Below are 115,343 nucleotides of genomic sequence, written 5' to 3' on the forward strand. Positions count from 1 at the left end.
TGCTGTAATATTAGGTAAATAACCACTCTTAGCCAATTTTACATCTTGTTGAACTAACTCTATACTTTTTTTAGCTGAAGACAAACCTAAATTTCTATCAACAACACTATTCATTATATCTAAAAGAGATAAAGCACCTTTCTTATTAGATTCTTCATTGCCTGCAATAAAATCTGCAGAACCTAACATCGCATACCGTAATGGAAAATCTATTTGTTTAGCTGTATTAAAATTTATAGTTAACTTGTTTTTATATTCTAATAGTATTGGTAATTCAGATGCATTTGTTCCATTTGTTATGGCTTCAACGTTTAAAGCAATACGTCTAAAAAATTGATCTAAATTTGTTTGTGGTTGATTGGTTGCCAAAATACCACGTTCAACATCTGCAATTCTATTAGCAGAGAATGAGGGTAATTTCTTAACATTTACAGTATTTATTAAACTTTTGAATTCAATATTATTTAATTGAAAACCTCCTGCTAGATAAACAGCGTCTAAACCATCTAGTGACTCAGATATTAAACCTTTTTCAGAAATTTTAATAATTTTATATTGCTTTCTTTCTTTTCTAAAATAAGGGTCAAGTACAGACTTAAGTGGTAATATATCAGCCACATAATCATCAACTATAATTCCAATGCTTTTATAATCGAATAATGTTTTAAAAGCCTCTAGATCTTTTTTATAAGATAAAGGCGTAATGATATATGTGATGTTATTAATTTGACTTGTTTTCTGCTCTGGTGAAAGGTTTATAAAATCAGAATTTATAGAACCAAAAACAATTGTTGGCTTTGCATAAGTTTTATACTGGTAAATAGCAATATTATCTAACACACCTAAAGATAAAATAATATCTACACCATTATTATCAACTAACGAACTATAGTTTGTTTTTGCTTTTTCTAAACTATAATTATTTTCCAATGGTTTATTGAAACTAATTGTTTGGTCTTGCCCAAGAACAGCGCTAATCTCTGTTTTTAATTGCGCTAATAAAGGTTGAATTTCTGAAGTATTTTTATCTGTAAGAAGCCCTATAGTAATAGTTTGTGCATAGCTTAGTTTAAAAATTAATACAAAAAATAAAAATGGTAGTGTTTTTTTCATTTGTGACATAATAATACGTAAAATAAACATTTTAAATATATAACAATTAATTTACTTTTATCTTTTAAAGTTATATTCTCTTACGAAAAAACACTTTTTGTTAAGGTCTGATAAAGATAATTACTTAGGTTTCCGTATTCCTCTTTTTATTAAAAAGTAACCGACAGAAAGTGCTATAATCAAAGAACTAATTGCCATAATAACAAAAGGTTTCATATGAGCTATATCCAAATCAATAACATGCCTTGATATTCCTATTAAAGCTACAAGCAATACAATTTCTACATGTATTAAACCTTCTTTTAAATACATTTTTATAGTGTGCAATAATTCAACACCTATTAAGACAGATAAAAAACCGCCAAATATCTTATGTAAATGTATTAGTATATCATTTTCTATAGAAAATGAATCTTGTACCCCTAAAATTACTTCACTAAAAAGCAGTCCTATAAACATTATTACTGAGTAAATAACAACTGATAAAAGTGCTAGTAATAAAATTACTAGAATCCCCTTTTCTATTATTTCTATACTTTTTATAACTTTTGTTTCAATTTTTTTCATTTGTTATAAATAATTTAGTTAGTTTTTTTTTACGAAATATGATAATCTAATCAATTAATAATTTCACTATTTCTTTTGAAAAATCTTTAGAGATAGTTCTTAAATTCTTAGGGTTATCTATCTCTGAAATAATTACAGAAATTAACTGTTTGTCTTCCTTTTCTGTCAAATCAAAAACAACTGTTTCTAAAATGTATTTTTTTACTTCAAAATTTTCAATACGTGCTGGTTTAGTTTGATAATAGTTATTTACATAGTCTATATAAAAATTACCACTATACCTATTATAAAAATAAACAGGATAACTTCTTACTGAATATTCAGCACTAGATTCTACTGATTTCGTATATTCTTGTACCTCTTTCAACATTGTTAAAACTACAATGTCTACCCCCTTGCTTTTAATCTTTTTTGCTAATTTGTTTTCTTCAATTACTGAAAGTTTTTTATTTTCATCAATTACAGGAAAACTCTTATAACTTTCTATAGAATGTACTCCATTATCATTTAAACGATTTACGAGACTTTCTTCAAATTGCCTTCTAACTAAATTATCTTCTGTTTTACTAAAAACAATAATATTTTTGTTCTTTAAATCTAAAGACTTGTCCTTTTTCCATGAACTAAGTGTTTCAACTGATGAACAACTAAATTGTAATACAATTAATGCTAATATTCCGAATGTTTTAAAAAATATTTTCACGATTCCTATGTTTTAGAGTGTTTAAAAATTGGTTTAATGCCTCAATGCATATCCTGCTCCGCTACCTAACTCTTTTAAAGTTTTACTTATTTTTTTTAAAACCTCCATTCTCTTTATATTTAATATTTCAACTGTTTTATTAATTATATTAATCTTAATTGTTAAATTTTGAGCTGTCATAATTATTTATTTTTAAATTCTATACAAATATATCCTGAACCTCAAGGGCATACTATGAAGATCTAAGTGAGACGACAAAAATGAAAGGTGAAATGTATTTTTTAGCAAATGAATATAAATGAGCTACCTCAGAATTGAATGAGATAATAAAAGAGCAATGAATTTAATACCTACTAATAATCTTTTATTAACTACACAACAGATAAACTAAAAATTCATACTTTAGTCTCAAAAAACTGATAATTGGTATCTTTTTTAATAACTAAATATTAGTTGTTGCTATAACACAATAAACAAATGAAAAAAAGATTGGTAATATTAACAGGTGCTGGTATTAGTGCTGAAAGTGGAATTGAAACTTTTAGAGGTACTGATGGTTTATGGGAAGGTCATGATATTTACGAAGTTGCTTCACCGGAAGGGTTTCGTGCAAATCCTAAATTAGTTCTCAATTTTTACAATCAGCGCAGAAAACAACTACTTACTGTTTCACCCAATAAAGCACATGAAAACTTAGTTAAGCTAGAAAACGATTACCATGTTACTATTGTTACCCAAAACGTAGATGATTTACACGAACGTGCTGGTAGTACTAACGTTTTACATTTACATGGTGAATTATTAAAATCGAGAAGTACTTTTGACAAAAATTTAGTTTATAACTGTACAAAAGACATTAACCTTGGCAATCGTTGTGAAAAAGATTCTCAATTACGACCACATATTGTATGGTTTGGTGAAGATGTACCAATGTTAGATAAAGCTATTGAAATCACCTCAAAAGCTGATATTTTAATAATAATTGGTACTTCAATGCAAGTATACCCTGCGGCGAGTTTAATTGATTATATACCTGCAAACACCCCTATTTATTTTATTGATCCAAAACCTGCTGTAAATAAAAACGCCTTTGATAATTTAACAATTATTAAAGACGTTGCTAGTTTAGGAACCGAACAATTACTTAAGATGTTAATCGATTAAAATATTCATATATTTCTCCTTTAGAAATTGAGCTTCCTTTTTCTATTAAGTCAAAAACTTCAACATTTCGTTCTTTATCATATTTTTTAGTTCCTGTAAAAAACTCAATTTTTTCATCATTAGGATTTTTCATTAACCACTCAAAACCTTCTTGTTCTAACAAGTTTATATCTTCATCTACAGTAACAACAATACGATGAATCTCATTTTCATCACATTTAAATAAATTAACCATTTTTGGTGAAAAATGTTCTAAATATGCTGTTTTAGTAAGTACATCATCCCAAACAACGTCACTAAAAACATTCATTTCGTCTTCAGCCACTTGTGGTTTTTCTTCTTTTAATTCTTTCCATTCTTTTGCATCTATACTCTGAGATGCTAAAAAACGGGCAAATTCTTCATGCAATCCTTCAAATTGTTCTTTGGTAAGTTGTCTGTACTTCATTCGGCAATTTTAATAATAAATTAGGGTTTTGGCAATTTTCTTTGTAAAAATTAATATTAAATAAAAAAAGAGTTTTATATGATTTATGCTAATTCAAAAACCTCCTAACTAAACTATTAATTGTTATTCAAAAATAACAATCCTTATATTTATATTAAATTATCAGAAAGCATCTTTTTTCATAAAAAAATCGCCTACAAGAGGCGATTTTTAATATATAAACAAATTGTAAAATTTATATTTATCTAGTTACAGTACCTGATATTACTTTACCTGAATATTTATTATCTACTGAAAAAGACGTTGCTAATGTTTGACTACTTAAAGCCTGTACAAAAGGTTTTAATCCGAAAGGAGTTTCTGCATCATTTGTTGTTGGTTCAATAGAAATTACTACTGTAGCACTTGTTAAATCAATTGGAAAAGTTACATTAGGGTATCTATTATTAGGATCAATGATAAAATCTTCTCCTGGAAATGGAGGAACTCCATTTGGCCCTTTAAATTCGTTGTTATTAGCAGCTCCGAAAAGACTTACATCCGCAGCATCAGAATCTGAAAATCTACCAGTTGAAATTGGTGTTGGGTTTCCTGAATTATCATTTACAACAACCCATCCTTCATAAATCCAACCATCTGCAAGTGTTGGTAAATTAGTAAAGCCTCCTCCTGTTGGTGGTAATGCATTGATAAACCAAATACCGTTAGCATCTGTTCCTACAGTTCCAACTGAAGGTGCTTTTAAAAACCCTTGACCTGTTGCTGTTTCTAAATTACTTGAACCACTATACAATGTATTATCTGTTGATGGAGATGCAGTACTGTTTATAAAAGTTCCTTTTGAAAAGATCCATCCACTTGGACTTGATAAATCTGTGCCTGTTTCTGTTGCTGATTCAATTGTTAACACATAATCTGTTGCTGCATTCACTTTAATTATATCTAGAGACGTACTTGTATTACTAGCTCCCTCAATATGAGAAAATCTTCCTGTCGATACTTTTTCTGTTCCAACAATAAGCCAACCTTCATACACATAGTTATCACCTAAATCTGGTAAATTTTGAAATGATTGTGTTACTGTTTTTGTCGTTGCAATATCATCATTATCATCACTACAAGAAGTGAAAGAAATTGCTGTAATAGCCAATAGACTTAAAAATGCTTTCTTCATAATTGTTTAAGTTTTTATTATACAACTGTTAAGTCGAGTATAAAATTGAAACTTACACATAGCTTAAAAAATTATATCATATATATAAATTTACAACCTATTTAATGAAGAATATAATTATTAAAACCATCTACTATTATTACATATAACAATAACTATACTATTTCTTATTAATACTGTATAATTAAAAAGCCCGAGTTATACACTCGAGCTTTTTAATTATATAAAACAGCATAATAACTACACCACTAATTTCTTTGTAGATGGCTTAAATTTAGTTAAAACAATACCTTCAACAGCTTTCTCATATTCTTCCATCGTTGGAGTTCTTCCTAAGATAGTTGATAATACTACTACTGGCGTAGAAGAAAGTAAAGATTCTCCTTTTTTACCATCAGTATCTCTTACAACTCTTCCTTGGAATAAACGAGTAGAAGTAGCCATTACAGTATCTCCTGGCTCAGCTTTTTCTTGATTACCCATACACAAACTACAACCTGGACGTTCTAAATATAATTTATTTTCATACTTAGTTCTTGCTTCCGCTTTTGGAGCATTGTCATCAAATACGAAACCTGCATATTTTTCTAAAACTTCCCAGTCGCCTTCAGCTTTTAGTTCATCTACAATATTGTATGTAGGTGGAGCAACAACTAAAGGTGCTTTAAATTCTACTTTCCCTTTTTGTGCTTCTACATTTTTAAGCATTTGTGCCAAAATTTGCATATCACCTTTATGCACCATACATGAACCGATAAAACCTAAATCAACTTTTTTAGTTCCTCCATAAAAAGATAATGGTTGAATATTATCGTGTGTATAACGCTTAGATACGTCTTCATTATTTACATCCGGATCAGCAATCATTGGTTCAACAATCTTATCTAAATCAATAACAACTTCTGCATAGTATTTAGCGTCTGCATCTGGTTTTAATGCTGATTTAGTTCCTGACTTAATCTCCTCGATACGGTTGTTTGCTTTATCAACTAATCCTTTAAAATCTTGTTTCTTGTTATCCATACCCTTATCAATCATGATTTGAATACGGTCTCTTGATATTTCTAAAGATTCAATTAATGTTTCATTTTCTGAAATACAGATAGAAGCTTTCGCTTTCATCTCAGCTGTCCAATCTGTAAATGTAAATGCTTGATCAGATGTTAATGTTCCAATATGAACTTCAATGATTCTTCCTTGAAATACATTATCACCTCCAAACTGATTTAACATTTGTTCTTGTGTTGCGTGTACCACATCACGGAAATCCATAAAAGATTTCATTTCTCCTTTAAAAGTAACTTTTACTGATTCTGGAATTGGCATTGTAGCTTCTCCAGTTGCCAAAGCTAAAGCAACGGTACCTGAATCTGCTCCAAAAGCAACACCTTTTGCCATACGTGTATGCGAATCTCCTCCTATAATTACATCCCAATCATCAACAGCAATATCATTTAATACTTTATGAATAACATCAGTCATTGCATGGTATTTCCCTTCAGGGTGACGTGCAGTTACTAATCCGAAGTCATTCATAAACTTCATTAATCTTGGAATATTAGCTTTTGACTTATCATCCCAAACAGAAGCCGTATGACATCCTGATTGATAACCTGCATCAACAATTGGAGAAATTACAGTAGCTGCCATCATCTCTAACTCTTGAGAGGTCATTAACCCTGTAGTATCTTGAGATCCAACAATATTTACTTCAACTCTAACGTTAGAACCTGCATGTAATGTTTTACCAGGAGTAGTTCCAACTGCATTTTTGTTGAATATTTTTTCAACAGCAGTTAAACCTTGTCCTTCAACTGAAACTTCTTTTGAAGTAGCATATACCTGAGGAACATCTATACCTAATACTTTACAAGCAAAGGTTTGTAATTTTTTACCGAAAACAACAGCATAAGAACCTCCAGCTTTTATAAACTCCATTTTTGGTGGTGTTAAAGCTGTAGAAATATCTTTTAACTCTTTATCTCCGTTATATAACTTCTTAGTTTTTGTGTTTATAGTTAAAACTGTACCTGTAGCTACAGAATACTCTTCTTTTAAGATAGCTTCTCCTTCTTCATCTACAATCGTATTTCCATCAGCATCTTTTTGCTTTACCCAATTTTTTAAATCGATACCAATACCTCCAGTTACCCCTACAGTTGTTAAGAAAATCGGAGCAATACCATTAGTACCAGCAATTACTGGAGCAATATTAATAAACGGTACATATGGACTAGACGATATACCTGTCCATAATGCTACGTTATTTACACCTGACATTCTTGATGAACCAACTCCCATTGTTCCTTTATCAGCAAGTAACATAACACGCTTATTAGGGTGTTGTTTTTTTAAAGCTAACAATTCATTTTGCATATCTTTATTATGCTCAAACATACATTGTCCGTGCAACTCTCTATCTGACCTAGAGTGTGCATCTGCTCCTGGTGATAGTAAATCTGTAGAAATGTCACCAATTCCTGCAACAAATGTTACAATTTCAATTTCTTCATCTACCTCTGGTAATTTGGTAAAAAACTCTGCTTTAGAATAACTTTCTATAATTTCTTTTGCAATATCATTATCCTCTTTTAAAGCATTCTCTAAACGCTCTGTATCTGCTTCGTAAAGAAAAACCTGCGTTTTTAAAACATCCGCTGCTTCTCTTGCTAAAGAAGCATCAGAACCTAAGGCTAAATCTAATAATACATCAACTGAAGGTCCACCTTTCATGTGAGATAATTGCTCAAAAGCAAAAGAAGGAGTAATTTCTTTTAATACAGATTCTCCTAAGATAATTTCTTTTAAAAATTTTGCTTTTACAGTTGCAGCACTTGTAGTTCCTGGTAAAACATTATAAATAAAGAAGTTAAGAGAATCTTCTCTATACTCATTAGATGAGTCTTTAATTTGTTCTATAATTTTACTTAATAATTCAGCACCATCAACTGGTTTTGGGTGAAGCCCCTGAGCTTTACGCTCTTCGATCTCCTTGATGTAATCTTGATAAATATTCATAAAAGGTTTCTTTTAATGTTGATGGCTTATTTGCAAATTCTATCGCTTATATTAAACGCACTTTAAATTTACATTTAATATTTTTAATCATATTAATATGAAAAGCCAAACAATGTAATTTTTATTAGTTTTTGTATTGCAAAAGTACTACTTATAAATAAAATTTAAAAAATAAACACTTAACTAGCTTAATTAGTAAACAAACTTTGATTTAACACGCTAAAAAAAACACAGTTCGCAAAAAAACACCTTTTAATTGTTAATTTTTAATCAAATTCACAATTCATAAACTAGTAATTTAAGGTTTAAATTAATGATTCTTAATAAAAAACAGAAATCTGTAGGTAAAATCTTATATAAAATTTTAATCCTTTACCACCATTGAACCTTTTTACGATAAATAGCGCTTAATACCGCCCAAACGAACAAGTAATAATACATTTCTATTAAATAGAGGTCATTATAAGTTTTAAGTAATTACTTATTTCTCATATATGTAAAAATAAAAAAGTAGACCAGTAAGCTGGATTCTGTTTCTTATAAATAAGACTCTTATCATTTATCTAGTTTTACAATTACTTGTAAAATCAATCTGCCTACCCCTTAGAATCGCGCGAGTAGCGCTCGAGCTCTAATGTACATGACATTGCACCGTATAGAGTTTACCTGGTTTCACTACAGCATTACCTGTACATACTTTCTGCTGCACTTGTCCTCGGTTTGCACCGGACGGTTGTTATCCGCTATACTACTCTTTGGTGTCCAGACTTTCCTACTTATACTAAATATAAGTCGATAAGATAGGTCTACTTATTTATTTTTAAATGAGTTCATAATTTTTCAAAAAAAACCCACTCAATAAATTGAGTGGGAAAATTGCTATGAAAAAGAAAAAGTGTCTATAACGTCTTATAGACACTGCAAATATAGAAATGTTTTTTACATTACACAATATTTTTGCAAAAAAAGTAAAATTAATTTTACTCTTTTTTACAAAAAGTAAAACCCGCTCAGTATTTGAGCGGGTTTTAGATAAAAAATATTTAAAATGATTCCTTTTAAGAAAACATATCTTTTACTTTCTCAAAAAATGATTTATCAGACCTTTGAGGGTTTGGACTAAAATTTTCATCCCCTTGCATAGATTCAAAAAACTTGCGCTGATCTTTTGTTAACTCTTGCGGTGTCCAAACATTAATATGAATTAAAAAGTCTCCATTACCATAACGTTCTATACTAGGTAATCCTTTTCCTTTTAATCTTAAAATTTTACCAGATTGAGTTCCTGCTTCAATTTTTATTTTTACATTTCCTGTTACTGTTTCTATTTCTTTAGAAACTCCTAAAACTGCCTCAGAAAAATTAATATATAAATCGTAGTGAATATTACTCCCTTCTCTTTTTAGTGTTTCATGCTGAACTTCTTCTATTAACACTAATAAATCTCCTGGTATAGAGTTTTTACCTGGAGCTTCATTTCCTTTCCCTCCTACTTTTAATTGTACTCCTTCAGTAACTCCTTCAGGAATATTAATTGAAACGGTTTCTTCTTTTATAATTAACCCTTGCGCATCTGACCCGTTAGGTTTATTACTAATTATTTCTCCAGCTCCCTGACAAGTACCACAAGTAGTTGCCGTTTGCATTCTACCTAAAATTGTATTGGTAACTCGCATTTGTTGTCCACTACCATTACACGTTGTACATGTTTTATAAGTAACTCCATCTGCCTGAACTTTTCTACGAACTTTAACCTTCTTTTCTACACCATTCGCTATTTCTTCTAAGGTTAGCTTTACACGAATACGCATATTAGATCCTTTAACTCTAGCTTGTCGTTGACCTCCGCCACCGCCGAAACCACCAAAACCACCGCCGCCGAAAATATCTCCAAACTGACTAAATATATCATCCATATTCATTCCGCCGCCGCCAAAACCGCCGCCGCCACCTTGTGGTCCATCAAAAGCTGCATGACCATACTGATCGTAGCGAGCTTTTTTGTTATCATCACTAAGCACCTCATATGCTTCAGCACATAATTTGAATTTCTCTTCAGCGCTTTTATCATCTGGGTTTTTATCTGGATGAAATTTAATCGCCATTTTACGATATCCTTTCTTAATTTCAGCTTGTGATGCCGATTTTGATATACCTAATACTTCGTAATAATCTTGTTTTGCCATTTTTATTCTATTCTGTCAGTAGCCAATTAAAGTGATATTATATAACTTTGTAAAAGGTTTTTTAAAATGAAAACCTTTTTAATGACCTATTATTTATGCTTGTCCTACCACCACTTTTGGATGACGAATAATTTTATCTCCTAACTTATATCCTTTTTCTACACAATCAACAACCTTTCCTTTTAAATCATCAGAAGGTGCAGGTATTTGTGTAATTGCTTGGTGTACTTCTGCATCAAAAACATCACCTGACTTTACCTCTATAGCTGTTAATCCCTTTTGCTCTAAAGTAGATACCATTTTTTGATAAATTAATAATACTCCTTTACGTAACTCTTCAGCCTCCTTATCATCTTCAATATGTGATAAAGCTCTTTCGAAATCATCTAAAACTGGCAGTAAAACTGTCATTACTTCCTGTCCTGCTGTTTTAAAAAGCTCCATACGCTCTTTAGACGTACGTTTTTTATAGTTTTCAAACTCAGCAAATAAACGTAAATACTTATCTTTTTCTGCTTGAAGTAACTCTTCAGTTGTAGGTACTACTTTCTCTTCAACCCCCTCAACCTCTTGTGCTTTCTCTGCTTCTTGAGTTTCTTCTACTTGCGCATTATCAATTGCGTCTTTTAACTCGTCTTCTTTTGTATATTGATCTTTACTCATTGTAAATAGTCTCTTTAAATTCTTCAGCATACTTTTATCAATAATATTGCCAATAAAAAAATTGTGTCAACTTGACATTAATTAATTCATCTCTTTTTTTAATCGTGTATAATTCCTATATTTATAGGAAATAAATTTAATTAACATTTAAGTCCCTCATTAATTATGAAAAATAACTTATTAAGTATTACTGGCGCAACAATTTTAACTAGACAAGAACAAAAAAATCTAACTGGAGGTATCTCTTTAGTAGAAGATGCTAGCAAATGTGGTTGTGATTGCGCAGGACGTGTTACAGGTCCTTTCTATTGTCATAAGATTATTGCTTGTCCACAAGTATATACTTGTGACCAAGAAATGTAATACTATATCTTAAAAGAAAAACCAGTAACTTATAAAAGTTGCTGGTTTTTTTATTTAAATTAACTTCTTAAATTAATCTTCTATTCTTTCGATCTTTGCTCCAATAGATTTTAATCTAGCTTCAATATCTTCGTAACCTCTATCTATTTGCTCAATATTATTAATAATACTAGTACCTTTTGCCGATAGGGCTGCTATTAATAATGAAATTCCAGCACGAATATCTGGCGAAGTCATTTTTGTAGCTTTTAACATCGATTGAAAATCATGCCCTATTACAGTTGCTCTATGCGGATCACATAAAATTACTTTAGCACCCATATCTATTAATTTATCAACAAAAAACAAACGGCTTTCAAACATTTTTTGATGAATTAAGACTGTTCCTTTTGCTTGTGTTGCTATTACCAATACAATACTTAATAAATCGGGAGTAAAACCAGGCCAAGGCGCATCGGCTACTGTTAAAATAGATCCATCGATGTAGTTTTGAATTTCATAACTATCTTGTTCAGGAATAAAAATATCATCACCTATTTTTTCTAATTGGATTCCTAGTTTACGAAATACATTTGGTATTTGTCCTAAATTTTTCCAACTAACATCTTTAATTGTTAATTCAGATCGTGTCATTGCTGCCATACCAATCCAACTACCAATTTCTATCATATCAGGTAATACTCTGTGTTCACATCCACCTAAAGAAGTTACTCCTTCAATAGTTAGTAGATTTGAACCTACTCCTGATATTTTTGCCCCCATAGAATTCAACATTTTTGATAATTGTTGAATGTAAGGCTCACAAGCTGCATTATATATAGTTGTTGTTCCTTTTGCTAAAACTGCTGCCATTAAAATGTTAGCCGTACCTGTTACTGAAGCTTCGTCTAGTAACATATCTGTACCAACTAAACCTGTTTCAGTTTCAACTCCGTAAAAATACTCTTCTTTATTGTAGCGAAATTTTGCACCTAAATTAATAAATCCTTCAAAATGGGTATCTAAGCGACGACGTCCTATTTTATCACCTCCTGGTCTTGGAATATATCCTTTACCAAAACGTGCTAATAAAGGACCAACTATCATTATTGAACCTCTTAATGAACTTCCATCTCTTTTAAAATCTGCCGATTCTAAATATTTTAAGTTAATAGCATCTGCTTGAAAACTATAAGAGTTTTTTCCTAATTTTTCAATTTTAACACCTAGTTCTCCTAAAATAAAAATAAGCTTATTTACGTCAATAATATCAGGAATATTATTTATCGTTACTTTTTCTGCTGTTAACAATACAGCACATATAATTTGTAACGCTTCATTTTTTGCTCCTTGAGGTGTAATTACTCCGTTAAGCTTGTGACCTCCTTCAATTTTAAATGATGCCATTTATTTTTTTCTGTATTTATTATTACTACTATAATTAGATTTTCCTTTCTGATTATTTTTATGATTTCCTTGTCCTTGGTTACTACGTTTTCTTAGTAAATTCTTACTTTCTGACAACTTTTCTTTAGATTCTCTTAAATCTATCTCTTTACCTGACAAATCGTATAAATGCTTAAAAATAACAGCATCATCAACAGTATCTTTATTCCAATTCAAATAGCATTTCTTCATGTGATTTGCTATCGTAAAGACCAATGCTTCTCTTTTTTCTCCTTCCTCCCATGTTAACGCTATATTTATCATTGTTTGGATATTGTTTCCATAATAACGATATCTTGAAGCTGATTTTGGATAATCCATTTTTTCTGGCTTCTCTTTCAGTTCTTCTTTTGAAGGTATTTCATATGGAGACTCGGCATCTAACTGAAAATCGGCTATAATGTGCAACTGATCCCAAAGTTTATGTTTAAAATCTGGCACATCTCGTAAGTGAGGTTGTAAATTCCCCATTACATCGACAATTGCTTTTGCCATTATATTTCTTTCTTCTTTAGTTTCTAAAGCAATACAATGGTTTACTAATTTTTGTATATGTCTTCCGTATTCCGGAATTATTAAGTGATCTCTCTCTGAATTGTACTCTAAATCAAACGTCATTTCTCTGTATTTATAGCTGCAAAATAGGTAATTATTACGGATTTATTATCTATCCGATTACCTTTAATTTTGCGAATTGTAATAATAATTTCTTTTTTCCTACGGTACCAAACTTAATTTCGGCTTTTTTATTGGGTCCTTTACCTTCTAAAGCAATTACCTCTCCTGTTCCAAAACGATTATGTTCAACAAAATTACCAACAACAATTTCTCCTTCAAATAAATTCATTTTCGGGTTTACGTCTGATACCTTTTTCATTTTACTTTTAGGAGACACCATACTTGGTTTTTCTTTTTTTGCTAAAAACTCTTTTCTTTTCTTTTGAATAGGTTTTTGAAAACGAATATTTTTGGGTGAATCATCATCAAATACACTTGCATCAATAAATCTGTTCGCCAAACCTTGAGGAACTTTAGGTGCTAAATGCTCTACAAACTTATCTTCTATTTCTTCTAAAAATCGACTAGGTTCACCATCTGTTAATTTACCCCAGCGGTAACGCGTTTGTGCATAGGTTAAATAGGCTACTTTTTCAGCTCTTGTTAAGGCTACATAAAATAAACGTCTTTCTTCTTCTAATTCACTACGTGTATTCATACTCATAGCTGAAGGGAATAAACTTTCTTCTAATCCTACAATATATACGTATGGATACTCTAATCCTTTTGATAAGTGAATTGTCATTAACGAAACCATTGGTGTATCATCACTCTCGCTATCAAAATCAGTAGCTAAAGCTACATCTTCTAAGAAAATAGGCAATGATGCATCGTCTCCTGCTTCTATTTTATCAGTAATAAAATCTTTTATTCCATTTAATAATTCTTGAATATTTTCAACTTTATTTACGCCCTCTGGTGTACCATCTTTTTGTAAATCTTTAACTAATTGTGTTTGTTTTACAACTAAATCAGCAATTTCAAAGGCATTCATTTTTTGTGCGTCTATTTGTAAACGCTGAATCATTCTCGTAAAATTAGCTAGCTTATTTTTTGTTCCTGTATTTATTTTTAAATCAACTTTATCTAAATTTAATAAGATATCAAAAATTGATTTTTTATAATGATTTGCAGCGATTGCTAATTTATCAATAGTCGTTGCACCTATACCTCGTGCAGGATAATTAATAATTCGTTTTAAAGCTTCTTCGTCATTTGGGTTTATTAGTATACGTAAATACGATAATAAATCTTTTATTTCTTTACGTTGATAAAAAGACATACCCCCGTAAATTTTATATTTAATATCTTTTTTACGTAAAGCGTCTTCCATTGCTCTAGATTGCGCATTGGTACGGTATAAAATAGCAAAAGAATCATTTGTTAATTGATTATTCATTTTGTTATCCCAAATAGATTGTGCTACAAAACGTCCTTCTTCTCCATCAGAAATTGTTCGCATTATTTTAATGCTTTCTCCTGGATCATTCGCTGTCCAAACTTCTTTATCTAGTTTTGTTTTATTTTTGTCTATTACGCTATTTGCTGCTTCTACAATATTACTTGTTGATCGATAGTTTTGCTCTAATTTAAATGTTTTAACATCAGGGTAATCTTTTTGAAAATTTAAGATGTTATTAATATTTGCTCCACGAAAACTATAAATACTTTGCGAATCATCTCCTACTACACAAATGTTTTGAAAACGATCTGCTAAAGCTCTTACTATTAAATATTGTGAGTGGTTTGTATCTTGATACTCATCAACCATTATATATTTAAAACGACTTTGGTATTTTGCTAGTACTTCAGGAAAACGGGTTAATAACTCGTTGGTTCTTAATAATAAATCATCAAAATCCATAGCTCCTGCCTTAAAACACCTTTCTACATAAGCTTTGTAAATATCTCCTACTCTAGGTCTACTTGCTTCTAAATCGGCTTCTTGTAAATCAGAATTTTTAAAATAGGCTCTAACAGTTATTAAACTGTTTTTAAAAGATGAGATTCTACTTAAAATTTGCTTTGGTTTGTAACGATCTTTATCTAGCTTCATTTCTCTAATGATCGTAGATATTAATCGCACAGAATCTTGCGAATCATAGATTGTAAAATTAGATGGATATCCTAAACGGTCTGACTCTGATCGTAAAATTCTAGAAAAAACCGAGTGAAAGGTTCCCATCCATAAATTTTTAGCTTCGCTAAAACCTACAACTCCGCCAATACGTTCTTTCATTTCACGTGCTGCCTTGTTAGTAAAGGTTAGCGATAAAATGTTAAAGGAATCGACTCCTTGCTTCATTAAATGAGCTATACGATACGTTAAAACTCTCGTTTTACCCGATCCGGCTCCTGCTATAATAATCATTGGGCCATCTTTTTGTAAAACGGCTGCTCTTTGTGGTTCGTTAAGTTGCTCTAAATAAGTGCTCAATAGAAAAAGATTGAAAGAATTTTTAAAACGGAAATTTAACCATTCTTTTAAGTATTATAAAGAATGTGCGATGTTTTTTATTCACATTTTTTACAGACTTAAAAACAGCTAAAATTACATCACCTTTTATTACATCAAATAATTTTATTTATTTAAGCACTAGCAATAAAAAAACATGCTCTTTTTAAAATATTTTTAATTTTATAATTCCAATTTCAAGCAACTATGTTCTCCTTTTTTTTTAAAAATCACCTCTCTAGTATTAAATTTATAAATTAACTAAATATATTTTTTTTAAATTTTTTTAAATTTTCAGATTGGCAATTTTAATAGGACTTGTATATTCGCATTATGGAAAGTAAAATTATTGAAAGTTTAGCATATATATTACCTGCTTTAGTTACAGGTGGTGTTGCATATTTTATATTAGGTGCTTTTATTAAGCAAGATAATAACGAAAAAAAGTTTGAAGCTTTAGTTAATAAAAAACGTGAGAGTTTACCAGTAAAATTGCAAGCTTACGAACGTTTACTTTTATTTTGCGAACGTATTAATCCCACAAAATTATTACTTAGAGTAAATCCTATTGGTGATGATACTAGCAATTATTTACAACTATTAATTGCCAATATCGAGCAAGAATATGAGCATAACATGGTACAGCAATTATATGTATCTGAAGATAGTTGGAAAGCAATTATAGCTGCTAAATTAACAATTATTTCTAAACTTAGAAAAACAGCTGAAACTGCTGAAACTGCAAAAGATTTACGCGAAATGGTGTTAATTGATTATTCTCAAAGCGAAAACCCAACACAAACATCTATTGCTTATTTAAAACAAGCCGTTAAAAAATTAATATAATAATGTAGATTTTAATAAAAAACAACATTCTAAATAACCTTCTTCTTTTGCAAAGAAGAAGGTTATTTTTTATTTACCAATCTAAACTCATTATTTTTCAATTGGTAATTCTAAATTACTAGCCCACTCGGTCCAAGAACCATCAAACACTGTATAATTTTCATTTCCTGCAACTTCATTACCTAAAGCTAAAATACAAGCTGTAATGCCTGACCCGCAAGAAAAAACAACTTTTTCTCCTTTAGGGTTTAATGATAAAAAAATAGCCGTAAGCTCTTTAACAACTTTCATTTCTCCATTTACTTGCAACTCTGTGTATGGCAAACTTTTTGAATTCGGAATATGCCCACCTCTTAAATCTTTTCTTGGCTCTGCTACTGTTGCATTAAATCGTGCTTTCGAACGTGCATCTAAAATACATTTCTTATCATTTGAAGCTTTCAACACTTCTCTAACATCACTTACTTTTCCTAAATCTAAATTCGCATTAAAGTCACCTTTCTTTATTTTTATTTTTTTGATTTCTTCTGTTAAAAAACCTAACTCTTGCCATTTAGGCAACCCTCCATTTAAAACCGCGACATTTTTAAAACCAAAAACTTTAAATAACCACCAAGCTCTTGCTGATGAATACACACCTATATCGTCATAAACAACAATACAGCTATCATTATTTATTCCTAAATCTCTTACTTTTTCTTCAAAATGACTTTCATTCGGAATTGTATTTGGAAACACTCCTTTTGAATCTAAAAAAACATTTTTTAAATCAAAGAATACTGCATTTAGTATCTGTCTCTTTTCTTTTTTATCATTTTCAGAACTTCCTACTTTAGCAATAGTTGCGTCTAAAACGATTAAATTTTCGGCACTAAAATTTTCATACACCCAATTAACAGTAACTAATGGACCTGGAACTTTAAGTTTCATTTACTTTCTTTTAATAATTCATTTTTATCTAAAAAAAGCATCAATGATTATTTATACATTGATGCTTTTTAATTTTATATATTAAGATGTTTTTTATTTTACTTCATCGTAATTATCATCCCAATTTTTAGGTTTAGGATCATGTAATTTACCTACTGATTTTGCAACAATCATAGATACTGTTGCATCTCCTGTTACATTAATTGTTGTACGTAACATATCTAAAGGCCTATCTACTGCAAAAATTAACGCCAATGCTACCGGATATAAATCTTTTGGAAAACCTATAGATTCTAATACGATTACCAACATAACCATACCTGCTCCAGGAACAGCTGCACTACCAATAGAAGCCAACAAAGCTGTTAAAACAATTGATAATTGATTTGCAAATCCTAACCCTTCCGGCCATAAAACTTGCATTACAAATACTGCCGCTACTGCTTGGTACAAACTTGTTCCATCCATATTTATAGTTGCACCTACTGGTAATACGAAACTCGACACTTCTTTATCTACACCAATATGTTCCTCTACTCTCTCCATAGTAACAGGTAATGTTGCCGCACTCGAACTTGTAGAAAAAGCTAATAACTGTGCAGGACTTAATTGTTTTAAAACCCATAATGGATTTTTCTTCGTATAAACACTTATTAAAATTGAATAAAAAACAATCATAACTAGCAAACCTAAAACAACTACTCCTGCGTATTTTAATAAAGCTAATAAAATATCAGGGTCTCCTGATGTTACGACAACATTTGCTAACAAAGCAAATACTGCATACGGAGAGATTAACATTATAAGGTCTACCATTTTTAAAATAGCCTCATTTAATGAATCAAAAAATTTCTTTAGTGGTTTCGCTTTTTTCTCTCCAATTAGCAACATTGAAATTCCTAAAAAAATAGTAAAGAAAATCACCTGTAACATTGCTTTATTATTACTCATCGCACTTACAGCGTTATCTGGCACCATATCTACCACAAATTGTAAAGGCCCGACACTTTGTTGCCTTGTTGCTTCAGTAATTTTAGCTGTTATGCTAGAACTTTTAGCATAGGTATTTGTTAATTTCTCAACTGTTTCTTGCGAAATTCCGTCTCCTGGTTGAATTACATTTACCAACACTAAACCAATCGTAATAGCAATTACTGTTGTTCCTATATAGATTAACATGGTTCTTACACCTATATTTTTAAATTTAGAAATATCTTTTAAATCAGAAATCCCTTTAATTAAAGAAGCTACAATTAATGGTACTGCTATTAATTTTAATAATTTCACAAAAATAGTTCCTAATGGCTTTATCCAATCTTCAATAAAATTATCCCAGCCAAATTGCAATGCTAAAAATCCAAATAAGATTCCTAAAACCATTCCAATTAAAATACGCCAGTGCAATGCTAATTTCTTCATGTAATCTATATTATTTTTTAAAAGGTGTAAGATAAAATAAATATTTAAAATGTGACCATTAATACGTAACTTGTGTCATAATTACTATAGAACTAATTACTAATCTTATTAAAACGAAAAAATGGCAGGAATTTTAGACTTATTAAACAGCGACTTAGGTAAATCGATCATATCTGGAGTAGCAGGATCAACAGGACAAGATAGCAACAAAACAAGTAGTGTTTTAACAATGGCTTTACCTGTTTTAATGAAAGCGATGCAACGTAACTCAGCAACACCTGAAGGTGCTGAAGGTTTAATGGGTGCTTTAAACAAACATGATGGTGGAATTTTAGATAATTTAGGAGACTTGTTTAAAGGAGGTGTAAATGATAACGTTTTACAAGACGGTGGTAATATTTTAAAGCATGTTTTAGGAAACAAACAACAAGGTGTTGAGCAAGTAATTGGTCAAAAATCTGGTATGGATTCTGGTGCTGTAGCTAGTATTTTAAAAACTGCTGCTCCTATTTTAATGGGAGTTTTAGGAAAACAATCTCGTCAAAACAATGTAGGTAATTCTAGTGATTTAGGTGGTTTATTAGGCGGTTTATTAGGCGGGAATTCTGCACAAAAAGAACAAAGCTTTTTAGAACAAATTTTAGATGCTGATGGTGACGGAAGTATTGTTGATGATGTTGCTGGTATGGTTTTAGGAGGTAGTGGTCAACAGAAATCTGGTGGCGGACTATTAGGCGGATTATTAGGTGGTATTTTCGGAAAAAAATAAATTTCACATTTTATTATATCAAAAAGGGTAAACATTTGTTTGCCCTTTTTCTTTTGACTATTTTTGCCGCCATGGAAAAATTAAAACAACGTTGGGGTTTAAATACTACTTGGGATGTAATTGCGGTATTAATCGTATTTTCTATTAACGGTTCATTTGCTTCTTGGGTTGCAAAACCTATTACTGCTTTTGTTGGACTTTCTCCAGAAACCACTTCTCCTTGGATATACTGGCCTTTGCGTATTTTACTTATTTTTCCTATTTACCAAACTACACTACCTTTAGTTGGTTGGTTATTTGGCCAATTTAAATTCTTTTGGGCTTTTGAAAAGAAATTTTTAGGTCGTATGGGATTAGGGTTTCTTTTTAAAGGTAAATAAATACCATTTTTTCTAAAGTGAAATAATTTTTATTTATTCTCTCTCTCATTACTTTCTTTATAAAGAATAGTTTTTTTGGCGAAAAACCACATTTTAAATTGTGGACATTCCATACATAACCTCCTATCTTATTTTTAAATTTACTCCCCCATAAACAACAGCAATACTTCTTTTTTATCTCTTTTATTTTAATTAACAAAAGAAATAAAGTAATTTACACAACAAAAAGAGCTTGTGAAAATTAGAATGAATCTACCTACCTCATTAATTTTATTTCGATTATTATTAGCACCAATAATTTTAATGCTAGCATATTTTATCGGAGAAAATGCCAAAATAATTATTGTAATCCTAATGTATTTAGGGTTGATTTCGGACATCTTAGATGGAGTAATTGCTAGAAAACAGAATATTTCCTCTCCTAAACTAAGACGAATGGACAGTCAAACAGATATGGTATTTTGGCTATCTATTGGGCTTGCTACCTGGATATTATACCCTAAATTGATCGCTGATAATTCAATTGTTATTTGGACAATTCTCGGAATGGAATTAGCTTGCTACGTAATAAGCTTTATAAAATTTAAAAAAGAAACTTGCACTCATGCTTTTCTTTCCAAACTCTGGGGAATTACGCTACTAATCTCTTTCACCTCTTTAATTGGATTCAACCATGCTGGAATACCATTTTATAGCGCAGTAATAACGGGCTTAATTTCGCATATCGATGTAATTCTAATAATACTAATTTTACCTAAGTGGACTCATGATATACCAAGTGCCTATCACGCATATTTAATAAGAAAAAATATTAATTTTAGAAAGAATAAATATTTAAACGGATAAATTAAGCTATTCAAAAACAAAAGAATGAGTCGCTCAAGAAAGAAGAATAAAATACACGGAAATACAACTGCAAAATCAGAAAAAGAAAACAAGCAAGGTGCAAACCGAAAATTACGTAGAACCACTAAACAAAAAGTAAATTCTGTTAAAACTATTTTACCTAAACTCCGAGAGATTTCAAATATTTGGAGTTTTAACAAAGACGGAAAAACATACAATTCAAAAATGTCTGAAAAAGAGCTACGAAAATAAAAAAAAATCTTTTTTTCTTGTACTAACCTATTAACATAATAACAACGTGAACGAAATTGAAAAACCAATTAAAAGAGGAACCTTAAGGCTTTTTTTAGGAAAAGAATATTTTGTATTAAGACGAAAACTGAATTGGTTTTTCTCATCTAAGAAATACTCAAAACATATTAATAATAGCAATCTTAAACACACAGTATTTAAACATAAATCACTTATTTTAAGACCTCTTAAAGATGTAGATATGTATCTTCAAGAAAACAAAAGAACAAATCTTGAAATTGCAATAAAACATTTAAATGGGATTGAAATTAAACCAAATGAGTATTTTTCACTCTGGAAATTAGTCGGGCGTCCTACTAAAAGAAAAGGTTACCTAGAGGGATTAATTTTAAAAAGCGGGAAAATTGACAAAGATATTGGTGGTGGACTTTGCCAACTGGGTAATTTACTTTTTTGGATTTTTGCACACAGCCCTTTAACCATTAAAGAAAGATACAGACATGGATTTGATGTTTTTCCTGACGTAAACAGAAAAGTCCCATTTGGTGCTGGAGCAACTTTATCATATAACTACATTGATCTTCAAATAAAAAATGAAACAAAGAATCATTTTGTTATTAATTTATGGATGGATAAAACACATTTGTATGGAGAACTATTATCAAAAGAAAAGTTAAATGAATCTTATAAAATTGAGGAAAGAAACCATCAAATAAAGCAGCAATCTTGGGGTGGATACTCAAGACACAATCAAATTATTAAAGTAATTTCAACAGAAAATTCTGAAACAGAAAAAATTATTGTCGAAAACCACGCTATTATGATGTATAATCCATTTCTTAAAAATAAATAAAGTAATCATTACGTAAACCTATAACTAAAAAAGACTATCTAGAAACTAAAAAATGACAAATTTTTCCAAACTCTCTAATTTTTTTAAAACTGAATATTCATTAAATCAAGATGGAATAGAAGAACTATTTTCACTAATTAAGGTTATAAAACACAAAAAAGGAAGTTTATTAATTCAAGCTCAAAGCAAAGAAAAGCAACTTCGATTTCTAAATAAAGGAATAGTAAGAGAATACTACTCTAATCAAGAAAAAGAAGTAAATATTAATTTTTACATAAAACCACAATTTATTTCCGACTTGCTAACGTTTAGCCAGAATTCTAACACTAACAAAAATCAGGAATGTCTTTCTTCTGTTGAAGTTTTATGCATTGATAGAAATCCTTTTTTTGATTTATTAGAAAAATACCAATGCGGTAAATCTTTTATTGATGCATCATTTCAAAAACTACTAAAACAAAAAGAAATGCTAGAGTTTAATCGGGTTACTAAAACACCAGAAGAGTTATACAACGAGTTATTCATCTATAAACCAGAATGGCTTCAATCAATTCCACAATACCACATCGCCTCATACTTAAACATAACCCCTGAAACATTAAGCCGTATTAGAAAACGTACTTCTTGATTTGAATCAATGGAAATAACCATGCTATACTAGACTTTTGTATAAATTTAAAACACATACAAAATGTTAAAAATTCATCACATTAGAAATGCAACTATGATTCTTGAAACAGAAAAAGATGTAATTTTAATCGATCCAATGCTAGGAGACATAGGTATAATGCCTTCTTTTACATTATTTAGACATAAAGCAAGAAAAAACCCGATTGTTTCTTTACCTAAAAACATAACCCCTATATTAAATAGAGTTACACACTGCATAATTACACACCAACACCCAGATCATATTGATAAAGCAGGGGTTAAATTTTTAATAAAAAATAACATTCCTATTACTTGCAGTATTAAAGATGAAAAGGCTTTTATAAAAAGAGGCTTACACGTTACTCAGTCTCTAAAGTACTGGGAAAAACAAAAATTCCTAGGAGGAACCATTGAAGGTATTCCAGCAAAACATGGTTATGGCTTTGTTGCCAAAACAATGGGAAATGTAATTGGCTTCTACATAAAACTACCCAATCAAAAATCTATTTACCTTAGTTCTGATACGATTTACACAGAATCAGTTGACAAAGTTCTAAAAAAATATAAACCCGACATTAATGTCTTAGCTTGCGGAACTGCACAATTCGATTTATTTAAACAACTTATTATGAATATTGATGATATCCTAAAGTTTACAAAAAACACACAAGGAAAAGTTATAGCTAATCATATGGAATCTATAAACCATTGTCCATTAACTCGAAAAGAGTTAAAAAAAATACTAACACAACATCAACTAATAAATAAAGTTTCAATTCCTGAAGATGGTGAGATACTCGAAATAAGCTAAAAAATACAGTTAAAATAAAAACTACTTAATTTCGCAAAATAACACACTATAGGCTCAAAATAATACATTACAGTATTTTGAGCTTATTCTTTTAAACAACCATTTTTCTACAAAGTAACTCTAACCAATACTTTTAGTATTAATTTTACCTCTCCTCTAAAGTTATTTTAAAAAAAATATAGCAATCAATACTCAAGGGCACATTTACTTCGCTTTTATTCTTTCAATTTTACTTCGTAAAAACATAAAACATAAAACATAAAACAATACTTATTTACACTTAACTAAAAGGTCTACGTATATTTGTACTATTGCTAAGGGCAAGAGTTAATCGCTATGAAAGAAAAAAGAAGTACACTTAAAAAATTAATAAACCAAAACACCTATTTATTTCTCCATACTCTTTTCACTAATCATTACTCGAAAGAAAGTAAAAAGTTAAGAATATTATTGTTTTTTATTATTAGCATTACAACCATTAATACATTTAGTCAAACCAATTTTATAATAAGTAGTTTTTCTGACAAGTATAAGGGAATGATAACGCTTGAAAAAAGCCTTAAAGATGAAATTATAAAAAAGGGGAAAACTACAATTATTGATCTAAAAACCAACAAGAAGGTTATAGAAATTAAATCAAACGCTCTGCATGTTAACATAGATAAACGTAATGCTATAACAACAAATGCTTTAAAGCTGCCTTATCCTGATCAAAATATTATAATATACCAAGATTTTAATTTTGATGGAATAAATGATTTAGCCATACTCGATGGAACATATAGTTGTTACGGTAGCCCAACATATCAAATTTACTTAGAAACAAAACAAGGCTTAAAACATAGTCCTGAATTTACTCGATTAGCACAAGAATATTGTGGAATGTTTAAACCTAATTACAAAAATAAAACTATTCACACTATGATGAAAAGTGGATGTTGTAGATTCACAGACACTTATTTTAAAATAATTAATAACAGCCCTAAGCCCTTTTTAATAGTTAAAGAAGACCCCATTTTCAACAATATAGAAGAAGGTTCAATTTCTATATCTCCTTTTAGAAAAAGAACCAAAACAACATGGGATGGGAATAAAAAAAGTGTAGAAATTACAAAATACATTAATCTAGAAGAAGAAGAAATTACTAAAATAACATCATTTAAACTTATAAAGAATCAAAAACAAGTTCTATTGTTTAGTGTAAATAATCGAATGCTATATTACGCATTAATTAAACCTAATAAAACAATTGAATTTTCATACCCGATAGAATTGAGTTTAAAAAAATCAGATTTTAAAATTAATAAAACTGAAGATAAGCTAACCTTCAATAACAATGGAGCTACTTATAAAATATACAACACTCTCCTTCAAAACAAAATAATTAAGGTAGGAATAATCGTAGAAATAAACGGAAGAACCTATGACTTAAAAGGTGATACAAACTCTTTAACAGGTAACTTAAAAAATGTAAAGAAAATAAAGCTCTATAATGTAGTAAATGAATAAACTTCATAAGAGTAAAAAAATATAGACTTAAGATAAACTTATTCGATTAACAGTTACGCTAATCATCAATATTCTTCACTCCGAAGAAGCATTTATTTTCAACAAATTTCTCCCCTTTTCACCAAAACAACCTATTTAGTTAAAGTGATACTGTTTCGACCCACAAACTAAAACTACCATTACTTATAATTACACGAATTCTTATCTAACTAAAAAACAAAACCATACAAGCAAGTTTCAAGTAATTTTCTCTCTCAACACACATCAATAAACAACTCACTTTAATACTACACAAAAGAACATAGAAAATATTTTTCATTACCTATCTACCTCAACAACAAAAAAACCAAAACAAATTTTACCATATAATCACATTTTATCATAATTTTTTAAAATAAAATTAAAAAATAAACAGATACATATACAATATTACCAACAACAACACCAAAACAATCAAAATAAAACAATTAAAGGTATGTTTACGGGAAATTAACACAGTTTTAACGGGGAATTGTCTATTAATTAATTTAAAAAACACTTTAATGAGAAATAATTTTACTATTGTTCTACTTGTTTTGGTTTCTGTTTTACAGTCCAAAACCTACTCACAATCAAAACACGCTTGTAAAGCTAGTATTCAGAATGAAATTTATTTTAAAAATCATCCTGAAGCGAGAAAAGAATATGTTGAGTTCAACAACTATTCAAGAAAAATATCTAAAAAACAAAAAAGTAAACTAGCTAGTACTTACACCATACCTGTCGTTTTTCATGTATACGGTGAAACACACAACGGCTATAGTATTACCACAGATAAAATTAAGGTAGCTTTACAAAAATTAAATGAAGATTTTCAAGGTTTAAATGCTGATTTTGCAGATGTCGACCCTTTATTTAATCCTATAAAAAGTACTTTAAATATCGAATTTAAATTAGCACAACTAGACCCAAACGGAAACTGTACTAGTGGTGTTATTTATTATGATGAGAAATCTGGTTATGGTGGTACTGGGTCTAATAGTGCTGTTGCAGCTGATGCATGGAACAACTATAAATACATGAATGTATATATTCAAAATGACCTATATGCAGATGGAAGCACCACTAACTCGGGAGTTGCATGGTATCCAAATACTTCTATGTCTGACAATGGCATTGCTAGAGTTGTATACAATGGTGCTTACTTACATGGAAATACTGGTAATGAATTTGCTTCTGTATTAACACATGAATTTGGTCACTTTTTAAACCTAATCCATACTTTTGATGGCGGATGTACATATCCTAACGACGAAGTTGACGATACTCCAGCAGAAGATCAAAGCGTTGTTGGTAGCGTATGCGAACCTATTCAGAACTGTGAAGGAAATTTCATTAACTACGAAAATTACATGGGGTACAATGGCGCTGCAAATGGTTGTTATAGAATGTTTACAAAAGGACAAACAGACCGTATGTTAGCAGCTTTACAACACGATGCTCGTAAAACATTATGGACACCTCAAAATTTAATAGATACTGGGGTTAACAATACAGGAGGTTCTTTAGCTGTTAACAACAATACTATTAAAGAATTAATTAATAATAATGGTAGTTTTAATCAAGCAATAGCTATTACTCTTGATAATGTTAATTTTTCAGCGGATTCAGGTTCACTTACTGAAAACACAGATTATACTTTAACTTTACCTCAAGGGTTAACTTCAACACTGCAAATAAACTCTTTAACTACCGCTACATTAACTATAACAGGTACAGCAACTAGTCATTTAAGTGCTAATAACGAAACCAAAAACATAATTTTTAACGCAACTGCTTTTGCTGGAGGAGCTAACTTGGCTTGTTCATCAATAGGTTTAGACTTTAAGTTTTATGATCCTTTTGAAATTATTTATGAAAACATTACCGATATTTCAGCTACAACAGGAGCTGCATGGGATAACCTCAACTTAACTCTTATTAATGGAGATAATACTTATGGTACTTGGGTATATGTAACCAAACATTTAAAAATTGAAACTTATGGTAAAAAATTAGTTACAAATACTGGCACAAGAGATATTACCCTTTTAGAACAAGGAGATCTTATATCTACAGCTAGTAACTTTACCGCCCCAGAAGACTATCCTGGCCAATTAGATATTAGACATGACGGGTATACCGTCTGGGAAGGAAAAACTGGTTACATCGGTTTTACTACAAATCACAATGGTGAAATTATTAACGGATGGATGAAAGCTAGTGTTTCTGCTGACGGAGAAACTATAACTGTTTATGAATATGCTTTTTCTACGAAGCCAAACGGTGACATTACAGCTGGTCAAACATTAATTGACCCTAATGCAGCTCAACTACTTTTAACATCTAATACCGCCTCTGAAAGTGCAAGTAATAATGGTAACATTAACTTTACTACAGAAATTAATATTTCTGGTTCAGCTCAATTCAACAATAAAACATTTATTAATGGTGTAGATTTTACCACTACAACACCTAATAATTACAGTATTAAAGTTACTTATGTAAACAGTACACAAGTTAAATTAGTAATTGTTGGTACAGCTACAAATCATACTGAAGCAAACAACACTTCTTATAACGTAACTTTTAATACACCTGCTTTTAACAATGGTTTTGCTAATATTATTAACCATACTAATAGCGTTGACATTAATTTTATTGATCCTTACACCATAATTACAGGAACACTTAATGAATCTGTAGATAGTGCTTCTACATGGGACTGGTTTAGTATCCCCGAGCTAGATGGCGCATATTATGACTATGGTGCATGGTATTTTGGTGCTAATCATTTAAAAGTAGAAACATACGGTAAAAAATTAGTTACAAATGCCACTACTAGAAACATTACACTATTAGAAAATGGAGAATTAATTTCATCAGCTAGTAACTTTACTGCCCCTGAAGCATACCCTGATCAATTAGATTTATACACTTCAACTCATACTGACTGGAGCAATAGAACTGGCTATATAGGTTTTGAATCTCAATACAAAGGTAAAACTGTATATGGATGGTTAAAAGTTACTGTAGCCGCTAACGGAACAGGATATACAGTGAATGAATATGCTTTCTACAACAAACCTGAAAGCCCTATTGTTGCAGGTAGCACAACACTACCTAACGCTATCACATGGACAGGGGCTAATGATACTAGTTGGAATAACCCTGCTAACTGGAGTACAAATACCGTACCTACAAGTACTAGTGAAGTTATAATACCAGCAAATGCTAGCATGTTTCCAACAATCAATTCACCAACTACAGTTAGTACTGTTATTATTGAATCTGGAGCTTCATTAATTACAAATAGCGAATTAACCGCTACTGTTACTTACAATAGAAATTTAGCTACTAATAATTGGTACCTGGTAAGTTCACCCTTAAAAAATGAGACTATAACCAACTTATTAGATAACAACGTTTTTGCTTTAGGAACGGGTAATAATATTGGCTTAGCTCCTTACAAAAATGATGGAACAGCTTGGAACTACCAAAACGCAAACACTTTGGGAACCATTACTTCAGGGAAAGGGTATTCTGTTAAACTTAATTTAGCAGCTGACCTAAAATTTACAGGAACTACTAATTCAACTACTGTAACCTATCCTGTTACAATAAATACAAACAACTACAACCTTGTAGGAAACCCTTATACTTCTTACATTAACTTAGGTGATTTTTTTAACGCTAACCCTTTAAACACGGTTGTATCTGAAGCTACAGCTTGGATATGGAATCAAGCTACTAATAGTTATGATTTAAAATTAGCTGGTATTGATGATGCCTTCCAAATAGCCCCAGGACAAGGCTTCTTTATTAGTGCAAGTGCAAACTCTAATGTGACTTTTGATAAAGCTAATCAATCTCATGTTTCAGGTAACTTTCAAAGACAAGCCAATTCTAAAACTCAAATTAACATAATAGCTACATCTAGTGACGGTGCAACCAAAACAACTAAACTATACTATATAGAAGGAGCTACCACTGGCTTTGATAATGGTTATGATGGTAGTGCCTTTAAAGGAATTAAAAGCAACTTTAATTTTTATTCTCAATTAGTTAACAAAGAGAACAATAAAGAATATGCTATTCAATCTTTACCTAAAGAAAACCTAGAAACAACTGTTGTTCCTGTTGGTTTAGAAGTAAACACAAATCAAACAATTGTCTTTTCTGCTGAATCGTTTAATTTACCTAGTGATACGCAAGTTTATATAGAAGATAAATTAAATAACAAATTCATTAACTTATCTAAAGAAAAATATAGTGTATCCCTAAAGAAAAAAACGAATACCCCTGGTCAATTCTTTATACACACAACTTCTAATAAAGTTAACAATAACACACATATATTAAGTAACGTATCTGTGTACCAGTCTGCAAAAAACCAATTAACTATTAAAGGGTTACAAGCTAAAAATAACTTAATTAAAATCTACTCTGCAATTGGTAAAACGGTTATGGTTAAAGCCTTTAAATCTAACGGAGTTACAACAATAAACTTACCTGAAATTTCTTCTGGAATTTATATTGTAAATGTAACAAGTGAAGGAAAAAAGATTAACAAAAAAGTTATTTTAAGTAATTAAGAAAAGAATTTTAAGATGAAAAAACAAAATATATCTAAAGACACAAATATAACTCGTGGTGAAGCTTTAAAAAAAATGAGTAAATATGGAAAATACGCTGCTTTAACAGCTATTGGTACTTACCTTGTGTTAAACCCACAAAAAGCACAAGCATCTAGCCCCGAAGCACCAGGTAATGGCTTTTAATTAAAATACATTTACCATAAACTTTAATTTAGCTCCAAGAACTTAAGTTCTTGGAGTTTTTTTGTTGTATTAAAACTAAAACAAGAAGAAAAATTTCACATATTAAATGAAAAGTTTCTTTTAAAGACTCCTGAAAACAGTACAAAAAGCACTAATAATCAAAAAGAATTACAAAATTAAGATTTCGGCACGATTATTGGATTTAACAAAGCTTTAACATAAACTACAAACTATGATGAACTATTTACAAAACAGTTTAAATTGGTGGGAGAATTGTTAAGTGAAAAAGAAAGAAAAACTCGAAGTATGCTAGCTTCGAGTTTTGTTTTATAATAATAAGTAATAACTAATTTATCTAATTAGCTTTCTGTACTTAATTCGTTTTGGCATTAAATCTCCACCTAAACGTTTCTTCTTATTCTCTTCATATTCAGAAAAACCTCCTTCAAAGAAATAAACTTCACTATTTCCTTCAAAAGCTAAAATGTGTGTACAAATTCGATCTAAAAACCATCTATCGTGACTAATAACAACCGCACAACCTGCAAAGTTTTCTAAACCTTCTTCTAATGCTCTTAATGTATTTACATCTAAATCATTCGTTGGTTCATCTAATAATAAAACATTTCCTTCTTCTTTTAAGGTCATTGCTAAATGCAATCGGTTACGTTCACCTCCAGAAAGTGTAGAAACTTTTTTATTTTGTTCACTTCCTCCAAAATTAAAACGACTTAAGTAAGCACGAGAATTTACTTGTTTTCCTCCCATCATTACTAAATCTTGTCCTTCAGAAAAATTTTCCCAAATAGATTTATCTTGATCAATATTAGAGTGTGCCTGATCAACATAAGCTATCTTAGCTGTTTCTCCTACTTTAAAACTACCATTATCAGGAGTTTCTTCACCCATAATCATTTTAAAAATAGTTGTCTTACCAGCTCCATTGGGACCGATAATTCCAACAATTCCAGCTTGTGGTAAGTTGAATTCTAAATTATCATATAATAATTTATCTCCAAATGCTTTCGAAACTCCAGTAGCCTCAATTACATTAGTTCCTAAACGTGGTCCATTAGGAATATAAATTTCTAATTTCTCATCAGTTTGTTTTTGATCTTGACTCATCAATTTTTCATAGTTCTTCAAACGTGCCTTCTGCTTTGTTTGACGGCCTTTTGCTCCTTGACGAACCCATTCTAATTCTCGTTCTAACGTTTTTTGACGCTTAGATGCTGTTTTACTTTCTTGTGCTAATCTGTTTGACTTTTGATCTAACCAAGAAGAATAGTTTCCTTTCCAAGGAATTCCTTCTCCTCTATCTAACTCTAAAATCCAACCAGCAACATTATCTAAGAAATATCTATCGTGCGTTACTGCAATTACGGTTCCTTTATATTGAGCTAAATGATGCTCTAACCAGTGTACAGATTCTGCATCCAAGTGATTGGTAGGTTCATCTAATAATAATATTTCTGGTTCTTGTAACAACAATCTACATAAAGCAACTCTTCTTCTTTCCCCTCCTGATAAGTTTTTAATTTGCGTATCACCATCTGGAGTACGCAATGCATCCATGGCTATTTCAAGCTTAGTATCAAGTTCCCAAGCATTAGAAGCATCAATTTTATCTTGAAGCTCTGCTTGTTGTGCCATTAACTTATCCATCTTATCAGCATCAGAATACACTTCTTCTAAACCAAACATATCGTTGATTTTATTGTATTCCTCTAAGATAGCTACAGTTTCAGCAACTCCTTCTTTTACAATTTCTATAACCGTTTTAGTATCATCTAATTTTGGTTCTTGCTCTAGGTATCCAACTTTATAACCTGGAGAAAATGTAACATCTCCCTGAAAGTTCTTTTCTACTCCTGCAATAATTTTTAATAAAGTAGATTTACCTGATCCATTAAGACCAAGGATACCAATTTTAGCTCCATAAAAGAAACTTAAATAAATATCTTTTAAAACTTGCTTATTTGTACTTTGAAAGGTCTTAGAGACCTTATTCATTGAAAAAATGACTTTCTTATCGTCTGACATTTTATTTTATATTTTATTAATTAAACTCGTCCTTTTAAGGCATTAAACACCCAGGCATTCGCAAAAAAACCTAGTCCAACTGCTGCAAACCCATAACCTGCTACCTCATTATATCTAAAAGCTCCTAAACATATTAATAAAAGACCTATTAAAATCATTATAAATGTAGCCCAACCTAGAACCGTGTTTTTATTCATTGCCATGATTTACTTTTTTATAAAAAATGTGAACTACAAATATCGTATTTATTTTATAATTTCTATTTAAAAAAATTGCATAAAAAAATCTCACTTTTAGTGAGATTTTAAATATATCATTTACTTTTTATTTTCTAGCTAACTTACGCAAGGTAACCCATTGTTTCATCATTTCACGAGCATCTGTTGCTGGGTAGCCTACTACTGTCTTTCCTGCTGGCACGTCTGCAATAACACCCGATCCTGCTCCTACTTTTGCTCCAGAATGAATCGTTGTATGATCTTTAATAGAAGCACTTCCTCCAATAATAACACCATCACCTAAAGTAACTGAACCTGCTAACCCACTATTTCCGGCCATAATACAAAACCTACCTAGTACAGAATTATGTCCTATCTGTACCAAATTATCAATTTTACATCCATCTCCTAAAATAGTAGCGCTAAATTTTCCTCTATCTACACATGAACTTGCTCCGATTTCAACTTGATTACCTATTATAACATTTCCTATATGCGGAATTTTTGTTAATCCTTGTTCACTTGGCCTATATCCAAATCCATCTGCACCAATACTCACATTTGCATGAAAAATACAGTTTTTTCCTATTTCACTTCGCTCCCTTATTACAGTTCCAGACCAAATAACAGTATTATCTCCAATTATAGAATCATCAAAAATTGAAACATTTGGGTATATAACTACTCCGTTTCCTATAACTACGTTTTTTCCGATATAGCTATTTGCACCTATTGTACATTTTTCACCTAATTTAACAGAACTATCAATTACTGCTGTTGGGTGAATAGCGATTTCAATATATGGTGCTTCAGGCTGAAAGGCTTCTAATAAAGTAGCCATCGCTAAATCTGCATTCGCAACTTTTATAAACGCTTTATTTTCTCCTGGTTGAATATCTAATTTATTATCTATGATGGCAGCACTTGCATTAGACTTTTCCCATAAACGTGTAAATTTCTTATTGCCAATAAAAGTAATTTCACCTTTTTTTGCCTTTTCAATCTGTTCTGGAGCAGTAATTTTCTCAGAACAATCTCCTATCAATTCTCCATTAACTAGTGAATTAATTTCTTTTATTGTAAATGATTTCATGTTGATTTCTAGTGGTTAGTTTGCTAAAAATAGTGTTTAATTATTTAACAAAAAAAATCCTGTAACATACAGGATTTTTTTTATTAAATAATTAATTCAAATTTACAAGCTAGCCGCCAACCTACTACCTTGGTTAATAGCTCTTTTAGCATCTAACTCTGCAGCTACATCTGCACCACCAATTACATGTGTTTTTATTCCTTTAGCTTCTAAAGGTTCTAATAATTCTTTAAAAGGAACTTGCCCCGCACATAAAACTATATTATCTACAGCTAATATTTTATGCTCTTCATTTTGAACGTAATGTAAACCTTCATCATCTATTTTAGTGTACTGTACTTCACTTATAAAATTTACTTTTTTCTTTTTTAAAACAGAACGATGAATCCAACCTGTAGTTTTACCTAACTTACTACCAAATTTACCTTTACTTCGTTTAAACATAAAAATTTCTCTTGGTGATGGATGAATATCTGCTTTCATATTCTCAATACCTGCTCGGGCTTTCATTGTTTTATCAATTCCCCATTCTTGTAACCAAGCATCTATATTTTGAGAAGTACTTTCACCTTCATGCGCTAAATACTCTGAAATATCAAAGCCTATTGCTCCTCCACCAATAACAGCTACACGCTTTCCTACTGGTTTTTTATGCTTAACAACATCTATGTAACTTAATACTTTACTGTGATCTACACCTTCTATTCTCGGGGTTCTTGGTATTATACCTGTTGCTAATACAACCTCATCAAATTTCTCGTTAACTAAATCGTCTGCAGAAACTCTTGTATTTAATTTTAAGTTTACATTATGAAGCGCTATCTGCTTATTATAATACCTAATTGTTTCGTAGAACTCTTCTTTACCTGGTATTTGTTTTGCAATATTAAACTGACCTCCTATTTCGCTTTCAGCATCAAACAAAGTAACTTCATGACCTCTTTGCGCTGCTATCGTTGCAGCAACCAAACCTGCTGGTCCAGCACCAACAACTGCTATCTTTTTCTTATTATTAGTAGGTAAGTAATTCAATTCTGTTTCATGGCAAGCTCTTGGGTTTACCAAACAACTTGCTACTTTCTTTTGAAAAGCATGATCTAAACATGCCTGATTACATGCAATACATGTGTTTATTTCATCATCACGTTCTTCTTCTGCCTTATTTACCCATTCTGGATCTGCTAAAAATGGACGCGCCATCGAAATCATATCTGCATGCCCTTCAGCTAATACTTTCTCTGCTGTCTCTGGCATATTAATTCTATTAGAAGTTACTAACGGAATTGATAATTCTTCTTTCATTTTTTGTGTCACCCAAGTAAATGCTGCTCTAGGCACTGATGTTGCAATCGTAGGTATTCGTGCTTCATGCCAACCAATACCTGTATTAATAATGGTAGCTCCTGCTTTTTCAATTTCTTTTCCTAACTGTACTACTTCTTCCCATGAGCTTCCCTGTTCAACCAAATCTAACATTGATAATCGATAGATGATTATAAAATTTTCACCTACAGCTTCACGTATTTTCTGAACTAACTCTACTGCTAAACGAATTCTATTTTCATAACTTCCGCCATAATTATCAGTTCTTTTATTTGTTCTTTTTACTATAAATTGATTAATTAAATAACCTTCAGAACCCATAATTTCAACCCCATCATAACCTGCTTCTTTTGATAATTTAGCACAGTTCACAAAATCTTTTACAGTTCTACGAATACCTGATTGTTTTAATGCAAATGGTTTAAATGGATTAATTGGCGCTTGTATTTTTGATGGAGCAACTGTTACTGGATGATAACCATAACGACCAGAATGTAAAATTTGCATACAAATTTTACCTCCTGCTTCATGTACTGCATCTGTAATTACTTTATGCTCTCTAGCATGTTTTTTCGTACTCATTCTTGCAGAGAATGGAGCTGTCCAACCTTGAATATTTGGTGAAATCCCACCAGTAATAATCAATCCTACTCCACCTCTAGCGCGTTCAGAATAATACTCCGCTATTCTTTCTGTTCCATTTTTCTCTTCTTCTAACCCCGTGTGCATAGACCCCATTAAAATTCGATTTTTTAATGTTGTAAAACCCAAATCTAGTGGTTCAAAAATATGTTTGTACTTCATAAGCTCTAATTAAATTTACTATGCATGCATAATACTTTGCAATATACAATTTTTTAGAAAACAAAAAACTCAAGTATTTTAATAAAATACTTGAGTTTGATTAAATTTAGAAAAAACGTCTACTTAACGGTAATAATATCTTTAGAATAAATACAGAAAGTAATAAATCTATAAGATGTTTTTTTAAACCAAAGCAACTAAGTTTTCTTCCACTTCTTTTTTAAGATCTTCTAAAAAAATATTTAGCTGTTCCTTTTTAATACCTGGCATGCAAATTACATGTGCAATATTTTCTTCTGAGGCTAATTGGTATTTTTTACATATTTCTTTAGAAGGTTTTTCTAATACAACAGTTAAAGCTTCATTATTTCTCCAGGCTTTTACTCCTATTTTATTAAGTTCTACTTCTAAATATGCAGCCAATTCTTGTGATTCTTTTACTCTATTTTTTAAACCTTCTTTTCCATGTTTTTTAATAAAAGCCCATAAAAACAAAGGTGTTAATCCATTACGTGATCCAGTAATAGTAGTATCTAAAGTACCTACATAAGATACAGAATTTGCTATACGATCTCTGTGTTTTCTCTTAACCATTACAATTCCACAAGGTATTGGCCCTCCTATAAACTTATGACCAGATATTGCAATACTATCTACACCCTCTGCAAAATCAAACTTTGGTTTAGGCGTTACAAATGGTGCTATAGTTCCTAAAAATGCGGCATCACAATGTATATAATAATCTTTAATTGCGTACTTCTTAATTATTCTTTTAACTTCATCAAGCTTATCTACAGCCTCAGTCATAGTAGTACCAATATTCAAAAAGAAAATAGCTGGTTTATCTCTACGCAACATTAATATCTGCTCTAAATCATCATAATCCATTTCACCATTATCTTGACTTCTAACTACAATATTATTTATATTTAATAAATGTAAATTCTTCTTTACACTATAATGTGTTGATTCACTATAATAAACAACTGCATCAGGGTAACTTTCTCTAGCAAGATATAAACCATACAAGTTTCCTTCAGTCCCCCCATTTGTTACATATCCCCATGTTTCTTTCGTATTAGAAGAAAGTATATCTGCAAAAAAAGAAATACATTCTCTTTCTTGATCTTTAGTATCTATTGCTAAAGTTGAATCTGACTCAGGATCACCTACATTGTTGATACACAAATCTAAAAAAGGAGCAAATTCTTTATATGAAAAATCTTTCGCCAACGGATACCCTAAAAAAGTATTTGTATTCTCACTAATTCTATTATATATCTGATCTATTTCATTCATATCTCGCGTTGTTTATTTTTCCGACACAAAGATAAAAATCAATTAAATAAAACTTGACAAAAGTAAAATTTTGAAATATTTTACTTTTAAAAATAGATATAAAAGAAAAATATACTTTACTTTTATTGTAATTAATCAGAAACAGAAATATATACTATGCAACAATTAGATATTATCGATTTACAGCTAATAAACGAGCTTCAAACTGACGGAAAACAATCAATAAAGCAACTTTCTCAAAAAGTAAATTTATCAATTACTCCAACACATGAACGCATTAAAAAAATTGAAGCTAATGGTATTATTAAAAAATATGTTGCCATTGTTGATCCTGAATTAATAGACCGAAGTTTGATTGTATATTGCCAAATTACTTTATTGAAGCATCAAGATGCAGCATTTAAAGAATTTGAAAAGTATATTAACTCTTTAGATGAAGTTATGGATGTTTCATATATAGCCGGTGGTTACGACTTTTTATTAAAAGTAATTGTAAAAGATATTAAAGAATATGAGTACTTCATCTTACATAAAATGTCTCAGCTTAAAATTATTTCAAATATTCAAAGCTCATTTGTAATACGACAACTAAAAAATGAGACTAAAATTACTGTAAAATAAAACCTCTAAAAATATTTTAGAGGTTTTATGAAATATCAAAACTATAAATTAAACTAATATAAATATCCCATTTTACCTTGTTGAAAATCACGCATTGCTTCAATAATTTCGGTTTGCGTATTCATTACATACGGACCGTATTGCGCAATTTTTTCTTTAATTGGGGCACCTGAAAGTATTAATAAAACACTTTCTTTTTTTGCTTCTATTTGAATAGTTTCACCATCATCTTCGTTAAAAGTTACCATTTGTGCTGCTCCTTTTTTTAATGTAGCTTGATTGTTTATAGTAACCTCACCTTCTAATAAATAAACTAAAGATTTATGATGTTTCGGAATATCTACAAACATTTCACCTTTAACTTCAGTTTTCATTGTAAATACATTTACCGAAGTTTGAGTTTCAATTAACCCCGCTTCTTTAGCTTGATTCCCTGCTATTATTTTAAGCTGAATTGTTTTGTCTTCATTTAGAATTAACGGAATATCTTCACTCTTTACGTGTTGATAGTTTGCAGGCATCATTTTTTTTTCTGCAGGTAGGTTTAGCCACAGCTGAATTCCTTCTAATTCCCCACCCTTTTCTACAAATTCTTTTGATGGTCCTTCTGCGTGTATAATTCCACGACCAGCTGTTGTCCATTGTACATCACCTACTTTTACTAACATTTCATTACCTAAAGAATCTCGGTGTAATTGCTCTCCTTTAAATAATAATGTAATTGGTTCAAACCCTCTATGCGGATGTGGTCCTAGATCAAACGGATTATTAGATTGACTAATTGCATAAGGTCCATAATGGTGTAATAATAAAAACGGATCTACATTTTCGATACCTTCCGTAGGTAAAGGCTGTCTTAATTTTATTGGTCCCATGTTTACTAATGGGCTTCCTACTTTACGTTGTATTGTTTTTAGTTTTTTCATTGATAATAGTTTTAAAGTAAATATTTTCCAAGGAATATATTTGTGTAAATTTTTTTTCTCTTTTTTTTATACTAATTCTATGAAACTATTTACCTTATTTTATCTAATAAGTCACTTAATTGACCAGCTTCTTTTTCAGTTAAATTTTCTAAAAAATCTAATTCTAATGATTTATCAATCGTAGCCAATAAGCTCAATCCTTTTTCTGATATACTTATATAAACAACTCTTCTATCATGTTCACTTCGAATTCTTTCTATAAACTCTTTGTCACATAGTTTATCCATTAGGCGAGTTGCATTTGGTGCTCGCTCTATCATTCTATCTTTAATAACTTGAACTTTTATAGCTTCTCCTGCACCTCTTAGAATTCTTAAAATATTAAATTGTTGTGGAGATATTCCGTAGGGTTTAAAAAAATCATTTTCGTTACTACTTAACCAATTTGCAGTGTACTTTATATTGATTAATGCTTTTACTTTGTTATTTTTAAACTTAGACTTTATGTCTTTAGAAATATCTCCCATCTTCTTAATATAACTCTTTTATTATGCTATTAAATTCATCTGTGGTTGGGGTTAAATACACCTTATCGTTAACAAATAACGTTGGTACTTTTAACACTCCTCCATATAGTTCCTTAGTATGATCATTAGCTTGTTCATCTATAGAAATATCTTTATATTCAAAAACAACATCTGTGCATTTTAAGTAATTTTTAAATGCAACTGAATACGCATGCCCTCTTTTACCATATAAAACCACTTTCATTTCTGCTAATTTTTTATACAAATTTAATTAATTTTATTTTATACTCCAAGGAATATAAAGTCGATACAAATATTTTTATTGTAACGAAATTTTAAATGCTTTAACAGCTTCATTTAATTGTGCATTTAAAACTGTTTCAATTATAGCTCCTTCTTTAAAATTATCATAAAAGCTAGGTAAAGAAAAATCTGCTATTATATTTCCTCCCATGTGTGGAAATCCATTTTTAGCTATTGATAATACAGAAGCTCCACCTCTTCCTCCTGGTGATGTAGCCATTAATAACATTGGTATGTTATTCCATAATTTTTGATTAATACGAGACATCCAATCAAACATATTCTTAAATGCTACTGTAAAGTTTCCATTATGTTCTGCCAATGATAAAACAATACCATCTCCTTCTTGAATTAAATCAAAGAATTTTTGAGCGTTTTGAGGTATTCCATTTGCTGTTTCTTCATCTACACCATAAATAGGTAATGGATAATCATTTAAATCTAAAGTAATTACTTCAACTTCTTTTATTAAACTTGCTGTATACGTTACTAATTCTTTATTGATTGATTTTTTACTATTACTACCTGAAAAGGTTATTATTTTCTTCATCTTTTTTATTTCTTTTATTAATTCAATATTCACTCGAACTATTTGTTTTTATTTAATACTAGTTCGTATTTCTGTTTCTCCTTTTACCATTTTAGCTACGGGACACTTTCCTGCTATTTCTAACAATTTTGTTTTTTGTACTTCTGTAATTTCTTTTTCAAATGAAATTTCTTCAGTCAATGATTTTTTAATTCCATCAGGTGTTAGTTCTTCTTTCTGAGTTACATTTACAGTGATTTCACCTACATCCCATTTTTTTCGTTCAGCATACATTCTTAAAGTCATTGAAACACAACCTCCAATTGCTGTTAATAAATACTCTACTGGGGTTGGCCCATTATTGTCTCCACCTCTATCTACTGGTTCGTCTAACACAGCAAAATGATTTCTCATCTTTGCCTCTGCTAAATAGTTACGATTGGTTAAAACAACTTTTGATGATACTTTTGCTGCCATTTTTATATCTTTTTACTATATATATATGATACAACAAGTAATATCATTGCTATTATAGCCCCCATTTGTTCACCATCTCCTATCATTACATGGGCAAAAAACGCTAATATAAATGCAAAGAAAAAACCTGCATACGCCCATTCTTTAATTGTTTTATTCGCTACAAACCAAATAGCAACAACTCCTAAAAGTTTTGCAGCTGCATACGGATAAATAATATAAGTAGGGTAACCAAAACTTGTAAACATCCCCATTACTGCTTCGTGATTAAATAAATACATACCTGCAGAAAACAACATTAATAATGTTAATAAACCAGTTGCTGAATAATAAATTATTTTGTCTTTTTTCATCTTAATTAACTTTAAGTTCAATACAAAGGTACAAAAATATTTTTTATATTCCATGGTAAATAATGTCACGGGTGTTAATTGTTTCACAAATACTATTTTGCCAAATAATAAAATAAGCATACATTTGCATAAGTGCTTATATAAATACTTATTTAATAACTATGGATGCATTAAAGAGTTTAGGAGAAATTGGTATTGGTTCTCGTTTAAAAAGAGTAAGTGAATATATGATGCGAGAAACTCAATTAGTATATAATACATTTAATATTGATTTTGACCCTTATTTATTTCCTGCTTTTAGAATCATAAAGAGTAAAAATGGGGTAACAAATACTGAGATAACAAATAGTTTACATATTTCTCAACCTGCCACAACACAAGCTATTAATAAGCTTTTAAAAAAAGAACTAATCCTTTTAAAGGTTGATAAAATTGATAAGCGTAAAAAAGTTATAATCCTTTCTAAAAAAGGAAAAACCTTAGTTGAAAATGTAACCCCTATTTGGAATAGTATTGAATTTATAATTAAAGAATACACCCAAATATCTTCAAATTCTTTAGTTGAAACTTTAAATATTCTAGAAGAAAAATTTAACAAAAAGTCTTTTAGCAAAGCAATTACAGAACATATACAAATGAATATTAAAATTATGAATACCTTAGAAATTACAAATTATAAAAATGAATATGCTTCTCATTTTTATAATTTAAATATAGAGTGGTTAAAAAGCTTTTTTTATGTTGAGGCTTATGATGAAGAAGTATTAAGTAATCCTGATAAATACATTATCGATAAAGGTGGACACATATTCTTCGCAAAAATTAATAATGAAGTTGTTGGTACGGTTGCTTTAATGCCAATAAATAGTGGTGCTTTTGAATTAACAAAAATGGCAGTATCTCCAAAACATAGAGGCTACAAAATAGGACAGCATCTTATGCAAAAATGCATTGATTTTGCTAAGGAAAATAGTTTTAAAAAACTTACGCTGTATTCAAATACTAAACTCGAAAATGCAATTTATATTTATAAAAAATACGGTTTTATAGAAATTCCTGTTGAAAAAAACTGCCCTTATGAGCGTTCTGATATAAAAATGGAATTAAAAATAGGATAAGTCATATGGCTTATCCTATTTTTAAAGATATTAAAGAAAATTCTAGTTATTAGAATTTTCTTTAATTGAATCTATTTGTTTTTGGAGTTTATTAATTTTTTCTGCTTCAATTTTTTGTTTAGAAGCCAAAGCTATAGAATCTGTTTTAATACTAGTAGGCTCTATTTCCTTATTGAAGTTAATATTTTTAAAATAGTCATTCGAAGTTTCACTTTCTTTCCAAGCTTCACCTAATTGTTCATATACTGAAGCGTTCCATTTACTTGGGTGTTTTGCATCAATCCAAACGACGTCTCTGTATTCACTATCAATTAATGCTAAATCTGGTGTTGCCGAACCATCAAATTTATTTGAACCTTCTCTAATTGCTGAAACAGTACCTATAAAAAACAATCGTTTCTTACCTGCTATATTTTTTATATAAGGTCTAAATTCTACTGGTTTATTTACCGACCAATCAAACTCTTTACGTGATTCTATTACTTTTAAAGGCATTGCCGAGACGCCTGCATAACCTTGTTTTTTTGATGCATGATCGTAATAATAAAACTTATTAGTACCATCAGCAGGTACAAAAACACTGTAAGTTAAACTTGTTCTTTCATCTCCTACAGGTTCTAACCCAAACCAATGATATAAACCACTATAAGCATTTAAATTTGTTTCAGAGAAATCAAAATCTGTTACAAATGGTTGTTGATTTTGATCATCTGGTAAATTTGGTATTTTTACCGCTGTTTTCATATTCCAAGGTAATGGATCACTAAATCCTCCTAAAAACTTTAGAGACTCTGCTTGTAAACGTGATACTTTTTCTGACAACGTATTTTGCCTTGTTAAATATGGATAATTTTTCATTTCCTCAGGGGAAATATAAGTTCCTTTTCCTAATAAAATACGCTCTACATAATCTCCAAAGTCGTGTTCTCCGTTCTCGACAACCATTACACCTCCAAAACTTGGGTACGGAAACAAAAAGCCTTTCCACTTTATTAAACTTACCACTTGCACCCATGCTCCTTTATCATTTTTCATGTAAAAAGTATCACTTGGCTCAAGGTTAAATAACTGAAAAATACTGAATCGTTGTACAACTGCATTGTATGTATTACGACTAAACTTTAAAGATTCTCCTATTGAAAAGGTTACTGAAATTCTGTTTTCACTTGAAAATCGAGGAAATGGTGTTGTACTTGATACTGAAAAAACTTCTTCTGTATTGTCACTAATTCCTTGCCAAACATATTTTTCGGTAGGCTGAATTGCCATCGTCCATTTATTAACTGAATCTACCCTAACCAAGTGTGGTAAAGAAACATCTTTTGTTTCTCCAACAGATTCATTTGCCATTGAAAAAATATTACGTAAAGGTTGTATTCTTTCATTTTGTGTTAAAGGCAATTCGGTTATTTGAATACGTTTTAGATTATTAAAAACATTATAGGTTTTCATATAATCGTACATTTTATAATGCCATCCAATACCATACAAAGCACCAAAAAATAAAATTAACATTCCTAAAATAAAAACCCTTTTTCCAGAACTTGCTGATTTTCTAAAATTTCTTGATCCGAAAAACAACACACAAAAACTTAACAGAATTATAAAAATGTATTTTCTAATAAATAATAATGCTGGTTGGTAATCGTCTCTTAAAACGAATAACGCAATCAGTAATATAAAAGAAAACAATATAACTCTCCTCTTTTGTTTCCCTCCTTTTTGCCAGTATCTTTTAATCATACTCTTTATTTTATTATTGCACCACTTTTAGTAAAGTTATAGCAAAATGTTTATTTATTTTAATCTGAAAGATTATTTTGTTGTTATTTATTATAGCAACCCTTTATCTTTTAATCTTTCTCTAGCACTTTTTTCTTGCGCTTTTGGTTTTTCTACTTTTTTTAGTGCTTCATCGTTTTCAGTACTACTTGATGTAGTATCTGATTCTCCTTTTAAATCTTCAATAAAATCTTTTCCTTTTTCAATTGAATCGTTTACTATATTCTCTAAAGAATCAGATTGCTCTTCAATTATTTTTGATGATTTAAAAATTAAATCAGCCACATAAACACCTATTAATGTACCTACAATCATAAATATAAAAACAGATATCGTTGCCAATGTTACTGGTATTAAAAATTGAATAACAATCACACTCATTAAATAAAATGCTGCAATAAAAACCAATCTTAATAAAAAAGTTTGTTGAAAGACAAATCCTTTTTTATTTGATGCTTTCATTTGCAATTCTTTCGAATTCAAAATTTTATTTACAAATCGATATAGTTTATTTCCTTTCGATTCTCTCCAGCAAACTAAAATACCAAATAATATAGCGGCAATAAATACAATAAGTTCTGGTGTCATAATTTATATATTTTTATTAATTGTTTCTATTACCCAATCTTGCATAGACGCATCCCAATTTAAATATTGCTTGTAAAACTCTTCTTTATCATACCAATATAAAAACAACACATCGTTTGGTGAAATGTTAACCAATAGTTTCCAAATTAAATCTTGATGATTTGATCTTAATGATGAATGTGGTTTATGTAAAGAAAAATACACACTATTATCAATAATATCTTTAATTTTTGTTTCGTTATTAATTTTCAGTTTATCTAAATACCTATCTACACTCATTACTTTTTTACGAGTTTCAATATTTAATTTATTCAAATAACTTTTAAATAACATATTGTCTTCTAATATATCTTTTATTGGATGGTTTACTTCTTCTAAATGTTTTGAAAATAAATATTTTTGTATTCGCTCATAACGATTAAACGTTCTTTCTTCTTTTAAATCACACTCTGTTATTAAATGATCTCTTAATTTCTCCATTAATTCTGAGTGAGAAATATGATACATTAAAACATCATGCACTGTATCGTTTATAGCTTCTTTATAAGCTTCTTTTTCTTCAAATATTAAAATAGGTGTTAAAAAATTACGCAATAAATACATACCACCAAATGCTTTTGTATAAAAAGAGTCTGATGTAAAAACAATATCTTCTAAGTTTAAATCTCTATTTCTTAAATCTCCATATTTATTAGCAGAATCTAATAATTGTTGATGAATCTTTTCGTCTATAAAGTTATTGTCTTTGTTAAAATTTGCTATTAATTGTAATTGCTCTTCTTTTACTTTATCTAAATTATCTATTAGTCGAAAACGAATTACAACATCTGTATATCTTAAAACATCTAATGGTTCGTAAAAAACATCTATATTCTGATCAAAATCGACACAAATTGCTGAGTCTCGCGTAATATTTTGAATTTTAGTTTCATGTATTTTAAAAACCAATTTCATTAAGTCTTTATCAAAAGAATGAAACGGATTGTATATTGGTAATCCTTTTTGAAACGGTGTAATAATAATACAATGAGAGTTTGCATCTCCATTATTTAAATAATGAATATCTTTTTTTTCTTCAGATATTTCAGGGCTCCAACCGAGTCCGTCAATAGAAAACGTTTGTAGTTTTGTTACTGTAAGTCCTAATTTAATTAAGCATTTATTATAACGCTCTACTAACTTTCCGCTTACAGGAATTAACTCACTTCTATATAAATTGGCTTCTTTTAATTTTTGCATTATAATTTTACTCTTTAATAAAAGTTTCTCTGTTTATATATCTTAATTTAAATAATAATTTACTGAAAAAAGAATTCCATTGATATCTTAAACCTCCTAACTCCCAATTAACATCAAATTTTTGGTTTTGATGTTTCCTATAAAAAGGAATATTTAATTTAGAATGAATCATTGACTTATTATTTTTAACCTCCTCAAAAAACTCTTCCTCTAAAAATTTCTTAAGAAAATACTTAATTACGATAATTGTTTCATCTTTTTTTGAAGCATAAATATGAAAGTTCAAATCATATATATCAAAATAAATTTTAGATAAATCTTCCGACACCTCTTTTATTAATTTCAGTTTTTTCTTTTTTACAACGTTACCTCTTTCGTTCGAAATTTCATGTAAAAAATATTTATAATTATCTGATAAAACATTCCAACAATTCCTTTTTACTATTTCATTTAAATCTATAGTAGAATTCTCAATTATCGTTTTCACCTCCTTTATAGTAGCCATTTACTAGCTTCTTTCATTAAACTGTCCTCTAGCCTCTAAATCAATATTCATTTGGTTTACTCTAGCATCTACTTTTCGTTTAAAATCGGTATCAGCAATTGTTGCTACGTTATCTAAATATCTAACTACTTCTTGTCTTCTTACTTCAGAAAAATTCAATCCTTTCATATTCGATTTCATTAATTCTTGTAGCATATTAAACTTTGTTTCGTAATTCTGCTTAAAATAAATTTCTGGTTTATCAAACCAATCTTGTTCTAAATCGAAATCGGTTAATCGTAATGATATTGCCGACTGAATGTTACGAACATCTCTTGATGAGAAAAACGGAAATATATTCTGAATTTCTTTATACAAACTTGCATAAAACAAATGGTCATTCGTTTTATGTAGTTTTTCTGCTTTATCATACGCTTCTAAAACTCGTGCCTCAGATGGTTTTTCTACAGCGTTTAAAATATCTCCCATGCTTTTTGCCAATCCTTGATCTTTCAGATACTCATAATCCGAAGGACTTGTCATATTTACAAAATCGGGCATTGTTTTTTGCAACTTACGCCACCATAAATGATCTTGATCTAAAAAATCATGTTCTGTTCTTGCTCCGTCAATTTTAAATCGCCCTTGTACACGAGAAATAACTGCTTTATCAAGCATTTCAGGTAAATTTGTGAATAAACCAATAGAACTATTCCCGTAATTTACAGCGTATGCTCCTTCTGTATATCGTAAGAAAACTCCGATAACTTCTTTTACTCCGGCTGATACTCCTTGTGCTGTACGTTCTTGTAAATTATTTTCAGCATCGTCAATCGGTGCAAATATTAATTTTGATGGATCTTGCATTGGCTTCATCCATTCTACCATTTTTTCTGCCGATCCTCCTTGAAATGTAGAAATTAAGGTGTCTGGCATTGGGTGAAATAAAAACGGAATGTCTAAATTATCACTATGTTCTTTTAATCGTGTTGCAATTGCCGCAATTAACATCGATTTTCCTGTTCCTGGAATTCCATATCCCATAAACACAGGCATGAATCCTCCTAATTCTTGAAACGGATTTTTCTTTGCTTCAAAATCGTAACTTAACATTCGTTCTGTTAATCTACGAGCAAAGTGTTTTGCATCTCTATTACCAACAATTTGTTCAAACTTAATTTTATTAAATTCAATACTTTTTGCTGTTCCAGAAAATGCATTTTCCCAACCAGAAATTGCAAATTCGCTCTTTTCTAATTTATAGGTTCTGTCGGTAATCGTTTCTGTATACTCTAAACTACTTTTTCGTAATTGAATTTCATCTACTAAAGCTTCAAAATACACCACTGTAAAATCAATAACATCTTTATCTGATTTTATAATATCTGGATGTCCTAAATATTTTTCATAATAAAACAAACTACATGCTACTCCTTTTAATGGAGATATAAACGAAACTTCAGGAATTCCTGCAAATTTCTGTTTCATTACTGATAAATCGTCAGATGCATGTGGTTTTAAATCGTGTAATACTTTATAAGATGTAGCAAACAATTGAAAGGCTGTTGCGGTTTGCATTTTACTTTCAAATTCTCGTTTTCCGTTTGCGTCTAAAGCAGCTATTCGTTCTCGTAAGCTCGATAAACCTGAGGCATCATAGTAACTATCTTTTATCCAAATACCTAAAGTAAGCCCTTCTTGAACTGCGTACAGTGTTTGATTTAAATACACAGGTATTGCGATAGAATCTGGTAATAATCGTTTTTTTAATGCTAATATTGTTTTAGATACCGAAGTTACTTCTGTTGTTGAACTTCCGTTGTTTGCTCTAGATAAATATAATAATATAGAGTCGTCTTTGGTGTCTTTATTTTTATTTTTTGCTCGTTGCCCTTGTTCCCATTGAATACTTTTTAAGTATCCACTTGCTTCATCTCGAAGCATATCAAGTTCATTCTGTTTTATTGGAAAAGTTGAATTGTGTTCCATAGTATTTTAATGTTATCCGTCATTACGAATGAAATGAAGTAATCTCTTATTTTAAAAGGATACCTATGTTATTTTCTTCTTCTTGCTATGACGTTATTTATTTTTTTTATTTCTTCTTTCAGAAAACTTAACTCTACTTATATCTTTCAAGTATCTTTCTGATTTAACGTACTGAACTTTTTCTTTTAATATCCCTTTCTTTAATTCAGAGAGATCTTTAAAATTTGCATTCTCAATATTTTTAATTATTGAATTTTCTATTTTTGACCTTTGATTAATTAATTTATCATTAAAATAGATTCTTCCTGGTAATTTAAGTTCCTTTATTGTTTCCCAAATTACATTTTGAGTAAAATGAATTTTAAACTCTTGCTTTTTTTCATTTTCACAAATCAATGTTAGAGATCCTCCATCCATCCAAGTTTGGAGTTCTAAAATAATTGTTTTTGTTTCTAAATCTATTTTCAAACTAACTTTACTGCTTACTTATTTTAAGTTCTGCTACTTGTATTGGTGGTTTTGCCAAATTATTAAGCACATTAGGTGCTTTGTTGTGTAGCATTTGTATAATTCTATGCGGTGCAAAAACATATTTTTTCTGCTCTACTGCATTCCATTTTTGCATGGTTCGTTTCGAAAAGAAACTTCCTTCTTTAAAAGTGTCTCCAGAAAAAACCTCATCTATTTTAAATGACAATGCGTATGATTCTAAAGGAATTTCTTTTTTTGCAATTCCTCCTAAAATAGCGTGAGTTATTTCATTTTCATCTTTTGCAAATACATTATGTAAAGGACCTAAATCGATTCTTTTTATATGTTTTGGATATACTTCTGGTAATTTCCTGTCGATATTATATGCCATTGTATCTAACGACATTTCTCTATCGGCACTTTCTTTTAATACTTTATATATTTCTTCTTTCGCTTTTTCTACTCGTTTACCATCATAATCGAAATACATAAAACACATATAAGGTCTGTTTGTACTTACATCGTAAAAACTCCAACTTATTAATAAGCTTGCATTGCTATTTTTTGGTGCATCGATTATTTTTCCTTGTACAAATTTGTTAAATATGTATTGTTGTTTTACAGATTTGTAATAAACAATTGATGCTGCTTTAAAGAGTTCGTTCTTTTTTATTGGTTGTTTTTTTCGTAATAGTGTATCTAAAAACTCTTCTTTTAATATGCTTGTGTCTTGTAATTTATCTAAGTATTCGTTTCGTAACTCTAAATCGTTGTATAAATATCGAAATTCTAGATAATTTGGAAAGCCAGAATCGGTTAAATCTACTTTCATATTATCTTCTTCGTCATACATATATTTAACTCGCATTGCTTCTATTGAATACAATAACAAATCGGAATATTGCTTGAAAAAAATTAGTTCTTGGTAAGTACACAACTCATTTTGCTGTACACTCACTATTAATTCTTTCAACGCAAAATCTACCATTTTATGGTAAAAAACATATTGTTCTTTTGTGTTTAATATTGCCGAATCTAAAGGTGTTACAATCATATTATTTTGTAAACAATATTTGTTTAATAGCTATTTTATTGTTGCTTTTGTTTGCGTTAAGGATTGAATTGGTATCCTTTTTTCTTTTTCGAAAAAAGATTGAAATGAAAGCCTGACCTTCTTTTGTTTTTCAAAAAGAAGGTAACGCCCTCATTATTATTTTTTCTCTTTTTTATACTTAAAAACCTCTTTCAAAAATGTTTTTAAGATAACATATCGTCATCATTCGTTTCTGGTGCTGGAGCTTTTTCTGGTTCTCCTTCGTTTGAAGGTGTGTTTTTTTCTGCTTTATAGTAATCTTCAAATAGCTCTTTCATATCTATACCATAACGGTCGGCAAAGTTTTTTTGAATGTCAACATCTTTTTCTCTGATTTCATGTAATGCCTCAGCATAACTACCGTATACTCCCTGCATAACTTTTTCGTGTACAGGAATATTGTCCATCATTTCTTGACGTGCTTTTGCACTTGCTGAATGCATTGATGCTAAGGTTGCTCCGATATGTTCGTCTGTTTTTACACCTAAATGTTCTAAAATGGCTGCAAATTCTTGATCTGTTCTTGCTTTTAACGCAACTACATATCCGTCATAATACTTTAAACGCTCTTCAGTGTCTGATTTTAGTTTTGCTCTATGTGTTTGCAAGTTACTACGTAAAGAGGTTAATACTTTTATAGTTAAATTATGCTTGTGTACAAAACTATCTTTACTGGCAGCCAAGGTAGTATAGGCATTTTTAAGACCTTCTAATTCCTCTACTTTTTGCTCAACCTTTGTCATTCTACCTATTATTTCTGAATAGGCTGGTGATTGTTTGTCTACCGTTTCTTCTAATTCTTGTCGTACTTGTTTTAATAAAACATACTGTTCTTCTAACTTACCTTCTACTTCAAGCTTTTTTTCTAATGCTTTTGTATGGTTTTTTGTTGCCTCTACAATAGCCGTTTGTAGTTTATCCTCTACTTCTTTAATTTCTACTTCACGGTTTTTTAATCGGGTAACAGCTGCTTGAGATTTGTATGATAATTCATTTAAAAGTGTTTGAATATCTGCGCTTTCAATACGCTCTTGAAACATTGCTTTTGCTTTATTGTCTGCTCCTTCTCTTGTTTTTTCAACAACTTTTAGTTCGTCTTCAGCTTTTTTAATCTTGCTTTTTCTTCCCCAAAGGTTATTCCACCAAGTATCTGGTTTATTTTGAGCGTCTTCTAACTTAATTTTAGCACGTTCTAATGCTTTTTGAGCATCGTCAATTACTTTTTGTTCTTCTGGATTTAATGTAGAGAATTTTTCGAATATAATTCCTACTTCATCCTGATAGTCTGTTAAATCTTTAATAGCATCTAATAGTGTTGCTCTATCTTTTTCTGCCATATGCACCACATCATCTAATGTTGCATCTAGTATTTTTTGACGTGTTTGCGGATCTTCTTCATGTGCTAATTTAGACTTCATTGTGTCTATGGTTTTACCCCAATTAACATCTACTTTCTCAGTTTTTTCGTTTGAATTAGTTTCTAATAAATCAAAATCATCTGACATGTTGCTTCGTGTTTTTTTTAGTTGAACAATTTTTGGTTAAGCAATTTCGTTATTTTTTTTTAATTAAAACATGAATCGCATAACTTATATGTAGCAACTGAGGTCTTTTTGTTACAAAAACCTTATTTAATCATATTTACAACCATAAAAAAACTCCCTTGACTATTATCAAGGGAGCAACTTCAATTGTTAAAAATTTATAAACAACTACTTATAAATCCACTATTTACCGATTGATTTTTAAATCAATCCTTTAAAAACTCCTGCACTGTTTAACAAAACAAACAAATGCAGGAACTAATTACACTTCATTAAACTGCAATTTCTCTTTGAACTTTAATGCTATCCTCTTGCTTTACTGAACCAAACTGATTAGAAGTATTTTTTGTTCCTCCGGCTATTAAAGCATTATCACCTGCAAAGAATGTTTTATGGTCATCTCCTAAATCAGAACCTGCCATTCTTTGATGCTTTACGCATGATACTCCTTTGCGAATTTCTTGACGCTGCACTCCTTTTACATATGCTAGCATTCCTTCTTCTCCAAAATATCCTGCTGTTAAATCATTCATGTGAAGTGCCGTTGTATGATAGGTTGGTAATGTAATTAAATGATGAAAAATACCCGCTTCTCTTGCTCCATCTATTTGAAAAGTTTTAATTTTTTCATCTGCACGATAGCATAGTTCTGAATCATCATATTGAGCATCCATTAAATTATTTCTATCATAATCATTCATATTTTCTCCTTCAGAAAGCATTTCATCGTAAGCTTGATTACGGAAATTAAGTGTCCAGTTAAATGAAGGTGAATTATTATACACCAATTTAGCATTTGGAATTACTTCTTTTACTCGATTAACCATATGCGCAATTTGCCCAACATGTGGAGTTGGTGTTTCGATCCATAATAAATCTGCGCCATTCTGAAGACTTGTTATACAATCTAAAACTACACGATCTATATTCGTTCCTTCTCTAAATTTATACAGTCCATTTGCTAATCTTACCGGGCGTACTAGTTTTCCATTACGTTTTAATAAAACATCATTTTCACTTGCATCGTCTACCGCTATTTCTTCAGCTTCAACAAAAGCTAAATACTGAGAAGCTAAATCTCCTGGCTCTTGACTTACTGGTAATTTTTGAGTAAGACCAGCCCCTTCAGAATCTGTTCTCGCAACTATAATACCTTCTTCTACTCCTAATTCTAAAAACGCATATCTAATTGCATTTAGTTTTGCTATAAAATCTTCATGCGGTACAGTTACCTTTCCGTCTTGATGTCCGCATTGTTTTGCATCTGACACCTGATTTTCAATTTGAATAGCACAAGCGCCTGCCTGAATCATTTTTTTTGCCAACAAATATGTAGCTTCTTCATTTCCGAATCCAGCATCTATATCTGCAATAATAGGCACTACGTGTGTTTCAAAATTATCGATTTGATCCTGCACATCTTCTCCACCTTCTAATCGTCTAAACAAATCGTTTAACTCAATAGCATCTGCTTGACGCAAAAAATCATAAATCTCTTCAATTAATGAAGCTACGGCTGTTTTCTCATGCATTGATTGATCTGGCAACGGTCCGAATTCTGAACGCAATGCTGCAACCATCCACCCTGATAAATACAAATATCTTTTACTCGTTGTTTTATGATGCTTTTTTACTGAAATCATTTTTTGTTGCGCCACGAATCCATGCCAACAACCTAACGACTGTGTATATTTAGAAGAATCAGCATCATAAGCTGCCATATCTTCTCTCATAATTGCCGCTGTATATTTAGCAATATCTAAACCTGTTTTAAAACGGTTTTGAGCAATCATTCGAGCTGCATTTTCAGAAGTAATCGCACTCCAAGTACTTCCATATTTTTGCTTTAAAGTCTTTACTGTTTCTAATGCTGAATTATAACTTCCGTGAGCTAAATTTTTCATAAGTTTGTTTTTTAATAAGTTATTAATCACTGATAGCTTCGCCCTTAAAATGTTGCCGCATTTTAGGGGCTTTTATTTTATATTCTATAAAGGTCAGTAGGTAATTACGTATTATATAATAAGTAAATTACTTGTCTGTTCGAGCGCAGTCGAGAACTTTTAAACTATAGTGAATAGGTCTCGACTGCGCTCGACCTGACATAGTTAGTCTAAAAATCATTAAAAAAACACGTATCTATTTTACTAACCTCTGATATTTTAAATGTATTGATACGCTGGTAAAGTTAAAAACTCTACAAATTCCTTATTTAATACCAACTTATCAAATAATTGAATTGCTAATTCAAATTTCCCATTTACATACTGAGTATCTCCAACATATTTTTTAATCTTTTCAATTTCTTCTTCTTTTAATTGCTGATACATTTCTTGCGTAAAAACCCTTCCGTCTTCTAGCTGAATATTTTTATGTAACCATTGCCACACTTGAGTTCTAGAAATTTCTGCTGTTGCCGCATCTTCCATTAAATTATATATTGCTGCGGCTCCATTACCTCTTAACCAAGATTCTATATACAAAATACCCACATTAATATTCTTACGAACTCCTTCTTCTGTAATTGTTCCTTTAGGTATTTCTACTAAATCTTTTTCTTGAATGTTAACATCTGCTCTACTTACATGAATTTGATTTTTAGTAGTCATATTTTCATTAAAAACATTCATTGCTAAATCTACCATCCCTGGATGCGCCACCCAAGTACCATCATGCCCATTTTTAACTTCTTGCTCTTTATCTTTTAACACCTTTGCAAACGCTAATTCATTTGCTTTATCATCATTTTTTACAGGAATTTGCGCTGCCATTCCTCCCATTGCATGCACTCCGCGTTTATGACAACGTTGAACCACTCTTAAGGAATACGACTTCATAAAAGGAGTACTCATAGTTACCTGATCTCTATTAGGAACTACAAAATTTGGATGATTTCTAAATTTTTTGATATATGAAAAAATATAATCCCAACGACCACAGTTTAAACCTGCCATGTGGTCTCTTAATTCATAAATAATTTCGTCTAACTGAAAGCTTGCTGTAATTGTTTCAATTAAAACTGTTGCTTTTATAGATTTTTGTGGAATACCTAAATAATCTTGCGCAAAAACAAAAACCTCATTCCACCAACGAGCTTCCTTATAATGCTCTAATTTTGGCAAATAAAAATATGCTCCTGAATCTCTTTCTTGAAGTGTTTTAATATTATGAAAAAAATACAACCCAAAATCTACCAAAGATCCTGACATTGCAACACCATCTACCAAGAAATGCTTTTCATCTAAATGCAATCCTCTCGGACGCACTAACAATACAGCTACTTGCTCATTTAATTGATAGGTTTTATCTTTCTTCTCGTTATAAAAAGAAATTGTTCTATTATTAGCATCACGCAAATTTATTTGTCCGTTTAACTGATTTATTATACCCGGTGAGTTACTGTCTTCGAAATCTGCCATAAAAGTTTTGGCCCCCGAATTCAAAGCATTGATTACCATCTTTCTATCAACAGGACCTGTTATTTCTACCCTCCTATCTAACAAATCTTCTGGCAACTCGGCACACACCCAATCACTTTCACGAATATCTTTTGTTTCATCTGGAAACTTTGGATAGTTGTCAGCATCAAAATAGACCTGCTGATTTTCTCTTTCTTTTAATAAATTTAATCTTTTATCATTAAACTTATCATGTAACTCTAACAAGAAATTCTTTGCTTCAGAAGATAAAACCTGACGGTATTCCCCTAACTCAAAACCCTTAAAATCAATTTCTTTCGTAATACTATTTTGTTGCATAACTATAATTTTTTCGATTCAACACTACAATACTATAAAATATTTTTGAACTCCACAAGCGAACGTTCGCTAATTAATTAAAATAATTAATTTTTATTAATTCGCTAATTTACATACCTTTGAATTACGAATATCTTAATCAATTACTTTGGAAGAAGAATACATCCGCTTAATTTTTGGCCTTAAACTAAAACAAATACGTACCGACAGAAAACTCTCTCTCTTCGGATTAGCAAAGCTCACTGGTTTATCTAAATCTTATTTAAACGAAATTGAAAAAGGAAAAAAATACCCAAAAACGGATAAAATTGTACTTCTATCAGAAAATTTGGAAGTACCATATGATCATTTAGTTTCCTTAAAACTTGATAAAAACCTTGCTCCCATTGGAGAAATTCTTCAATCTAAAATTTTAAAAGAAATTCCGTTAGATCTATTTGGTATTAAAGAAAACAACTTAATTGATATCATTGCCAATGCTCCAGCCAAGGTAAATGCATTCATTAGTACCATTATTAAAATATCTCAGAACTATAATCTTACTCGAGAAAGCTTTTTTTTAGCTGCTCTTCGTTCTTATCAAGAAGCTCATAACAACTATTTTGGAGAAATTGAAATTGAAGCTGAAAACTTTGCAAAATCTTACCATATAGATTTAAACAAGCCTGTTCTTTCAAAAGATTTAGAAGAAATATTAATAGAAGAGTTTAACTACACCATTGATACGGAAGAGCTTTCTAAACACCAAAATCTTTCTGAGTTACGAACCATTTTCATTCCTAAAAAGAAAACCTTATTAATATACGATGAAATAAGTGAAGCTCAAAAAACGTTTATTTACGCCAAAGAATTAGCTTATAATTTTCTAAAAATTGAAAATAGATTATACACTTTTCCTTGGGTAAAGTTTGATAGTTTTGATCAAGTTTTAAATAATTTTATTGCCTCTTACTTTGCTGGCGCTTTAATTATTCCTAAAAAATCACTTATTCAACAATTAACAGACTTCTTTGCTTTAGAAGAATGGAAACCTTTTAATTTACATAGAATAATTAAACACTATAATTGTTCTCATGAAACTTTTTACCAACGCCTAACCAATATTTTACCTAAACATTTTAACATTAAAAACTTATTCTTTTTACGATTTACCCATAAAGTTAACTCTCCTATACATAGATTAAGTAAAGAATTACACGTTACACAGCAACAGGCTCCGCATGCCAATAGAAATAATGAGCATTATTGCAGGCGATGGATTTCTTTAAAAACAATTCAAGACCTAGAAGAATTAGAAAAGAGCAAAGCTACTTTTGGTGTTCAAATTTCCTCTTACGAAAATGAGAAAAACGAATACCTTGTACTTTCTTCAGCAACACCCGATCCTTTTAAAAAAGAAATTAACAGAAGTGTTAGCATTGGAATGCTACTATCTCCTCACTTAAAAAAGAAGCTTCGTTTTTTCAAAGAAGATGTTTTTACTAAAAAAATTGTTGGAGTAACTTGTGAAACCTGTGCTGTTAAAAATTGCAAAGAACGTGTTGCTGAACCTTGGAGACTTGAACGCTCAAACCAATATGAAGAAATTTCTAAAGCGGTTGAAAACATAATATCTTCTTACCAAAACACATAAAAGACTCGTATATGGCAGCTCTTTAAATTGAGATACACACTAAAAAATTTAGGGTTTATTATAAACAGTTATTAAAAAATAAAATGTGGAGTTTATTTAACAGAAAGAAATTAATAATAGAATCAGATAGAGATAGTGTTTGTATGGGAGACGACATGTCTAGACACAATAAGTTTTCTAAATTCTCTGAAAACACAAAAATGAGCAAATTAATTAGAGAACTTATAAAAATCCATCCTATCTCTGAAAATTGGGCTATTTGGGCAGGAACTTATGATAATTTTAAATGCATAAGAGATTCTAATGGAAATTGGTTAATAAATGAGAAAACTTCTATAAAGGTTTTTTTTCAAGATGTTAAAAAATATGTTTTTTTTGATAAAGAATCTTTTGAAAAAAAATGCAGAAAATAAACCCCTAAATTTGTACAGCTTTATTTATTTTTAAAACTTCTGTTACCTTTTACATTTACTATTCAACTAATACATAAACACATTTCAATATATTAATATCCAATAAACAGGAATACTAACGCTATGCAACCAACATAAATCATTCAACTATAAATAAGTTAACTAATATTAAAAGCAAAAAATGTCTATATACGCAATTGGAGATATTCACGGTTGTTTAAAGGCCTTAAAAACCATTTTTAAACAAAATTCAATAAAAAAAGACGACACTGTTGTCTTTCTCGGAGATTACATAGATAGAGGACCTGACAGCAAGGGAGTCATTAAGTGGTTGCTTAAAAACAAAGAGAACTATAACTTTAAATTCATCTTAGGTAACCATGAAATAATGATGCTAGCAGCTAAAAAATCTCACGAAAGATTAGCTGAATGGTTATACTTTGGAGGTTCACAAACTTTAGCTTCTTATAAAACTAGAGGTGACTCTAATTGGGTAAACAAAATTAACAAAACTCATTGGGAATTTATTGAATCTTGTGAATCTTATTACGAAATAGGTAATTTTATTTTTGTTCACGCTGGTCTTGAAATAGGAAAAACATTGAAAGATCAAAATAAATTTCATCTATTTTGGAAAAAATATGAAACAACTGAATTATACAGCTCTAGCAAAATAGTTATTTGCGGACACACTTCGAGAAAAAATGGAGAAATTGCCAATTTCGGACACACCATCTGTATAGACACGTATGCCTATGGAGGAAAATGGCTATCATGTCTGAATGTTGAAACCAAAGAATATATAAAAGCCAATAATATAGGGGAAATTAAAAATGGCACACTATAAACATTCTTCCAATCAAGCAAGAAAATAAATAAAACTAAACATCTCAATTATTAGAACTATTATTATATTATCAATGCCAATAAAATATTTTAGTCCATTTTTTTACATCTACCACTCAACTAATATCTGAACGCATTTCAATATATTAGTATCCAAAAACAAAAATCCCTCATATAAATTAAGGACAATAAAAAATGAAGCACACACTCTTAACATTAGTCCTTTTGATCATTCTATATGGATGCAAATCACCCAAAGGAATAGTCGAAAAGCAAAATAAAAAACAAGATTGGGTCAATTATCTTTTCCAAAATTACACAGGAAAGAAACCGAGTGCAAGTTTTATTGTTTTAAAGGACGGAAAAATAAAAAAATGCCAAAGCTTTGGATATGCTGATTTAGAAAATAAAATTCTCGCAAATTGCGAAACTAATTATCGACTTGGTTCAGTAACCAAGCAGTTTACAGCAATAGCTACTTTAATTTTAATAAACAAAGGAAAGCTAAGCTATGAAACTAAATTAACAGAGATCATTCCTGAATTTCCAAATTATGGAAAAGAAATTACCATAAAAGATTTACTTTCACATAGATCAGGACTAGAGAGCTACTTTAAATTACATCCAAAAAAATCAAAAAAACAACTCGTAGATAAAGATGTTTTAAATCTTTTAAAAAAACAAAATGGCCTTCTATTTCCTGCCAACTCAAAATATAGGTACAGTAATTCTGGTTATGCTATTTTAGCCCTCATTGTAGAAAGAGTTTCTAATAAATCTTTTAAACGATTTATGGATGATGAAATTTTCCAAAAACTAAACATGTCTGCAAGTACTGTATATCAAAAAAACTTAATAATAAAAAATCGTGCATACGGCTATGAGTTAAATGATACAATATTTGAAAGAAAAGACCAAAATGCTTGGTCAGCAGTTCAAGGTGATGGCGGAATTTACTCATCTGTAAATGATTATTACCTATGGGATAAAAATCTTTATAACGAAACACTAATAACCACAAACTTAAAAGAAGATGCTTTTACAATTTGGGATGATATTGGAAAAAATAGAGGTGCTGGTTATGGCTTTGGATGGCACATTGAAATTAAAGATGGAAGGAAATATTTAACGCATGGTGGTAATACTACTGGTTTTAGAAATTATTCTTTACGTATTCCTTCTGAAAAAATTTCAGTAGCGATTTATACTAACACAGCTAATTACGGAACATTTGAACTAAAACGTAAAGCATTATTTTTAGCTAGCTTATATTCTGATAGTCAATTATTAATTCCTATTGACATCATACTAGAAAAGGAAATTAATATTAACGGGAGTAAGAACATAAAAAAATACTACAGTAAACTTACTTCTGTAAAAAACAAATACGATACCAATCCTAAAAATTTAGTTTCGTTGGGTTTTAATTACAAGAGAAATAAAGAAGATAAAAACTGCTTGAATGTATTTAATTTCGTTTGTGAAAAATTTCCCAATTATTATGGTGGTTATTATGGATTAGCTCAATATTATAAAACAAAAAAGAATTACGAAAAGGCTATTAAATACTATAAAATAGTTACACAACTAGCAACAAGTAATAACCAACGAAGAATTGATTATGCAAAAAAAATGATTATGAAATTGAGTAAATAAAATCGCGTTTAACTTAAAAATAACTGAGGTAAAATTCAATAATTTATTCACTATTATTCTAAACTCAAGATAATATCATTTAATTTTTTTTGAGTTTATTTGGTTATTAAATATATCTTTGTAAAACCCTTCCCATAGTATCCTTACTAAACAATATAACTTACTAAAATAATACAAACCCCAATTTTATAATGAATAAAATTTTAGCAATCGTTGTTACACTCTGTTTCTTTATATCATGCTCTAAGCACGAAGCGATTCCAGTTGTAAAAAACCCCACTATACCTTCAACTGAAGTTATTACAATTCCAATTGTTGTTCATGTAATTAACTACACTCCAGACCCATTTGTAATTAGTGATGAAAAAATACACTCACAAATAGTTGTTTTAAATAAAGATTTTCGAAAATTGAATCCAGATCACTTAAATACTCCCGATGAGTTTATTAATTTGGTTGCTGATGTTGGTATTGAGTTTCGTTTAGCTACTGTAGACCCAAATGGAAAACCAACCACCGGAATTATCAGATCAGAAAGCACTATAATCGCTGGTAATGGTCAACAAATAGGTGATCACAAAATTGAAGATTTAGCACTATATTTCACTAAAAAAGGAGGGCAAGATGCTTGGCCAAATGATAAATATTTAAATATTTGGATAGCCGATTCATCAAATCGTTTCGGAGATTTAGGTCTTCCTGGATATGCCAACCCTCCTGGATCAGATCCTAGAATAGATGGTATTGTAATGGATCCTAGAGTGTTTGGCACCCTAGAGCCATTAGTTCCATATAACAATTTAGGGAGAACAGCCACACACGAAATTGGTCATTGGCTAAATCTTAAACATATTTATGCAGGCGAGAAAAATTGTGATACTTCAGATCTTGTTGATGACACACCTAATCAATATGAATCATATTCAGGAAAGCCTACTTATCCTCAAGCATCATGTGGCAGCAATGATATGTTTATGAATTTTATGGATTATGTTGCTGACGATGCAATGTATATGTTCACTGAAGGACAAAAAGAAAGAATGAGAGCACTTTTTAAAGAAGGAGGACTTAGACGTGACCTATATTTAAATAGTAAATAGTTAGCTGCAAGTTAAAAAAGAACTAAATGATTAAACACATAGAATTTCCATTACAAGATGAATACCCAAATTATGCAGAAATGTATATGAAATTGGTTAAAAAAGATGGAAGTCTTATTGAGCAATTAAAAGTAAGCTTACAGACAACAAAGTCATTAATTTGTAGCCTATCTGATAACGAATTAAATTTTCGTTATCAAAAAAACAAATGGTCTATAAAAGAAATATTAGTACATATAATTGACGACGAAAGAATATATGGGTATAGAGCTCTTTGTTTTGCTAGAAATGATAAAACGAACCTTCCCGGTTTTGAACAAGATGATTACAACCTTAACTCAGATACATCAGAGAGAACTATTAAGAATATATTAGACGAGTATGAAGCAGTAAGATTATCAACTATTGCTTTATTTAATGGATTATCAGAAAGATCATTAGAACGTATTGGAATTGCAAATGAAAACAAAGCAAGTGTAAGAGCTTTAGGATATCACATTCTCGGACACGACTTACACCACATTAAAATAATAGAAAGTTTATATTTAAAAAAGTAACGCCTAAAAAAGAATACTCAATTACTGAAATTTATGAATTAAAAGTAATACGACTTACAACTAAAAATTCCGCATATTAGTCGTTTCTTTTTCCCTTCCACATCGTTAAAAAAAGAAACCATAACTAAGGCTATGCTTTATTTTTTCGCCTTGTTTAAAGAAAAAATAATTCAACTAATTTATACGAAGTTTTTAATCATAAATCGTATAAATCTTAATTTTGATTAATATTTACCATTTTTACTCACAATATCTTTGCTTTAAATAAAATATAACTAAAAATGAAAAAAAAAGTAATTTTAGAGTTTAAAGTAAATTCAGAGAAAATAAAAGAGCTAATGAATTTTCTAGAAAATAATTTAGAAAATGTCAGAAGTTTTAAAGGTTGTTCACAAGTTAAGGTTTATTACAATGCTGATGATTCGAAAATGATATTTGATGAAACATGGAAGACTACAGCACATCATAAAGAGTACCTTAATTTTATTACTGAAAATGGTATTATGGAAAAGCTTTTATCTTTTACCGTATCAACACCTGAAATAAAATATTTCGATATTGTTAGTTTATAATAGTTCAAAAAATTACATCTCTTACTTCATGAACACAAGGTGATATGACTATAAATCAGATTCAATACAAGTTAACCATTCTTCACCTAAAATCGTACAAAATTCTTCTAGAGGTATTCCTATTATCATGAAAAAACAAGCCTATCCTCATTTTAAGAATGATACGGTTATTCTATAAATTTAATTTTATTCATTAATTTTTCTTTTATAATTATAGCTATTTATAAATCTTTTGTAAGTTTTAAAACATTAGAACGTCTAACTCAATGAATTTGAATTATTCAAAGTGTATTTACTTTAAATTAGGAGCATGTAATTATGCTCCTTTTTTTATACTGTTTTATTTATTTTTGCTGTATGAAAAAGATATTCCTTACCTTTTATCCTATTTGTTTAATCTGTTTAGATGTTATAATATTTCTGTGTTTAGATATCGAAAAGTTTAATATTTACATATTTTACTATAAATTTGTGGCATTGATTTTTTGCATCACCTTGTTTACTCTCTGCTTAATAAACACATACAAATCCTACCGAATTCACTACACTTTTGGTTTAATATTAAATTTACTTAGTATCATCGCTTCATTAATTTCACCAATTTTATTAGCCTTGGGAATACTATAGGAAAGCCATTATTTTTTTAACTACACTTATTTATTATCTATCTACTTAAATATTCACAAAAAAACACCTCATTAAAGCTGTTCTTCGGTTAGTACATATACTGAGTTAACGTTAAATCCATTTCCAATAAACTAATAAAAAAATTATAATCGCAAAATCGAGGTTACCTCATGGCGAAAGGTACGTTTCTCTATTACCTAAACAACTAGCAATTATACAGGAAGTAAAAACTCAAAATACAAGTAGTAGTAGTAGTAGTAGTATTTTGAGCCTAGAATAATATTATACAAAATTAATGAAGAATTTGTTTAGTTTTCACCTCAGCTCTTTGTTAGGCTACGTTTTATTTAATTAAAAAAGGAATTACAATTTTTTTTGCAATTTTCTCTCCCTCAAATTCGGCTGGATTCCATTTTTCATTCATAAGTTTTGTAACTCTCAAAGCCTCTAGGTCTAAGATGTCATTTATTCCTCTTAAAATATTTATATCCGTTAATGTTCCATCTTTATTAAGTATTGCTCCGATATAAATAGTCCCTTTTGAGCTAGAAATTTTGGTTAATTCAGAATAGTTATAATTTTTTTTAATAAAATTGATTAAATCACTTTTACCATTTTTAAATTCAGGATTTTTATCTGAAAATACTAATCCGCGATACTTTCCATTTCCAATTTTGACTATTTCTTTTTCTTTAAAAGGTCCTTCATTTGTTAAGATTTCTTTTTCGAAATTATATGTTTGTATTAGTTCATCTCTATTGTTGAAAAAACTCCAAATTCCAATTCGCTTTCCTTTCTCATAGTTTCCTTCAGTGCTTTTTGTAGAGTTTTTATGATAAGTTTTCCAAATCCCATTTTTCTTGTTTTCTAAATAATTACCACTAACCTTAAGTTTTTTGCTTTCAAACAATTTATAACTCCCTTGTTTATGTGAATTATCAGATTTTAACGCATAAAAAATTTCAATTGAGTTATCAGAAATTTTATTTTTTATCTTTTTAGTTGATTGTCCATTCACAATAAATGGAATACTTAAAAGTAGAAAGTAGATGTTTTTTTTCATTTTTTCTATAGCTTATAACGTGTTGTGTATGGTTAGTTGCTCTATTTTACCAAAAGTAATTAAGAATTCTTGCTTTTAATCTTTTACGATTACTTTCTTAAGTAGTTTGAAATAAGCAATTAATTATACATTTTATTGGCTTTTAATGCTTTTTAATTATCTAAATATTTTTCAATTGTGATTCCTCTATTTTTATAATGTTCTACTATATCAAAATCGTTAATACTCTCACCTGTATCTAAGTCATAATCTACACCACCAGTTCCATAATCTAAAGAACCTAATAATTTAGAATTAGTTCTTTGTTTCGCTGTTTCCCAACACTTAAACATGATTTCAGAGAACGAATTATAGGTATATTCTGCATAATCATCATAATAATCACCTACAAGAATACTTAGATCGTTAAAAATTGCGTATTCTATTTCATGAATATTTATATTAAATTCATGTTTTAATTCAAATTCAGGTAGATGCTCTGAATATTTTTCATTGTGAAATAATCTAGAAGGTTCAGCACACAGATAAAAGCTAGAATTATCACACAAAAAATAAATTAGACTAATTACTTTAAGAGAAACATTCGTTTCAGGGTTTCTCAATTTTTGACTGTTATTAAGAATATTAGTTAGAAAATCGGTTATAATATTTTCTGTTAGCTCTAAATTCCTTTTATATAATTCTTTGGTTAAGTATTTATTAAATGATAAATCATAAACAATTTGTTCTTCTTTGAAATTAGTATCATTTCTCATGGCTCTAACTTCTTCTTTAATTACATAATAATATTTAGAAATATAGTCCCAATTGTCTAATATTATTTGTGAAGACACATCGGGTTTATCTATTTCGACAGTTTTAGAACCATTTATAATCTTATTCCAGTACTCGTATTTATATGGATTATTTTGAACCTCTAGCTTTCTTTTTCCCGATTTTTGTTTAGAATTTAATGTGACTTCTTCAGATAATTGATTCAGTTTTTTTTTACTTTTCTGTTGTATAATTAATTTAATTATAACAAGAATTAAAATTAAAACCAAAAATATTCCAGCTACCATTTTTCTAAAGTTCTTTTTTATAGATTGATTTTTTTTGCATTAAAGCCAACAATTAAATACATGCACTAGTACATATATTTCTGCTATATTTTTTCACCAAAATAAGCCTTTTTTTTAATTAATTTAAAGCTATAAAACATTTTAAACTTAATCAATAATAACTACGGTTAATTTATTATCCGTTTACTTAAATTTTAAGCATAAAAAACAACATCCTGTGAGTGTTGTTTTATGGTAAATAATATTTTTTTACTCTTTATTTTTTTACCCAATTGATTTGGTAAAACAGATGTATTAATACTTATGTATTGAACATCATTTTGACTTGTAAAAAATCGCTACCTAATAGCCTGAGTACCATTTTATTTTTTATAAGTGTTAATTTATAGGTTGAAATTCATTGTACATTATTTGTTCATAATTTCGATAAAAATGAACAAAAAACAACAGATGTAAAAAATAAAGCCCTCTATTAAATAGAGGGCTTAAGTGATATATACTATGTTTATTGGTATTACATAACCATACTGTGATATACATTTTGAACATCGTCATCTTCTTCTAGTTTCTCTAAAAGCTTCTCAACATCTGCTTGCTGTTCTTCAGAAAGCCCAGATGTTGTTGTTGGTATTCTTTCAAACCCTGAAGATAAAATTTCTACATTATTTTCTTCAAAATATGATTGAATAGAACCAAACTGCTCAAACGGTGCGTAAATAATAATTCCTTCATCATCATTAAAAACTTCTTCTACATCAAAGTCTATTAATTCAAGCTCAAGTTCTTCTAAATCAACAGTAATATCTTCTTTCTTTACTGTAAAGTTACAAACACGATCAAACATAAAAATTACTGAACCTGATGTACCTAAATTACCATTACACTTATTAAAAACAGCACGTACATTGGCAACGGTTCTGTTATTGTTATCAGTAGCTGTTTCTACTACAACAGCAATCCCGTGAGGTGCATAACCTTCAAATAAAGCTTCTTTATAATTACTAGTGTCTTTATCCGCAGCTTTTTTTATCGCGCGCTCTACATTATCCTTAGGCATATTTGCTGCCTTTGCATTTTGCATTACAGCTCTTAATCGTGAGTTTGTATCTGGATTTGGCCCACCATCTTTAATAGCCATTACAATATCTTTACCTATTCTGGTAAATGTTTTAGCCATTGCAGACCAACGTTTCATCTTACGTCCTTTTCTAAGTTCGAATGCTCTTCCCATTTCTTTAAATTATGTTTACGCAACGGCAAATGTAACTATTGCGTTAATTATTTACAATTAAAATCTTTTTTTGATTAATAACTTACTATCTTTTTCATCATAAGCGCGCCATGTACCAGATTGTTTTCCGTTTTTATAGCTTCCTTTTAACTTCAAGTTTCCGTTAGGATAGTACATTTTATAATCTCCATCTAACATACCATCATCTAATTCCACTTCAAATTTTAACTTACCATCGTCATAATACTCTTTGTAATTTGGTGCGCTTAAATCAGAAGGATTAATTTCTTTTATTTGGAAATTTGATTCTATTTTAGCTACGGAATCAGCACTTAATTCCATTTTCTTTGTTAATTCCTTTTTTAATTTTCGATCTAAACTTATTTTCTCTTTTACCTGTATAGGATCATTAAATGTAGTAGTTATATTACTTTTAAAAATATTCCCTTCAGATGTTAATTGAATACCTAGTTGAGAAAAACATATAATATAATCTTTATGCTTTTTTATTTGAAGCTGTGTTTTTCTGTCAGCAAAACTTACCAAATCAGTATAAATGTAAGGTGTATTTATGTAGGTGAAAATAGTAGATTTATCATCAAACAAATAATTGAACTCTTCAAACTCTTTAGAAGAAGTCAGTGTGTAATTTGTTATTTTATTATTTATAATTTCTTTTAATGTGTTTGGGCTTGCACTAAAAATAACAAAATCGTCAATAATAGTAAAATATGGTTTTTCCATTTTTTTAAACATATTACCAACTATCATTTTAAAGAAACCTTTTAAATCTAAAAAATTAATAGTGTGCTCTTTGTAAGTAATTTGTTTAAACTGTAATGGTGTTTTTTCTTTTATTTTAGATAAAATAAAGTTTAAATTTTCAGTAGCGTCATCAATATCAGTTGTTTTAAAAACAGCAGCAACATCTTTTTTATTTCTTGAAAGCGAAGAGTTAAAGTGTATAAGAGCAACCTCATCTCCTATCCAACTAAAAACATTTTCTTTTACACTAATATCTAGCTTACTTTCAATGTCTGTAATTTGCTTATTATAAATTTCAAACTCTTGAGGTTTCTCTTTTTTAAGATCTTCAAAATTTTCTTGAAACAGTTCAAAACTATCAAAAGCAAAACTTAAATAAAGCGCTGTATTCTTAGGCGCAATACTCGCAATCGTTCTTTTTCCTTTTCCTGATTTTTGAATGGCTGTTAGATAACTTTCAGAATTTTCTTTAACATTACTATAACCATCTGCCTGAATAATTGTTCCTTCAATTAAAGAAACATCAAAACCTGAATAAAAAAGTGAACTCTGGATATTTTTAACAACCTCGTCATTTGTTTTATTCGTAAAACAAGAAAGGTACTTGTTTAAGTATTTATATTGAAAAAACAATTTAAAAAAACCGTCTTCAGGAGTTTCTTTAGTAATCTCTACAAAATTAACATCTCTACCAATTATTGGTTTTTGATATTGATTTATAGAATTTTCTATTAATACATGCGTATAAGATGCTATTAATTGATTTTTAATAAACGCTATATGCAGCGTTTCTCTTTCAGTTTTGTTATATAATTCAGTTATTTCATGGTTTAAATATGTTCTCTTCGTAATTTTATAATTATCTCCTGCTAATTTAGAAATACTACTTTTTAAAAAATTAAGTTTTGATAATTTTTCAAGATCAACTACATATAAGAAATCATATTTTTTTGGTTTGTAAACATGAGCAGAGATAAGAACATCACGTTCACCAATAAAGTTAAGTATACTTTTTTGTTCTTTAACAACTTTATCAAGTGTATTTAAACTCTTACTAATTTCATTAAAATAAGTGTTCTTTTGTAAATGTTTCCAAATATCACTAGCACTAATTTCATCCCAAGTATCAATCGGTCTTTCTGTATCTAACACAAAAACAGCATCGCTAGGTACAAGATAAATAGGTTTAATATTATCTTCATCAGCAAGTGTAAAAATGTAAGTTTGATAAATAGCAAAACCAATTATTGCAATTACAAGCGTTGATATAATTTTCTTCTTCATTTTTTAAATGAATTTGTATTAGATGTATATAACTAAATATTGAAAAAGTAAATTTAGTTGTTTAATAATGTGTTTTTAATTCATTTTGATAAACTCAACACGCCTATTATTTTCCTTCTCAAGAGCATTTGCATTCTTATTTAAAGGCGCCGTTTCTCCTTTACCAACAGTAAACAATCTGTTCGGTAAAATACCTTGTAAAACAATTGCTTGCTTAACAGATTCCGCACGTTTTTTTGAAAGTTCTAAATTTATTGACGCATTACCATCGTTATCCGTATGTCCTACAATTTCAAATTTCCAATCAGGTTTCTCTTTAAGGATAGAGACTATTTTATTTATAACTCCCATAGATTGAGCTTTAAGTATCGCTTTACCAGAATCAAACAAAATACCGTTAGTTACATATTTTCCTTCACTCATAATACGCTTATACATTTGACCTCCACCATGTGCTAATCGTATGTTTTTTAAAGCTGTTTTTAAAGTGTTTTTTCCTAAAGACACATTTCTTTCTGTATAATCTACAGGCTTTAATAATTTAATTGCAAATCCATTTATTAATGTTTTATAATTAGGAAGGTTAACTATTCGTTTATCATTAAAATAAACCTTTAGTTTTTTCTTATAATAAGAAATAGACACATGATGCCATTGGTTTAATTCGATACTCTTTTTAGCTACTTTTTCGAAAGGAAAATTATCATAAGAAGCAGTTAAATCTTTATGAACTTTACCTTCTAACCCATTTTTGTTTAACTCAAATTCAATATCACCATTCGAGTACCCTCCATAAATCCCTCTTTTGTCAGAAAAATTTTTAGTGTTGGTTTCAAATGAAACTGAAAAGTGCTGCTCATCATATTGATCTTTTAAATTATCTATATAAATATCAAACTCAATAGTGAACTCATCACCTAAGTAATCTCCATTATTAAACATTGGCATTATAATATTCCCATCAGAATCATCTTCTGAAGTAGGTATTATAACTTTTTCATTATTTAAAGTAGCTACTTCTGTGCCTCCTTTTAATAAATCCCATTTAGAAGGAAACTCCCCAACTTCTTCGTATTTTAAATCGTCATAAAAAATAACTTTCTCACCTGGTATAAATTTAAAATTACGCCAAACTTCTGGTGATTTATTTTTTATAGAAGAAGAAGAATCTGATATTTTTTTATTTGGTTTTTTACTAGTTTCTTTTTTTACCTCTTCTTTTTCTTCTGACTTTTTACCATCAGTTTTTTTATCTAGTTCTTTTTCTACTTTTTTAACAACTACTTTTTCAGCTGCTTTTTTTATTTTATTCCAAAATTGAGCTTGTATAGTTGAAGTAAAAACAAAAAATAAAACAATTACGATGTAAGTATTTCTATTAGCTTTCATTATTCATAGGTGTTTTTAAGTAATGTATTAATAACCACAAAGTTAGTATATTTATTAAAATAATAAACGGGTAACTTTATGGTTATTGCTTTAAAATTTAAACTTGTATTACTCCTAAGTTAAATTTCTTTTCAATTGGTGCATGATTTGCTGCTTCAATTCCCATAGAAATCCAAGTTCTAGTATCTAATGGATTAATAACGCCATCTGTCCAAATTCTTGCCGCTGCATAATATGGTGAAATTTGGTTATCGTAACGAGATTTTATTTTATCGAATAATTCAGCTTCTTTTTCTGGTGTAATTTCTTCTCCACGCTTTTTTAAAGATGCAGTTTCTATTTGAAGTAAAACTTTAGCCGCAGAGTTTCCACTCATTACAGCTAATTCGGCACTAGGCCATGCAGCAATAAGTCTTGGATCATAAGCTTTACCACACATTGCATAGTTACCTGCTCCGTAAGAATTACCTATAACAATTGTAAATTTAGGTACAACAGAATTACTTACTGCATTAACCATTTTTGCTCCGTCTTTTATAATCCCTCCATGTTCAGATTTAGATCCTACCATAAAACCTGTAACATCTTGTAAAAATACTAATGGAATTTTTTTCTGATTACAGTTTGCTATAAAACGAGTTGACTTATCAGCTGAATCGTTATAAATAACACCACCAAATTGCATTTCTCCTTTTTTAGTTTTCACTAATTTTCTTTGATTAGCAACAATACCAACTGCCCAACCATCAATACGACCATACCCCGTAATAATAGTTTTACCGTAGCCTTCTTTATATTGTTCAAATTCAGAGTTATCAACCAAGCGGTGGATAATATCTAACATGTCATATTGTGCATTTCTTTCTTTTGGTAGAATACCAAAAATATCTTCTTCATTTTCTTTTGGAGGGAAAGCTTCTTTACGGCTAAAACCAGCTTTGTCATAATCCCCTATTTTATCAACAATAAACTTTATTTTATCTAAAGCATCTTTATCGTCTTTAGCTTTATAATCAGTAACACCAGAGATTTCACAATGCGTAGTTGCTCCGCCTAATGTTTCATTGTCAATACTCTCTCCAATTGCAGCTTTCACTAAATAGCTTCCTGCTAGAAAAATACTTGCTGTTTTATCAACAATCATAGCTTCATCACTCATGATTGGTAAATAAGCTCCACCAGCAACACAACTTCCCATTACAGCAGATATTTGGGTAATTCCCATACTACTCATAACTGCGTTGTTTCTAAAAATTCGTCCAAAGTGTTCTTTATCTGGAAAAATTTCATCTTGTAAAGGAAGATATACCCCTGCAGAATCTACCAAATATATAATTGGCAACTTGTTTTCTATAGATATCTCTTGAGCTCTTAAGTTCTTTTTTCCTGTAATAGGAAACCAAGCACCTGCTTTAACAGTTGCATCATTGGCTACAACAATACATTGTTTACCACTTACGTATCCCATTTTTACAACAACACCACCAGAAGGGCATCCACCATGCTCTTTGTACATGTCTTCACCTGCAAAAGCTCCAATTTCAATTGATTTAGCATTATCATCTAAAAGGTAATCAACACGCTCTCTAGCTGTTAATTTTCCTTTTGCATGATGTTTATCAATACGCTTTTGTCCTCCTCCCAGTTTAACTTTAGCAAAGCGTCTTCGTAAATCTGATGCTAAAAGTTTATTATGATCTTCGTTTTTGTTAAAGTTAAGGTCCATTGTAAGTTATTTATTTGCGATTGCTAAAGTAAGAAAAACCATGTAGAATACAAGGTGGTTAAATGTACGTTTAAATGATGTTTTCTATGTTTTTATTAGAAATGCTTCTTTAAAAAATAATTATCCGTTTAAAATAATTATGACAAATCAAATAAAAGCACAAAAAAACGCTGTTAATAATTAAATTAACAGCGTTTTACTTTATAAATTTTGTAAAAAATTATCTTCTACTATAATTTGGAGCTTCTTTAGTAATCGCTACATCATGTGGATGACTTTCATTAATTCCACTAGCTGTTATACGTACAAACTTACCTGTATTTTTTAATGTTTCTATATCTCCAGAACCACAATATCCCATACCTGCTCTTAAACCACCTACAAATTGATGAATGCTTTCTTCTAATTCACCTTTATATGGTACTCTACCAACAATACCTTCTGGTACTAATTTTTTAATATCATCTTCAACATCTTGAAAGTAACGATCTTTAGACCCTTGTTTCATTGCCTCTACCGATCCCATACCTCTGTAAGACTTAAACTTACGTCCTTCATAAATAATAGTTTCACCAGGAGATTCTTTTGTTCCTGCTAATAAAGATCCTAACATTACACAATCTGCACCTGCTGCAATTGCCTTTGGAATATCACCCGTATAACGGATTCCTCCATCTGCAATTACTGGTACTCCACTACCTTTTATTGCTGCTGCAACTTCTAATACTGCAGAAAACTGAGGAAACCCAACTCCTGCTACAACTCGCGTTGTACAAATAGAACCTGGTCCGATACCTACTTTTACAGCATCTGCTCCAGCTTCAACTAAGTATTTAGCAGCTTCTGGCGTAGCAATGTTACCTACAATAACATCTAATTCAGGAAACTTTGCTTTTACTTCTTTTAATACATTTACCACACCTTTGGTATGCCCATGAGCTGTATCAATAATAACAGCATCAACTCCTGCTTTTACTAAAGCTTCAGCTCTTACAACGGCATCAGCAGTAACTCCCAATGCAGCTGCAACACGTAAACGTCCGTAAGTATCTTTATTTGCTATTGGTTTCTGAGTAACTTTAGTAATATCTCTAAATGTTATTAATCCTGAAAGTTTATAATTATCGTCTACGATTAATAATTTTTCAATTTTATTTTCTTGTAAAATACTTTCGGCAGATTTTAATGAAGTACCCACTGCTGCAGTAACTAAATTTTCTTTAGTCATTACTTCTACAATAGCTCTATCGTTTTTATGCTCGAAACGTAAATCGCGATTCGTTACAATTCCTTTTAAAATACCATTTTCATCAACAACAGGAATCCCACCTATGCTATGCTCTTTCATTAACATTTTAGCATCATAAACAACAGCTGTTAATGGTAAAGTAACTGGATCGATAATCATACCTGATTCTGCACGCTTTACTTTACGAACTTCTTGAGCTTGCTGCTCAATCGTCATATTTTTATGCAATACTCCTATACCTCCTTCTCTAGCCATTGCAATTGCCATAGCTGATTCGGTAACTGTATCCATAGCTGCAGATACTATAGGTACGTTAATTGTTATATTTTTAGTGAATTTTGTTTGAATAGAAACTTCTCTTGGAAGTATTTCTGAATAAGCTGGTATTAATAAAACATCATCATATGTTAAACCTTCGCCTATAATTTTTGATTGGTGAGCTTGCATGTGCAATTAATTTAGTGGGTTGTTAATTAATTGCATGCAAAGATACGACTTATAAAGATAATTCCACCTTAATTTAACGTTAACATATCCACCTTTATTATTTAAAATAATTCTAAATAATATTTTTAATATAATCTATTATTCTTTCGTGTAATTAAATTGAATCTGTAATATCATTTTGATACTAATCAAGGTAAAATGAATAAAGTAATTAAAAAGTTTTATTTTAAATAAGTCTAAATAACTTTTGAATAATAGAAAAACTAAAATATATTTGCACTTTATTTTAAATAAATCTAAATAAACAGATAATGAAAAAAATATTAGGATTATGTTTAGTAGCTATTGCTATGACATCATGTTCAGATGACAACGAAAACATTAAAGATACACCTACAAAAGCAAAGTTTATAGAAAACTATGCGAACATTGCTGCCGCTAATTATGATGATGCATACACTACAGCAGTGACAATGAAAACTAAAATTGATGCTTTTTTAACTACACCAACTGAAGAAACACATAAAGCTGCGCAAAATGCTTGGTTATATGCAAGAGATTTTTATGGACAGACAGAAGCTTTTCGTGCTGCTAATGGTCCTATAGATAATGAAGATGCAGGATCTATTGAGGGTATATTAAATACTGAAGGTCGTATTAATGCATGGCCTTTAGACGAAGGTTTTATCGATTATGTTTCTGATAACAAAGGAGGTGCAGTACAAAACGGTTTAATTGGTGATGTAACTTTCGATTTAACCGAAGCAAATATTATAGGTAAAAATGAATTTAACAATTTAGCAGATAATGTTGCTACTGGATGGCATGCTATTGAGTTTTTATTATGGGGACAAGATTTAAATTATAACCCAACTACGCACATGCAAGATAATTATGCAGCAGCTGGGAAAAGAGGTTATACTGATTATACAACTGCTGATTTTGCTGAAAGAAGAAAGCAATATTTACAGATTGTAACTGATTTATTAGTTAATGATTTAAAAGATTTAAGAAATACTTGGGCTGATGGAGGTTTATACAGAACTGCATTTGCTAAATTAAATGAAGCTACCGCTTTAAAAAACATTTTAAACGGTGTTGGTTTTATTTCTAACGGAGAAATTGCTTTAGAAAGAATTATACCAGCTGTAGAAGAAGGTCAAGAAAATGAACATTCTTGCTTTTCTGACAATACGAATCAAGATATGTGGGCTAACGTTAATGGAATTAACAATGTGATTATTGGTGCGTACAAAAGAGCTGATGGTACAAAAATATCAGGAGTTTCTTTAACTGCTATCACAAAAACTTTAAACGTAGAGATTTCTAATAACTTAGAAACAAAAGCGCAAACAACTTTAGATAAATTAGATGCTCTTTTAGCTTTAAATAAAAGTTTTGATGAAATTATTTCTCAAGAAACACTTACCAGTAATGGACCAGCAATACAATTATCAAATGCTTTAAAAGCTCAAGGAGTTGCTATTGCAGAAGTTGCTACTACATTAGGGGTTAGCATTACGATAGATTAATATAACTTATATATTTAATTAAGAAACTGAAACTAGAAATTCTCTAGTTTCAGTTTTATTGTTTACAATACTTACATGAAAAATAATATTTTTTTTATTAGCATATTATTTATATTAATATCTTGTTCTAAAGATGATGATGTATATAAACCTGTTGAATTTGAATACGAATTAGGAGAAGAAAACTTAGTTTCAGAGTTATCTATAGAGGCTTTTAATGCCGATAAAGCCTTTGGTAGAGGTATTCCTTCTTTATCTAATTTACAATCATCTTTTTTTGGTATTGGTGATGCTATGTTTAACCAAAGTTGGGTATCAGCTCCTGCTACAACAACATCTAGAGATGGTTTAGGTCCTATTTTTAATGCAAGAGCATGTAGTGCTTGTCATTTAAATGATGGAAGAGGTGAGCCAATTTTAGAAACAGGTGCCAGTTCAAAAGGTTTATTAATCCGCTTAAGTACTGGTAACTCAATTACTACAGGTCCAGTTGGACATGGAGCGTATGGAGGGCAATTACAAGATAAATCTAACCTAGGCATTAATAATGAAGCTGATATTCAAGTAGTTTTTTCTTATATAAAAGGTACGTATGCTGATGGTAGCACTTATGAATTAAGAAAACCAAACTACACAATTATCAATGAAAATTACGGTAGTCTAGTTGGCGTACAAACATCTCCAAGAATAGGGCAACAATTAATTGGTCTTGGTTTTATAGATGCACTTTCTGAAGCTAGTATTTTAGAAAATGCTGATCCCAATGATGCTAATAACGATGGAATTTCTGGAAGAGCAAATTATGTTTGGAATGTTAAAAAAGATAAACTTACTATAGGTAAATTTGGGTGGAAATCAAACCAACCTACTCTAAACCAACAAGTAGCTGGCGCTTTTAATGGAGACATGGGCTTAACAACATCTATTTTCCCAGATGAAAATTGCCCTGACGGAGTAGACTGTTCACAATTATTTAATGGTAATAACCCAGGAGAAGATGTTGAAGTACCAGATAAACAATTTAGCAGAATGGCATTATACATGGCTGCTATATCTGTACCAAAGAGAAGAAATTACAAAGAAGAGGCTGTACTTAAAGGAAAGAAAATTTTTAGAGATTTAAAATGTGTCTCTTGTCACGTAGATAATTTTACAACAGGTACAAATGAAATTTTATCGCAGATAAATAATATTAAAATAAGTCCGTTTTCTGACTTTTTACTTCATGATATGGGTAATGAATTAGCTGATAACAGAGCTGATTTTTTAGCTAGCGGTAATGAATGGAGAACACAACCTTTATGGGGATTAGGACTTATTGAAGCTGTAAATGGACATACATTTTTACTACATGACGGTAGAGCTAGAAACATAGAAGAAGCTATTTTATGGCATGGTGGGGAAGCTGAAAGCGCAAAAGAAAGCTTTAAGCAAAAAACAAAAACTGAACGAGAAGAATTATTACAATATTTAAACTCTTTATAAAATGAAAAAAATATTATTAGGAATAATTATACTAACTGCTATAATTACTTGCAAAAGCGAAGATGAAGAGCCTGTAATGAATACTAATTTTTTTGAAACTTATTACTCAGACAATATTTTACCAAGTATAAAGAACTTAAAAATAGCTCTAGAAACTCAACAGACCAATATTACAAATTTTCAAGCATCAAAGAGTAATGAAGATTATGAAAAATTACTTTCTCAATGGTTAACTTCTGCGAAAGCATATTCAAAATATGAAATCTATAATCTAGGAGTAATTAAAAAAAGTTTTTATAACATAAGCATCTATAACTATCCTGTAAACATTAGCGCTATTGAAAAAAACATTACAGATAAATCTATTTATAACGAATCATATTTTTCAACGCAAAGTACTACTGCAAAAGGGCTTGCTACTTTAGAATATTTACTTTTTGGTAATCAAAATTCTACTGAGGCTAAAACGCTTTTATTAAACGACTCGTATAGAATAGCTTATCTAGCTGGTGTTAATCAGGAACTTATTAGACTTACTAATGCTATCATTGACACCTGGGAAAACGGTTATAAAGACACCTTTATAGCTGCTAATGGTTCTATTTGTACAAATAACGCTAAATGTTTAAGTATAAATCAAATTATTAATGTGCTAGATGTAGCCAAAGTTACTAAAATTGGAAAAACAGCTGGTTTTGAAAAATCTAACAATACTGTTCTTACAAATTTACAAGCCTATAGAAGTAAAAACTCATTACTTTTAATACAAGCAATGTTAGCAGAAGTTAAAGATGTTTACTTTAATAGTAGCACTAATTTCGCAACTATGGTAAATGCTATTAATACATCAGAAGAAATTTCAAACAAAATAGCTGCAAAATTTAGTGATATTGAACAAGAAGTTACAACTTTAAATAATACTCTTTTTGAAGCAATAAGTACCAATCCAGAAAGTGTAAGATCTGTTTACAATAACTTAAGAGATTTAAGTATTTTATTCTCTGTAGATATAACAAGTACCTTATCTGTTACTGTACTTCCAACAGATAATGACGGTGATTAATTAAAAGAAAAGCGAAAAGTAAAATTTTCGCTTTTTTTATATGCTATCAAACAATAATTTTACATAACCTTCTTTTGGTTTTTCATAAACCTCTTTTGTTATTCCTTGTTGCAATACATTTCCGTTTTGTAATACTAATATTTCATCAGAAATTTCAATAGCATCTTTAATATCATGTGTAACAAAAATTGCAGTTGTATTTGTCTCCTTTAAGATTCTTTGAACGTCTTTACGTAACTGATTTCTTAAAATAACATCTAAATTACTAAAAGGTTCATCTAAAATTAATAATTCAGGTTTTGGCGCTAATGCCCTTGCTAAAGCAACACGTTGTTGTTGTCCTCCTGATAATTCATGCGGGTAATTTTTCTCTTTATCAGATAATCCTACTAAATCTAATACCTCTTTTACTCTTTCTTTCTTGTTTGGTAATTTAGAAATTCCATAAGCAATATTATCAAATATTGTAAAGTGAGGAAATAAAGCATAGTCTTGAAAAACCATCCCCACGTTTCTAAATTGTGGTTCTATAAAAACTGAATTTGAAGAAACCACCTTGTTTTTTAATGAAATAGTACCTGAATCTAACACTTCTAACCCCGTTATTAAACGAATTAGTGTGGTTTTTCCACTTCCACTTTCTCCTACTATTGCAACAATATTTCCTTTAATTAAAGACAAGGAAACATTATTTAGTGCAACAATATTTCCTTTATTAAATGTTTTTTTTACCTCTTTTACTTCTAATAACATAATTTAGTTAACTTTCTTTAGCTATTAATCTATTTAAAAATAATATAGGTATTATTCCTGTTAAAATGATAAATAATGATGGCAATGCTGCTTCTGCAATTAACTCATCACTTGCATATTCATATGCTTTAACAGCTAATGTATTTATGTGGTACGGCTTTAAAATTAAAGTTAAAGGCAGTTCTTTCATTACATCAACAAAAACCAAAATAAAAGCACTTAATATTGCTGGTTTTAATAGCGGAAATTCTATTCTTATAAATGTACTAATATTACTGCTTCCTAAAATTTTTGATACTTCCGATAATGAACCCCCAAATTTTAACGTACTTGATTCTATAGGGTTGAAAGCTACTGCTAAAAACCGAACAATATAAGCATAAACTAAAACCATTATTGTTCCGTTTATTAAAAATCCAATCTTTACATCGAAAACATTCTTCATGAAAACCACTAACCATTTATCAAAAGATAATGTAGGTATTAAAACACCTACAGCAATTACTGCTCCAGGAATTGCATACCCCAAAACACCTATTTTAGCAATTGACTTCATAAATGATAATCGATTCCATTTTGACAAAAAAATTAAAAGCAAAGAAAAAAACACCGTACAAAACGCTGAAATCATTGCTACTCCTAAACTCTCAAGTGATAAGTATATAAACTCAAAAGTAAACACTTCTTTATAGGTTAAAAATGCCCAATATAACAGTTGAAATAACGGTAATATAAAACCAAATAACACTGGTATAAAGGCAATTGTAAAGAAAACCATTTTCAATTTATTGGAAATAGTTGCTCTTTTTACCTTTTGATGATTTTTAGTCGCGTTAAAATATCCTATTTTTCTTCGTTGCCATTTTTCTACCGATATTAATAAAAATATTATTGTTACTAAAATTGCTGACAAATAAATAGCGGTTTCTGGTTCTTCTAAAGAAAACCAAGCTCTAAAAATCCCTGTAGTAAATGTGTTTATACCATAATATTTAGCTGCTCCATAATCATTTAGTACTTCCATCAAAACCAAAATTAAACCACCAATAAATGCAGGTCTTGCTAATGGTAAAATCAATTTAAAAAATGTTTTTCGCTCTCCTGCTCCTAATAATTTTGAAGCTTCTATTATATTATTAGATTGGTTTAAAAAGAAAGCTCTTGACGCTACATATACATAAGGGTATAATGAAATACTAAGCACAAAAATTAGTCCTAAATGATTCATTACATCAATCTTAACACCAAGTACATTTTCTATAATTCCGCCATAATCAAAAATACCCGCATACGCATACGCCGTAATATATGAGGGAATTGCCAGTGGAAGTATTAATAGCCATTCTAATTGCTTTTTTAATGGAATATAATAACGAGAAACTATCCAGGCAGATGAAACACCTAAAAGTAAAGTTAAAATACTTGTACCAAAAATTAACAAAACTGAGTTTTTAATATAATTTGGTAATAAATTATCTACTAAATGATTCCATGTTTCACCCGGGCCATAAAGTAAATTAATAAAAACAGTAAGTATAGGAATAGCTACAAACAAAACAATGGTCAATAAAAATATTGACCATTTATTGGTATCTCTTTGTATGTTTTTAATACTATATTTCACAGGTTATTTCGTATATAATATTCTTATGACTGATAACATATCATGAAGAATTATATTAGTTTTTATTTTTAATAAAAATCACAAATAAGCAATATATTACAATAAATATCTATACATTATTTTTAGAATCTTCATCTTTTATTTCTTTTGGTTTTCTCCATAAAAGAAGACATACTCCCATCCAAAGTAGTACTATTACAACCATTCCAATAAAAAACATATCTTGCCCTCTATCTAATGAATAGTCAAGTATTCCAAATATATAATACGCTAAAACAGCTATAAATATAACCTGACCTACAAAGTAAGCTATTACTCCTTTTTTTGTTAAATATTTTAATACTAACGCTTCTAACATTTTATTTTTTATTATTAAAAAAGTATCTACAAAATTACTTCCAACCAGCAATATCAAAAGTTAATACCGCTTTTTTATTATTCTCTCCTAGTTTAGTTAGTGATAAAGTATCTTCTTTAAAACTTCCCCAAGACTCTAATAAATATGACGGTGAAACTTCAGGATTTACTGGATATTCATAATTTGCTTTTGCAAATACTTTTTGTGATTTTTTACTTGCTAAAAACTCTATAAATTTAATTGCGTTTCCTTTATTGGGTGCGTATTTTGCTACTCCTGCCCCACTAACATTAATATGTGTTCCGCTATCATTTTGGTTAGGGAAAAATATTTTAACTCCTTTACCTGCTTTTACCTCTTCTGGGTTCTTAGAATTTAATAATTTACCAATATAATACGTATTAACTACTGCAATATCTCCTTCACCAGCAACAACAGCTTTTACTTGATCTCTATCGTTTCCTTTTGGTGAACGTGCCATATTAGCAACAATACCCTTTGCCCATTCTGCTGCTTTTTCTTCACCTTTATTCGCTATAATTGAAGCTAATAATGATTGATTATAGATATTACCTGATGAACGAATTAAAATTCTATTTTTCCATTTAGCCTCTGTTAAGCCTTCATAAGTCGTTAACTCTTCTTCGGTTACATTCTTTGGGTTGTACACAATAACACGTGCTCTTTTTGTTAAAGCAAACCAGTTATTATCTTTATCTTTTAAATGAGAAGGAATCGTTTTGTTCAAAAATTCTGAAGTAGCTGCTTGTAATAATCCTTTCTTTTTTGCTCTTACTAAACGACCAGCATCAACTGTTATTAAAACATCTGCTGGAGATTGCTCTCCTTCAAGGCTCATTTTTTGCATTAACTCATCAGCCTTTGCATTTACTACATTTACTTTAATTCCTGTTTCTTTTTCAAACTGTGCAAATAACTCTTGATCTGCTTTATAATGACGGTGCGTATATACATTTACTTCTTGTTTTTTAATTTCTTTTTTTTGTTCTGATTTACAAGAAAAAAGTACAATTGACGCTATAAAAATTAATATGATTTGTTTCATTTCTAAAATAATTTTGTTAAAATTTAAATTTTGTATTTACTATAAATACATTGCTCTATTTAGAATAAAAATAAATGAAATTTATATTTTAAATTCTAATGTTACATACCAATTTCTTGAAGATGATGGTATAATTCCAGGTCCTGGATAACCAGTTGCTCTACGTGTAAAATACTTCTCATCAAGTAAATTATTTATCCCTGCTTCTATCTTAAACATTTTATATTTATAAGATGTAGAAAAGTCTAATACATTATATGATGGAATCAATCCATTAATAGCACTAAAATCCGAAATAACAGAGTTTGAGGCATCTGTAAATTGCTCTCCTAAATATGTATATTGAAAACTAGTTAAAAAGTTTTTATAACCAAACTTTACTCCTGTTTTTAAATTAAAATCTGGTACAAATTCTACTTGATTGCCCTTAACCCCATTGATCTGAGATTCAGTATATTTCGATTTAATAAACGAAGTATTAACAAAATAATTAAAACTAAAATCATTATTAATATCTAGTATTTTTTTCAGATTAAAATCAAACAAACTCTCAATACCTAAAATACGAGCTTTACCAACGTTTCCTCTCTCTAAAACAGCCCTCCCATCAGGTAATCCTTTTGATATTACACCGATTCTATCATTATAAAACAGCCCAAAAACACCTAGATCATAAGATATTAAACGCTTGTAATTTCCTCGCATTCCAAAATCAGAAGTATATCCTTTTTCATCACCAATTAACGGATTTATACTAAAAGATTGGTTTACTATATTCAAATCTGAAAATGTTACAGAACGATAATTCTGAGATATATTTCCATAAAATTCCAAATTACTATTTGGTTTATAACTAGCTCCTATACCTAATAATAAAAAAGTACGTTGATTACTATCATTGCTATAGTCTGTTTCATTTAAGATAACATTACCAGCACCATCTCTGTTAATTTTTTTATAGAAACCATCACTTTCGGTTTTTATATATTCAAACCTAAAACCTGGAGTTATTGAAAATTTATCATTTAAATAGAATATATTTTCTCCGAAAACAGCAATATTCAAATTAGGGTTTGTGTAATTAGATTGGTTATTATAATCAGGGTAATTAGCTATAGCCGAAGAAAAATTTGCGTCAGCTCCATTAGTTCCAGGCCCTTGTATAGAAGTGTTTTCTGCTTTATAAAACTTTGTTCCTATTAAAAAAGTAGCTTTTTTATTAAAAATTGTGTACTTACTTAATATGCGAGATTCAAAACCAAAGTTTTTAAAATCACCTGTAATTAAATCACGTTCATTATTATCATCTTCTTGATCAACACGATTTGTTCTATAACCAATAGTCTTTCTAGCAGCATCTAAACCGAATAAATTAAATGTGAAATTGGTATTCTCTGAAAATTTATGTGATAATTTTAAATTATACAACAACCAATCTATTTGAAACCAATTTCTAGTTCTATTACTTTGTAATGGGTTTTCATTAAACATAGCATCTGTTAAACCACCTCCTTGGTGTGCTAGATATGTTAAATAGGTAACTTCTGCTTCTAATTTAGTACTATTGTTAAATTCATAACCTAAATGCGCAAAGGCATTTTTAGAGTGAAATTCAGAGTTTGGACGAAATCCATCTCCTTGTTTATAATTATAATAAGCAAAGTAACTAAACTTATTTTTTGTACCGCTTACACTCGTAAAATTTGTAAATAAATTATTACTTCCTAAAGTATTTCTAGTAATAATTTCTAATGGTTCATTAGCATTTGGTTTTTTCATTACAAAATTTACCAAACCTCCAAACTGTGTACCGTATTGTAATGAAGCAGCACCACGAACAATTTGAATTTTCTCTAATGCTTCTGCCGGAGGCGTATAATAACTCTCGGGGTACCCTAATACATCTGCGCTAATATCGTAACCGTTTTGACGGGTATTAAAATTAGAAGTTCTATTAGGATCTAAACCTCGACCACCAATATTTAATTGTAAACCTGCATCGTCATTTTGAAAAATATTTAACCCCACAACTTGGCTATAAATTTGACGTGCATTATTTGATGCTAAAGCAGCAGAAGTTTCGCTTACTAAAACTACTTCATTTTTTTTCCCTGCAAATATTGCAGTTTGTTCTACATCTTTTAAACGTGTTAATTCAAATACCTTTCTACGTTGTGCTTTTATTACTATTTCAGTTAATTCTTCAGTAAAAGATTGTAGCTTTATATTTAAAATAAGGTTTTTAGTTACAACTATTTCTTGTTCTTTTAACTGAAATTCATTCGCATAAAAAACCACAATAAATTTTTGTTTATCTGTAGTGTATTGATATAATCCTTTTGAATTTGTTACCGCAAGTAATTTCCCTGATTTTGCATAAATCTTAACTTTATTTAAAGGCACATTTTTTTCTGAAGTTATAACTCCAGATACTTTATGTTGTGCATAAATTGTTGTTGAAAACAACAAAAACACGATTGCTAAAACTTTTAATATACTCTGATTAAATTTAGAACACTTACACTTGTATTTGAACATATTTTTAAAGTCCATTAATTTTAATTTTATTGGTAAAAGGTAATATCCATTTTTTGTGTTTAAAACCTTCCTTTTGTTGATATAAATCAATATTTGAATTTATATACGATTCACTTAAACGGCCATTTAATGCTACAAAACTCTCTACATATACTTCTATATTTTTATGTCCGTCATTTTTAAAATGATCTCCTAAATAATGTGCATATTCTAAAATAAAATCGGGCTGAAAACTCATTTGTTTTTCTTGATATGTTGTTAAAAAATCGGTATTATCAACATAAAAAAAATCACCTGTTTTACCATCTACTATTTTAAAACTTGCATAACCTGCCTTTTCCATTAACATTACTCGCCAAGAAAACCGATATCCTTCTTCTGTCCAAAATAACTCTCCAGGATATAATAAGTATCGCCAAGGCATTAAAAGTTGAATTATTAAAAATACACCAACTGTTACCGTAATCGTTTTTCTTTTTGCATTTGTATACTGGTAATTAGCAATACTTTGTATTTTTTCTGTGGGTAATTTAAAAACACGTTTTATATTATTGATTATTTTCTCATGGAATGTACCTTCAAAGAAAATAAGTGTTGCTATTATCATTATAAACGGAAACATTCCGATAGGAAATAAAATTCGAGTAAACACATGAAAAAAGACAACTAATGTAAAAGCCAATAAGCGTGTTCTTTTCCATAATAATAAAAAAGGAATGCTTAAATCATATAACGCTCCGCTCCAACTCATTGCATAATGAAACCATTCTTGTTGCATTAGGTTATTTCCTATAAACGGTATATCGTACTTTGATGGTAACCATATTTTTAATGGCATTGCTCTAAATAACCAATCGGAATTTAACTTTGCCAATCCTGCATAAAAATAAACAATTCCTAATAAGAGCTTTATACTATCTATTGTCCATTTTGGAATGTTTTTAAATTCTTTTTTTAAAAGAAAACTATCTAATGAGAAGTATTTGTTTGCTGGTAAAAAAATTAATAAAAAACTTAATAAACTTATAAAATAATAATGGTTTAAATAAGTTGTTTTATCCATTAGTTCAATATAAGTAAAACTTAAAAAGAAAAAAATAATTGCCAATCTATACTTGTAACCTATCGTTATAAATATTGCTGATAAACCACATAAAATAAAAAGTAGATAGGTATAGGTTCCTATTGGTTGTACCCATTCAAAACCATAATATGTAAAATGAAACTTAGGTTCTAAGTATAATTTTTCTATCCATCCATTATACCAAAACCTAATAATGCTGGCAAGCATCATTATACCAAATAAAATACGAAAAACCGCTAAAGGAGCGGCATTTGTTTGATTCTTTATATATTTTTCTTTGGCCATTAATTATAAAAAGCTGCCCAAATAGGACAGCTTTTATTTTTTATCTTTTATTAATCTCCGTCATTATCTACATACCCAGCATCTAAGCTTATACCAAATGCTTGCATCATACCTACTTTTAAAGATATTATATTTTTTTGTAGTTCATCAAATGCTTTTGTCATTACTACATTATTGCTTGTAATTTGTTCAGTAAAGTTATCACCTAGCGTATTAATTTGCGTTCTCGCATTATCAAATTGACTATTTATTGATGTTCCTAAATCATTTCTATCTAAAGCTATTAAATATGCTTTAAAGCCTAATTTCTCAACATTAGAAGCTCCAAAATTCTTTCCATTAAAAAAGTCCTGTGATGCATCTAACGCTTCTAAAGCCAATTCTTTTGAAAAGTTCTTTTGGTAAAAAGCTTCTACCTTGTTAGGAAAAGTTGTTCCTCCTGAGAAACTACCTACTGGAATACCAAATTTATTACTCCTGATACCTTTTTCATAATGAAAAACATAGTCATTCACTATTTTATTAACTGAAGCTGTTCCTGAATTCCCTGAATTATTTACAAAAGAATCTCTAAATGCCCCATTCCAATCACTAACTACAAGAGTCATAACTTCACTCATTTTAGCTACAACATCTGTAAGGTATTTTTTATACTTTACAGCATCTACTCCTGTATATTTTGCTACGATTGCTGTATCATCTACTGCAACTCCGTAAAACAAATAATCTAACGCAGGAAATCCTATTTCATCTTTTGAATTAGTATGTGATAAATCATATGTACCACTCGTTATATTTGTTTCAACTTGAGCAACGTTAGTAGGAAAAATATTAAAGTAATTTACAAATTGTAATTCTTCCGCCTTACCTATATTAAACATAGCTACGTGCTGCCAAGCTTTATATGCGCTATTATAAGAAACACGAACATCTTGTAAGGTAATGATGCTTGGTGTACTATTATAAGTTGTTGTTTTTTCTTTTAAAACAATTAACTTATCATTAAACTCTTTAAAAGCAGGTATAATGATATCATCAGCCATATGTGTTAACATTGCTTTTCTATCAAAATTATCTGCTGGTGTTGGGTTGTCTGAATTAGAACTGCTACAAGCATAAACCGTTATAGCAACAACTAAAATTAAAATTATTTTCTTCATAATCATTATTCCTATTTATTCTAAATAAATTATGCAAATATAAAAAAAAGTAGCTGTTTAAGACAGCTACTTTTTAATAAAATATATTTTTCAAATTAATTTACAGTTTCTGCTACTGTAAAATTAAACTTAGCTGCTATTTTACTAGAAACAGCATCTAATGTAGCTACGGTTGAAGCTTCCCACAACCCGTTACCTGTATCTAATAAATCGCTTAAGTATCCATCAATCTCAGCTTTTGTAAAGTATGAACTTGCACTATTAGATTTACGTGTAAATTGTAAACTATAAAGAAATCCTAAACCTTCTGAAAGATCATGAAAAGCTGCTGCTTTATCAGTAGCTAATAATGTTTTACCTGCTTGTAAATAATGAACTGTTCTAATAGCTATTACTTCTGATATTTTTTCACGTATAATTTCTGCTTGTTTATCACGTAATGTATAATCTTTAGCTACAATTGCTGCTCTACCCAACTTAAATGCATCATAAATACTTTTTGCAACACCTGCAAAATCTGAATCGGCTTCAACTTTCCCTAAATATTTATTTAAAAAACTGTCTGCACCCAAAACTGGAACTGCTGGATTAGCTTCATTACCATACAAGTAACCATAAGCTTCGTCCCATTTATGTTCCATTGTAGTATAGTCTTTACCTGTAGCAACAGTACTTGCATTATTATCTGCAATATTTGTACCTGCATCTAAAACCGCAGAACTTAAATAATTATTTAATATTTGATCAGTCATTAAAGCACCTATTAAACCTTTTGCAAAAATTTGATTTAATTCTACTCCTTTGCCATTAATATATCTTGCTGTACCACTATTTTGCTCTAACTTCCCTGCTATTCCTGCAACTGCATTAGCAGTCCAATTTGGATATACATCAGCTACTTGTTCAGTTATCCAAGAATCGAATTTTGCTTTAATTGCGTTTGCATCAGTAGTATTAGCAGCAAAAAAATCAGCAGATGCTGCAACTTTACTACGTACACTTTTACTTGAGGTATTTAAATCTGCATCAGAAAAATCTGCATTACCTGCAGTATGTGCAAACATTCCATTTAACGCAACTTCAGTTTTGGTTTCATCTTTTAAGGCAGATGCTAACTCTGTTGCCATTTTAATACGCGTTGTTTGCCCCGAAAAACTAACAGAAGAGTTTCCGTTTCTTTCAAACTTATATGTTGTTGGTGCTGTAACGTTATTAATTGGTGTATCTCCATCACTAGAACAAGATGTAAATACTAAAGCTGATATAGCTAATACTGAAAAAACAACTTTCTTCATTTTATTTAGATTTAATTTTAATAAATTTATGCAAATCTATGTAACAAATCTAATCTATCAAATTTTATTTGGATTTATTTTAAATAAAAACAAGCAATTTTATTACATTATCAAATAAACTGAAAGGCTCTATATTTTTTTCAAATGACTAATAACAGCACGTCTAATATCATAACCTAAATCAGATGCATTTGGTTTATATATAGCAAGTATATTGGGGTTTTTATCTGATAACATAGGAATATCTAATCCTCTTAATAAGTAATCAGAAAAAGCTACTTTATAAACTTCGTTATCGCTTATTACCTTATTATTTATTATCCATTCATTACCTTTTTTACTAACATTATAACGTTGTAAATAAGCACCAGTACCAGTAGCCTTCAATCCGTAATCTAAAACATCTTTAAGTAAAACTCCTTTTATATCAACTTTTAAGATTGCTCCACCGTATGGTAAAACTCTAAAGATATCTACAATATTAACATCTCCTTCTAAAATATCGTCAATACGAACAGAACCTCCGTTTACCAAGGCACAATCAACTTTATCATCATAAGCCAAACTCATAGCTTTTGTAATGATTTTTCCCATATTGGTTTGAACACTTCTAATTTCAGTTTCTCTAGCTTCTAATGGAATTGTTGCCTTATATATTACTTCATAAGGGTTTGATACAATATCTTGTATCTGCATTTTTAACTTCTTTTGCCATTTATCAACAATTGCCCCTACTTTTTTATTTGCAGTAATTTTATCGTTAATTTCCTTTAATTCTGACTTTAATTTTACTTTTTTTGTAATTGGATCATACTCAAAACGATGAATATAAGCTGTTTTAGCATTCGCATCAGCTTTTGCTATAACTGTATTTCCTATACTATCATAACTATTAGCATGCTCATGCCCTCCCATTATTAAAGGAACATTTGGCAATAGTTCAGCAACTTTCTTATCTTGATCAAGTGTTAAGTGTGTTAAACCTATAACAATATCTACCTTATTTTTAACTTCATTATATGATTTTTTAATTTCTTCATAGATATCTCCATAATACACATAACTACGAGGGTTTGAAGGAATACATGCACTTATAAAACCGACTTTTAATTTTGTACCATCAGCATTATCAAACTCTTTTATGTATGAATTTTTTAAATATTCTTTTTTTCCGTTGATTACTTTATGAAAGTATTCATGATTCCCATCTTTATTGTGAAAAGTATTTGCCGAAATCCAATTAAATTTACTTTCATTTAATCTTTTTTGCAAGCTAGAGTAGCTCAAATCAAACTCATGATTACCAAAAGCTACAAGGTCGAAATTCATTGCATTCATAACCTCAATCATTTGTTTACCTCTAACTCTTTCTCCGTCTATTTTCATAGTACCTATTAAAGATGGATTTAAAAAATCTCCTGCCAAAACAAGCATTGTATTTTTATCTTCTTTTAATAAATTTTGATGAACAGTTTCAACTCTTGCCATTCCTCCAAATTGCCCTCCTTGAATTGACGCAATCTCATAAACATCGTTTAACTGAAGTATATTAAAATATGTTTTACTTGCTTCTTTTTTAAAACGAGATACAGGTTCTGATATTTTTTGTGTGTTTTTTTTAAAATTACAACTAACAATTAAAGCAGTCAATACTGCTATAAATAATAATTTAAAATGGTTCATTGTTTTCTTTTTAATATAGGAAATCAAAAAAATTAGTGAAGGTATTTACGTGTATTTCTCCTGATTTCTTTTCGGTATGCAACCAATTCAGGAAATTGATAAAAGAAGTTCATTTTTTTTTCTGCAATTGTTTTAGGGTTTCTAATTTTTGGCCTTAAAACAAATGCTGTCCAACTTTCAACAATATCTTCTTCTGGACTTTCAACTGCATAATCAGTAATGAACTCAGTATCATTATTCATATACAATAAATCATGTTTCTTCTTTACACAATTTGCTTCGGTATAACAATAATCCCTTTGTATAACGTCCCAACTATCTAATAAAGCACCTTTCCAAAATAAATTAACAAATTTATTTATATAGCTTTTCTTATAAGCTTCTCCTTCTAAAGTTAAATACGACTCTCCTTCTCCTTGCAAATTTTTCTTTGTTGGTCTTATCTGAGTCTTGTTCAATGTTAATAAATGTCCAAATTCATGAACCATTGTATAAATAGATTCATGTAATCTTTTTTTATCTCTAGTTTTAAGATTTACATCTCTAACGTCAATCTCTAACATCCATTTATCATTCCTCGAGTTTAATGAAATAAGTGCACCTGTTTTTTCATCTACGCCATCTGTCATTAAAAGAATTCTCTTAATGTATTTCTTTGTTAATTCTTTAGGGAAAATCCGATAAAACTCTTCCCAATAATCATTTGCTAGGTCATTTTTATTAGATCCATTTTTAATTAAAACTCCATTTTGAATCTGCCATACACCTATCCTTATATCAACTTGAGATTGACAAAAGATAGAGAAGAGTAGAAAAAGAGTAAAAATTTTAAATTTCATAAATATATTAAAATACGTCTAGTGCCTTATTGTAAGCACTTTCAAAACTCATTGGTTTTATATTTGTTTCTATTTTTTGAGTAGTAAAATAGGATATTAATTTTTCAGTAGGCATATTACCTGTTAATTCATCTTTTGCCATTGGGCAACCTCCATAACCTTTAATAGCGCCATCAAAACGACGGCAGCCTGCTTTAAAAGCACTATCTACTTTCTCAAACCACTTTGCTGGAGTCGTATGTAAATGCGCTCCAAACTCTATTTGAGGGTAACTTTGTATTAAGTTAGAAAACAAATAATCTATATCTTCAGGAGTTGAACTACCAACCGTATCTGATAAAGATAAGATTTTCACACCTAATTTCGACAATTTTTCTGTCCATTCTCCAACTATTTCCACGTTCCAAGGATCTCCGTAAGGATTTCCAAATCCCATTGATAAATAAGCTACCACTTCTTTATTCGTTCTATTAGCAATTGCTAATACTTCTTTTAGCGTATCAATAGATTGTGCTATCGTTTTATGCGTATTACGCATTTGAAAGTTTTCAGATATCGAAAAAGGATATCCTAAATAATTTATCTCTTCAAATTGAGAAGCATCATTAGCTCCTCTAACGTTAGCTACAATTGCTAATAATTTACTTCTTGTTGTAGATAAATCTAACTTTGATAACACCTCAGCTGTATCTCTCATTTGCGGGATTGCCTTTGGTGATACAAAACTGCCAAAATCTATAGTATCAAATCCTACCTTTAACAAAGAATTTATATACTTTGCCTTCGCTTCTGTAGAAATAAAATGACTTTTTATTCCCTGCATCGCATCACGAGGGCATTCTATAATTTTTATACTGTCAATCATTATGCCAAATATACAAATTTTGATTCGTTTTATTAATTTTGTTTTTCTTGATAATGTTAAAGGTATTATAAATATATTTTAACTCAACAAAAGATTATTACCCACTTTACCTACTCTTTTATTATAATAAATATTTATTTTTATGAAATAAACTGTCACAACTTAAAAGTTAAATTGTCTATACTATAGAATCATTCTCTTTGGAATTTAAAACAACGCATATCAACCAACTAATAGAACGCTGTAAAAAAAATGATAGCAATGCACAAATGCAAGTGTATAATGACTATCATAAAGCAATGTATAATACTGCTTATCGCATTTTAAAAGATGAATTTGAAGCTGAAGATTTAATTCAAGAAGCTTTTTTAACTGCTTTTACTAAGTTAAATACTTTTAAAGGAGACGTAACCTTTGGTGCTTGGTTAAAAAGAATTGTAATCAACAAAAGCATTACACAACTAAAGAAAAGTAATCGATACAACGAAGTTAAAATGGAAATTATTCCTAATCCGGAAGAAGAAGAAACAACTGTAAATTACAGTTCTTTAACCATAAAAGAAGTTATGAATAGTTTACTTAACTTAAAAGAAAATTATCGCGTTATTTTGACTTTAAACTTAATAGAAGGCTATGATTATGAAGAGATATCTCAAATATTAAATTACACAAACGAAAATGTACGTACAACAATTTCTAGAGCTAAGAAAAAATTAAAACAAGTATTACTTGCTAACACAAAAAACACACAAGTATATGGAAGATAAATTAAAAGAGTTTTTTAATGAAAACAATTTTGATATATACGAACCGCATTCAGGTCATTCGAATCGATTTCAAAGAAAACTTCAACAACAGAAAAAACAGTATAAACCAACAATATTTTGGATGAGTATTGCGGCCTCTATTGTACTCGTTCTAGGTTTTTATCTTGGGAGTTATCAGCAGAATAATAATTATGACTTAGCTGATATTTCACCAAAAATGGCCGAAACTCAAAGTTTTTTTGTTTCAACTATTAATCAAGAATTAAAAGAAATAGAACAGTATCGAAATATAGAAACTGAAAAAATAATTGAAGATTCTTTAGATAAAATTGAAGAATTAGAAGACCATTATAAAGCACTCATTAGCGAGTTATCAAAAAATGAGAACAAACGTCAAGTCATTCAAAAAATGATTGGTAATTACCAACAAAGGTTAACTGTTTTAGATAGACTTTTACTACAATTAGAACTACAAAAAAATCCTGCAAAATTAGAAATATTAGATGATGAAATTATATAAACTCCTATTCTTTTTTATTTTAATACCAACTATTATGGTAGCTAATGATAAAAAGAAGCATGAAAAAAGTAAAACAATAAGTAAAAGTTTTTCTGTAAACGAAAATGCTACCTTATATATTAATAATAAATATGGTAAAGTTAATGTAACAACATGGAATGAAAACCGTATTGAAATTGAGGTTAAAATTATCGTAAAAGGAAATGATTTAAAAAATATTGATCGAAAATTAAATTCAATTAATGTTCTTTTTGAAGCTTCAAAAAACTTAGTAGAAGCTCGTACTAAAATAGAAAGTTCAAAATCTAGCTGGTCATGGTGGGGTTCTAGCAACATAAATTATAAAATTAATTATTTTATAAAAATGCCGATAACCAATAATGCTGATTTACATAATAAATATGGCGCTATTGAATTAGATAGACTTAGTGGTAAAGCTAATTTAAATTGTGATTATGGAAACATTGAAATAGATCAATTATTAAATGACTCAAATTCAATAATTTTGAATTACTGTGGAGATTCTGAAATTAATTTCATGAAATCTGGTAGTCTAAATATCGATTACTCTAAACTACAAATAAAAGAATCAAAATCACTTAACGTTAATGGCGACTATTCAACCGTAAAACTTGGTAAAACTAACAGCGTAAAATTTAGCTGCGATTATGGTAGTATTTCTATAAATGATGCTGAAAATATATCAGGAAGTTCAGACTATACTAGTATAAGAGTAGGAACGTTGAGAAAAAACCTTAAAATTAATACTGATTTCGGAAGTGTTAAAGTTAAAAACTTAACAAAAAACTTTGAAAACGTTACCATTGATGGAAGTTATGCTAGCATTAAATTAGGTACTAGTAGTGATAACGCTTTTAATTTTAATATTGATTTAGGTTACGCTAGTTTTAATTATCCTGAAAATAAAGTAGAATTCACTAAAAGCATTAAAAAGAACACAAAGAAATACTATGAAGGTTCTTTTGGTAACGGGAAAGTTAATTCAACTATAATGATAAAATCTAGATATGGAGGGGTTTCTCTTAAATTAAACGATTAAAAATTTGTTTACAACCTCTACAATAAAATCACACATATACAAAACATCAACACTAACTTTAAAACAAACCAAAATGAAAAAACAATTTATAACAACCTTAATTATTTTTATTTCTCTTACTTTAAATGCGCAAAGCTGGTGGGGAGGTAAAAAAGTTAAAGGAAATGGAAAAATTATCACAAAAACTAGATCAATAAGTAAATTTGATAAGGTTAGCGTTGGTGGTTCATTTGATGTTAATTTAGTAGCAGGAACTGAAGGTAAAATTACTCTTAAAGGAGAAGAAAATTTACTACCTTATATTGAAACAACAGTAAAAAACGGAAAATTAAAAGTTCAATTTAAAGAAAACACCAATATTAGAACAACTAAACGTTTAATTGTAACAATTGCTTTCGAAAGTATCGACGCTGTTTCTTTAGGCGGTTCTGGAGATGTAAGTGTACAAAAAGTAATTAAATCGGATGAAGTATCTATTAGCATAGGAGGCTCTGGTAGCATCACAGCAAATATTGATGTGAACACTTTAAAAGCTTCAATTGGTGGCTCTGGAAACATAAAATTAAAAGGAACTACAAATAACCTTAAATGCTCTATAGCTGGATCTGGTAATATAAAAGCATATGATTTAGATACTGAAACTTTAAAAGCTAGTATTGCAGGTTCAGGTAACATACAAACAACCGTAAATAATAAAATAAAAGCAACTGTTGCAGGCTCTGGTAGCGTTCACTACAAAGGAAACCCTACTAACATTAGCACTAATTCTATTGGTTCTGGAGATGTAATTGATAAGAACTAATAAAATATTAATTCAAAAAAAGCCAGTTAAGTATTATTCTTAACTGGCTTTTTTACTATAATTAAAAGAAATTTTAACTCAAACTAGCCAAACTTGCTTTAATAGTTTCAATTTTTGCCAATGAGTCTGACTCTTTCTTACGCTCAACAGTAATTACTTGCTCTGGCGCATTACTAACAAAACGTTCGTTAGACAATTTCTTTTGAACTCCAAACAAGAAACCTTCTGCACGTTTTAATTCAGCATTTAATTTTTTTATTTCAGCTTCTACATCAATGTTATCTAACGATATTGGCACAAAATATTCATTTGACTTTACTCTAAAAGAAGCAGCTCCTTCAACTTTTTCAGTTACATAATTAATAACTGAAGCATTTGTTAGCTTCTTAATTATTACATCAAAATCTGTAATGTACTTTTCACTATTTACAACAGATAACTCTATTGCTTCTTTAAACGAAATATTTTTATTCTTTCTTATTGTTCTTATTCCAGAAACAACCTCCGTAGCAAACTCAAAATTAGTAATTAATTCTTCATTAACACTTGCTACTTTAGGATATAAAGCTATTACCAATGCCTCTTCAGGTGTTCTTTCTGTAATGTGCTGCCAAATTTCTTCTGATAAAAATGGCATAAATGGATGTAATATTTTCAAGTTATTTTCTAAAACTTGTATTACTTCCGCATATGTTTTAGCATCAATTGGTTCTTGATACCCTGGCTTTACTATTTCTAATAACCAAGAAGAAAAATCATCTGTGATTAACTTATAAATAGTCATTAAAGCATCAGACAAACGATATTTAGAAAAATGATCTTCTATTTCTACTAACGCCTTTTGAAACTTAGATTCATACCATGTTAATCCTATTTTTGCAGTTTCAGGCTGTTCTAAATTAGCGTCAATCTCCCAACCTTTTATTAAACGGAAAGTATTCCAAATTTTATTTGAGAACCCTTTTCCTTGCTGACATAAATCTTCATCAAACATTAAATCATTACCTGCAGCTGAACTTAATAATAAACCAACTCTTACTCCATCTGCTCCGTATTCTTCAATCAATTTTAAAGCATCTGGTGAATTACCTAATGATTTAGACATTTTTCTACGTTGCTTATCACGAACTAAACCTGTTAAATAAACATTTTCAAACGGACGTTCATCTTTATATTCATAACCAGCAACAATCATACGTGCAACCCAGAAAAATAAAATATCTGGCCCAGTAACTAAATCGTTTGTTGGATAATAATATTTAATTTCTTCGTTCTCAGGATTATTAATTCCATCAAAAACACTCATTGGCCATAACCAAGAAGAAAACCAAGTATCTAACGCGTCTTCATCTTGTCTTAAATCTGTTGCCAATAAATCTGCCTTACCAGTTCTTTCTTTTGCTAAGACTACAGCTTTTTCAATACTTTCTGCAACAACAAAATCTTCTTTTCCATCTCCATAGAAGTAAGCAGGTATTTGTTGTCCCCACCATAATTGACGAGAAATATTCCAATCACGAACATTTTCCATCCAATGACGGTAAGTATTTTCGAATTTTTTTGGATATAATGTAACTTCACTATCTTCTCCTAAAACAGCTTCAATAGCAGGTTTTGCTAAATCTTCCATTTTTAAGAACCACTGATCTGATAATCTAGGTTCTATTACAGCTTTGGTTCTTTCTGAGGTTCCTACTTTATTCGTATGAACTTCTGTTTTTACTAAAATTCCTTTTTCTTCTAACTCTTTAACAACTTCTTTACGAGCTACAAAACGGTCTTTTCCTTTATAATGTAATCCGAAAGAATTTAAAGAGGCATCATCATTAAAAATATCAATTACCTCTAATTTATGTTTATCTCCAAGAACTTTATCATTTTCATCATGTGCTGGTGTTACCTTTAAACAACCTGTTCCAAACTCAACATCTACATATTCATCTTCTATAATAGGAATAACGCGATTGCATAACGGTACAATTGCTTTCTTTCCTTTTAAATGTGTAAAACGTTCATCGTTTGGATTAATACAAATTGCGCTATCTCCAAAAATAGTTTCAGGACGCGTAGTAGCAATTGTTAATTTATCTTCTGACCCTTCAATTTTATATTCTAAATAATAAAGATTTCCTTGCTTTTCTACGTGAATAACTTCTTCATCAGAAAGCGTTGTTTTTGCTTCAGGATCCCAATTCACCATTCTATATCCACGGTAAATCAATCCTTTATTGTATAAGTCAACAAATACTTTTATTACAGATTCAGACAAAGCAGGATCCATTGTAAAAGCAGTACGCTCCCAATCGCAAGAAGCTCCTAACTTTTTTAATTGCTCTAAAATAATTCCACCATACTCATTTTTCCATTCCCAAGCATGTGCCAAAAACTCTTCACGTGTTAAATCATTCTTATCAATTCCTTGCTCTTTTAACTTTGCTACAACTTTTGCTTCTGTAGCAATAGATGCATGATCTGTACCAGGAACCCAACAAGCATTTTTACCTTGTAAACGTGCGCGACGAATTAATACATCTTGAATGGTATTATTTAACATATGCCCCATATGTAATACTCCTGTAACATTTGGTGGAGGTATTACAATTGTATACGGCTCTCTTTCATCTACTTCTGAATGAAAGTAATTATGTTTCATCCAGTAATCATACCACTTCCCTTCTACTTCTTTAGAATTATATTTTGATGGAATATTCATCTGTTTTTTATATCTTTATAACCAAATAATTAAGCTTCGTGCTTTTTGGCATTGTTTTTGAAATTGAATAAGCAAAAATACAACTATCTCTGATGTTCAGAAAATAAGATGTTGATTTTTTTGGAACTAAAAAAATAATACTAAATTTGTAACGGTCTAAGCCCCTAAATTAACATTATCAATTATGAAAACAATTTTATCATTTATCGCTGTTTGTTTTATTACATTAACAATAAACGCACAAGAATTTAAATTTGAAACTGAAACTATTGACTACGGAAAAGTAGCTATTGGTTCTGAAGGAAAACGTGTATTTGAATTTACCAATGTAGGTGATGCTCCTTTAATTATTAAAGATATTAAATCTACTTGTGGATGTACTGTTCCTAAAAAACCTGAAGCACCAATTATGCCAGGTCAAAAAGGAGAAATTGAAGTATCTTATGACACAAAAAGACCAGGAGGATTTTCTAAAGCAATTACAGTAATTTCAAATGCTAAGAAATCTAGAACAATGCTTAAAATTAAAGGTTTTATTTCTAAGGATGCTGTTCCTGCGAAAGCAAAAACTATGGTGAATGATAGTGAGTAATTACTAAAACACTTAAATATAAAAAAAGCGTCAATTTATAAATTGACGCTTTTTTTATATTTTTTTTTCTAATTTAAATTCAAACTTTAAATCAAATACTCCTCTTTTAATTTTAAGTTTTATTTTTCTATTAGGTTTTGTTTGAAATAAATACATTATTTCTTCTAATTTATATTCATAAGCCTTTTTCCCATTAATAGACATTATAATATCTCCTTCTAATAGGCCTGCCTTATAAGCAGGAGAGCCCTCAACAACTACATTAATCTTATATTTGGGCTTAAACTTATAATGATAAGAGTTTACGAATGAAATAGTATTCCCTTCCTTACTTTCTCCTCCATACGTATTTGCTTTCTTTCTTACGACTTCTTTAACCAGCTCCTTACCATCGTAAACAATATGCAATCCACTCATGTTATAAAAAAAACCCTTTTTTAAGGAAGCATTCTTTTTTAAAGTCATTTTTTTATTAGGATAATCAATCCAAACTTTAAACCTATTTAAAATATTCCCACCTATACTTCCATTTCTTTCTTTAAATTGACGAGCATTAAGTGTAGATACCGTGTCTAAAAAAGAAACTGTTGGCTTTTCTATTAAAAACTTCCCCAAAGACAAGTAAGGTATTTTACTTCTATTTCCATAAATAGTTCCACTCATTCCTTCACCTAAAACATCTCTAAAATATTTTATTGGTGTTTTTATATTTTTTTTTGTTCCTTCAAATAACCACATTGCATCACTACCACCTGTGTCTATCAATAGCTTTACAGCTGTAGTTATATTATTTACAGTGTCAATTCTAGCTTTAACATTTATATAGGGTTTATTTCTATAAAACTGTAATGGGAAAACCTCACATTTTTTACACTTTTGCTCTTTATAACTCTTTGGATTATAAAAAATAATACTTTTTCTATTATAATTTATTTTAGCTATAACATCTTTTAATAAATCATAACCAATAATACCATGAATAGTGGTTCCCATTTTTGCTGACAAATTAAAAGAATCTCTTAAAACAACATATAATTCTTGATTTGAACTTGAAATATTATTAATTCTAAAATTGTTCCCTTTCGAAGATAGAACCTCAATTGGATCACCACTACCTAATCCCCTAACTAAAAACTTATTAACGTTTTTTAAACTAACACTATCACTCTCCATCACATTGAATAATATTGTTTTATTAACCCCAGTATCTAAAATAAAAGATAATTTATGCCCATTAACCTCTAAAGGAATTATTATTAAATTATTTATCAGTTTAAAAGAGACCTCTTGCTTATCTGTATTTTTTCCATAAAACTGAAATTTTCCTTGTGATAAAATCGTAGTATGTAGTAATAAAACAAAAACGTAAAGTATAAGTCTTTTCAAATGGGAGTGTATTTTATATTGTTAATCTTAAATATACAATCTTCAATCCATTTTTTTAGTTTTTTATGATTTTTTTAACCTATAATTTACATGAAGAACAAATTCATTTTCTCGAAAATATTTCGCAAATTTGCCAATCAAACAACTAATTATATTATACAATGCCAGCTATTTCTATCAAAGGAAACTCAATGCCTCAATCACCAATAAGAAAATTGGTGCCTTTTGCTGAGGCTGCTAAAAAAAATGGAACAAAAGTTTTTCATTTAAATATTGGTCAACCAGATATTAACACTCCTCAAGTTGCACTTGATGCTGTTAAAAATAATGCTATTAAGGTATTATCTTATGCTCGTTCTGAAGGTTCTGAAGAGTACAGAACTAAATTAGCTAACTACTATGCTAAAAACGACATTAAAGTTAATGCAAATAACATTATAGCAACAACTGGTGGTTCTGAAGCTTTACTATTTACTATTGGTAGTATTACTGATCCAGGTGACGAAATTATTATTCCTGAACCTTTTTATGCAAACTATAATGGTTTTTCAACTGCTTCAGGTGTAAAAGTAGTTCCTGTAATTTCTAAAATAGAAGATAATTTTGCTTTACCAGCTATTGAAGACTTTGAAAAATTAATTACTTCTAAAACTAAAGCTATTTTAATTTGTAACCCAGGAAACCCAACAGGTTATTTATATAGCGCTGAAGAAATTGAGAAACTAAAACAAATTGTCTTAAAACATGATTTATTTTTAATTGCTGATGAAGTTTATCGTGAATTTACTTACGATGGAGAAAAGCACAATTCGGTAATGAGTTTAGAAGGTTTAGATCAAAACGCTATTATGATAGATTCTGTTTCTAAACGTTACAGTATGTGTGGTGCTAGAATTGGTTGTATCGTTTCTAAAAATAAAGAATTTACAAATACTGCTATTAAATTTGCGCAAGCACGTTTAAGTCCGCCTACATATGCTTTATTAGCAAGTGAAGCTGCTTTAGACACTCCGCAAAGTTATTTTGACGAAGTAATTGAAGAATATGAAGGTCGTAGAAATACATTAATTTCTGAACTACAAAAAATTGAAGGTGTAAAAGTAGCCAACCCAAAAGGGGCTTTTTATTGTGTTGCTGAATTACCTTTAGCTGATGCTGATGATTTTGCGCAATGGATTTTAGAAAAATTCAATCATAATAATGAAACGATTATGGTAGCTCCTGCTAGCGGATTTTACTCAACTAAAGGTGAAGGTAAAAACCAAATTCGTATGGCGTATGTTTTAAACAAAACAGATTTAATACGTTCTGTAGAAATTTTAAAAATCGCTTTAGAACAATATAATAAATAATTCTTTTGAATATTAAAGAAAATATATCATTAAAAGAATACAATACGTTTGGCATTAATATTAATGCTAAACGTTTTGTTTCTATTGACTCGCTATACGGTTTACAACAACTTTTAAAAACAGAAAAAGACATTTTTTTAATTTCTGGTGGTAGTAATATGCTATTAACAAAGAATATTGAAAAACTTGTTGTTCATCTAAATTTAAAAGGAATTTCTATTGATAGAGAAAATGATAATGATATATACATTACTGTAAATGCTGGAGAAAACTGGCATGAATTTGTATTATGGTGTGTTTCTGAAAATTATGGAGGTATTGAAAACTTATCTCTTATACCTGGAAATGTTGGTACCTGTCCTATTCAAAATATTGGTGCCTATGGAGTTGAAGTAAAAGATACCATTAACCGTGTTGAAGCTATCGATATTAACACTGGCAAGTTAGTAACTTTTTCTAATGCCGAATGTAAATTTGGTTACAGAAATTCTATCTTTAAAACTACAGAAAAAGGTAAATACATTATTACTTCTGTAAGTTTTAAACTAACTAAAGAAGAGCATGATCTTAATTTTTCTTATGGTGCTATTGAATCTGAGCTAGCTTTAAATAACATTACAAAACCAACAATAAAAAATATTTCTGACGCTATAATAACAATTCGTCAAAGTAAATTACCCGACCCTAAAAAGATTGGTAATAGCGGGAGTTTTTTTAAAAACCCTGTAATTTCAAAAACAGATTTTGAAAAAATTCAAAAAGAATTTCCAACAATACCTAGTTATATTGTTTCTGAATCAGAAATTAAAGTACCTGCTGGGTGGTTAATTGAACAATGCGGATTTAAAGGCAAGCGTTTTGGTAATTACGGAGTACATGAAAAACAAGCGCTAGTTCTTGTTAATTATGGAGAAGCAACTGGTAAAGAAATTTATGAATTAGCTAAAAAAATACAAAAAACGATTTTAAACACTTTTAATATTGTTTTAGAAATTGAAGTAAACGTAATTTAATCTTCTTTTTTCAAAATTTCAATATGACGTATCAACCTCTTCGTTTCTAACGCTAGGGTTCCGTTATAAACACCTCTTATTCTTCCTTTTTTATCAACCAATATAAAGTTCTCGGTATGAATAAAAGCATCTTCGTTTTGTATTTTCTTAAAATCTTCATCTGCAAAATATCCATTTCTGGCTAAGTTATAAATCTGTTTTTTATTTCCAGTTACCAGATTCCATTTAGTGGATATAATTTTATTATCTAAAGCATATTTTTTTAAAACTGAAACAGAATCTTTTACTGGCATAACAGTATGCGATAACAATAAAACATTTGAATCATTCTTGTATTCTTCTTGAAGTTTACTCATATTTTTTTCTAGAACAGGACAAATACCTGGGCAAGTTGCAAAGAAAAAATCTGTAACATAAATTTTATCCTTGTAATACTGCTTTGTTATTGTTTTTCCTTCTTGATTTATCAAATTAAAATCAGGAACTGTATGTATATTATTATATTCAGGTGAACCTTTAGCAATCCATTCTGGTGTAAACTCTGCCGAATTAAAAAAAGGTAATGTTATTGCTTTATTTACTTTATTTTCTGTTTTACAAGAAGTAAAAACTAGCATTAAAACAAGTAATATAAAGATTACTTCTCTTCGTTCACACTTACCTAACTGTCTATTTAAATTCTTCATTTTTGGTATGTACTGTATAACATTTCTTTAACCCTATCAACCCAAATCGTTCACCTTTTTTGGTTACAAAATTTGCTTTTAGCTTTCCGTTTAGCTGCCACATTTTTTGACTTCCTTCTTCCTTACCTTCCTTAAAATGAAATTCTTTTAATAAATTTCCGTTTTTATACCATTCAGTAACTTTACCATTATATAATCCTTTCGTATTAAAATGATACTCAAACATTGATTTTCCGTTATCAAACCAACCTTCATGAACTCCTGATTTTAATCCATTTGTATAAAATCGCTTAAACCACTTACTCCCATCCATATACCATCCTTTAAAAAAACCATTCTTTTTACCTTGATAATATGTAGCTGTCGATTTTAATTTTCCTTTTGAATAATATTCATCAACGGTTCCTGAATAAGGCTTTTCATTAAAAAATAAAATTCCATTTTTAAGTTTAAAACCAGTATTATTTCGGTTCTTTTTTATAAACGGAATTGTTACCTCATTTATTAATGGAATTTCATCTTGCTTTTCGTTTTTAAGATTACAAGAAACTAAAACGAATATGATAATTGTATAAAATATAAAATTTTTCAAAAAATTATCTTGTTACATTTCCTGCCGTTCCATAAAAACCGCTTCCATTTAAATAAGGATCTTCGTTTGTAATGTGGTAATGATAAATTCCATTAGGAAAATCTGCCGTTGCTGATATATGTCCATGATAATCATCTAAATCATCATTTGTAATTGTTTTACCGTCTTCTAAAGAACCATATACAGGAAATCCGTCTGAAAGTAAGCCTAAAAAAGCATCTTCACCAAAAGTGTCTGTTAAAAATTTTGGTTTAATATGATAATGATATTGTGTATTTGCTGGATGCCCTAAATATTGATCAAAAGAATTTATCTCTCCTGTTAAAGGAGCACCTCCTGCCGCATATTGATTAAAAAACACTACTCCATTTCTTGATATTCCTATTGGTCCCATTGGTGTTGCTGCTTTATTTGCAGCTTCTTTAGGGTTTAAAGGCATTGTAAACGTAATATTTTGTTCTCCTATTGATCCTGGATTTTGATTCCAACTACCATTTGTTCCGTTGTAAGCTTCATACAATGCATTCCCTACTCCCCAATATGGGCTTTTATGATTTGGTAAATCTGTTGTTGTAAACGTTACTGCAGTACCCGAAACAGAATATGAAACAGCCGCTATACCGTCAAATTTTGATAAAATTGATGTAATATCATAATTAGTTACTCCAGAAGTATTATCACCTAAATCTTCCACTGTATCGCTAGAACTACAAGCATTTAGTAAACTTACTATCATTATTAACAATACGACTACTTTAATTGATTGGATTTTTCTCATATATATCGTTTTAAAAATTACTTATTATTTTACTCTCGCAAGCTATTCACTTTTGTTATTAATTCTTCTTTTATAGTAGCATCACTACTACTTAATGGTAATTGATTTTGATTTAATAAGTTTGGATTTTCTAAAGAGTTTAAACTTAAATTATACAAGGCTTCTGTACCATCTGAAAACTTAATATACTTATGGGTTGCATTTCTAATTGTGTAATTTACAGTTCCATTATCTTCACCTATTTCGGTATAAGCATATTCTCTAAAATTAGAATTAGCTGCCGTAAATAACTCTTTAAAACTCTTACTATCATTTACCTCTACAGTACCAGTACCTGCAATATCAGAAATTGTTGCAAACAAATCGGTTGTATTTAATAACGCATCTTCCGATTCGTTAAATCTGTTTATATTTTTACCAGATATAATCATTGGTACGTTTACACCTCCTTGATATACACTTCCTTTTGCTCGCTGACTAGCATATTCTTGAACCACTTGGTTAGGTGTACCGTTGTCTCCAATAAAAATAATTACTGTATTATCTTTTTCTTCTTGAGTCATTGAACTCAACAATCTTCCCATTTCTGTATCTAAAGCTTCTAACATAGCCATGTAATAAGGTTGTGGGTTTGCATCAATACTTGCTTGATCAGACGCTAATGATTGGGTATGTAAATTTGTAGGAGGTAAATGAAAAGGAGTATGCGGCGCATTATATGCCAGCCATAAGAACCATGGTTTTTCTTGTTTATCTATCCAATTTATAGCTAAATCTGTAAATTTTGTAGTTGTATACTCACTAGAATTAGATGTCTGTCCGTTCTCTGTAAAATTCCAATTTGTATACGATTGTACACCTCCTGTTAACAAACCTGCATAATAGCCAACTCCCACTTGTGTTGGATGTAAAACATCATTTGATAAATGCCATTTACCAATAACAGCATGATTATAATCCGAATTACTATTATCTAAATGTTTTTGAAGAGATGTCTCAGATGTTGACAATACATCATTTACTTTCATCACATTTGTTCTAAAGCCATATTTACCTGTTAAAATACTTGCTCTTGTTGGAGTACATGTTGGATATGACCATAAATTATTAAATCGAACTCCATTACTAATCATGTTTTGAAGATTTGGCATTGTTGGTTTTACACTTCCCACATTAAACCCTGGAGTTGCATCTAACCCCATATCATCAGCTATTATTAATAAAATATTAGGTTTACTATTTACTGGAATTAAATCACCAGTATCTGTTTTTGTAGCCGAATCTGTACTACATGAAATGAATAAAATTGTAAAAGTTAAAATAAAACAAAAGATTGTTGATTTCATAAGTTTGCTTTTTACTAAGACCTTCAAAAGGCTAAAAGGTTTAATTTAAGCTAAATATTTGTCAAAAAAAAACAGAAAAAAATTAGTTAAGCCTGTTTTTATATATTTATTATTTCACCTTGAAATAACAATACTTCAAAAATCTAGTCTAATGAAAATTTCAGGAGTTCATTTCTTATTTTTTTAAAAATAAAAAATTAAGAAAGAAATCGAACAATATTTTCTAATCTTACGTATTCATAAAGATCTCATAAGTTTTAAAACTCATGAGATCTATATAAGTAAAAACGAAAAGAACAATTATCTAACCTCTAGATATATGTAATTTTCTTCATTTTTATCTAGGTTATTTACATTTTGAAAAACTAAAATATATTTTAATTGATTAATTCTGGAATACGTATGTTTTTACATTCAGTTATGCTTTTAATAATAGTTTCACTCTTTAAATTAAAAAGATGATTTGTTTCCATAAGCGGAGGAACAGGCATGTTGTAATTATTTAAATTTTCTAAAACAATAGTGTTTATCAAACACTCAAATAAATAATCTTCTGAATAGTCAGGGAAATGAATAAAGCATTGTTTTATCAATGCCGAAGCAGGATAATTTAACCCAGGCATACCATTAACATCAAAAAACTTAAGAACTCCATTTTTATCTAATCTTGCATCAACTCTAGTAGTAGCTCCTATTTCTAAAGTATCTATGATTATTGGCACGTATTTTTCCAATTGAGAAAGGATATTGGGATTACTAACCATTTCTTGCGTCATATAAGAAGGTGGTAATTTATAATGATCTTCGCTAAAAATATCAGTTACACAATCCATCCCTTCAACAACATTGTAACTAGGCAATAGCATTATTTCATTACCTAATCGTAAAAAACCACAAGTAACATCATTATTAGGTAAAAATTCTTCTATTATAATGTTTTCTTCTGGGTAATTATGATGAATTTTCTTAATTGCAATATTCGCTTCTTCCGCAGTGTGCACTTTCGTAATCCCCTGAGATCTAGATTCTTTAACTGGTTTTATAACTAATGGAAAAGAAAGAATACTATTATTAATCAATTCGTTAGCTTTTTCTATATTATTTTGGTCAATAATAAAGTAGTTAGGAATCGGAATATTTGACTCTTTTAATACTTTTTGACAGGTATCTTTTTCTAAAAGTTTTAGCAACGTATTTAAATTGGAACCGAGAAAAGGTACATCATACTTCTCTAGTTGTTCATTTATTGCATATTGTTTATCATTTGTTCCATTAACCCAATAAGCATTAGCCCAAACTAAAGTATCTTTAGTTATTTTTTTTAAAACTTCTTCTAATTCATGAATTTTTTCTACTTCTATTGTTTTTACTTGACATCCTATTTTTTGAAGTGTATTAAGAACAATTTGTAAACTTTTAGGAGATGTCATCCATCCATTTATCCAATGTTCTTTACTGTTTATTATTAAAATTTTCATTATTTTTTACAACCTGTTTGTTTAGGATATGATAATTAATGACATGTCATTTAGTTATCGTATCCTCCTTTTTTAATTAAATATATTAATCTTTGTATTTTCTAGATGCGAGTAATCTTTTGCACCGTATTTTTTAAAATAATTGTATTACTTTTCTTTGATTTTTTTGTAGTTGAAGGGTTAGACTTTACTCACTAAAACAGCGAGTATTTTATGTTTACTTCTAAAGAGAAGTAGAGTCATTTTTTAGTTTCTAAAATTATTAACTTTTTCGTTTTCAGCTAACGTATACATTTGGTTTTAAGTTGGTTGTTAAATTAGATAAAAAAAACATTATAGAGAAATATAACCAATATAAAAACAATCATTTTTTTTAAAGGCAACTTAATTACACCATAGAGGTATTTGATTAAAACATAACGATATTCAACCAAAAAGAAGTACTTATTTATAAGCTTTCATTGAATTCTTTCAATTCACTATTTTTAAGAAAACCCCATGAAACTAAACTCAAAATAATTCAACTATTCACTCAAACTAGTATAGAACTTAAAAAACTGGTAATAATAAATGCTGATAATATCAATTCTTCCTATCTTTAGAAACTACTAAGAAATATGACATATCGAGAGCATTACTACCAGCTCATTCTAAAAATAGAAATATTTTTTTACTGTTTATATTTTCACTTCTTTTTTCTTTGATATCTTAGTGTCATAAACTTTTTCAGGAACACTTGTCCAGTTATGATTCGTATCAAGAGACCCTTCAGGCGGAAGGTGATCAATTACATTAAATTGACTGTTACTTCCTAATATTTCTGTAATTATGATATACTCTGGCACCCACTTATCATTCCCTACTTTTATGATTAAAATATGTGTTATATTTTTTGATAGTAATCCAAAATACGTATCGAATGAAGGTATTGTATTTGTTTCACCTCCTTCATATTGATCCCCTGGTAAATCAGCCCTAGATGTCTTAGATGCATGCCCTGTATCATCAAAAAGTTTGTAGTAAACATTATCATCAGTACCACCACCATCAGCAGTTGTTACTTCCATTTTAAAAGATTCTGTATTTTGGTCTGTATCACTCAATGTTTCGAGCTCAAAATCTATTCTAAACGGATTATCTTCAGTTCCAATACCTGAATCCGTTCCAAAAAATTTATTTACTTTATTGAAACGACACCTTCCTCCATTTTGATTTGTTACCCATATTGTGTCAAGTTCCCAAGTTTTATCATAGAATTTTATTTTCACCCCAATAAAATCATCAGTATCTATACTTTTGCCATCTTTTTTCACTTCTATATTAGCGCAGATGTCTAATTGTCCATTCTCATAAGCATCCTTTCGATTAGAGTAATCTCCAGGCTTAAAATAATCGCTGGTATATTCATTTCCAGCATTATTGTAAATTAAAGCCATTTCAACAGTTTTATCTGTAGAAGCATCGTGAGATCTCCCTGTCGCAATCAGAAATTCATACATAATTTAAGTTTTTTTAATTTACCTACTCATAAGGCTTTTCGGTTTTCGCCTTCTGTATTCCCCCTCAGAAAGGGTCCTTTATTAAAGCGGTTTTTACTCCACTTCTTTTTAAATTGACACAATACACTCCTAATTAATTGTAACATAAATTAAATGCGTATTGTATCAATCATATATATTTTTACAACCGTTCTTACTCATTTATCTATAATTCCAAATCAATTCCTCTAATTACACCTTAAAACAAATAAATACTTGTAAGGTTAAGTAATACTGATATTTTTTTTCAGAACTGATAAAAACTCATATAGTTTATACATTTTTTCATGAAGTGTAATCACTAATAGATAAATATGTAAATAATAGCAATATTGTGAGTCAACGTCTTTTTGTGAATGCTGTAAAAAGAGTTCTTATTTAATTTTTGGCATTTCAAATAAACAACCAGCTAATGGTGTTTCTATAGAATTTAATGCTGTATATATATTATAAACCTCTCCTTCTTTTAAGTCACCCATTGGTAAATACATTATTCCTGGAGCTCCGTTTATCTGATGTTTCGCGATTTCAATTCCACTCCCTAATTCATTCCCTTTTCTTGCAACTACAAAACCTTTATACTTATCAAAACCAAGTGGAGTACGAGGAAAGTTATAATACACCATAATACCATCTCCTGAATCTACAATATTAAGTCCTTCACATTCAGAAAACCCATTTAGGTTCTCTTCAGGTTTACCTAGTAAAACATTTACATAAGCACTAATAACAGTAGGCTCATCTTCATTTAAAGGGCTGTAAACTACAACATAATTATTCTTCTCAAAATCAAGTTTATCACTTGCTATTTCTGTGCGAAAATATCCATCACCTGCATAAAACTTTTTTATGATTGGGTCTTCAAATTCAGAAATCTCTTCTTTATAAATCATTAAAAAACCTCCTTTTCCTTCAGATGAATCTGGACGTAAAACAGTACACCAAAGAGTTCCCGCTGGAGATACCGCAACATCAACAATACTTGTACTCCAACTTACATAAGGTTTTATACTAATTTCTGTACCCAATGGTTTTGCATTAATTCCTTTTAGTTTACTTAATTCAGCTATTTCTATGCTCATTATTTCAATATTTTATACCCTGTTTAATTTTACTTTCCTTCTATATTTAACATTATAAAAGAAACCGTTTATTAAAGTGGTTTCTGCTCCACTACTTTTAGAAGCTTTAAAAACATTATATTTTTGATTGTAATTATATAAATTCTCTGAATTTATTAACTCAGACACTTGTCTTTAAACAACTAAAGGATAATCATATAGCGCCATATTTAATTTCCTGAAGTGAAATTACTTTTAAAAAAGAAAGAGAATATAAAAGATGCCGTGAGTTGGCTTTTTTTTGCTGTGAGTACTATAGAATAATGGTGCGAATAAATGAAATAAATGTGTAGAAATACAGAGACTATTCAAATGATAGGTTCTACAGGTTTTATGGAGATTATTTTATTTTAGAATATGAAAATCCTTAACTACATTTTTATATTTTCCACTAAAAGTTACCTTGTGATTTCCTTTTAGTATTAATAGATTATCGTTTAATATAATTTGCTCAATAGCATTACTGTTTACAATATACTTTCGGTGGGTTCGTATAAATATTTTATTATCAAGTAATTCACTAATTTTCCCTAATGAAACTTGAATAATGTATTTTTCTTTTTCTGTAATAATATTACAGTATCGATCATCTACTTCAATATACAGAATACTAGAGAGCATTACTTTTCTTAATGCATTTGTTTTTTTTATAAATAAATAATCTTGACTAATGACAGTATTTTTATCTTCACTAGAAAAAATATTAGATTGCTCATAAAATTTCTCAACAGCAATCTCCAAAGCATATAACATCTCAAGCTCATTAAATGGTTTAAGTAAGAAGCTGAAAGGCTTTGTAAGCTTAGCTCTTTCAAAAATTTGACGATTCTTTGAACTCGTTAAAAAAACAAAAGGTTTAAGTACATTAGGAGTTATAGAAATGGTTTCTGCAAAGGTTATTCCATCTGGGTTACCATCTAAAAAAACATCAATAATAATTAAATCAATATCTAGTTTATAAAATAACGTTAATGCTTCCTGATAAGAACTTGCTATAGCAACTACGTTATAGTTATTTTGTTCTAACATTTCTCTTAATACGAATGCATCATCAGCCGTATCTTCTATAATTAGAATATTTACCTTATCCATTTTGAACTAATTTAGGAAGTGCAATAATCATTTTCGTTCCGATACCTTCTGTACTTTCAATTAAAAACCTCCCTTTATTCCTCTTAATCATTGATTTACAAAGCTGTATACCTAGTCCTGTACCTAATCCTTTTTGGTTTTTCTTCTTATTAAGAAGTACTCCTTCTTTAAGTAATGCTTCCTGTGTTTCTTTGCTCATTCCTATTCCAGTATCTTCAATTACAAAATAATAAAAACCATCTTCTTCTTTATATAAGTATACTGAAATAATGCCAGTTTCCTTAGAAAACTTAATAGCATTGTCTAATAAATTTCGTGTTGTTATTTTCAGTGAATCTAAATCGGCCCATACAAAAACTGATTTAGGAATCGTATTTTTAAATATAATGTTTTTATCCTCGAATAAAGGTTTGTAATTGTAAGCTGTTTGCTCCATTACCGAACATAGGTTAACTGATTCTCTAGAGAAATATAGTTGATGGTTTTGTATCGTTGCCCAATGTAAAATATTGTCTAATAAACTAGAAGTACTACTCGCTATTGCTGTATTCTTACGGGCTATTTTAGGTAGCTTTTCATAATTGTTATCATTAATATCTTTTAAAAGCTTACTACTCGATTGTTTAAAGGCATTTACAGAAGATCGTAAATCATGACTTATAACAGAAAGCAGTTTGTCTTTAGTAGCATTTAATGTGTTTAGTTCATTCTTTTGAGTTAGAATAATTTTGTTAGTTTTATTTTTTCTATAATAAAAATAAAGACTTGTACTTAGTAATAATAACAATAAAATAGAAGAGATTACAAAGCCATTACGTTGTGTAATTTTTACTTTATTCTCAACTTCTAATAATTTAATTTGTTTTTGTTTCTTGTTAACAGCATATTTTTTTTCCACCTGAGCTATAGACCATATTTCGTTTTGATCATTTAAAGAATCATTCCACCTTTCAAACTCTTTTCTATATACCAACGCTTTAGTGAGGTTTTTTCTGTTTTCTTCTACTACAGACATATTTTTTGAAGTTTTTTTCTTTAATTCAAAATTTTTGAAGTTTTTTGATAATCTATACGCTTTTTCAAAATAAGGTATAGCTTGATTATCTTTGTACTGTACGTAATATAGGTTAGCAATGTCTGTAAAAGAGTTAATTAAAAAAACAGTATCCTTTTGTTTTTCCTGTATTTGATGAGCTTGTAAAAGATATATTTCTGCTTTGTTATATTTAGACAAAAGAAAATAACAAGAACCTAAATCATGAAGAACATAACTTTTTATAGAAGTATTAATTTCAGATGTCATTAAGGTTTCAAAATAACAAATAGCTTCCTTATACTCTTTTAATTCGAAAGCAATACCTCCTAAATTTTTGATAACTTTGTAATAATTAGGAAAACTTTTTGGCACTAAATTATATTCTTTTTTAGCTTCATTAAAAAGTTTCTTTTTCATAAAACTATAACCTCTTACATAATGGCAGTAATCTAGGCTACTTCTTTTTTTAGATGTTTGTAATACCTTTGAAGTATTTACAAGGGTTGAATCCCAATTTTTTTTTAAAAAAAAATACTTCACTTTATCAAAGTCTGTTTTTCTTGAAATCTCAATATGTGGTTTTTGTAAATTTATTTGTTCTTTATCTTTTTTATTTTTTACCTGAGAATTGATTTTAATTGGTAAAGAAAAAAAAACTAATAAAAAAAATAGTTTAAGTAAATACATTAATTTTTTAAGCATTTAATTTTTCTAATAGCAAATACTTAGGTACATTCAGACGTATTATAATACATCTGAACATACCTAAGTAATTTAAATTTGTTTATATATAGTGAACTAGGTTGTAGTCAAAACACCAACTTCTGTACCTCTTGAGGTTTCAGGATCAATATTCCATAAAAACGTTTGCGTCGTTTTTACGTGCTCTAGGGTAACACCTTCTGGAAAATTAATCGCAGTATTCTTTGTATCGAATTTTACTCTAAAAGCTTTGTATGAGATTCTTGACCTATTTTCTCTTAATCTTTCAATTTCATCTTCGCTACAATGAATAAAAAATTGTAATTGATACTCTCCTGCTATACTAACAGATAAAAGCTGAGATACTATAAGTTTAGGACGATCTACTGTTGAATCTATAAAAACAATAGCTTCAATAGCAATATTATGATCTTCTTTAGTAACTCTTACATGCGGAACCAAAGGTGGAGTTTCATTAAAACTATGCGGTATTGTTATATCTCCAGAATGTTCAATTTCTGTTATTTCTCTATGAGAATCACCAGGAGGCAATATTATATTACATTGATTTTTTACGAGGGACATTTCTTTTTATTTATTAATTATTACTACTTTTTTTATATAAAATTTTGTATTATTTTTAATCAACAATAACTTATTTCATCAAAAATTTCACCGAATATAATAAAAGTTCTATTATTAAAAACAAAATTGAGATATTCTTTTAATTTATTAGTTTTCAGATGCTATATACAAGAAATCACAAATTTTAAACATAATTTTTACGCTTTATCAAATAATGATTTATGGATAAATCCTGCCACAATTGCTCCTGCAATAGGTGCAATCCAAAACAACCAAGATTGTGTTAAGTATTCACCACCTGCAAATATTGCCTGGCTCATAGAACGTGCAGGATTTACTGATGTATTTGTTATTGGTATACTTATTAAATGTATTAAAGTTAACCCTAACCCAATAGCTATTGGAGCAAATCCTTTAGGTGCTCTTTCATTTGTGCTTCCTAAAATAATTAACAAGAAAAACATAGTTAATAAAAACTCAGCTATAAAAGCAGAAGCCATATCATAACCACCTGGAGATAAACTTCCATAACCATTGGCTGCAAACCCACCTATAGATTCAAAATCAGATTTACCTGAAACAATTAAATACAAAGCTCCAGCTGCTAAAATTGCTCCTGTTAATTGAGATATAATATACGGTACCAACTCTTTTGCAGAAAACTTACCTCCTGCCCACAAACCAAATGAAACTGCAGGATTAAAATGCCCTCCAGAAATATGTCCTACAGCATACGCCATTGTTAATACTGTTAAACCAAAAGCTAAAGAAACTCCCATAAAACCGATTCCTAAACCAGGAAAACCAGCTGCAAAAATTGCACTACCACAACCTCCAAAAACTAACCAAAATGTTCCGAATAATTCTGCTAAATATTTTTTCATATGTTATTATTTTAAATTAATTGATTATTAATTATGACCCTAAAAAAACTAAAAGTCACATCTATAATTCTATCTCAAATAAATTTTATAAATAATCATTTTTGTATCTTTGCAGTACATAAACTCTATAAAATGAAATTATTTTTTGTTACCTTCGGATTGTTGGCTTTAGCTTTTGCTGGAATTGCTATAAAAATTTGGGCAAAAAAAGATGGTGAATTTGCTGGTACTTGTGCTAGTCAAAACCCTGTATTAAATGAAAGCGGTGAAGCATGTGGTTTTTGTGGTAAAACACCTGATCAATTTGATTCTTGTAGTGAACCTGAACACGAAAGTTAATATCTCTTACTTTAATATTACATTTCACAGCTATTTTGGTGTTTTTTAATGCCTAAAATTCAATCATTGATTTTTATATTAATACTTAACATTTGTTTAATATCATTATATTTATCAAATACAATTTCTAAACCTACACATTGGAAGTAAATAAAGAAAAAGTACTTGAACATATTCAGTTAGCTAAAAAAGGAAATCAATTATCTTTTAACTTTCTATTAGATACCTTTTGGGGGAATGTATATCATTACCAGTTATCAAAAATTAAAAATGATAATGATGCTGAAGATATTACCATTCGTACTTTTTCTAAAGCTTTTGATAAAATTCATACATTTGATGAAAAATATCAATTTAAAACATGGTTAATTTCTATTTCTAAAAATGTTTATATTGATTCTTTAAGGAAGAAAAAAACATCTATTTTAGTAGACACTTCTAAAGAACAAGAAGAAGCCGCTTTTCGAGTTGTTGACAAATCTCCTTCTCCTGAAGATAAAATTATTACGGAACAAAATTTAGCAAAACTCTTAAAAGATATTAAAAAGTTAAAACCTAAATACCAAGAAATAATTAATTTACGCTTTTTTCAAGAATTAAGCTACAAAGAAATTTCTGAAATAATTAGTGAACCAATGAATAACGTTAAAATAAAATTATTGAGAGCTAAAAAATTATTAGCTGAAATAATAAAGAAAGCTTAACTTACCAAGGTTTTAATTCTCAGGTTATCAAAACATTGTAACATCTCAGAATAAATTCGCCCCTTTTTAATAACTTTATTTTCATTCCCCATTATGAAAAAATCTCTTTCAAGTATTCTTGGCCCTGGCTTATTATTTGCTGGTGCAGCTATTGGTGTATCTCATCTTGTACAATCTACAAGAGCTGGTGCCGACTTTGGTTTTGGTCTACTTTGGGCATTATTAATTGTAAATATTTTTAAATACCCTTTCTTTCAATTTGGTCCAAGATATGCAACAGCAACTGGTGAAACATTATTAGATGGTTATAAAAAACTTGGTAAAGGTGTATTAATTTGTTATTACATTTTAAATTTTGCTACTATGTTTACTATTCAAGCAGCTGTAACAATAGTAACTGCTAGCTTAGCTTCAACTATTTTTGGTCTTACTAACGACTTGGTTATCTGGTCTGTAATTATATTATTTATAAGTATTATTATATTAGGTATCGGAAAATATAAGCTTCTTGATAATTTAATGAAATACATTATTATTATATTAACAGTAAGTACAATTATAGCTGTAAATGTTGCCATATTCAGTACTCAAAAAGGATTCACATTTCAACAAATAATACCTAGTGGAACAGCACAAATCACTTTTTTAATTGCTTTTTTAGGGTGGATGCCTGCTCCTTTAGATATTTCAATTTGGCATTCATTATGGTCTGTCGAAAAAAGCAAAACAACTTTCGAAAAAATTAAACCAAAACATGCTATTTTTGATTTTAACATTGGCTATTTAGGTACATTTTTTTTAAGCGTGTGTTTTCTTATACTTGGTGCCTTAGTAATGTATAGATCAGGAGAATATTTTTCTAATAAAGGAAATATTTTTGCTTCACAATTAATAAATTTATACACAAAAAACCTAGGGAGTTTTTCATATTTATTCATAGGTATTGCAGCGTTTACAACAATGTTTAGTACAACTTTAACAACTTTAGATGCTTCACCAAGAGCAATGACAAAAACATCTAATTTACTCTTTAGTAAAAAAAATAAGCTAAACTATTGGTTTTGGATACTCTTTCTTGCCATTGGTACTTTTATTGTACTAAAATACTTCTTGGCCGATATGGGATTCTTAGTTAAAACAGCAACTATTTTATCATTTTTAACAGCCCCTTTTTATGCTATTTTAAATTATATACTGATTACAGGAAAGCATACTCCTAAAAAGAATAGACCAAAATTGCCTTTACGTATTTTAAGTATTACGGGAATTGTTTTTTTAGTTGGATTTAGTATTTGGTTTTTAGTGAATTTATAATTCTTTTCTTTGTAAATTTGCATTTCAATTTTTATCGAATGGCAAACGAATCTTTAGTAATACCTGAAAGAGTAAAAAAACCAAAGTGGTTACGTGTAAAATTACCTGTTGGTAAGAAATATACTGACTTAAGAGGTTTAGTAGATAAATACAAACTAAATACGATTTGTACTAGTGGAAGCTGCCCTAACATGGGTGAATGCTGGGGAGAAGGAACTGCTACCTTTATGATTTTAGGTAATATATGTACTCGTTCTTGTGGTTTTTGTGGCGTAAAAACAGGAAGACCTGAAACTGTAGAGTGGGATGAGCCAGAAAAAGTAGCTCGTTCTATTAAATTAATGAGTATTAAGCATGCTGTATTAACATCTGTTGATAGAGATGACCTAAAAGATGGTGGCTCTATTATTTGGGCAGAAACAGTAAACGCTATTCGTAGAGCAAACCCAAATACAACTTTAGAAACATTAATCCCTGATTTTCAAGGAAACGAAAAACAAATTAACAGAATTATTGAAGTTGCTCCAGAAGTAGTTTCTCATAATGTTGAAACAGTTCGTAGATTAACTCGTGAAGTTCGTATTCAAGCGAAATATGATAGAAGTTTAAGTGTTTTAAAATACTTAAAAGAAAAAGGAATGCGTACTAAATCTGGAATAATGTTAGGCTTAGGTGAAACTGAGGATGAAGTTATTCAGACAATGAAAGATTTACGTGGCGTAGGATTAGATATTATTACTATAGGTCAATATTTACAACCTAGTAAAAAACATCTACCACTTAAAGAGTTTATTACTCCTGAACAATTTAAAAAATATGAGACATTAGGTTTAGAAATGGGATTTATGTATGTTGAAAGTGGCCCTTTAGTACGATCATCTTACAAAGCACATAAACATGCTAATTAATTAATAATTCCTTAACATTTTAACGTTTTAATGTTAAAAAAATGTCAATTGACTAATTCAGTACTATTTTACACTGTTTAATTTTTACTTTTGCCTAGTACTTATTAAGTTAAGTATATGAAAAAAGCCTTGTAAACTGTTTTCATTGTGTAAATTATTTGAATTAATAAATTAATAAAAGCCTATTCTTTTGAATAGGCTTTTATATTTAATGAAAAATAAGTTCGTTACTACCAGAAACCCCATCGAAGAAACACTATTTTTTAATATAAAAAGTATTTTAATTTAAAAAAAAAGACTTA

At 29.6% G+C, this 115,343-nt stretch carries 102 protein-coding genes and 1 other RNA gene (1 of these 103 only partly in view); 36 read left to right on the forward strand and 67 right to left on the reverse strand.

Annotated elements, in window-relative coordinates:
* The 4 genes from H518_RS0113440 to H518_RS21170 form a co-directional block, all read right to left on the reverse strand.
* Window positions 1–1,113, reverse strand: partial view of a TolC family protein gene (locus tag H518_RS0113440; RefSeq protein ID WP_028889548.1) — the beginning only. It extends 1,224 nt beyond the left edge of the window; only the first 1,113 of its 2,337 coding nucleotides appear in the window; it begins with the start codon at window positions 1,111–1,113; its stop codon lies off the left edge, out of view.
* A gap of 120 nt (window positions 1,114–1,233) precedes the next feature.
* A complete protein-coding gene (locus H518_RS0113445; RefSeq protein ID WP_028889549.1) occupies window positions 1,234–1,680 on the reverse strand; it encodes a phosphate-starvation-inducible PsiE family protein in 447 nt (148 codons plus the stop codon).
* Between the two features lie 46 nt (window positions 1,681–1,726).
* Window positions 1,727–2,383, reverse strand: a complete 657-nt coding sequence (locus tag H518_RS0113450; protein WP_028889550.1) for a hypothetical protein — start codon at window positions 2,381–2,383, stop codon at window positions 1,727–1,729.
* Window positions 2,384–2,416: 33 nt separating this feature from the next.
* Window positions 2,417–2,563, reverse strand: a complete 147-nt coding sequence (locus tag H518_RS21170; RefSeq protein ID WP_155995229.1) for a hypothetical protein — start codon at window positions 2,561–2,563, stop codon at window positions 2,417–2,419.
* A gap of 297 nt (window positions 2,564–2,860) precedes the next feature.
* On the opposite strand from H518_RS21170, the gene H518_RS0113460 reads away from it, so the two are divergent.
* Window positions 2,861–3,547 (forward strand): SIR2 family NAD-dependent protein deacylase, encoded by a 687-nt coding sequence (locus H518_RS0113460; protein WP_028889551.1) that lies wholly within the window; start codon window positions 2,861–2,863, stop codon window positions 3,545–3,547.
* Here the strand turns inward: H518_RS0113460 and H518_RS0113465 are convergent.
* The 6 genes from H518_RS0113465 to H518_RS0113485 form a co-directional block, all read right to left on the reverse strand.
* Window positions 3,528–3,995, reverse strand: a complete 468-nt coding sequence (locus tag H518_RS0113465; RefSeq protein ID WP_028889552.1) for a DUF6495 family protein — start codon at window positions 3,993–3,995, stop codon at window positions 3,528–3,530. The two genes, H518_RS0113460 and H518_RS0113465, sit on opposite strands and share 20 nt — an antisense overlap.
* 241 nt (window positions 3,996–4,236) lie before the next feature.
* On the reverse strand, window positions 4,237–5,169 hold the full coding sequence (locus tag H518_RS19880; RefSeq protein ID WP_051263775.1) for an anti-sigma factor: 933 nt from the start codon (window positions 5,167–5,169) through the stop codon (window positions 4,237–4,239).
* A gap of 240 nt (window positions 5,170–5,409) precedes the next feature.
* Entirely contained in the window at window positions 5,410–8,187 is a 2,778-nt protein-coding gene (locus tag H518_RS0113475) for a bifunctional aconitate hydratase 2/2-methylisocitrate dehydratase (protein ID WP_028889553.1), read from the reverse strand.
* A 503-nt stretch (window positions 8,188–8,690) separates the two neighbouring features.
* An RNA gene (gene rnpB, locus H518_RS20600) (RNase P RNA component class A) lies at window positions 8,691–9,000 on the reverse strand.
* A 245-nt stretch (window positions 9,001–9,245) separates the two neighbouring features.
* Window positions 9,246–10,373 carry a molecular chaperone DnaJ gene (gene dnaJ, locus H518_RS0113480; protein WP_028889554.1) on the reverse strand — a complete coding sequence of 376 codons (1,128 nt, stop codon included), beginning with the start codon at window positions 10,371–10,373 and terminating at the stop codon, window positions 9,246–9,248.
* A 93-nt stretch (window positions 10,374–10,466) separates the two neighbouring features.
* The gene (locus tag H518_RS0113485; RefSeq protein ID WP_028889555.1) at window positions 10,467–11,036 is read right to left on the reverse strand and encodes a nucleotide exchange factor GrpE; all 570 of its coding nucleotides are present in this window, start codon (window positions 11,034–11,036) and stop codon (window positions 10,467–10,469) included.
* Between the two features lie 165 nt (window positions 11,037–11,201).
* Here H518_RS0113485 and H518_RS0113490 point away from each other — a divergent pair, with 165 nt between their 5' ends.
* The gene (locus H518_RS0113490; RefSeq protein ID WP_028889556.1) at window positions 11,202–11,399 is read left to right on the forward strand and encodes a hypothetical protein; all 198 of its coding nucleotides are present in this window, start codon (window positions 11,202–11,204) and stop codon (window positions 11,397–11,399) included.
* Window positions 11,400–11,471: 72 nt separating this feature from the next.
* Here H518_RS0113490 and murA read toward each other — a convergent pair whose 3' ends face one another.
* Genes murA through H518_RS0113505 form a run of 3 tightly spaced genes read right to left on the reverse strand, consistent with a single transcriptional unit; the run spans window position 11,472 to window position 15,819 of the window.
* The gene (murA, locus tag H518_RS0113495) at window positions 11,472–12,785 is read right to left on the reverse strand and encodes a UDP-N-acetylglucosamine 1-carboxyvinyltransferase (RefSeq protein WP_028889557.1); all 1,314 of its coding nucleotides are present in this window, start codon (window positions 12,783–12,785) and stop codon (window positions 11,472–11,474) included.
* On the reverse strand, window positions 12,786–13,442 hold the full coding sequence (locus H518_RS0113500; RefSeq protein ID WP_028889558.1) for a DUF4290 domain-containing protein: 657 nt from the start codon (window positions 13,440–13,442) through the stop codon (window positions 12,786–12,788).
* A 49-nt stretch (window positions 13,443–13,491) separates the two neighbouring features.
* Window positions 13,492–15,819, reverse strand: a complete 2,328-nt coding sequence (locus H518_RS0113505; protein WP_028889559.1) for an ATP-dependent helicase — start codon at window positions 15,817–15,819, stop codon at window positions 13,492–13,494.
* 351 nt (window positions 15,820–16,170) lie between these two features.
* Between H518_RS0113505 and H518_RS0113510 the strand changes: the two genes are divergently transcribed.
* A complete protein-coding gene (locus tag H518_RS0113510; RefSeq protein ID WP_028889560.1) occupies window positions 16,171–16,683 on the forward strand; it encodes a DUF7935 family protein in 513 nt (170 codons plus the stop codon).
* A 90-nt stretch (window positions 16,684–16,773) separates the two neighbouring features.
* On the opposite strand, the gene H518_RS0113515 is transcribed toward H518_RS0113510, so the two are convergent.
* A complete protein-coding gene (locus H518_RS0113515) occupies window positions 16,774–17,613 on the reverse strand; it encodes a sulfurtransferase (RefSeq protein WP_028889561.1) in 840 nt (279 codons plus the stop codon).
* A 93-nt stretch (window positions 17,614–17,706) separates the two neighbouring features.
* Window positions 17,707–19,032: a dicarboxylate/amino acid:cation symporter gene (locus H518_RS0113520; protein WP_028889562.1), complete on the reverse strand. Its 1,326-nt coding sequence runs from the start codon at window positions 19,030–19,032 to the stop codon at window positions 17,707–17,709.
* Between the two features lie 121 nt (window positions 19,033–19,153).
* On the opposite strand from H518_RS0113520, the gene H518_RS0113525 reads away from it, so the two are divergent.
* The 10 genes from H518_RS0113525 to H518_RS21300 all read left to right on the forward strand — a co-directional run bounded on the left by H518_RS0113525 (window position 19,154) and on the right by H518_RS21300 (window position 29,902).
* Window positions 19,154–19,801, forward strand: coding sequence for a DUF937 domain-containing protein (locus H518_RS0113525; RefSeq protein WP_028889563.1), 648 nt, complete (start codon window positions 19,154–19,156; stop codon window positions 19,799–19,801).
* Window positions 19,802–19,872: 71 nt separating this feature from the next.
* Entirely contained in the window at window positions 19,873–20,181 is a 309-nt protein-coding gene (locus H518_RS0113530; protein ID WP_028889564.1) for a DUF6787 family protein, read from the forward strand.
* A gap of 246 nt (window positions 20,182–20,427) precedes the next feature.
* Window positions 20,428–21,027, forward strand: coding sequence for a CDP-alcohol phosphatidyltransferase family protein (locus tag H518_RS0113540; RefSeq protein ID WP_028889566.1), 600 nt, complete (start codon window positions 20,428–20,430; stop codon window positions 21,025–21,027).
* A 24-nt stretch (window positions 21,028–21,051) separates the two neighbouring features.
* A complete protein-coding gene (locus H518_RS19885; RefSeq protein WP_043706932.1) occupies window positions 21,052–21,279 on the forward strand; it encodes a hypothetical protein in 228 nt (75 codons plus the stop codon).
* Between the two features lie 46 nt (window positions 21,280–21,325).
* Complete coding sequence (locus tag H518_RS0113550) at window positions 21,326–22,132, forward strand: VanW family protein (protein WP_028889567.1); 807 nt, start codon at window positions 21,326–21,328, stop codon at window positions 22,130–22,132.
* A 52-nt stretch (window positions 22,133–22,184) separates the two neighbouring features.
* On the forward strand, window positions 22,185–22,760 hold the full coding sequence (locus tag H518_RS0113555; RefSeq protein WP_028889568.1) for a Crp/Fnr family transcriptional regulator: 576 nt from the start codon (window positions 22,185–22,187) through the stop codon (window positions 22,758–22,760).
* Between the two features lie 63 nt (window positions 22,761–22,823).
* The gene (locus H518_RS0113560) at window positions 22,824–23,594 is read left to right on the forward strand and encodes an MBL fold metallo-hydrolase (protein ID WP_028889569.1); all 771 of its coding nucleotides are present in this window, start codon (window positions 22,824–22,826) and stop codon (window positions 23,592–23,594) included.
* 537 nt (window positions 23,595–24,131) lie between these two features.
* Window positions 24,132–25,103, forward strand: a complete 972-nt coding sequence (locus H518_RS0113565) for an XAC2610-related protein (RefSeq protein WP_162143113.1) — start codon at window positions 24,132–24,134, stop codon at window positions 25,101–25,103.
* 542 nt (window positions 25,104–25,645) lie between these two features.
* Window positions 25,646–29,716, forward strand: coding sequence for a M43 family zinc metalloprotease (locus tag H518_RS21235; RefSeq protein WP_051263777.1), 4,071 nt, complete (start codon window positions 25,646–25,648; stop codon window positions 29,714–29,716).
* 15 nt (window positions 29,717–29,731) lie between these two features.
* Window positions 29,732–29,902 carry a hypothetical protein gene (locus H518_RS21300; RefSeq protein ID WP_169720519.1) on the forward strand — a complete coding sequence of 57 codons (171 nt, stop codon included), beginning with the start codon at window positions 29,732–29,734 and terminating at the stop codon, window positions 29,900–29,902.
* Between the two features lie 351 nt (window positions 29,903–30,253).
* Here the strand turns inward: H518_RS21300 and ettA are convergent, their stop codons facing one another.
* The 5 genes from ettA to H518_RS0113600 all read right to left on the reverse strand — a co-directional run bounded on the left by ettA (window position 30,254) and on the right by H518_RS0113600 (window position 36,682).
* Window positions 30,254–31,945 (reverse strand): energy-dependent translational throttle protein EttA, encoded by a 1,692-nt coding sequence (gene ettA / locus H518_RS0113580; RefSeq protein WP_028889571.1) that lies wholly within the window; start codon window positions 31,943–31,945, stop codon window positions 30,254–30,256.
* A gap of 20 nt (window positions 31,946–31,965) precedes the next feature.
* Entirely contained in the window at window positions 31,966–32,142 is a 177-nt protein-coding gene (locus H518_RS21305) for a CAL67264 family membrane protein (protein WP_231891971.1), read from the reverse strand.
* A gap of 127 nt (window positions 32,143–32,269) precedes the next feature.
* A complete protein-coding gene (gene lpxD / locus H518_RS0113590) occupies window positions 32,270–33,256 on the reverse strand; it encodes a UDP-3-O-(3-hydroxymyristoyl)glucosamine N-acyltransferase (protein ID WP_028889572.1) in 987 nt (328 codons plus the stop codon).
* Window positions 33,257–33,358: 102 nt separating this feature from the next.
* The gene (locus tag H518_RS0113595; protein ID WP_028889573.1) at window positions 33,359–35,383 is read right to left on the reverse strand and encodes an NADPH-dependent 2,4-dienoyl-CoA reductase; all 2,025 of its coding nucleotides are present in this window, start codon (window positions 35,381–35,383) and stop codon (window positions 33,359–33,361) included.
* Window positions 35,384–35,566: 183 nt separating this feature from the next.
* Window positions 35,567–36,682, reverse strand: coding sequence for a histidine decarboxylase (locus H518_RS0113600; RefSeq protein WP_028889574.1), 1,116 nt, complete (start codon window positions 36,680–36,682; stop codon window positions 35,567–35,569).
* 156 nt (window positions 36,683–36,838) lie between these two features.
* Here H518_RS0113600 and H518_RS0113605 point away from each other — a divergent pair, with 156 nt between their 5' ends.
* On the forward strand, window positions 36,839–37,303 hold the full coding sequence (locus tag H518_RS0113605) for an Lrp/AsnC family transcriptional regulator (protein ID WP_028889575.1): 465 nt from the start codon (window positions 36,839–36,841) through the stop codon (window positions 37,301–37,303).
* 53 nt (window positions 37,304–37,356) lie between these two features.
* Here the strand turns inward: H518_RS0113605 and H518_RS0113610 are convergent, their stop codons facing one another.
* The 6 genes from H518_RS0113610 to H518_RS0113635 all read right to left on the reverse strand — a co-directional run bounded on the left by H518_RS0113610 (window position 37,357) and on the right by H518_RS0113635 (window position 40,418).
* Window positions 37,357–38,229, reverse strand: a complete 873-nt coding sequence (locus H518_RS0113610; protein ID WP_028889576.1) for a pirin family protein — start codon at window positions 38,227–38,229, stop codon at window positions 37,357–37,359.
* A gap of 89 nt (window positions 38,230–38,318) precedes the next feature.
* Entirely contained in the window at window positions 38,319–38,756 is a 438-nt protein-coding gene (locus tag H518_RS0113615) for a MarR family winged helix-turn-helix transcriptional regulator (protein ID WP_028889577.1), read from the reverse strand.
* Window positions 38,757–38,760: 4 nt separating this feature from the next.
* Window positions 38,761–39,000 carry a glutaredoxin family protein gene (locus tag H518_RS0113620; RefSeq protein ID WP_028889578.1) on the reverse strand — a complete coding sequence of 80 codons (240 nt, stop codon included), beginning with the start codon at window positions 38,998–39,000 and terminating at the stop codon, window positions 38,761–38,763.
* Between the two features lie 75 nt (window positions 39,001–39,075).
* Window positions 39,076–39,609: an NADPH-dependent FMN reductase gene (locus H518_RS0113625; RefSeq protein WP_028889579.1), complete on the reverse strand. Its 534-nt coding sequence runs from the start codon at window positions 39,607–39,609 to the stop codon at window positions 39,076–39,078.
* A gap of 48 nt (window positions 39,610–39,657) precedes the next feature.
* The gene (locus H518_RS0113630) at window positions 39,658–40,065 is read right to left on the reverse strand and encodes an OsmC family protein (RefSeq protein WP_043706934.1); all 408 of its coding nucleotides are present in this window, start codon (window positions 40,063–40,065) and stop codon (window positions 39,658–39,660) included.
* 2 nt (window positions 40,066–40,067) lie between these two features.
* Window positions 40,068–40,418, reverse strand: a complete 351-nt coding sequence (locus H518_RS0113635) for a DoxX family protein (protein ID WP_028889581.1) — start codon at window positions 40,416–40,418, stop codon at window positions 40,068–40,070.
* Window positions 40,419–40,579: 161 nt separating this feature from the next.
* On the opposite strand from H518_RS0113635, the gene H518_RS21535 reads away from it, so the two are divergent.
* Window positions 40,580–41,536 (forward strand): GNAT family N-acetyltransferase, encoded by a 957-nt coding sequence (locus tag H518_RS21535; RefSeq protein ID WP_081411191.1) that lies wholly within the window; start codon window positions 40,580–40,582, stop codon window positions 41,534–41,536.
* 42 nt (window positions 41,537–41,578) lie between these two features.
* Here the strand turns inward: H518_RS21535 and H518_RS0113645 are convergent, their stop codons facing one another.
* The 10 genes from H518_RS0113645 to aceB form a co-directional block, all read right to left on the reverse strand.
* On the reverse strand, window positions 41,579–43,279 hold the full coding sequence (locus H518_RS0113645; RefSeq protein WP_028889583.1) for a DUF4199 domain-containing protein: 1,701 nt from the start codon (window positions 43,277–43,279) through the stop codon (window positions 41,579–41,581).
* Window positions 43,280–43,369: 90 nt separating this feature from the next.
* Window positions 43,370–43,906 (reverse strand): hypothetical protein, encoded by a 537-nt coding sequence (locus H518_RS0113650; RefSeq protein WP_028889584.1) that lies wholly within the window; start codon window positions 43,904–43,906, stop codon window positions 43,370–43,372.
* Window positions 43,907–43,909: 3 nt separating this feature from the next.
* Window positions 43,910–45,145, reverse strand: a complete 1,236-nt coding sequence (locus H518_RS0113655) for a DUF6638 family protein (protein ID WP_028889585.1) — start codon at window positions 45,143–45,145, stop codon at window positions 43,910–43,912.
* Between the two features lie 7 nt (window positions 45,146–45,152).
* A complete protein-coding gene (locus H518_RS0113660; RefSeq protein WP_028889586.1) occupies window positions 45,153–45,650 on the reverse strand; it encodes a hypothetical protein in 498 nt (165 codons plus the stop codon).
* 3 nt (window positions 45,651–45,653) lie between these two features.
* Window positions 45,654–47,618, reverse strand: coding sequence for an AAA family ATPase (locus H518_RS0113665; protein WP_028889587.1), 1,965 nt, complete (start codon window positions 47,616–47,618; stop codon window positions 45,654–45,656).
* A 93-nt stretch (window positions 47,619–47,711) separates the two neighbouring features.
* Window positions 47,712–48,086 (reverse strand): hypothetical protein, encoded by a 375-nt coding sequence (locus tag H518_RS0113670; RefSeq protein WP_028889588.1) that lies wholly within the window; start codon window positions 48,084–48,086, stop codon window positions 47,712–47,714.
* A 7-nt stretch (window positions 48,087–48,093) separates the two neighbouring features.
* Window positions 48,094–49,143 (reverse strand): hypothetical protein, encoded by a 1,050-nt coding sequence (locus tag H518_RS0113675; protein WP_028889589.1) that lies wholly within the window; start codon window positions 49,141–49,143, stop codon window positions 48,094–48,096.
* 203 nt (window positions 49,144–49,346) lie between these two features.
* The gene (locus tag H518_RS0113680; protein WP_028889590.1) at window positions 49,347–50,687 is read right to left on the reverse strand and encodes a coiled-coil domain-containing protein; all 1,341 of its coding nucleotides are present in this window, start codon (window positions 50,685–50,687) and stop codon (window positions 49,347–49,349) included.
* 311 nt (window positions 50,688–50,998) lie between these two features.
* Complete coding sequence (locus H518_RS0113685; protein ID WP_028889591.1) at window positions 50,999–52,630, reverse strand: isocitrate lyase; 1,632 nt, start codon at window positions 52,628–52,630, stop codon at window positions 50,999–51,001.
* Between the two features lie 258 nt (window positions 52,631–52,888).
* Window positions 52,889–54,484: a malate synthase A gene (aceB, locus tag H518_RS0113690; protein ID WP_028889592.1), complete on the reverse strand. Its 1,596-nt coding sequence runs from the start codon at window positions 54,482–54,484 to the stop codon at window positions 52,889–52,891.
* A 148-nt stretch (window positions 54,485–54,632) separates the two neighbouring features.
* On the opposite strand from aceB, the gene H518_RS0113695 reads away from it, so the two are divergent.
* The 7 genes from H518_RS0113695 to H518_RS0113725 all read left to right on the forward strand — a co-directional run bounded on the left by H518_RS0113695 (window position 54,633) and on the right by H518_RS0113725 (window position 61,261).
* Window positions 54,633–56,117, forward strand: coding sequence for a helix-turn-helix domain-containing protein (locus H518_RS0113695; protein WP_043706936.1), 1,485 nt, complete (start codon window positions 54,633–54,635; stop codon window positions 56,115–56,117).
* A gap of 83 nt (window positions 56,118–56,200) precedes the next feature.
* Window positions 56,201–56,530 carry a hypothetical protein gene (locus tag H518_RS0113700; protein WP_028889594.1) on the forward strand — a complete coding sequence of 110 codons (330 nt, stop codon included), beginning with the start codon at window positions 56,201–56,203 and terminating at the stop codon, window positions 56,528–56,530.
* Window positions 56,531–56,711: 181 nt separating this feature from the next.
* Window positions 56,712–57,377 carry a metallophosphoesterase family protein gene (locus tag H518_RS0113705; protein WP_028889595.1) on the forward strand — a complete coding sequence of 222 codons (666 nt, stop codon included), beginning with the start codon at window positions 56,712–56,714 and terminating at the stop codon, window positions 57,375–57,377.
* Window positions 57,378–57,571: 194 nt separating this feature from the next.
* Window positions 57,572–59,032, forward strand: coding sequence for a serine hydrolase domain-containing protein (locus tag H518_RS19900; RefSeq protein ID WP_081411192.1), 1,461 nt, complete (start codon window positions 57,572–57,574; stop codon window positions 59,030–59,032).
* 191 nt (window positions 59,033–59,223) lie between these two features.
* Window positions 59,224–60,132 carry a zinc metalloprotease gene (locus H518_RS19905; RefSeq protein ID WP_051263780.1) on the forward strand — a complete coding sequence of 303 codons (909 nt, stop codon included), beginning with the start codon at window positions 59,224–59,226 and terminating at the stop codon, window positions 60,130–60,132.
* A gap of 26 nt (window positions 60,133–60,158) precedes the next feature.
* Window positions 60,159–60,689: a DinB family protein gene (locus H518_RS0113720; RefSeq protein WP_028889596.1), complete on the forward strand. Its 531-nt coding sequence runs from the start codon at window positions 60,159–60,161 to the stop codon at window positions 60,687–60,689.
* A 281-nt stretch (window positions 60,690–60,970) separates the two neighbouring features.
* Window positions 60,971–61,261, forward strand: coding sequence for a putative quinol monooxygenase (locus H518_RS0113725; protein ID WP_028889597.1), 291 nt, complete (start codon window positions 60,971–60,973; stop codon window positions 61,259–61,261).
* A 970-nt stretch (window positions 61,262–62,231) separates the two neighbouring features.
* On the opposite strand, the gene H518_RS0113735 is transcribed toward H518_RS0113725, so the two are convergent.
* The 7 genes from H518_RS0113735 to guaB all read right to left on the reverse strand — a co-directional run bounded on the left by H518_RS0113735 (window position 62,232) and on the right by guaB (window position 72,103).
* The gene (locus H518_RS0113735) at window positions 62,232–62,951 is read right to left on the reverse strand and encodes an energy transducer TonB (RefSeq protein WP_028889598.1); all 720 of its coding nucleotides are present in this window, start codon (window positions 62,949–62,951) and stop codon (window positions 62,232–62,234) included.
* A gap of 152 nt (window positions 62,952–63,103) precedes the next feature.
* On the reverse strand, window positions 63,104–64,012 hold the full coding sequence (locus H518_RS0113740) for a hypothetical protein (RefSeq protein ID WP_028889599.1): 909 nt from the start codon (window positions 64,010–64,012) through the stop codon (window positions 63,104–63,106).
* Window positions 64,013–64,526: 514 nt separating this feature from the next.
* Window positions 64,527–65,243: a YebC/PmpR family DNA-binding transcriptional regulator gene (locus H518_RS0113745; protein WP_028889600.1), complete on the reverse strand. Its 717-nt coding sequence runs from the start codon at window positions 65,241–65,243 to the stop codon at window positions 64,527–64,529.
* 57 nt (window positions 65,244–65,300) lie between these two features.
* Complete coding sequence (locus tag H518_RS0113750) at window positions 65,301–67,292, reverse strand: DUF3352 domain-containing protein (RefSeq protein ID WP_028889601.1); 1,992 nt, start codon at window positions 67,290–67,292, stop codon at window positions 65,301–65,303.
* A 75-nt stretch (window positions 67,293–67,367) separates the two neighbouring features.
* Window positions 67,368–68,681: an OmpA family protein gene (locus H518_RS0113755; RefSeq protein ID WP_043706937.1), complete on the reverse strand. Its 1,314-nt coding sequence runs from the start codon at window positions 68,679–68,681 to the stop codon at window positions 67,368–67,370.
* A 97-nt stretch (window positions 68,682–68,778) separates the two neighbouring features.
* Window positions 68,779–70,407, reverse strand: coding sequence for an acyl-CoA carboxylase subunit beta (locus tag H518_RS0113760; RefSeq protein WP_028889603.1), 1,629 nt, complete (start codon window positions 70,405–70,407; stop codon window positions 68,779–68,781).
* Between the two features lie 220 nt (window positions 70,408–70,627).
* The gene (gene guaB / locus H518_RS0113765) at window positions 70,628–72,103 is read right to left on the reverse strand and encodes an IMP dehydrogenase (protein WP_028889604.1); all 1,476 of its coding nucleotides are present in this window, start codon (window positions 72,101–72,103) and stop codon (window positions 70,628–70,630) included.
* A gap of 311 nt (window positions 72,104–72,414) precedes the next feature.
* Here guaB and H518_RS19910 point away from each other — a divergent pair, with 311 nt between their 5' ends.
* From H518_RS19910 to H518_RS0113780, 3 genes are all read left to right on the forward strand, one after another.
* Window positions 72,415–73,635: an imelysin family protein gene (locus tag H518_RS19910; protein WP_051263781.1), complete on the forward strand. Its 1,221-nt coding sequence runs from the start codon at window positions 72,415–72,417 to the stop codon at window positions 73,633–73,635.
* 75 nt (window positions 73,636–73,710) lie between these two features.
* Window positions 73,711–75,120 carry a di-heme oxidoreductase family protein gene (locus H518_RS0113775; RefSeq protein ID WP_028889605.1) on the forward strand — a complete coding sequence of 470 codons (1,410 nt, stop codon included), beginning with the start codon at window positions 73,711–73,713 and terminating at the stop codon, window positions 75,118–75,120.
* Window position 75,121: 1 nt separating this feature from the next.
* Window positions 75,122–76,183 carry an imelysin family protein gene (locus H518_RS0113780; RefSeq protein ID WP_028889606.1) on the forward strand — a complete coding sequence of 354 codons (1,062 nt, stop codon included), beginning with the start codon at window positions 75,122–75,124 and terminating at the stop codon, window positions 76,181–76,183.
* 36 nt (window positions 76,184–76,219) lie between these two features.
* Here H518_RS0113780 and H518_RS19915 read toward each other — a convergent pair whose 3' ends face one another.
* The 11 genes from H518_RS19915 to H518_RS0113835 form a co-directional block, all read right to left on the reverse strand.
* Window positions 76,220–76,936 carry an ABC transporter ATP-binding protein gene (locus H518_RS19915; RefSeq protein WP_051263782.1) on the reverse strand — a complete coding sequence of 239 codons (717 nt, stop codon included), beginning with the start codon at window positions 76,934–76,936 and terminating at the stop codon, window positions 76,220–76,222.
* Between the two features lie 7 nt (window positions 76,937–76,943).
* Window positions 76,944–78,560: an ABC transporter permease gene (locus tag H518_RS0113790; protein WP_028889607.1), complete on the reverse strand. Its 1,617-nt coding sequence runs from the start codon at window positions 78,558–78,560 to the stop codon at window positions 76,944–76,946.
* A 109-nt stretch (window positions 78,561–78,669) separates the two neighbouring features.
* Window positions 78,670–78,918 carry a hypothetical protein gene (locus H518_RS0113795; protein ID WP_028889608.1) on the reverse strand — a complete coding sequence of 83 codons (249 nt, stop codon included), beginning with the start codon at window positions 78,916–78,918 and terminating at the stop codon, window positions 78,670–78,672.
* A gap of 34 nt (window positions 78,919–78,952) precedes the next feature.
* Window positions 78,953–79,984, reverse strand: coding sequence for a Fe(3+) ABC transporter substrate-binding protein (locus H518_RS0113800; protein WP_028889609.1), 1,032 nt, complete (start codon window positions 79,982–79,984; stop codon window positions 78,953–78,955).
* Window positions 79,985–80,065: 81 nt separating this feature from the next.
* Entirely contained in the window at window positions 80,066–82,522 is a 2,457-nt protein-coding gene (locus H518_RS0113805; RefSeq protein WP_051263795.1) for a TonB-dependent receptor family protein, read from the reverse strand.
* A gap of 4 nt (window positions 82,523–82,526) precedes the next feature.
* Window positions 82,527–83,891, reverse strand: coding sequence for an HTTM domain-containing protein (locus tag H518_RS0113810; protein WP_028889611.1), 1,365 nt, complete (start codon window positions 83,889–83,891; stop codon window positions 82,527–82,529).
* 50 nt (window positions 83,892–83,941) lie between these two features.
* Window positions 83,942–85,051: an imelysin family protein gene (locus H518_RS0113815; protein ID WP_240472519.1), complete on the reverse strand. Its 1,110-nt coding sequence runs from the start codon at window positions 85,049–85,051 to the stop codon at window positions 83,942–83,944.
* Window positions 85,052–85,146: 95 nt separating this feature from the next.
* Entirely contained in the window at window positions 85,147–86,346 is a 1,200-nt protein-coding gene (locus tag H518_RS0113820) for a DUF4856 domain-containing protein (protein WP_028889613.1), read from the reverse strand.
* Between the two features lie 129 nt (window positions 86,347–86,475).
* Window positions 86,476–88,029 carry a bifunctional metallophosphatase/5'-nucleotidase gene (locus H518_RS0113825; RefSeq protein ID WP_081411193.1) on the reverse strand — a complete coding sequence of 518 codons (1,554 nt, stop codon included), beginning with the start codon at window positions 88,027–88,029 and terminating at the stop codon, window positions 86,476–86,478.
* A 32-nt stretch (window positions 88,030–88,061) separates the two neighbouring features.
* Entirely contained in the window at window positions 88,062–88,868 is an 807-nt protein-coding gene (locus H518_RS0113830) for a putative zinc-binding metallopeptidase (protein ID WP_028889615.1), read from the reverse strand.
* A gap of 7 nt (window positions 88,869–88,875) precedes the next feature.
* The gene (locus H518_RS0113835; RefSeq protein WP_043706941.1) at window positions 88,876–89,733 is read right to left on the reverse strand and encodes a hydroxymethylglutaryl-CoA lyase; all 858 of its coding nucleotides are present in this window, start codon (window positions 89,731–89,733) and stop codon (window positions 88,876–88,878) included.
* 200 nt (window positions 89,734–89,933) lie between these two features.
* On the opposite strand from H518_RS0113835, the gene H518_RS19920 reads away from it, so the two are divergent.
* The 4 genes from H518_RS19920 to H518_RS0113855 all read left to right on the forward strand — a co-directional run bounded on the left by H518_RS19920 (window position 89,934) and on the right by H518_RS0113855 (window position 92,882).
* Window positions 89,934–90,500, forward strand: coding sequence for an RNA polymerase sigma factor (locus H518_RS19920; protein ID WP_043706943.1), 567 nt, complete (start codon window positions 89,934–89,936; stop codon window positions 90,498–90,500).
* Window positions 90,490–91,020, forward strand: a complete 531-nt coding sequence (locus H518_RS0113845; RefSeq protein WP_028889617.1) for a hypothetical protein — start codon at window positions 90,490–90,492, stop codon at window positions 91,018–91,020. The genes H518_RS19920 and H518_RS0113845 overlap by 11 nt, the downstream gene beginning before the upstream one ends.
* Window positions 91,004–92,080: a DUF4097 family beta strand repeat-containing protein gene (locus H518_RS0113850; RefSeq protein ID WP_051263783.1), complete on the forward strand. Its 1,077-nt coding sequence runs from the start codon at window positions 91,004–91,006 to the stop codon at window positions 92,078–92,080. The genes H518_RS0113845 and H518_RS0113850 overlap by 17 nt, the downstream gene beginning before the upstream one ends.
* Window positions 92,081–92,153: 73 nt before the next feature.
* The gene (locus tag H518_RS0113855) at window positions 92,154–92,882 is read left to right on the forward strand and encodes a head GIN domain-containing protein (RefSeq protein WP_028889619.1); all 729 of its coding nucleotides are present in this window, start codon (window positions 92,154–92,156) and stop codon (window positions 92,880–92,882) included.
* A gap of 73 nt (window positions 92,883–92,955) precedes the next feature.
* Here H518_RS0113855 and H518_RS0113860 read toward each other — a convergent pair whose 3' ends face one another.
* Window positions 92,956–95,595 carry a valine--tRNA ligase gene (locus H518_RS0113860; protein WP_028889620.1) on the reverse strand — a complete coding sequence of 880 codons (2,640 nt, stop codon included), beginning with the start codon at window positions 95,593–95,595 and terminating at the stop codon, window positions 92,956–92,958.
* 184 nt (window positions 95,596–95,779) lie between these two features.
* Here H518_RS0113860 and H518_RS0113865 point away from each other — a divergent pair, with 184 nt between their 5' ends.
* A complete protein-coding gene (locus tag H518_RS0113865) occupies window positions 95,780–96,187 on the forward strand; it encodes a DUF1573 domain-containing protein (RefSeq protein ID WP_028889621.1) in 408 nt (135 codons plus the stop codon).
* 54 nt (window positions 96,188–96,241) lie between these two features.
* Here H518_RS0113865 and H518_RS0113870 read toward each other — a convergent pair whose 3' ends face one another.
* Complete coding sequence (locus tag H518_RS0113870) at window positions 96,242–97,573, reverse strand: aspartyl protease family protein (RefSeq protein ID WP_028889622.1); 1,332 nt, start codon at window positions 97,571–97,573, stop codon at window positions 96,242–96,244.
* Between the two features lie 161 nt (window positions 97,574–97,734).
* On the opposite strand from H518_RS0113870, the gene H518_RS0113875 reads away from it, so the two are divergent.
* Both H518_RS0113875 and murB read left to right on the forward strand, forming a co-directional pair.
* The gene (locus H518_RS0113875; RefSeq protein ID WP_028889623.1) at window positions 97,735–98,925 is read left to right on the forward strand and encodes a pyridoxal phosphate-dependent aminotransferase; all 1,191 of its coding nucleotides are present in this window, start codon (window positions 97,735–97,737) and stop codon (window positions 98,923–98,925) included.
* 5 nt (window positions 98,926–98,930) lie between these two features.
* Entirely contained in the window at window positions 98,931–99,938 is a 1,008-nt protein-coding gene (gene murB / locus H518_RS0113880) for a UDP-N-acetylmuramate dehydrogenase (RefSeq protein ID WP_028889624.1), read from the forward strand.
* Here murB and H518_RS0113885 read toward each other — a convergent pair.
* The 11 genes from H518_RS0113885 to aqpZ all read right to left on the reverse strand — a co-directional run bounded on the left by H518_RS0113885 (window position 99,935) and on the right by aqpZ (window position 111,776).
* On the reverse strand, window positions 99,935–100,624 hold the full coding sequence (locus H518_RS0113885) for an SCO family protein (protein WP_028889625.1): 690 nt from the start codon (window positions 100,622–100,624) through the stop codon (window positions 99,935–99,937). The two genes, murB and H518_RS0113885, sit on opposite strands and share 4 nt — an antisense overlap.
* Complete coding sequence (locus H518_RS0113890; RefSeq protein WP_051263785.1) at window positions 100,608–101,216, reverse strand: toxin-antitoxin system YwqK family antitoxin; 609 nt, start codon at window positions 101,214–101,216, stop codon at window positions 100,608–100,610. Before H518_RS0113890 ends, H518_RS0113885 begins: the two co-directional genes overlap by 17 nt.
* A 4-nt stretch (window positions 101,217–101,220) precedes the next feature.
* Window positions 101,221–101,994, reverse strand: coding sequence for a YHYH protein (locus tag H518_RS0113895; RefSeq protein ID WP_028889627.1), 774 nt, complete (start codon window positions 101,992–101,994; stop codon window positions 101,221–101,223).
* 29 nt (window positions 101,995–102,023) lie between these two features.
* The gene (locus H518_RS0113900) at window positions 102,024–103,340 is read right to left on the reverse strand and encodes a sulfatase-like hydrolase/transferase (RefSeq protein WP_028889628.1); all 1,317 of its coding nucleotides are present in this window, start codon (window positions 103,338–103,340) and stop codon (window positions 102,024–102,026) included.
* Between the two features lie 377 nt (window positions 103,341–103,717).
* On the reverse strand, window positions 103,718–104,818 hold the full coding sequence (locus H518_RS0113905) for a D-alanine--D-alanine ligase family protein (RefSeq protein WP_028889629.1): 1,101 nt from the start codon (window positions 104,816–104,818) through the stop codon (window positions 103,718–103,720).
* Window positions 104,819–105,495: 677 nt separating this feature from the next.
* Window positions 105,496–106,317: a hypothetical protein gene (locus tag H518_RS0113910; protein WP_028889630.1), complete on the reverse strand. Its 822-nt coding sequence runs from the start codon at window positions 106,315–106,317 to the stop codon at window positions 105,496–105,498.
* Between the two features lie 413 nt (window positions 106,318–106,730).
* Entirely contained in the window at window positions 106,731–107,438 is a 708-nt protein-coding gene (locus tag H518_RS0113915; RefSeq protein WP_028889631.1) for a hypothetical protein, read from the reverse strand.
* A 384-nt stretch (window positions 107,439–107,822) separates the two neighbouring features.
* Entirely contained in the window at window positions 107,823–108,569 is a 747-nt protein-coding gene (locus tag H518_RS0113925) for a LytR/AlgR family response regulator transcription factor (RefSeq protein WP_028889632.1), read from the reverse strand.
* A complete protein-coding gene (locus H518_RS19925; protein WP_081411202.1) occupies window positions 108,562–110,292 on the reverse strand; it encodes a tetratricopeptide repeat-containing sensor histidine kinase in 1,731 nt (576 codons plus the stop codon). Before H518_RS19925 ends, H518_RS0113925 begins: the two co-directional genes overlap by 8 nt.
* Before the next feature lie 111 nt (window positions 110,293–110,403).
* On the reverse strand, window positions 110,404–110,892 hold the full coding sequence (locus H518_RS0113935) for a hypothetical protein (protein WP_155995230.1): 489 nt from the start codon (window positions 110,890–110,892) through the stop codon (window positions 110,404–110,406).
* Between the two features lie 197 nt (window positions 110,893–111,089).
* Window positions 111,090–111,776 carry an aquaporin Z gene (gene aqpZ, locus H518_RS0113940; RefSeq protein WP_028889634.1) on the reverse strand — a complete coding sequence of 229 codons (687 nt, stop codon included), beginning with the start codon at window positions 111,774–111,776 and terminating at the stop codon, window positions 111,090–111,092.
* Between the two features lie 132 nt (window positions 111,777–111,908).
* Here aqpZ and H518_RS0113945 point away from each other — a divergent pair, with 132 nt between their 5' ends.
* The 4 genes from H518_RS0113945 (at window position 111,909) to lipA (ending at window position 115,041) form a co-directional block, all read left to right on the forward strand.
* Window positions 111,909–112,115 carry a hypothetical protein gene (locus H518_RS0113945; protein WP_028889635.1) on the forward strand — a complete coding sequence of 69 codons (207 nt, stop codon included), beginning with the start codon at window positions 111,909–111,911 and terminating at the stop codon, window positions 112,113–112,115.
* A gap of 140 nt (window positions 112,116–112,255) precedes the next feature.
* The gene (locus tag H518_RS0113950) at window positions 112,256–112,819 is read left to right on the forward strand and encodes an RNA polymerase sigma factor (protein ID WP_028889636.1); all 564 of its coding nucleotides are present in this window, start codon (window positions 112,256–112,258) and stop codon (window positions 112,817–112,819) included.
* A 93-nt stretch (window positions 112,820–112,912) separates the two neighbouring features.
* Window positions 112,913–114,133, forward strand: a complete 1,221-nt coding sequence (locus tag H518_RS0113955) for an Nramp family divalent metal transporter (protein WP_028889637.1) — start codon at window positions 112,913–112,915, stop codon at window positions 114,131–114,133.
* Window positions 114,134–114,171: 38 nt separating this feature from the next.
* On the forward strand, window positions 114,172–115,041 hold the full coding sequence (gene lipA, locus H518_RS0113960) for a lipoyl synthase (RefSeq protein ID WP_028889638.1): 870 nt from the start codon (window positions 114,172–114,174) through the stop codon (window positions 115,039–115,041).
* Window positions 115,042–115,343 lie beyond the last annotated feature (302 nt).

This window comes from Tenacibaculum ovolyticum DSM 18103 (assembly GCF_000430545.1).
Lineage (GTDB): Bacteria > Bacteroidota > Bacteroidia > Flavobacteriales > Flavobacteriaceae > Polaribacter > Polaribacter ovolyticus.

What these genes read in the sequence shown, in the direction of transcription:
- H518_RS0113445 (WP_028889549.1), bottom strand. Translation starts at nt 1,680, where the DNA reads ATGAAAAAAATTGAAACAAAAGTTATAAAAAGTATAGAAATAATAGAA.
- H518_RS21170 (WP_155995229.1), bottom strand. Translation starts at nt 2,563, where the DNA reads ATGACAGCTCAAAATTTAACAATTAAGATTAATATAATTAATAAAACA.
- H518_RS0113460 (WP_028889551.1), top strand. Translation starts at nt 2,861, where the DNA reads ATGAAAAAAAGATTGGTAATATTAACAGGTGCTGGTATTAGTGCTGAA.
- H518_RS0113465 (WP_028889552.1), bottom strand. Translation starts at nt 3,995, where the DNA reads ATGAAGTACAGACAACTTACCAAAGAACAATTTGAAGGATTGCATGAA.
- H518_RS19880 (WP_051263775.1), bottom strand. Translation starts at nt 5,169, where the DNA reads ATGAAGAAAGCATTTTTAAGTCTATTGGCTATTACAGCAATTTCTTTC.
- H518_RS0113475 (WP_028889553.1), bottom strand. Translation starts at nt 8,187, where the DNA reads ATGAATATTTATCAAGATTACATCAAGGAGATCGAAGAGCGTAAAGCT.
- dnaJ (WP_028889554.1), bottom strand. Translation starts at nt 10,373, where the DNA reads ATGGCAAAACAAGATTATTACGAAGTATTAGGTATATCAAAATCGGCA.
- H518_RS0113485 (WP_028889555.1), bottom strand. Translation starts at nt 11,036, where the DNA reads ATGAGTAAAGATCAATATACAAAAGAAGACGAGTTAAAAGACGCAATT.
- H518_RS0113490 (WP_028889556.1), top strand. Translation starts at nt 11,202, where the DNA reads ATGAAAAATAACTTATTAAGTATTACTGGCGCAACAATTTTAACTAGA.
- murA (WP_028889557.1), bottom strand. Translation starts at nt 12,785, where the DNA reads ATGGCATCATTTAAAATTGAAGGAGGTCACAAGCTTAACGGAGTAATT.
- H518_RS0113500 (WP_028889558.1), bottom strand. Translation starts at nt 13,442, where the DNA reads ATGACGTTTGATTTAGAGTACAATTCAGAGAGAGATCACTTAATAATT.
- H518_RS0113510 (WP_028889560.1), top strand. Translation starts at nt 16,171, where the DNA reads ATGGAAAGTAAAATTATTGAAAGTTTAGCATATATATTACCTGCTTTA.
- H518_RS0113515 (WP_028889561.1), bottom strand. Translation starts at nt 17,613, where the DNA reads ATGAAACTTAAAGTTCCAGGTCCATTAGTTACTGTTAATTGGGTGTAT.
- H518_RS0113520 (WP_028889562.1), bottom strand. Translation starts at nt 19,032, where the DNA reads ATGAAGAAATTAGCATTGCACTGGCGTATTTTAATTGGAATGGTTTTA.
- H518_RS0113525 (WP_028889563.1), top strand. Translation starts at nt 19,154, where the DNA reads ATGGCAGGAATTTTAGACTTATTAAACAGCGACTTAGGTAAATCGATC.
- H518_RS0113530 (WP_028889564.1), top strand. Translation starts at nt 19,873, where the DNA reads ATGGAAAAATTAAAACAACGTTGGGGTTTAAATACTACTTGGGATGTA.
- H518_RS0113540 (WP_028889566.1), top strand. Translation starts at nt 20,428, where the DNA reads ATGAATCTACCTACCTCATTAATTTTATTTCGATTATTATTAGCACCA.
- H518_RS19885 (WP_043706932.1), top strand. Translation starts at nt 21,052, where the DNA reads ATGAGTCGCTCAAGAAAGAAGAATAAAATACACGGAAATACAACTGCA.
- H518_RS0113555 (WP_028889568.1), top strand. Translation starts at nt 22,185, where the DNA reads ATGACAAATTTTTCCAAACTCTCTAATTTTTTTAAAACTGAATATTCA.
- H518_RS0113560 (WP_028889569.1), top strand. Translation starts at nt 22,824, where the DNA reads ATGTTAAAAATTCATCACATTAGAAATGCAACTATGATTCTTGAAACA.
- H518_RS0113565 (WP_162143113.1), top strand. Translation starts at nt 24,132, where the DNA reads ATGATAACGCTTGAAAAAAGCCTTAAAGATGAAATTATAAAAAAGGGG.
- H518_RS21235 (WP_051263777.1), top strand. Translation starts at nt 25,646, where the DNA reads ATGAGAAATAATTTTACTATTGTTCTACTTGTTTTGGTTTCTGTTTTA.
- H518_RS21300 (WP_169720519.1), top strand. Translation starts at nt 29,732, where the DNA reads ATGAAAAAACAAAATATATCTAAAGACACAAATATAACTCGTGGTGAA.
- ettA (WP_028889571.1), bottom strand. Translation starts at nt 31,945, where the DNA reads ATGTCAGACGATAAGAAAGTCATTTTTTCAATGAATAAGGTCTCTAAG.
- H518_RS21305 (WP_231891971.1), bottom strand. Translation starts at nt 32,142, where the DNA reads ATGAATAAAAACACGGTTCTAGGTTGGGCTACATTTATAATGATTTTA.
- lpxD (WP_028889572.1), bottom strand. Translation starts at nt 33,256, where the DNA reads ATGAAATCATTTACAATAAAAGAAATTAATTCACTAGTTAATGGAGAA.
- H518_RS0113595 (WP_028889573.1), bottom strand. Translation starts at nt 35,383, where the DNA reads ATGAAGTACAAACATATTTTTGAACCACTAGATTTGGGTTTTACAACA.
- H518_RS0113600 (WP_028889574.1), bottom strand. Translation starts at nt 36,682, where the DNA reads ATGAATGAAATAGATCAGATATATAATAGAATTAGTGAGAATACAAAT.
- H518_RS0113605 (WP_028889575.1), top strand. Translation starts at nt 36,839, where the DNA reads ATGCAACAATTAGATATTATCGATTTACAGCTAATAAACGAGCTTCAA.
- H518_RS0113610 (WP_028889576.1), bottom strand. Translation starts at nt 38,229, where the DNA reads ATGAAAAAACTAAAAACAATACAACGTAAAGTAGGAAGCCCATTAGTA.
- H518_RS0113615 (WP_028889577.1), bottom strand. Translation starts at nt 38,756, where the DNA reads ATGGGAGATATTTCTAAAGACATAAAGTCTAAGTTTAAAAATAACAAA.
- H518_RS0113620 (WP_028889578.1), bottom strand. Translation starts at nt 39,000, where the DNA reads ATGAAAGTGGTTTTATATGGTAAAAGAGGGCATGCGTATTCAGTTGCA.
- H518_RS0113625 (WP_028889579.1), bottom strand. Translation starts at nt 39,609, where the DNA reads ATGAAGAAAATAATAACCTTTTCAGGTAGTAATAGTAAAAAATCAATC.
- H518_RS0113630 (WP_043706934.1), bottom strand. Translation starts at nt 40,065, where the DNA reads ATGGCAGCAAAAGTATCATCAAAAGTTGTTTTAACCAATCGTAACTAT.
- H518_RS0113635 (WP_028889581.1), bottom strand. Translation starts at nt 40,418, where the DNA reads ATGAAAAAAGACAAAATAATTTATTATTCAGCAACTGGTTTATTAACA.
- H518_RS21535 (WP_081411191.1), top strand. Translation starts at nt 40,580, where the DNA reads ATGGATGCATTAAAGAGTTTAGGAGAAATTGGTATTGGTTCTCGTTTA.
- H518_RS0113645 (WP_028889583.1), bottom strand. Translation starts at nt 43,279, where the DNA reads ATGATTAAAAGATACTGGCAAAAAGGAGGGAAACAAAAGAGGAGAGTT.
- H518_RS0113650 (WP_028889584.1), bottom strand. Translation starts at nt 43,906, where the DNA reads ATGACACCAGAACTTATTGTATTTATTGCCGCTATATTATTTGGTATT.
- H518_RS0113655 (WP_028889585.1), bottom strand. Translation starts at nt 45,145, where the DNA reads ATGCAAAAATTAAAAGAAGCCAATTTATATAGAAGTGAGTTAATTCCT.
- H518_RS0113660 (WP_028889586.1), bottom strand. Translation starts at nt 45,650, where the DNA reads ATGGCTACTATAAAGGAGGTGAAAACGATAATTGAGAATTCTACTATA.
- H518_RS0113665 (WP_028889587.1), bottom strand. Translation starts at nt 47,618, where the DNA reads ATGGAACACAATTCAACTTTTCCAATAAAACAGAATGAACTTGATATG.
- H518_RS0113675 (WP_028889589.1), bottom strand. Translation starts at nt 49,143, where the DNA reads ATGATTGTAACACCTTTAGATTCGGCAATATTAAACACAAAAGAACAA.
- H518_RS0113680 (WP_028889590.1), bottom strand. Translation starts at nt 50,687, where the DNA reads ATGTCAGATGATTTTGATTTATTAGAAACTAATTCAAACGAAAAAACT.
- H518_RS0113685 (WP_028889591.1), bottom strand. Translation starts at nt 52,630, where the DNA reads ATGAAAAATTTAGCTCACGGAAGTTATAATTCAGCATTAGAAACAGTA.
- aceB (WP_028889592.1), bottom strand. Translation starts at nt 54,484, where the DNA reads ATGCAACAAAATAGTATTACGAAAGAAATTGATTTTAAGGGTTTTGAG.
- H518_RS0113700 (WP_028889594.1), top strand. Translation starts at nt 56,201, where the DNA reads ATGTGGAGTTTATTTAACAGAAAGAAATTAATAATAGAATCAGATAGA.
- H518_RS0113705 (WP_028889595.1), top strand. Translation starts at nt 56,712, where the DNA reads ATGTCTATATACGCAATTGGAGATATTCACGGTTGTTTAAAGGCCTTA.
- H518_RS19900 (WP_081411192.1), top strand. Translation starts at nt 57,572, where the DNA reads ATGAAGCACACACTCTTAACATTAGTCCTTTTGATCATTCTATATGGA.
- H518_RS19905 (WP_051263780.1), top strand. Translation starts at nt 59,224, where the DNA reads ATGAATAAAATTTTAGCAATCGTTGTTACACTCTGTTTCTTTATATCA.
- H518_RS0113720 (WP_028889596.1), top strand. Translation starts at nt 60,159, where the DNA reads ATGATTAAACACATAGAATTTCCATTACAAGATGAATACCCAAATTAT.
- H518_RS0113725 (WP_028889597.1), top strand. Translation starts at nt 60,971, where the DNA reads ATGAAAAAAAAAGTAATTTTAGAGTTTAAAGTAAATTCAGAGAAAATA.
- H518_RS0113735 (WP_028889598.1), bottom strand. Translation starts at nt 62,951, where the DNA reads ATGAAAAAAAACATCTACTTTCTACTTTTAAGTATTCCATTTATTGTG.
- H518_RS0113740 (WP_028889599.1), bottom strand. Translation starts at nt 64,012, where the DNA reads ATGGTAGCTGGAATATTTTTGGTTTTAATTTTAATTCTTGTTATAATT.
- H518_RS0113745 (WP_028889600.1), bottom strand. Translation starts at nt 65,243, where the DNA reads ATGGGAAGAGCATTCGAACTTAGAAAAGGACGTAAGATGAAACGTTGG.
- H518_RS0113750 (WP_028889601.1), bottom strand. Translation starts at nt 67,292, where the DNA reads ATGAAGAAGAAAATTATATCAACGCTTGTAATTGCAATAATTGGTTTT.
- H518_RS0113755 (WP_043706937.1), bottom strand. Translation starts at nt 68,681, where the DNA reads ATGAAAGCTAATAGAAATACTTACATCGTAATTGTTTTATTTTTTGTT.
- H518_RS0113760 (WP_028889603.1), bottom strand. Translation starts at nt 70,407, where the DNA reads ATGGACCTTAACTTTAACAAAAACGAAGATCATAATAAACTTTTAGCA.
- guaB (WP_028889604.1), bottom strand. Translation starts at nt 72,103, where the DNA reads ATGCAAGCTCACCAATCAAAAATTATAGGCGAAGGTTTAACATATGAT.
- H518_RS19910 (WP_051263781.1), top strand. Translation starts at nt 72,415, where the DNA reads ATGAAAAAAATATTAGGATTATGTTTAGTAGCTATTGCTATGACATCA.
- H518_RS0113775 (WP_028889605.1), top strand. Translation starts at nt 73,711, where the DNA reads ATGAAAAATAATATTTTTTTTATTAGCATATTATTTATATTAATATCT.
- H518_RS0113780 (WP_028889606.1), top strand. Translation starts at nt 75,122, where the DNA reads ATGAAAAAAATATTATTAGGAATAATTATACTAACTGCTATAATTACT.
- H518_RS19915 (WP_051263782.1), bottom strand. Translation starts at nt 76,936, where the DNA reads ATGTTATTAGAAGTAAAAGAGGTAAAAAAAACATTTAATAAAGGAAAT.
- H518_RS0113795 (WP_028889608.1), bottom strand. Translation starts at nt 78,918, where the DNA reads ATGTTAGAAGCGTTAGTATTAAAATATTTAACAAAAAAAGGAGTAATA.
- H518_RS0113800 (WP_028889609.1), bottom strand. Translation starts at nt 79,984, where the DNA reads ATGAAACAAATCATATTAATTTTTATAGCGTCAATTGTACTTTTTTCT.
- H518_RS0113805 (WP_051263795.1), bottom strand. Translation starts at nt 82,522, where the DNA reads ATGTTCAAATACAAGTGTAAGTGTTCTAAATTTAATCAGAGTATATTA.
- H518_RS0113810 (WP_028889611.1), bottom strand. Translation starts at nt 83,891, where the DNA reads ATGGCCAAAGAAAAATATATAAAGAATCAAACAAATGCCGCTCCTTTA.
- H518_RS0113815 (WP_240472519.1), bottom strand. Translation starts at nt 85,051, where the DNA reads ATGAAGAAAATAATTTTAATTTTAGTTGTTGCTATAACGGTTTATGCT.
- H518_RS0113820 (WP_028889613.1), bottom strand. Translation starts at nt 86,346, where the DNA reads ATGAAGAAAGTTGTTTTTTCAGTATTAGCTATATCAGCTTTAGTATTT.
- H518_RS0113825 (WP_081411193.1), bottom strand. Translation starts at nt 88,029, where the DNA reads ATGAACCATTTTAAATTATTATTTATAGCAGTATTGACTGCTTTAATT.
- H518_RS0113830 (WP_028889615.1), bottom strand. Translation starts at nt 88,868, where the DNA reads ATGAAATTTAAAATTTTTACTCTTTTTCTACTCTTCTCTATCTTTTGT.
- H518_RS0113835 (WP_043706941.1), bottom strand. Translation starts at nt 89,733, where the DNA reads ATGATTGACAGTATAAAAATTATAGAATGCCCTCGTGATGCGATGCAG.
- H518_RS0113845 (WP_028889617.1), top strand. Translation starts at nt 90,490, where the DNA reads ATGGAAGATAAATTAAAAGAGTTTTTTAATGAAAACAATTTTGATATA.
- H518_RS0113850 (WP_051263783.1), top strand. Translation starts at nt 91,004, where the DNA reads ATGATGAAATTATATAAACTCCTATTCTTTTTTATTTTAATACCAACT.
- H518_RS0113855 (WP_028889619.1), top strand. Translation starts at nt 92,154, where the DNA reads ATGAAAAAACAATTTATAACAACCTTAATTATTTTTATTTCTCTTACT.
- H518_RS0113860 (WP_028889620.1), bottom strand. Translation starts at nt 95,595, where the DNA reads ATGAATATTCCATCAAAATATAATTCTAAAGAAGTAGAAGGGAAGTGG.
- H518_RS0113865 (WP_028889621.1), top strand. Translation starts at nt 95,780, where the DNA reads ATGAAAACAATTTTATCATTTATCGCTGTTTGTTTTATTACATTAACA.
- H518_RS0113875 (WP_028889623.1), top strand. Translation starts at nt 97,735, where the DNA reads ATGCCAGCTATTTCTATCAAAGGAAACTCAATGCCTCAATCACCAATA.
- H518_RS0113885 (WP_028889625.1), bottom strand. Translation starts at nt 100,624, where the DNA reads ATGAAGAATTTAAATAGACAGTTAGGTAAGTGTGAACGAAGAGAAGTA.
- H518_RS0113895 (WP_028889627.1), bottom strand. Translation starts at nt 101,994, where the DNA reads ATGAGAAAAATCCAATCAATTAAAGTAGTCGTATTGTTAATAATGATA.
- H518_RS0113900 (WP_028889628.1), bottom strand. Translation starts at nt 103,340, where the DNA reads ATGAAATCAACAATCTTTTGTTTTATTTTAACTTTTACAATTTTATTC.
- H518_RS0113905 (WP_028889629.1), bottom strand. Translation starts at nt 104,818, where the DNA reads ATGAAAATTTTAATAATAAACAGTAAAGAACATTGGATAAATGGATGG.
- H518_RS0113910 (WP_028889630.1), bottom strand. Translation starts at nt 106,317, where the DNA reads ATGTATGAATTTCTGATTGCGACAGGGAGATCTCACGATGCTTCTACA.
- H518_RS0113915 (WP_028889631.1), bottom strand. Translation starts at nt 107,438, where the DNA reads ATGAGCATAGAAATAGCTGAATTAAGTAAACTAAAAGGAATTAATGCA.
- H518_RS0113925 (WP_028889632.1), bottom strand. Translation starts at nt 108,569, where the DNA reads ATGGATAAGGTAAATATTCTAATTATAGAAGATACGGCTGATGATGCA.
- H518_RS19925 (WP_081411202.1), bottom strand. Translation starts at nt 110,292, where the DNA reads ATGTATTTACTTAAACTATTTTTTTTATTAGTTTTTTTTTCTTTACCA.
- H518_RS0113935 (WP_155995230.1), bottom strand. Translation starts at nt 110,892, where the DNA reads ATGTCCCTCGTAAAAAATCAATGTAATATAATATTGCCTCCTGGTGAT.
- aqpZ (WP_028889634.1), bottom strand. Translation starts at nt 111,776, where the DNA reads ATGAAAAAATATTTAGCAGAATTATTCGGAACATTTTGGTTAGTTTTT.
- H518_RS0113945 (WP_028889635.1), top strand. Translation starts at nt 111,909, where the DNA reads ATGAAATTATTTTTTGTTACCTTCGGATTGTTGGCTTTAGCTTTTGCT.
- H518_RS0113955 (WP_028889637.1), top strand. Translation starts at nt 112,913, where the DNA reads ATGAAAAAATCTCTTTCAAGTATTCTTGGCCCTGGCTTATTATTTGCT.
- lipA (WP_028889638.1), top strand. Translation starts at nt 114,172, where the DNA reads ATGGCAAACGAATCTTTAGTAATACCTGAAAGAGTAAAAAAACCAAAG.